The following is a 104,507-nucleotide window of genomic DNA, read 5'->3' as shown; positions in this document are numbered from 1 at the left end:
GTCCAGCGTGTAGTGCAGGCCCCGAGATTCCTTACGTTCCATGGCAGACCTGATCATCAGTTCCGCTACCTGGGCAAGGTTCCTCAGTTCAATCAGGTCTCTGCTTACTCGGTAGTTGCTGTAGAACTCGTCGATCTCATCCAGCAACAATCGCACCCGATGCTGCGCCCGCTGCAGGCGCTTGTTGGTGCGCACGATACCCACGTAGTCCCACATGAAGCGCCGCAACTCGTCCCAGTTGTGAGCGATGATCACGTCTTCGTCGGAATCGGTGACCTGGCTGGCGTCCCAGCGGGGCAGGGCGGCCGGCACCGGGATGCGCGGCAACTGTTCGAGGATGTCGGCGGCGGCGGAGCGTGCGTAGACAAAACATTCCAGCAGCGAGTTGCTGGCCATGCGGTTGGCGCCGTGCAGGCCGGTGAAGCTGGTTTCGCCGATGGCGTACAGGCCGGGTACGTCGGTGCGGCCCTGTTGGTCGACCATGACGCCGCCACAGGTGTAGTGCGCGGCTGGGACCACCGGGATCGGGCCTTTGGTGATGTCGATGTTGAATTGCAGGCAGCGCTCGTAGACCGTCGGGAAGTGGGTCTTGATGAAGTCTTCGGGCTTGTGGCTGATGTCCAGGTAGACGCAGTCGATGCCCAGGCGCTTCATTTCGTGGTCGATGGCGCGGGCCACGATATCCCGGGGCGCCAGTTCGGCTCGAGGGTCGAAGCGCTGCATGAAACGTTCGCCGTTGGGCAGTTTCAGGTGCGCGCCCTCGCCCCGCAGGGCTTCGGTGATCAGGAAACTCTTGGCTTGTGGGTGATACAGGCAGGTGGGGTGGAACTGGTTGAACTCCAGGTTCGCTACCCGGCAGCCCGAACGCCAGGCCATGGCAATGCCATCACCGCAGGCGCCATCAGGGTTACTGGTATAGAGGTAGACCTTGGCCGCACCGCCCGAGGCCAGGATGGTGAAGCGAGCGCCGTAGGTATCGACTTCGCCGCTGCCACGGTTGAGCACGTAGGCGCCGAGACAGCGTTCGCCGGGCAGGCCCAGGCGTTTCTCAGTGATCAGGTCGACGGCGACCCGTTGCTCCAGCAGTTCGATATTCGGTCGTTGCCGGGCCTGGGCGAGCAAGGTCTTGAAAATAGCGGCGCCGGTGGCATCGGCAGCGTGGATGATGCGCCGATGGCTGTGGCCGCCTTCGCGGGTCAGGTGAAACTCGAAGCCGCCGTCTTCAGTGCCGGATTGTTCATCGCGGGTGAACGGCACTCCCTGGTCGATCAGCCACTGGATGGCTTCGCGACTGTGCTCGACGGTGAAGCGCACTGCGTCTTCGTTGCACAGACCGCCGCCGGCGTTAAGAGTGTCTTCGACATGGGATTGCACCGTATCGGTGTCATCCAGCACCGCGGCGACACCTCCCTGGGCCCAGAACGTCGAGCCGTTGGCCAGGTCGCCCTTGCTCAGTACGGCTATGCGCAGATGGCGCGGCAGGGTCAGTGCAAGGCTCAAGCCTGCGGCGCCGCTGCCAATCACCAGGACATCGTGTTGAAACTGTTGGCTCATTTGAAGGATTCCGCAAAAAGCGATCCGAAGGGTTGGCGCAAACAGGACGCCTGGATCGGCGAATCAAAGGGTCACACGGCCCACTAGTATATAGAGGGGGGGATCGGCACAATAGCCGGGCATTCGTGGCATTGTGAGATTACGGTCAACGAAGTGCACGGCTTTCACAAGCCTGCGGGTATTGGTGTGGGAACTTTTTGCATAAGCCCCGACTCAATAGCAGGTTGCCCGAAAGCTGGGAAGCGTTGGAATTATTGATCGGCCTCTAACATGAGGCGCGTCAGAAATCCGGCGACAAGATTATTCGCGCAGCCGGCGTTGCCCGCGCTGCGTTTTTCGTGTGTGCCAAATCAGTGCGCGCCGGAAACTTGCTTGGAGGGGGAGAACTTTTGCGAAAAGTCCGAGTCTATGTTTGCAAGCCTGAACGTTCAGTTATGCAAGTCTCCTCCAAGTACAACGAGGAGTGTTCATGCTAACCCAGGAAGAGGATCAGCAGCTGGTCGAGCGCGTTCAACGCGGCGACAAGCGAGCATTTGATCTGCTAGTGCTGAAATACCAGCATAAAATTCTCGGGTTGATCGTGCGGTTTGTGCACGACACCCATGAAGCGCAGGACGTAGCGCAGGAAGCCTTTATCAAGGCATATCGTGCACTCGGTAATTTTCGCGGTGATAGTGCGTTTTACACGTGGCTTTACCGCATCGCCATTAACACGGCGAAGAACCATCTGGTTTCTCGCGGTCGCCGCCCGCCAGATAGTGATGTGAGTTCGGAAGATGCAGAATTTTACGATGGTGATCACGGCCTCAAGGATCTCGAGTCGCCGGAGCGTGCATTGCTGCGCGACGAGATCGAAGGAACCGTCCATCGCACGATTCAGCAACTGCCAGAAGATTTACGTACGGCATTAACTTTACGTGAATTCGATGGTCTGAGTTACGAAGACATTGCGAGCGTCATGCAGTGTCCGGTGGGGACCGTACGCTCCCGGATCTTCCGGGCTCGGGAAGCCATCGATAAAGCCCTGCAGCCGTTGTTGCAGGAAAACTGAGACAGCGGCGACAGCCAAGAGAGGAACCGCCATGAGTCGTGATGCCCTGCAGGAATCGCTGTCCGCAGTGATGGATAACGAAGCGGATGAACTGGAACTTCGTCGAGTGCTTAACGCATTTGATGACGCCGAAACCCGTGATACCTGGTCTCGTTACCAAGTCGCTCGGGCGGTGATGCACAAGGATCTACTAATCCCTCGTCTGGATATTGCTGCGGCCGTTTCTGCTGCGCTGGCTGATGAAGCCGTTCCGGCAAAAGCTGTTCGCGGTCCTTGGCGTAGCCTGGGTCGTCTGGCAGTTGCTGCTTCGGTGACTGTGGCCGTATTGGCCGGTGTGCGCCTGTACAACCAGGACGAGATTGCTGGTGCCGAGTTGGCCCAACAAACCCAGCAACCGATCATGGCCGGTCCGCAGGTCAAGGGTCCAGCCGTACTGGCCGGCTACAAGGAAAGCTCCGACGCTACTGGCCCAATGGCCAACGGCGTGCTTCAGGGGCAGTCCGGCTGGCAGGATCAGCGTCTTCCAGGCTACCTGCGCCAACATGCACAGGAATCGGCCTTGAAAGGCACTGAAAGTGCACTGCCATACGCTCGCGCTGCAAGCCTGGAAAACCGCTAAACCGTTAAGGAGCCTTATGCGCGCCATACCGCTCCTTGCGCTTTTGCTCAGTGGCTGGTCTGCAGTACCCGCCCATGCCGAGGAAGCCCAAGATTGGCTGACTCGTCTTGGGCGTGCCGAGCAGCAGCAAAGCTTCCAAGGCACCTTCATCTACGAGCGTAACGGTAGTTTTTCTACCCATGACATCTGGCATCGTGTCCAGAATGGTCAGGTTCGCGAGCGGCTGTTGCAGCTTGACGGCTCCGCCCAGGAAGTTGTTCGTGTCGATGGGCGTACGCAGTGCGTCAGCGGCACTCTGGTTGCCGGTCTCGGTGATTCTTCGGGCTCTCCTGCCCGCGCTCTTGACCCCCCAAAACTCAAAGCTTTCTACGACCTTGCCGTTATTGGCAAGTCGCGCGTGGCTGGCCGTAATGCGGTGATCGTGACGCTGACGCCTCGTGACCCGTACCGGTATGGCTTCGAGTTGCATCTGGATCGTGAAACCGCGTTGCCATTGAAGTCATTGTTGCTTAATGACAAGGGGCAGTTGCTGGAGCGATTCCAATTCACTCAGTTGAACACCTCAGATGTGCCCGGTGAGCGCCAATTGCAGCCCAGTAATGACTGCAAGCCCGTAGTGCTAGCGAGTAATAATACACCGCAAGACGGGGGCGCTCAGGCTTGGCATCTGGATTGGCTGCCGCCGGGCTTCCAGTTAAGTCGCAGCAGCGTCCGCAAAGACGCGCAGACCCACGTTGTGGTCAACAGTCTGATGTACGAGGACGGGCTCGCACGCTTTTCGGTGTTTCTTGAGCCGCTTGATGACGCAACTGTGAACGAGACCCGTGTGCAGTTAGGGCCGACGGTGGCGGTGTCGCGACGTTTGGATACGCCCGAAGGCCAGATGATGGCGACGGTTGTTGGCGAAATTCCGATTGGTACCGCTGAAAGGATTGCGTTGTCGGTTCGCAGTGGCGCGACACCCTCCAAGCAATGAGCTGTTAATACTATGTTCATCCTGACGTTTCACTGTTGTGCAGGAGCCGGTCGATGCCTGCCTTGCGGTTGAGAACATGAAATGTCTGGACAGTATTTTCACTTGCAAAATCCTACTATGTTTTTTATAGGTCAGAGTTTCTCGGCTCTGGCCTTGTTTTGTTCGCGGAACAAAAATACCGGTGGCAGTCTCCGGCGTTTATTGAACCCTGTCGCTCAACCCTGCTCGTCGTAACGGGAGCTGTATGTCGATACCACGTTTGAAGTCTTACCTATCCATAGTCGCCACGGTGCTGGTGCTGGGTCAGGCCGTTACCGCGCAAGCGGCCGAGCTGCCTGACTTCACCCAACTGGTGGAGCAGGCGTCGCCTGCCGTTGTGAATATCAGCACCACCCAGAAGCTACCGGACCGCAAAGTATCCAACCAGCAGATGCCAGACCTTGAAGGTCTGCCACCGATGTTGCGGGAGTTTTTCGAGCGTGGCATGCCCCAGCCACGGTCACCCCGTGGCGGCGGTGGCGGTCAGCGCGAAGCTCAATCGCTGGGTTCGGGCTTCATCATTTCGCCCGATGGCTACATTCTCACTAACAATCATGTGATCGCTGATGCCGACGAAATTCTCGTGCGCCTGGCTGATCGCAGTGAGCTCAAGGCCAAGCTTGTCGGCACTGATCCACGTTCCGACGTGGCTTTGCTGAAGATTGAAGGCAAGGACCTGCCGGTCCTGAAGCTGGGCAAATCCCAGGACTTGAAAGCAGGGCAATGGGTGGTCGCCATCGGTTCGCCGTTTGGCTTCGACCACACCGTGACCCAGGGCATCATCAGCGCCATCGGTCGCAGCCTGCCGAACGAAAACTACGTGCCGTTCATCCAGACCGACGTGCCGATCAACCCGGGCAACTCCGGCGGTCCGTTGTTCAACCTAGCGGGCGAAGTGGTGGGTATCAACTCGCAGATATACACCCGTTCCGGTGGTTTCATGGGCGTGTCGTTCGCGATTCCAATCGATGTGGCCATGGACGTTTCCAACCAGTTGAAAGACGGTGGCAAGGTCAGTCGTGGCTGGTTGGGCGTGGTGATTCAGGAAGTGAACAAGGACCTGGCTGAGTCCTTCGGCCTGGACAAGCCGGCCGGTGCCTTGGTCGCGCAGATCCAGGATGACGGACCGGCTGCCAAAGGTGGCCTGCAAGTGGGTGACGTGATTCTGAGCATGAACGGTCAGCCGATCGTAATGTCTGCTGACTTGCCGCACCTGGTAGGTGCGCTCAAGGCCGGTAGCAAGGCCAAGCTGGAAGTGATTCGCGAAGGCAAGCGCCAGAACGTCGAGCTGACCGTAGGTGCCATCCCGGAAGAAGGCCAGGCGCTTGATGCCCTAGGCAGCAAGTCCGGCGCCGAACGGAGTAGCAATCGCCTGGGCATTGCCGTGGTCGAGCTGACCGAAGAGCAGAAAAAAAGCTTCGACTTGAAAAGCGGTGTGGTCATCAAGGAGGTTCAGGACGGCCCTGCGGCGTTGATCGGCCTGCAGCCGGGGGATGTCATTACTCACCTGAACAATCAGGCGATCAACTCCACCAAGGAGTTCACCGACATCGCCAAGGCATTGCCGAAGAATCGTTCGGTGTCGATGCGCGTCCTGCGTCAGGGTCGTGCCAGTTTCATTACCTTCAAACTGGCTGAGTAAACCAGCCCAGTAAAAAGCCCTGCTCTCGATGCAAGAGAGCGGGGCTTTTTATTGGGTGGAGGAGAGGGCTAGGGTGAGGGGCCGACCATCAGCAACACCGCTAAAGCCAGTTCTGCAATGACTGTCTGACAGACCACTCCAGCCGCGAGGTAAATAAATATCGGTTTTCATGGTGGGAGGTTTCTGAATGTTACCCAGCCACCTAAATGTGTAACCCGCTGCCCAAACATGAGGCAAAGTGCTACGCCAGCACCCCTTAAACGCCCATTTTAGATACGCCCGAAAATAAGATTAAACGCCAGACTTGCCGGACTAGAAGGGTTTGCGAATAATGGGCCTGTAACTTGCAGTGATAACAGGTTTAATATCTTTAGCTCCTGCATAAAATCAAGGGGCTGTCAATGCGCTGGAACCGCTTTCTCGGTGCTTCTGTAAGTTGTTGTCGCATTGAGGAAATATCGGCTTCCGCCCTGTCGTTAGAATGCCGATCACTCGCTCGCCGTCGCTGCTGTTGAATTTGCGTAGGACGAAGCGCCGCTATTCGGTTTCACTCAGTTGCATCGTGGGCCATGGCTCATACTGCTGTTTTTGCCCTATACCGATGGAGTCCCAAGATGAAGAAACTCGTGCTGTTGGGCGCCCTGGCGCTGTCCGTCCTGTCGATGCAGGCCTTCGCCGCCGATGAAAAACCCCTGAAGATTGGTATCGAAGCGGCTTACCCTCCGTTTGCCTCGAAAGCACCGGACGGCAGCATCGTTGGTTTTGACTACGACATCGGCAACGCCCTGTGCGAAGAGATGAAGGTCAAGTGCACGTGGGTCGAGCAAGAGTTCGACGGCCTGATCCCAGCGCTTAAAGTGCGCAAGATCGACGCGATCCTATCGTCCATGTCCATCACTGATGACCGCAAGAAGTCTGTGGACTTCACTAACCGCTACTACCTGACCCCAGCGCGTCTGGCGTTGAAGGAAGGTACCGTTGTCAGCGACAGCCTGGATGAGTTGAAAGGCAAGAAAATCGGCGTGCAGCGCGGTTCGATCCACGACCGTTTCGCCAAGGAAGTCTTGGCACCTAAAGGCGCCACCGTGGTTCCTTACAGCTCGCAGAACGAAATCTACCTGGACGTGGAAGCTGGTCGCCTTGACGGTACCGTGGCAGACGCCACCCTGTTGCAGGAAGGTTTCCTTGATACGCCAGCCGGTAAAGGTTATGCGTTTGTCGGCCCATCCTTCACCGACGTCAAATACTTCGGCGACGGCGTAGGCATTGCAGTACGCAAAGGCGACAAGGCCAATCTGGACCGGATCAATGCTGCCATTGACGCGATCCGCGCCAACGGCAAATACAAGCTTATCCAGGACAAGTACTTCAACTTCGATATTTACGGCGCTGACACAAAAGCGGCCAACTAACTTATCGCAGCGGTCTGTCTGAAATGGCGCAAGCAACAGGGTCTCTGAAGTTTGCGCCATTTTTTCATCCCCCCCTTTTCGAGGACCTGAATCATGTTGAAAGGCTACGGGGCTGTCATCCTCGATGGCGCATGGTTGACGCTTCAGCTCGCCTTGTCGTCCATGGCCCTGGCCATTGTTCTGGGTTTGATCGGGGTCGCGTTACGCCTGTCGCCGGTGCGTTGGTTGGCCTGGCTGGGCGATTTGTATTCGACGGTGATCCGTGGGATTCCCGACCTGGTGCTGATCCTGCTGATTTTCTACGGCGGTCAGGACCTGTTGAACCGCGTCGCGCCGCTGCTGGGCTACGACGACTATATTGACTTGAACCCCTTGGTCGCCGGTATTGGCACCCTGGGTTTCATCTTTGGCGCCTACCTCTCGGAGACTTTCCGTGGCGCCTTTATGGCAATCCCCAAGGGCCAGGCCGAAGCCGGTCTCGCCTACGGCATGAGCAGTTTTCAGGTGTTTTTCCGGGTGATGGTGCCGCAGATGATTCGTCTGGCGATCCCCGGTTTCACCAACAACTGGCTGGTACTGACCAAGGCCACCGCGCTGATTTCCGTGGTGGGCCTGCAAGACATGATGTTCAAGGCCAAGCAGGCGGCCGATGCCACCCGCGAACCTTTTACCTTCTTCCTCGCAGTGGCGGCGATGTACCTGGTGATCACCAGCGTCTCGTTGCTGGCCCTGCGTTATCTTGAGAAGCGCTACTCGGTAGGCGTAAGGGCGGCTGATCTATGATCTTCGACTACAACGTCATCTGGGAGGCTATGCCGCTGTACCTCGGCGGTTTGCTGACCACCCTGAAATTGCTGGCCATCTCGCTGTTCTTCGGTTTGCTCGCTGCCTTGCCCCTGGGCCTGATGCGCGTGTCCAAGCAGCCGATTATCAATGGCGTCGCCTGGCTCTATACCTATGTGATCCGCGGCACGCCGATGCTGGTGCAGCTGTTCTTGATCTACTACGGTCTGGCCCAGTTTGAAGCTGTGCGCGAAAGTTTCCTCTGGCCGTTGCTGTCCAGTGCGACCTTCTGCGCCTGCCTGGCCTTTGCCATCAACACCAGCGCCTACACCGCCGAGATCATCGCCGGCAGCCTCAAGTCCACGCCCAATGGCGAGATCGAAGCGGCCAAGGCCATGGGCATGTCGCGTTACAAACTGTATCGCCGCATCTTGTTGCCGTCGGCCTTGCGCCGGGCGCTGCCGCAGTACAGCAACGAAGTAATCATGATGCTGCAGACCACCAGCCTGGCCTCCATCGTCACGTTGATCGATATCACCGGTGCCGCGCGCACGGTGAACGCCCAGTATTACTTGCCGTTTGAAGCCTACATTACCGCTGGTGTGTTCTATCTGTGCCTGACCTTCATCCTGGTGCGCCTGTTCAAGTTGGCCGAGCGCCGCTGGCTCAGCTACCTGGCTCCACGGAAGCATTGATATGGAACGTATCGATCATCTGTTGCCCTGGGGTCACCTGGGTTGTGAACGCCAACTGACGGTGTTCCGTTTCGGCAGCGGCGAGCGCAAGGCCTACATCCAGGCCAGCCTGCACGCCGATGAATTGCCCGGCATGCGTACCGCCTGGGAGCTGAAAAAGCGCCTGACCGAACTGGAACAACAAGGCGCCCTTAACGGGGTGATTGAGTTGGTTCCAGTGGCTAACCCGATGGGGTTGGGCCAGTTGCTGCAGGGCGGTCATCAGGGGCGTTTCGAGGCGGGCACCGGCAAGAATTTCAACCGTGATTTCGTCGAGTTGAGTGAGTCGGTCGGGCGGTTGCTGGAAGGTCGTCTGGGTGATGACCCTCACGCGAATGTCCGGCTGATCCGCCAGGCCATGACCGATGTGCTCAACGCTTTGCCGCCGGCTGCCAGCCAGTTACAGGGCATGCAGCGGCTGCTGCTCAGTCATGCCTGCACCGCCGATGTGGTCCTCGACCTGCATTGCGATTGCGAAGCTGCGTTGCACATGTACGCGCTGCCGCAGCATTGGCCGCAGTGGCGTTCGTTGTCGGCGCATTTGAATGTGAAGGTCGGATTGCTGGCGGAAGACTCCGGTGGCAACTCCTTTGACGAAGCCTGCTCGGTGCCGTGGTTGCGTTTATCCCGGCAGTTCCCCGAGGCGCAGATTCCCCTGGCGTGCATGTCCACGACCCTGGAGCTGGGCGGCCAGTCCGACACCGGTCGAGACGAGGCGATCTTCCATGCTGAAGGCATCCTCGCGTTTCTCGCCGAGCAAGGCTTGATCAAAGGTGACTGGCCAGCGCCGCAGCACGAACCGTGTGAAGGCATGCCGTTTGAAGGCACCGAAATGCTCTTCGCGCCCCACGCTGGCGTTATCAGCTTCCTGCTTGCGCCGGGTACTTGGGTGGAGGCGGGCGAGCCGCTGTTTGAAGTGATTGACCCCTTGTCCGATCAGGTCAGCATTGTTTGCGCTGGCACGTCCGGAGTGCTGTTTGCCGTTGAACGGCTACGTTATGCCCAAGCAGGTTTTTGGCTGGCCAAGGTGGCGGGGCGCGAAGCGCTGCGTCATGGGCCCTTGCTGAACGACTGACCCACTGTTTTTGTGAGAACCGATCGCATGTACAAACTTGAAGTCCAAGACCTGCATAAACGCTATGGCAGTCATGAAGTGCTCAAAGGTGTGTCCCTGGCCGCCTCGGCAGGTGATGTGATCAGCATCATCGGTTCCAGTGGCTCGGGTAAAAGTACCTTTTTGCGCTGCATCAACCTGCTGGAGCAACCCCACGCTGGCCGGATTCTGCTTAACAACGAAGAGCTCAAGCTGGTGGCCAATAAGGACGGCGCGATGAAGGCCGCGGACCCCAAGCAGCTGCAACGCATGCGTTCGCGACTGTCGATGGTGTTCCAGCACTTCAACCTGTGGTCCCACATGACGGCGATGGAAAACGTCATGGAGGCGCCGGTCCACGTTCTCGGCATGTCGAAAAAAGAAGCTAGGGAAAAGGCTGAGCATTACCTGGCCAAGGTTGGCGTGAGCCATCGCAAGGATGCTTTCCCCGGCCATATGTCCGGCGGCGAGCAGCAACGCGTGGCGATTGCCCGTGCCCTGGCGATGGAACCCGAAGTGATGCTATTCGACGAACCCACCTCGGCCCTCGACCCTGAATTGGTAGGCGAAGTGCTCAAGGTGATGAAGGACCTGGCCCAGGAAGGTCGGACCATGGTGGTGGTGACCCACGAAATGGGCTTTGCCCGCGAAGTCTCCAACCAGTTGGTGTTCTTGCACAAAGGTATCGTCGAAGAACGTGGCGACCCGCGCGAAGTGCTGGTCAATCCGCAATCGGAGCGTCTGCAACAGTTTCTTTCCGGCAGCTTGAAGTAATCAAGACTGCCGTTGTGCACCCATTTAGGGCATGCTTCGCGCTTCGCGCCACATGCACTATGTTGGTGGTTGCCGCTTTCGGCCTTTAACACTGTTTTTCGTTTCGGATAGCACTCCATGACCGCCCATCGCATTGGTTTCCTGATTTGGCCCAGCACAAAAGCCCTGACGCTTGCGCTGGCTGAGGAGGCCTTGCGCGTTGCTCAGCGGGTGCATCCGGACGTGGTTTACGAGCTGTCGTTCTTGCAGGCCGAACCGCCGGTCGACGGCGCTTGGCAATTGCCGGGTGAGCCTTGGGCCGGCAAGCTGGAAGGCTTTCAAAAGCTGTTCCTGCTGGCCGATGAGCCGCCGATCGTTATCGCTTCACCGCTGAGTAGCGCCCTCAAGCAACTGGTTCGCGCCGGGTGTGTGATTGGTGGCTTGTCAGCGGGCGTCTATCCGTTGGCCCAGCTTGGTCTTCTTGATGGTTATCGCGCCGCCGTGCATTGGCGCTGGCAGGACGATTTTGCCGAACGTTTCCCCAAGGTTATCGCCACCAGCCATCTGTTTGACTGGGACCGTGATCGCCTGACCGCCTGTGGTGGCATGTCGGTACTCGATCTGTTGTTGGCGGTATTGGCCCGTGACCACGGCGCCGAACTGGCCGGTGCCGTCTCGGAAGAACTGGTGGTGGAGCGCATCCGCGAAGGCGGCGAGCGCCAACGTATCCCTCTGCAAAACCGCCTGGGTTCCAGCCATCCAAAGCTGACCCAGGCAGTGTTGTTGATGGAGGCTAACATCGAAGAGCCGCTGACCACCGACGAAATCGCCCAGCACGTATGCGTGTCGCGACGACAGTTGGAACGGATCTTCAAGCAATATCTCAACCGCGTCCCCAGCCAGTATTACCTGGAGCTGCGCCTGAACAAGGCCCGGCAAATGTTGATGCAAACCAGCAAGTCGATCATCCAGATCGGCTTGTCCTGCGGCTTCTCCTCGGGGCCGCACTTCTCCAGCGCCTACCGCAACTTCTTTGGCGCCACCCCTCGCGAAGACCGAAACCATCGGCGCAGTAGCAGCCCGTTCGAGTTGTCGTCGGTACCGTCCGAACGCGGTTGATCACTCTTCCATTGGCTCCTGTTTGCTGGTAGTGGGCGCGCAACAGCTCAAGGCTTTGTGCTGGCAGCGGATTGCCGCTCACGTTGGAGTCGTCATTGAGTGGCTATTTCCAGCAACTCGCGGGGCAGGGGCTCAATATCGTTGTTGCTGCCCACAAGGCCCACACACGGTTTAAACTGCGCCATTGCGACGCTATTTGTCGCATTGGCGTAAACCCGTGTAAATCGCGGGTTGGCGCTATAAGAAGTTGTCGCTTGGCGGCAAGGCCGCGCTGAAAACTGTCCTTACAATCCCTGCATCGCCCGCCAGTTTCAGGCAGGCGTTCCTCTTCAGGAGACTCCGATGTCCGTTGAGCAAGCCCCGGTGCAACGTGCCGATTTCGATCAGGTCATGGTTCCCAACTACGCACCTGCCGCTTTTATCCCCGTGCGTGGCGCAGGTTCCCGTGTGTGGGACCAGGCGGGCCGAGAGCTGATCGACTTTGCCGGCGGCATCGCGGTCAACGTATTGGGCCATGCCCACCCGGCGCTGGTCGGTGCATTGACCGAACAGGCCAACAAGCTGTGGCACGTGTCCAACGTCTTCACTAATGAGCCGGCCCTGCGCCTGGCCCGCAAGCTGATCGACGCCACCTTTGCCGAGCGTGTGTTCTTCTGCAACTCCGGCGCCGAAGCCAACGAGGCCGCCTTCAAGCTAGCCCGTCGCGTAGCGTTCGACCGTTTCGGTACCGAAAAATACGAAATCATCGCTGCCCTGAACAGCTTTCACGGTCGTACCCTGTTCACCGTTAACGTTGGCGGCCAGTCGAAGTATTCCGACGGCTTCGGTCCGAAAATCATCGGTATCACCCACGTTCCATTCAACGATCTGGAGGCCCTGAAAGCCGCCATTTCGGACAAGACCTGCGCCGTGGTGCTGGAGCCGATCCAGGGCGAAGGCGGCGTATTGCCGGCTGAACTGGCTTACCTGCAAGGCGCCCGCGACCTGTGTGACGCCAACAACGCGTTGCTGGTGTTCGACGAAGTGCAGACTGGCATGGGCCGCAGCGGCGAGCTGTTCGCCTACCAGCATTACGGCGTGACCCCGGACATCCTTACCAGCGCCAAGAGCCTGGGCGGCGGCTTCCCGATCGCAGCCATGCTGACTCGCGAAGACTTGGCCAAGCACCTGGTGGTTGGCACCCACGGCACCACTTACGGCGGTAACCCACTGGCGTGCGCAGTGGCGGAAGCAGTGATCGACGTGATCAATACTCCTGAAGTGCTGGCCGGTGTTAACGCCAAGCACGACTTGTTCGTTTCCCGCCTGGAGAAGATCGGCCAGCAATACGGCATCTTCACCCAAGTGCGCGGCCTGGGCCTGTTGCTCGGTTGTGTGCTGAGCGATGCCTGGAAAGGCCGTGCCAAGGACATCTTCAATGCCGCCGAGCGTGAAGGCCTGATGATTCTGCAAGCCGGTCCCGACGTGGTGCGCTTCGCCCCGAGCCTGGTGGTGGAAGATGCCGATATCCAGGAAGGCCTGGACCGTTTCGAACGTGCTGTGAAAAACCTGACGCAAGCCTGATTCATCCCCTGTAGGAGCGAGCTTGCTCGCGATGGTCGTTAACGATAACGCGGGGTACCTGATGCCCTGTGGTGTTTTTGAGACCGTCGCGAGCAAGCTCGCTCCTACAGAGGTTTTGAGCCCCCTATTTTGTATTTTCTGGAATTAAGGAGTGACACCATGCTGGTGATGCGCCCCGCGCAAATGGCTGATCTGGGCGAGGTACAGCGTCTGGCTGCGGACAGCCCGATTGGTGTCACCTCCTTGCCGGATGATGTCGAACGCCTGAGCGACAAGATCGCCGCAAGCGAAGCGTCCTTCGCTGCCGAAGTCAGTTTCAACGGCGAGGAAAGCTACTTCTTCGTCCTCGAAGACACCGTCGCCGGCAAGCTGGTGGGCTGCTCCGCCATCGTCGCCTCGGCCGGCTACTCGGAACCGTTCTACAGTTTTCGCAATGAAACCTTCGTTCACGCCTCCCGCGAGCTGAAGATTCACAACAAGATCCATGTGCTATCGCAGTGTCACGACCTGACTGGCAACAGCCTGTTGACCAGTTTCTACGTGGTGCCAGAATTGGTGGGTTCGGCCTGGTCGGAACTCAATTCCCGTGGTCGCCTATTGTTCGTCGCCAGCCATCCCGAACGGTTCGCCGATTCGGTGGTGACCGAAATTGTCGGCTATAGCGATGAGAACGGTGAATCGCCGTTCTGGGATGCCATCGGTCGCAATTTCTTCGGCCTCAACTACGCCACCGCCGAGCGCCTGTGCGGGCTGAAAAGCCGCACCTTCCTCGCCGAACTGATGCCGCACTATCCGATCTACGTACCGCTGCTGCCGGACGAAGCCCAGGAAGCCATGGGCCAGGTGCACCCACGGGCGCAGGTCACCTTCGACATCTTGATGCGCGAAGGTTTTGAAACCGATCACTACATCGACATCTTCGACGGCGGGCCGACCCTGCATGCGCGCGTCTCGGGCATTCGCTCGATTGCCCAGAGCCGCGTGGTGCCGGTGAAGATCGGTGAGATGGTCAAGGGTGTTGGCCGCCAGTACCTAGTCAGCAATGCGCAGTTGCAGGATTACCGCGCAGTGTTGCTGGAACTGGACTACGCGCCAGGTAAGCCAGTGACCCTGGACCTGGAAACGGCCGAGGCCCTGGGTGTCGGCGAAGGTGCCAGCGTGCGCCTGGTTGCGGTTTAAAGTCTTACAGCAGCGAGTTTCGCGGGTGGCTGGAATCAGCGGCCCGTTTGAGGAGATAGCATGATCGTTCGTCCCGTACGCAGCAGCGATTTACCGGCCCTGATTGATCTGGCGCGCAGCACCGGCACCGGCCTCACCACTTTGCCGGCCAACGAAGAGCGCCTGGCCCATCGGGTCGGCTGGGCTGAAAAGACCTTTCGCGGCGAAGCCGGGCGCGGTGATGCCGACTACCTGTTCGTTCTCGAAAACGACGAAGGCCAGGTGGTGGGGATTTCCGCCATCGCTGGTGCCGTTGGCCTGCGTGAGCCTTGGTACAACTTCCGTGTAGGCCTGACCGTCAGCGCTTCCCAGGAATTGAACATCTACCGCGAGATTCCGACGCTGTTCCTGGCCAACGACCTGACCGGCAACTCCGAGTTGTGCTCGCTGTTCCTCCAGGCCGATTACCGCACCGGCCTTAACGGTCGCATGTTGGCCAAGGCGCGGATGCTGTTTATCGCCGAATTCCCGCAACTGTTTGGCAACAAGATCATCGCCGAGATGCGCGGCATGTCCGACGAAGCTGGGCGTTCGCCGTTCTGGGAAAGCCTGGGCAGGCACTTCTTCAAGATGGAATTCAGCCAGGCCGATTACCTGACGGGCGTGGGCAATAAGGCGTTTATCGCTGAGTTGATGCCCAAGTTCCCGGTGTATACCTGCTTCCTCTCCGAGGACGCGCGCAACGTGATCGGCAAGGTTCACACCGACACCGAGCCTGCGCTGAGCATGCTCAAGAGCGAAGGTTTCAGCTATCAGGGCTACGTCGATATCTTCGATGCAGGTCCTGCCGTGGAATGTGAAACCAGCAAGATCCGTGCGGTGCGAGACAGCGAGGCACTGGTGCTGGCCATCGGTACGCCGGGTGACGACGCCACGCCGTTTCTGATCCATAACCGTAAACGTGAAGAGTGCCGCATCACCGCTGCACCGGCACGGCTGGCGGCGGGCACCCTGGTGGTCGATCCAAAGACCGCCAAGCGTCTGCAACTGACGGCCGGTGATCAAGTGCGTGCCGTACCGTTGTCTGCTGCCCGGGAGCTGAAATAATGAATTCGCTATACATCGCTGGTGTTTGGCTGGCCGGTCAGGGTGAGCGCTTTGAGTCGCTGAACCCGGTGACCCAGCAAGTGCTATGGGCTGGCAATGGCGCCACCGCCGAGCAGGTCGAGTCCGCCGTGCAGGCCGCGCGCCAGGCGTTCCCTGCATGGGCCAAGCGATCCCTGGAAGAGCGCCTCGGCGTGCTCGAAGCCTTCGCCGCAAGCCTGAAAAATCGTGCCGACGAGCTCGCCCGCTGCATCGGTGAGGAAACCGGCAAGCCGCTGTGGGAATCGGCGACGGAAGTCACCAGTATGGTCAACAAAATCGCGATCTCGGTGCAGAGTTACCGTGAGCGTACCGGCGAGAAGAGCGGCCCATTGGGCGATGCCACTGCTGTGTTGCGCCACAAGCCCCACGGTGTGGTGGCGGTGTTTGGCCCTTACAACTTCCCCGGTCACCTGCCTAACGGTCATATCGTGCCAGCCTTGCTGGCGGGCAATACCGTGCTGTTCAAACCCAGCGAACTGACGCCGAAAGTCGCCGAACTGACGGTGCAGTGCTGGATTGAGGCTGGCCTACCGGCTGGCGTCTTGAACCTGCTGCAAGGCGCGCGGGAAACCGGGATCGCCCTGGCGGCCAATCCGGGCATCGACGGTTTGTTCTTCACCGGTTCCAGCCGTACCGGTAATCACCTGCACCAGCAATTCTCCGGGCGCCCGGACAAGATCCTCGCCCTGGAGATGGGCGGCAACAACCCGCTGGTGGTGGATGAAGTGGCTGACGTGGATGCGGCGGTCTATACCATCATCCAGTCGGCGTTTATCTCTGCCGGCCAGCGTTGCACCTGTGCCCGTCGCCTGTTGGTGCCGCAAGGTGCCTGGGGCGATGCGTTGCTGGCGCGCCTGGTGTCGGTAAGCGCGACCATCGAAGTCGGTGCGTTCGACCAGCAGCCGGCGCCTTTCATGGGTTCGGTGATTTCCCTGGGCGCGGCCAAGGCCTTGATGGACGCTCAGGAACTGTTGCTGGCTAATGGCGCAGTGGCACTGTTGGAAATGACTCAGCCAGAGAGTCAGGCCGCATTACTGACGCCGGGCATTATTGATGTCACGCAAGTGGCCGAGCGTGCTGACGAAGAACTGTTCGGCCCGCTGTTGCAGGTAATCCGCTACGCTGATTTCGAAGCGGCGATTGTCGAGGCCAACAACACCCAATATGGGTTGGCGGCAGGTTTGCTGTCGGATTCCGAAGCGCGCTACCAGCAGTTCTGGCTGGAAAGCCGTGCCGGGATCGTCAACTGGAATAAACAACTGACCGGCGCTGCGAGTAGCGCGCCGTTTGGTGGGGTAGGGGCGTCGGGCAACCATCGCGCCAGTGCGTATTACGCGGCGGATTACTGCGCGTACCCGGTGGCCTCGCTTGAGACCCCGAGCCTGGTGTTACCGGCCACGCTGACGCCCGGTGTGCGGTTGTCGTAATTGCTATTGATGCCTATAAAAACAGATGTTCGTGGAGCCTCGCCGATGAAATCCTATGAAGTCAATTTTGACGGTCTAGTGGGGCCGACCCATAACTACGGCGGTTTGTCCTACGGCAACGTCGCGTCCCAGAGCAATAGCCAGCAGTCTTCCAACCCCAAGGAAGCGGCGCTGCAAGGCCTGGCGAAAATGAAAGCGCTGATGGAGATGGGTTTTGTCCAAGGCGTACTGGCCCCTCAGGAGCGCCCTGATGTGGCCGCCTTGCGCAACCTCGGTTTTGCTGGCACCGACGCGCAAGTGATCCAGCAAGCGGCCAAGCAAGCCATGCCATTGTTGGTGGCAAGCTGTTCGGCATCGAGCATGTGGGTGGCCAACGCCGCAACCGTCAGCCCAAGTGCCGACACCGCCGACGGCCGCGTGCATTTCACCGCTGCCAACCTTAACTGCAAATACCACCGCAGCATCGAACACCCGACCACCAGCCGAGTGCTGGGGGCAATGTTTGCTGACCAGAAGCACTTTGCCCACCACGCCGCGTTGCCGGCCGTGGCGCAGTTCGCAGACGAAGGCGCGGCCAACCACACTCGTTTCTGTCGTGACTATGGCCAGGCCGGCGTGGAGTTTTTTGTGTTCGGCCGCAGTGCCTTCGACACCCGCTACCTGGCGCCGCAAAAGTACCCGGCGCGCCAGACCCTGGAAGCCTCCCAGGCGGTCGCCCGCTTGCACGGCCTGCGGGATGACGGCGTGGTCTTCGCCCAGCAGAACCCGGCGGTGATTGATGCAGGGGTGTTCCACAATGACGTGATCGCGGTGGGTAACGGCGAGGTGCTGTTCTATCACGAGGATGCGTTCCTCAATACTGAACAGATGCTCGCGGAGTTGCACGGCAAGCTCGGCAAATGTGGCGGCAACTTCCAGTCCATTTGCGTGCCCCGCGCCCAGGTCAGCGTCGAAGACGCGGTGCGTTCCTACCTGTTCAATAGCCAGTTGCTGACTCGAGCTGACGGCTCGATGCTGCTGATCGTTCCGGAAGAATGCCGCAGCAACGAACGTGTCTGGCAGTATCTGCAAGGCCTGATCAGCTCCGGTGGCCTGGTCCGCGAAGTGAAAGTCTTCGACCTCAAGCAGAGCATGCAGAACGGCGGTGGCCCGGCGTGTCTGCGTTTGCGGGTGGCCTTGAATGAAACCGAACTGGCGGCGGTCAACCCAGGGGTTATCATGACGGCGCCGTTGTACGACACCCTGACCCAGTGGGTCGACAAGCACTATCGCGATGCCTTGCGGGAAACCGACCTGGCTGATCCGCAATTGCTGCTTGAGTGCCGCACGGCATTGGACGAACTGACGCAAATCCTTAAACTGGGCTCGGTTTATCCTTTCCAGATCAATTAAGACTCCAGATGAGAACGAAGCCATGAGCGACAAAAGCGACAACCTGAACGACACCCTCAAGCTGATCCTTGAAGACACCGACGGCACTCAACTGGAAACTTCCTGCACCCGCGTCGCCGTAATCTGGCAGGGCAAGGAAGTCTGGATTCAGCACGACGGCCGTGGCCAACTGCTGATCGGCGTTGACGTGGAAGAAGGCGATACTGAATACGCCAACCTGCTGATGCGCCCACTGGCCACCAACCTGATGAGCCTGCAACTGGAAATGGAACCAGCCGACGCCGGCGACGACGAAGACCACGTCCACGGTCCTGGCTGCAACCACTAAGGAAGCCGCTCTATGCTCGCCCTCGGCAAACTGCTTGAACTGACCCTCGCCGGACGTGAACCGGCTTCGATTACTCAAACGACTGTCGACGGCGTGCGATTGCGCTGGCTCAGTGAGGGCGCGCTGGAAGTTCGGCCGCCCGAAGGCCGGGACAATGGCAGCGATGTGTTGCTGTCATCCGGCATCCACGGCAACGAAACTGCACCGATCGAATTGCTCGACCGGTTGCTGAACGACATTGCCCGGGGTGACTTGAAGCCACGGGCGCGAATTTTGTTCCTGTTCGGCAACCCCGAAGCCATGCGTCGGGGTGAGCGTTACCTCGAACAAGACGTCAACCGGCTGTTCAACGGTCGTCACGAACACAGCAGCGGGCCCGAAGCCCTGCGCGCAGGCGAGCTGGAGCAACTGGCTAGAAACTTCTTCAGCCAGCCCGGACGCAGCCGGCTGCATTACGACCTGCACACCGCCATTCGTGGGTCGAAGATTGAACAGTTCGCCCTGTACCCGTGGAAAGACGGCCGTCAGCATTCGCGCCGCGAACTGGCGCGGCTGCGTGCCGCCGGCATGCAGGCGGTGCTATTGCAGAACAAGGCGTCGATCACCTTTACAGCCTTTACCTACGAGCAGTTGGGCGCCGAGTCTTTCACTCTGGAACTGGGCAAGGCTCGGCCGTTCGGACAGAACCAGGGCGTGGACGTGTCTCGCCTGGAAGTCCGCCTCAAGCAGATCATCGAAGGCAATGAACCGACCACCGAGAGCCTGGACGGCCTGCAATTGTTCAGTGTCGCCCGGGAAATCATCAAGCACAGCGATGCCTTCATCCTGCACCTGCCGGCGGATGTAGAAAACTTCTCGGAACTGGAAAAGGGCTACCTGCTGGCCGAGGACATCGCCAAGACGCGCTGGGTGATCGAGGAGGAGGGCGCACGGATCATCTTCCCCAACCCGAAGGTGAAGAATGGCTTGCGGGCAGGGATATTGATTGTGCCGACGACGGATGCCGGTCTGGCATAAAAAACTCGGTTTTTACACCGGGTTTTTTGTTGCACCTTGGCGTAGCAGTTGTCGAGCTTTAGCGAGGCTACGTTGGCCCCGCCACAGCCACCAAGTCAGGCTCCAAAACCGAGCCGCTCTCGACACAGCCTAGCTAAAGCTCGATAGCTGCTACGGAAGTCATCGCAATCGGATCCGCTTAAACCGCCACAGCCCGTGGTTCATTGCGACGCAACAAACGAATCTTGTGCAGCGTATCCGCGCAGGTCTTCGCCGCTTCCTGGCCCTTGTGCACAAAGTGCTCCAAGAAGAAGGTGTGGTGTTCAACACCCGAGTGGAAGTGGTGCGGGGTCAGGGACACCGAGAACACCGGCACTTCGGTTTCCAGCTGAACCTGCATCAGGCCGCTGACCACTGATTGTGCGACGAACTCGTGACGATAGATCCCGCCGTCCACCACCAGGGCAGCCGCGACAATGCCGGCATAACGGCCGGACTTGGCCAGTAGCTTGGCGTGCAGGGGCATTTCAAAGGCGCCGCCAACTTCGTAGAAGTCGATGTCTGATTCCTGGTAGCCCTGGGCGATCATTTCGGCGAGGAAACCTTTACGGCTCTGATCGACAATATCCTTGTGCCAGCAGGCCTGGATAAACGCGACACGCTCGCCGTGGTGGTTTTTGCTTTTGCTGTCAATTGCAGTGGGTTGCATGTTCTGACTCCTGTTTATGAAAAAAACAGGGCGTTATGAATCGAATGGGATTTAAGGGTACGGACAAAATGAGCATGCAAGGCATGGACGTTCTGCGCACGGCCCTTAGGCGCCAATCCCGTTCTCTCTTCATCCGGACTATGACCGTCGGCCCCGGGATCACACCGGGTCTGCTGACCTTGTCGCCGTCCTGCCTAGGCAGTTCGAGGCGCCAAGCGCTCGCGGGCTATACGCATTACGCGTAATTACCGCCGGTGGGGAGTTACACCCCGCCCTGAGAACGTTGCCACCAGAACGCTGGTGGCGGTGAGTTTTTACCATATATTTCTGGAAACTGCATGGCTCCATTTTCGATATTCACTATTGGCTTTTTTGCTTGGTATTGAACGGAAAGCTGGGGCTGTCTGGCATTTTTCATGACCCGTTAGCTTGATATTCACTCTCCATGCCCGCAGTAACCTGTAATCAAAAAACAAATTCCAACCCGTTAGCCGGGACTTTTGTCCCTTCGCCGAGGCTTGTTTCATGACCGTGATTGACCTGCGCAGCGACACCGTGACCCAACCGACCCCAGGCATGCTCGACGCGATGGCTACCGCTGTCAGCGGTGATGATGTCTACGGTGAAGATCCCACCGTCAATCGCCTGGAAGCCGAACTGGCCAAGCGCCTGGGGTTTGCCGCCGCGTTGTTCGTACCCACCGGCACCATGAGCAACCTGCTGGCGTTGATGGCCCATTGTGAGCGGGGCGAGGAATATATCGTCGGCCAGCAGGCCCACACCTACAAATACGAAGGTGGCGGTGCGGCGGTGTTGGGTTCGATCCAGCCCCAGCCGCTGGAAGTCCAGGCCGATGGCTCGCTGGACCTGGATCAGGTGTTGGCGGCGATCAAGCCAGATGACTTCCACTTCGCGCGTACCCGGCTGTTGGCGTTGGAAAATACGATGCAGGGCAAGGTATTGCCGATGGAATACCTGGCTGCTGCGCGGGCGTTTACTCGCGAGCATGACCTGGCCTTGCACCTGGACGGCGCGAGGATCTACAACGCGGCGGTCAAGCTGGGTGTCGATGCGCGAGAGATCGCCCAGTATTTCGATTCAGTATCGGTGTGCCTGTCCAAGGGCCTCGGCGCGCCGATTGGCTCTGTGTTGTGTGGTTCGACTGCGCTGATCGCCAAGGCCCGCCGTTTGCGAAAAATGGTCGGTGGCGGCATGCGTCAGGCAGGTTCGTTGGCGGCGGCGGGGTTATATGCCCTCGAGCATCAAGTCCAGCGCCTGGCCGAAGACCATGCCAACGCCCAATGGCTGGCGGATGGGTTGCGCCAGGCCGGGTACGAGGTAGAGCCAGTACAGACCAATATGGTCTACGTGCAGGTGGGTAGCCTGGCCGAGGAGTTGAAGGCCTTTGCCGCGACGCGCGGTATCAAGTTGAGCGCCGCCCCGCGCCTGCGTATGGTTACGCACCTGGACGTCAGTCGGGCGCAGATCGAGCAGGTGGTCGCGACATTTGCCGAGTTTTCCCGGAAACGACAGTGCAGACCGTCTAATTGACTGTTTCTATCACATAAACACGCTGTACCACGGGCCAAGGGCCGATATAATGCGGCCCTTTGCCGTCGCTCCGTCTGATGACGTTTAGCACTGGCCTTTGGCCGCAGCCTCCGTGGAAGAACCTAATGAAAAGCGCAGAAATCCGTGAAGCCTTCCTTCGCTTCTTCGAAGAGCAAGGTCACACCCGTGTTGCCTCCAGCTCTTTGATCCCAGGCAATGACCCCACCCTGCTGTTCACTAACGCGGGGATGAACCAGTTCAAGGACTGCTTCCTAGGCCAGGAAAAGCGCGCCTACACCCGCGCCACCAGCAGCCAGAAGTGCGTACGCGCCGGCGGCAAGAACAGTGACCTGGAGAACGTTGGTTACACCGCTCGCCATCACACTTTTTTCGAGATGCTGGGTAACTTCAGCTTCGGCGACTATTTCAAGCGTGATGCCATTACCTTTGCCTGGACCTTCCTGACCGGCGTGCTGAAGCTGCCCAAGGAAAAGCTCTGGGTCACTGTCTACGCCTCCGATGACGAAGCCTACGAGATCTGGACCCAGCAAATCGGTGTGCCGGCCGAGCGCATGATTCGCATCGGCGACAACAAGGGCGCGCCTTACGCCTCCGACAACTTCTGGACCATGGGTGATACCGGCCCATGCGGTCCTTGCACCGAGATTTTCTACGATCACGGCGCCGACATCTGGGGCGGCCCACCCGGCTCGCCGCAAGAAGATGGCGACCGTTACATCGAAATCTGGAACAACGTGTTCATGCAGTTCAACCGCACCGCCGATGGCGTGTTGCATCCGCTGCCAGCTCCGTCGGTCGACACCGGCATGGGCCTGGAGCGGATCAGTGCGGTGATGCAGCACGTTCACTCCAACTACGAAATCGACCTGTTTACCAACCTGCTGAGCGCTTCGGCCGCGGCCATTGGCTGCGCCAACGACAGCCAGTCTTCGCTCAAGGTTGTGTCTGACCACATCCGTTCTTGCGGCTTCCTGATCGCCGACGGTGTGCTGCCGTCGAACGAAGGTCGCGGCTATGTACTGCGCCGGATCATCCGTCGCGCCTGCCGTCACGGTAACAAGCTGGGCGCCAGCGGTAGCTTCTTCTACAAGATCGTTGCCGCGCTGGTGGCCGAGATGGGCGAAGCCTTCCCGGAACTCAAGCAGCAGCAAGCCAACATCGAGCGTGTGCTCATGGCTGAAGAAGAGCAGTTCTCCAAGACCCTGGAGCACGGCCTGAAGATCCTGGAGCAGGATCTGGCTGAGCTCAAAGGCACCGTGGTGCCGGGCGACGTGGTGTTCAAGCTCTACGATACCTACGGTTTCCCGATGGACCTGACCGCCGACATTGCCCGCGAGCGCGAGCTGACCGTCGATGAAGCCGGTTTTGAGCGGGAGATGGAAGCCCAGCGCGTGCGCGCCCGTTCCGCCAGTTCCTTTGGCCTGGACTACAACACCTTGGTCAAGGTTGACGTGGCCACCGAATTCACCGGTTACACCGCCACCCGCGGCTCGGCCAAAGTGATTGCTCTCTATAAAGAAGGGCAGTCGGTCGACATCCTGAACGAAGGCGACGAAGGTGTGGTGGTCCTGGACCAGACGCCGTTCTACGCCGAGTCCGGTGGTCAGATTGGCGACTGCGGTTTCCTCAAGGCGTCGTCCGGTCGTTTTGACGTGCGCGACACCACCAAGACCGGCGGCGCGTTCCTGCACCACGGCGTGTTGGCCTCGGGCAACCTGACCGTCGGCGCGCCGGTGGAGACTCAGGTCGATGCTGACGTGCGTCACGCCACCTCGCTGAACCACTCGGCCACTCACTTGCTGCACGCGGCCTTGCGCCAAGTGCTGGGCGAGCATGTACAGCAGAAAGGCTCGTTGGTCGACAGCCAGCGCCTGCGTTTTGACTTTAGCCACTTTGAAGCGATCAAGCCTGAGCAGCTCAGGACGCTGGAAGATATCGTCAACGCCGAAGTGCGCAAGAACACCCCGGTTGAAACCGAAGAAACCGACATTGAGACCGCCAAGGCCAAAGGCGCCATGGCGCTGTTCGGCGAGAAGTACGGCGACAACGTGCGCGTGCTGAGCATGGGCGGCAGCTTCTCGGTGGAGCTGTGCGGCGGTATCCACGCCAAGCGCACCGGCGACATTGGCCTGCTGAAAATCATCAGCGAAGGCGGTGTGGCGTCCGGCGTGCGTCGTATTGAGGCGGTCACTGGTGCTGCGGCCCTGGCTTACCTCAATGCTGGCGAAGAACAACTCAAGGAAGCGGCCAGCCTGGTCAAGGGCAGTCGCGACAACCTGATCGACAAGCTCTCTGCAGTGCTGGAGCGCAACCGTCTGCTGGAGAAACAGCTGGAGCAGTTGCAGGCCAAGGCCGCCAGTGCGGCGGGCGACGACCTGTCGGCTTCTGCCCTGGACGTCAAAGGCGTGAAAGTCCTGGCCGTGCGCCTGGACGGTCAGGACGGCAAGGCGCTGTTGGCGCTGGTGGATCAGTTGAAGAACAAGCTCGGTCGCGCAGTGATCCTGCTCGGCAGTGTCCATGAGGAAAAGGTCGTTCTGGTTGCCGGTGTAACCAAAGACCTGACTGGCCAACTCAAGGCCGGTGATTTGATGAAACAAGCCGCTGCGGCAGTGGGCGGGAAGGGCGGTGGTCGCCCTGACATGGCGCAAGGCGGCGGTATCGACGCTGGTGCTTTGGACGCGGCCCTTGCCCTGACCGTACCGTTTGTCGAAGCGGGTATCTAAGACGCTGCCTGGGTATGTGGTCTAGTCACCTGCCCGGGCAGCGCAGTTTGATTGATTAATAGGCGCCCCTTTACGGGCTGAGGCGGCTTAGAAATGGCTTTGATCGTACAGAAATTTGGAGGCACCTCGGTAGGTTCGGTTGAACGAATCGAGCAGGTCGCCGACAAGGTTAAGAAGTTCCGCGATGCCGGCGATGACCTGGTGGTGGTGCTGTCGGCCATGAGCGGCGAGACCAATCGTCTGATCGAGTTGGCCAAGCAAGTCAGTGGTGAACAACAGCCGGTTCCCCGTGAGCTGGATGTGATCGTTTCCACCGGTGAGCAAGTGACTATTGCGCTGTTGGCCATGGCGCTGATCAAGCGTGGCGTGCCGGCAGTGTCGTACACCGGCAACCAGGTACGAATCCTCACGGATAGCGCGCACAATAAAGCGCGCATATTGCAGATCGATGATCAGAAAATTCGCGGTGATCTGAAGGCGGGTCGCGTGGTAGTCGTCGCTGGTTTCCAGGGCGTCGACGAACACGGCAACATCACCACCCTCGGTCGTGGCGGTTCCGACACCACCGGTGTGGCCCTGGCGGCAGCCCTGAAGGCTGACGAATGCCAGATCTACACCGATGTGGACGGCGTCTACACCACCGATCCGCGCGTTGTGCCCGTGGCTCAGCGCCTGGACAAGATCACCTTCGAAGAGATGCTGGAGATGGCCAGCCTCGGGTCCAAGGTGTTGCAGATCCGTGCGGTGGAGTTCGCCGGCAAGTACAACGTTCCGCTGCGCGTACTGCACAGCTTCAAGGAGGGTCCGGGCACCCTCATTACTATTGATGAAGAGGAATCCATGGAACAGCCGATCATTTCCGGCATCGCTTTTAACCGCGATGAAGCCAAGCTGACCATCCGTGGCGTGCCAGACACCCCGGGCGTGGCCTTCAAGATTCTCGGGCCGATCAGTGGCGCAAACATTGAAGTCGACATGATCGTGCAGAACGTTGCGCACGATAACACCACCGACTTCACCTTCACCGTGCACCGCAATGACTACGACGCAGCAGAGAAAGTCCTGCTGAAAACGGCGAGCGAGATTGGCGCCCGTGAAGTGGTCGGCGATACCAAGATTGCCAAGGTGTCGATCGTTGGTGTGGGCATGCGTTCCCATGCCGGAGTTGCCAGTCGCATGTTTGAGGCCCTGGCCAAGGAGACCATCAACATCCAGATGATCTCCACCTCGGAAATCAAAGTGTCGGTGGTCATCGAAGAGAAGTACCTGGAACTGGCTGTACGCGCACTGCATACCGCATTTGAGCTGGACGCTCCGGCCCGACAGAGCGAGTGATGTGTGACTGGAGGGCGCGGTTGATCCGCGCCTTTCATTTTTCTGTCTGGTGCCTGTGGAGAGCTGTTCTTTTGCGTGTGCTCGACAATACTTAGGCGGGTAGAGCTATGGCCGTTGGGTTGTAGGTCGAATGCCTTTTTTTGCAGACTGTTATCCCTGAACTGAAATGCGTGAGGAGAAAGGTATGTTGATTCTGACTCGTCGATGCGCAGAAAGCCTGATTATTGGTGATGGCGAAATCACCGTGACCGTGCTCGGCGTCAAAGGCAATCAAGTACGGATTGGGGTTGATGCCCCGAAAGAGGTGGCTGTCCACCGTGAGGAAATCTACCTGCGGATCAAGAAAGAGAAGGACGAAGAACCAAGCCATTAATTTTTATCGTTTTTTATGTTTGCAAACGGGGATGAAGCTGGTTAATATACGCCCCGTGTTGCGGAGAGCTGGCCGAGTGGCCGAAGGCGCTCCCCTGCTAAGGGAGTACACCTCAAAAGGGTGTCGGGGGTTCGAATCCCCCGTTCTCCGCCATTATTTGCTTAGTACGTTGCAATCTGGATTTTTTCGGTAAGTTGTTGAAATCACTAGAAAAAATCGCTTTACATAGAGATTGAACGGGCTATAATGCGCGGCAACAAATGCACTCGTAGCTCAGCTGGATAGAGTACTCGGCTACGAACCGAGCGGTCACAGGTTCGAATCCTGTCGAGTGCACCATTTAAGAGTTAGTTGCAGCAATGCAGGTAGCTTGGCTCCAACCAGTTGTGATCTGGTCTAAAAACACAATCTGCACTCGTAGCTCAGCTGGATAGAGTACTCGGCTACGAACCGAGCGGTCACAGGTTCGAATCCTGTCGAGTGCACCAAACAACAAAAAGCCCGCCTAGTGCGGGCTTTTTGCCGTCTGGGGTTTTTATTTTTCTTGTCTGTGACCACGACGTGTAATCGCCCTCCGGGCTTTTCTACCTGCCCCCATGTGTTTTCTTTTCTGCCTGTGTCGTCGCAGTTTCATGAGTGTGCCCGATACTCGGCGTTGTCGCGCAAGCGTTTGTTCTTGCCAGTTTTTTAACGTTTTAAGCAGCTGGGCGGTGTATCATTGCGCCCGTCAGCCCCGCCGGGGCTTGTGGAATACCTCCATGGACTTACCCAGTAGTAACTCAGTACCCCGTTTTACCAATCATGAATTGACTGATTGATCCTTCCGGCGTGCCCCGCTGCTGGGAGTGGAGTTCGCCTATGACCGAAGTTGAAGTAAAGAAAACACAAGAAAGCCTGCAGGATCGCCTCGCTCAAGTTGTTGAGCTGCTGCAGCGCCAGCGCGTGGTCGAAGACCTGACTCACCGTCAGGAAGGCCCGAATCATGACCGGGTAGAGAGCCTGGTCCACCGGCAAAACCTCGTCGAGTTGCAACGCAAGCTCGATGACCTGCACTCCGCCGACGTAGCCTACATCCTTGAAGCTTTGCCCCTGGGTGATCGCCTGACCCTCTGGCAACTGGTCAAGTCTGATCGCGACGGCGACATCCTCCTCGAAGTATCCGATTCGGTTCGTGAAACCCTGATCGCCGACATGGACGATCATGAGCTCCTGGCTGCAACCAAGGACATGGACGCCGACGAACTCGCCGACCTGGCCTCCGAGCTGCCGCGTGACGTCGTCCATGAGCTGATGGAGACCCTCGACGGCCAACAGCGTGAGCGTGTGCGCTCCGCGTTGTCCTACGACGAGGAGCAGGTTGGCGCGCTGATGGACTTCGAGATGGTGACTATTCGCGAAGACGTCAGCCTGGAAGTGGTGTTGCGTTACCTGCGCCGGTTAAAAGAGCTGCCAGGCCACACTGACAAACTGTTTGTGGTCGACAACGAGGGCATTCTCAAGGGCGTGCTGCCGATCAAGCGTCTGTTGGTCAATGACCCGGACAAGAAGGTCGCGGACGTCATGGCCAGCGACCCGGTCAGCTTTCATCCTGACGAAGACGCCTACGACGCCGCCCAGGCATTCGAGCGTTATGACTTGATCTCGGCCCCGGTGGTCGACAAGAACGGCAAGCTGATCGGCCGCTTGACCATCGATGAGATGGTCGATCTGATTCGTGAAGAGAGTGAAAACGAAGTCCTCAACATGGCGGGTCTGCGTGAAGAGGAAGATATCTTTGCGTCAGTCTGGAAATCTCTGCGTAACCGTTGGGCCTGGTTGGCCGTCAACCTGATTACCGCGTTTATTGCCTCTCGGGTGATCGGCCTGTTCGAAGGTTCCATCGAGAAGCTGGTGGCGCTGGCGGCTCTTATGCCTATCGTGGCCGGGATCGGTGGTAACTCCGGTAACCAGACCATCACAATGATCGTGCGGGCCATGGCCCTGGATCAGGTGAGCACTGGCAACACCTCGCGGCTGATGCGCAAGGAGCTGGCAGTGGGCCTGATCAATGGTCTGGTGTGGGGTGGCGTGATTGGCGTGGTGGCTTACTTGCTCTATGGCAGTTGGTCCCTGGGGGTAGTGATGACCGCCGCCATGACCCTTAACCTGCTATTGGCTGCGCTGATGGGGGTATTGATCCCCATGACCTTGGTGCGCCTTGGTCGCGACCCTGCCATGGGCGCCAGTGTGATGATCACGGCCATGACTGACAGTGGTGGCTTTTTCATCTTCCTGGGGCTGGCGACCATCTTCCTACTCTGATTGCCTTCTCCCGAGGCAAGCACCGCTGGGCCTTTAACCAAGTCACAGGCAAAAAAAAGCCAGCATGCAGCTGGCTTCGGCTTTCAGTCGCCAATCAGTTGGCTTCGGCGGCTGCCTCAACATCATGAGCGATAAGTGAGACAAGAGCGTTTTGCTGGCGGTGGGAGAGCTGACGAAAACGCTGCAGCAGTTCGCGTTCGTGCAGTGACAGCTCGGGGCTGTCCAGGCGCATGCTCAACGCTTCACCCAGCGCACCTTCCTGAATAAGGCTCTGTTCCAGGCGCGCGATGATTTCGGAGTTCATGCTGCGGTGATGATTGCGAGCCACCTCGGCAATGCGTTCCCGCATTCCGTCTGGCAGACGTACGACGAACTTGTCAGCCGTACGGCTGGAATAAATTGCCTGTTTCAATGGGCGCATATATTTAACCGGTTAGTTCAGGGGAGCGGTTTTTGGAATTGGCCGCAAGATGTGTGTTAGGACAAGGTCTGCAGCCAAATGTTCAACCTGAATTGCAAAGAGGCCGCATCATGCCTCAAATTTGCCAGTTCCTTGGCGTCAATTCTGTGACAAATATTGAACTGGCTACAGGCTTTATGCCAGCACTCATTTTCAAATTTGCGGACTGGTTGGAAAACTTTTCTGCAAGGCATCCATGCGATGCTTTCTACTCGAAAACCCAAGTTACAAAGGGTTTTGGGGCGCACATCCTATAATGGTGTGGCCTTTTGCCCTTAACTTTAAGGCTAGTGGCAAACTGCCGATTTACTAGGGTAGGGCGACGTAAGGTAGGGCGGCTGGACAACCGGGCTCGGAGCACAAGCAGGCTGCAGGGCCAGGAACAGCCACGCGGACTTGGACATTGAATACTCCTGTGTTTGGTTCAGAAAACCCAGTGTTCAGAAGAGTGTGCGGCTTGGTTGCCTTGGGTCAGTTGAATAGGTGATTGCGCATCGGCCGTCATGACCGCCAGCTGCGGACGCTGTTGGTGTTGCAAATGATGGGGAACAGCTTGGCTGGCTTGTGCCACATCATCACCGGTAGCGGATTGAAAATGGAACATCACCAGCGTGGCCAATGCCACGGCATTGAGGGCTACTAGTAGAGGCGTGCTGTTCATGGGCATATTCTCCGCAGGTGGCGTGGCCAGACTGAATTTGTAGGATAAAGGATTGCAGGTGTCATGCCAGTCTATATTTTGATTAAATCCTTTTAAATCAAAGTCTTAAAGACTAATCGTCAGGCCGGTTTGTTGCAATTTGCAATGATGGCATTTTGGGGTAGTGCATTTTGCACGACGGCCATGGATAGCCCTTGGTTGTTGCCCGAAACACGACTAGGCATTGCAAGGCTCGGCCTACACTCAAAAAGCCTACGGACGACATGACAAAACGCACCTTGGCCGTTAACATGCACGCCGTCCGCCGCTGTGCCTTTGGCCCGATGGTTGTCATTTGTCCCAGTAGCTCAATTGGATAGAGCATCCCCCTCCTAAGGGGAAGGTTGGCCGTTCGAACCGGCCCTGGGACACCACATTAGAGTTGCGCTCCTTTAAAAGAGCCGCGATACGCAAAAGCCCTGTTCAGAACACTCTGGCGGGGCTTTTTTGTGGGTTGGCGTTGGCCGCAGAGGATGGGATGCGTCTGGGGGGCAGGTCTTTTTGATCGTATTGCGAACCTTGCCGGAGTTTGAGGTTCACAGGGGAGTGAGCGGTGGGGGCGTGAATTTTTGTCACCGCCTTGTACCTTGTATGCCGTCGTCGAGCGTCTGAGAGGTAGCCAATTGGCTTGACGAAAATAATCCCCTGGTACAGCGCGTTTTGGCTGTCCGGACCTGACGACGCCGGACTATCATGCTGGTAGCCTGACACCCACTGCAAGGAGCCGCTCGGAACGCCGATGCGCCAAATCTGGAAATCTTTTCGAGCCCTTTATTTTTCCTCGTTGATGATGCTGATCGGCTCCGGTCTGCTCAGTACGTACCTGGCTTTACGCCTGGCCGCCGATAATGTCGACAGCCTGTGGGTCGGTGCTTTGATGGCTGCCAACTACTTTGGTCTGGTGTTGGGTGGCAAGATCGGTCACCGCTTGATAGCCCGGGTCGGCCATATTCGCGCCTATGCCACCTGCGCCGGTATCGTCGGTGCGGCGGTGCTGGGCCATGGTTTGATCGACTGGCTGCCGGCCTGGATCGTACTGCGAATAATCGTCGGCCTCGGCATGATGTGCCAGTACATGGTCATCGAGAGCTGGCTCAACGAGCAGGCGGACGCCAAGCAGCGGGGCTTGGTCTTCAGTGGCTACATGATCGCTTCTTATCTGGGCCTGGTATTGGGCCAGCTTATTCTGGTCATGCATCCGCAGTTGGGCCTTGAGCTGCTGATGCTGGTTGCGCTGTGCTTTGCCCTGTGCCTGGTGCCGGTGGCGATGACTCGACGTATTCACCCGGCACCGTTGCATCCGGCGCCGATGGAACCGCGCTTTTTTATCAAGCGAGTACCGCAGTCCCTCAGTACCGTGCTGGGCGCCGGGTTGATTGTTGGCTCGTTCTACGGTCTGGCGCCGCTTTACGCTTCTCAGCAGGGGTTGAGCACTCAACAGGTCGGTCTGTTCATGGGTAGCTGCATTTTCGCCGGGCTGGTGGTGCAGTGGCCTTTGGGCTGGCTCTCGGATCGGTATGACCGGGCGCTGTTGATCCGTTGCTTCGCCTTGTGCCTTGCGGTGACGGCGCTGCCGTTGGCGATCATGACCCAGGTGCCGTTGGAAGTGCTGTTTGTGGCCGGGTTCTTCTGCTCCCTGGTGCAGTTCTGCCTTTACCCGTTGGCGGTGGCGTTTTCCAATGACCACGTTGAGGGTGATCGCCGCGTATCGCTGACAGCCATGCTGCTGGTGACTTACGGCGTCGGCGCCAGTATCGGGCCGCTGCTGGCCGGTGTGCTGATGAAGCTGTTTGGTAGCCAGATGCTCTATGCATTTTTCAGTTTGTGCGCGGTGATCCTGGTTTGGCGCATCCGTCCCAAAGCCGTGACCAACCTGCACCAGGTGGACGATGCACCGCTGCATCACGTGGCGGTACCTGACAGCATGTCCAGCTCGCCGCTGGTGGCCGCCCTTGACCCACGGGTGGATGAACAGGTGGTTCAGGATCAGATGCAGGCGCCGGTTCCCGAGCCAGACCCAGAGTCTGAAGCTGATCCTGATTCGGTGGAGCAGGGGCCTGCAGAAGAGTCGCCAGAGCCGCCAGAGCATCCGGACCCGGATGATCATCCCCACGATCTGAGCAGGGCACGCCCCTGAAACAAAAAACGGGCAGTCCCATAAGGGGCTGCCCGTTTTTTATGCAGATTGTTACCGCTTAAAGATCATCATCCTTGTCAAACCGCCGCGCCTCGCGCTGCAGCTGGTAGACAAAGCGTTCAACCTGGCGCTGCACCAACCCGCTCATGTTGTGAAAACGCACGCCGGCAAAGGTGGTGTCGATTCTTTCTTCGAAGTGCAGATAACGCAGCTCTACGGCGGTGCTCATGTTGCCGAAGGGCAGGGCGGCAATAAAGCGATCGTAGACCTGGCCCAGTTGCAGGCGCTGGGAGATATCACCGTCAAAGCGCAGCTTGCAACCGGTGGCGGAAATATCCAGCAGTTTGCCGCCAATGGGCAACTTGAGTTTCTCTCCGCCCATATCGACATTGACCAGTTGCGCCAATTTCAATGCTGCGCGAAAGGCGTTGCGCCGCTGATGGTAAACCACCTCGTCAGGCATGCCGCCCCGATAGATGCGGTGGCCGTCCTTTTCGCTGATGGTCAGGCTGCCGTTACTCTCCCAAGCCACCCGCACGCCGTCGTGGAAGCCTTCGATACGGAAGGCTTCGCCATTCTCAAGGTAGCGTTCGCCCTCCCGTGGGATCATTTCGTCCAGGCTCAGCGTCTTGCTGTCCCGGTCGACTTCCACCAGATAGCTTTGAAAGCGCTGGTTGCGCTCATGGAAGGTAATGATCAGGGGGTCGTGGCTCTCTTGCAGCAGCCGTAAGGTGCCGGCAATTTCCAGAGGCGTAGTGAGGACCTTGGGTGGCTGCGGAGCATCTTCCGCGTTGAGGGCGTTGAACACGGTTCTTCCATCTCCAGACAAAATACGACTACACGCAAGAACCGGCATTTTGCCAGTATGTTGCGCGCCTTGATAGGGCGCGCGATAAACCGGCGTCAGGCTTGGCTGATGGTGCTGGGCTTGACCAGTCGCGAGGTGGAGCCTTTGGCGTTATAGAGCGTCGGAGGTTCTCCGCCGTGAAGGATGCGCAGCTGGTTGGCGGTAGTGGCTTGCTGAAGCTGGATCGACTGGCCGTTGAGCGTGTTGGCTTCCTGGCAAGTGATGAGCAGCTGGTTGAGCTCCTGGCTCTGGGCCCGTAACTGGTCGCCTACCGACGAGTGGCTCGCCAGTTGCTCCAGGCCGTCGTGATCGGCAGGCAGTCCCAGGCTGACAAGAATCTGGCTGCGTTTCTTGCCATGCTGTTCCAGCAGAATGATCAGCGATTGCTTGCGCGCCAGAATATCTTCCAGCAGGCGCATGTCTCGGCCGTGCAGGGCGATCGACTCTTCCTGAAGCAGCTCAAGCAGATGCTGTGCTGGAGCCAGGTCTTCAATGATCAGTTGCAGTAAATTTTCGTCGTGCATGGCTGGCCTTGGGTTTTAAGCGTCCAAAAGCCTGGCGCAGGCCTTTGCCTAGCGCTCGGCTTCGAAGTTAAGCAGTTTGCTGGCTACACGGTTGCTGTCGACTTTGTAGCTGCCATCGGCAATCGCTTGTTTCAATTCGGCCACACGGGCTTTATTGACAACCGGTTGATCGCGCAGCGAGTCAGTGACCTTTTGCAACTGTTGAGCCTCATTGCTCAAATGTACCGATTCCCCGCTCTGGCTGGCGCCGGCCTGGTCTGCCTTGACGGGCAGTGGCTGGGACTTACCGGCCTCAACGCTTTCCTTGGCACCGTTGGCGCGGGTGCTGACGAGCTGTGAGGGGGCGTTATTTAATCGACTGAAATCAATGACCATCATGAAAACCTCTGGGTATTTGGACGCTTGCCATGTTTTCGGCCATACCCGGACAAACTTTAGGCTCGACTGACAATAAACCTATACGTGATGACGTCTTGCGCACAGTGTAGGAAAAGCTGGCCTCCCGCGCCAGTGATCTATAACGCTACCTCGACCTGGCCGGGTGCAGTCACTCGCGCCTTGATCACCCGCTTGGAGTTGAGGTTCTTGACCCGAATCTGTTCGCTCATGCCGCCATTGGACAGAGCCTCTCCCGGCATTTTTACATTCAGGCCGCCGCTGCTGGCGGAAATCACCACTTGATCACCCTTGCGTATGACTTCCGCCTGTTCCAGGTGAGCCAGGGTGATGACCTGATCTGTGACCATTGGTCGGGTAAGTTTCTGCCCGATCGCTTGATCCACGGAAGTAAGGTATCCCTGACTGATCTGGCCGATGTCCCGCTCGCGTAGGGCAACGTCCTCAAAGCCGATAATGCCCAAGCGTTTCAGCGGGCGGGTGACGGCGACCACTTCGCGAAACAGGCGGACTTGAGCCGGTACGAACACCGTCCAGGGCGAGGCGCCGTCGCAGCGCACGCGCACGGTCACACGGCCGATGGGTTGTGCGGGGCTTTCCAGGGTGGCTGTCAATTCCTTGTCACACATGGGCAGGCGCAGGCGTGGGTCCAATTGGTTGACCTGGATTTCATAGCGTCCTGGTGTCTGCGTAGTGGCCAGATAATCTTCTACAGTGAACTCAAGAAAGCCTTGAGTGACGCCGATAAGTAGATCAGGCAAGGTGACGTTGTCGGCACGGGCCTGTTGGCCTGCAGCCAAGGCAAGCATCGTTAGCAAGGCGCAGAGCAATCTGCGGTACTGTTTAAAGTACGGCAGGGGGAGAAGGCGTCGGGAAACTGTCGTTTTGATGTCCATGGCCAATAAAAAAGCAAAGCTCGTGCCGTTTAGTGTTGGGTACGCGTCGTACCCGTAGGTTTTGTAGTGTAGGAGTCTGGGCATGGCGGGAGTAATGGATTCAGTGAACCAGCGCACGCAGCTGGTAGGGCAGAATCGCCTGGAGTTGCTGCTGTTTCGTTTGGATGGCAAGCAGCTTTACGGCATCAACGTCTTCAAGGTGCGGGAGGTGCTGCAATGTCCCAAGCTGACCGTATTGCCCAAGTCCAACCCTGTGGTGTGTGGCGTGGCCAACATTCGCGGCTCGACCATTCCGATTCTTGACTTGGCGATGGCTACGGGCTCGTCCGGCTTGCAGGATCGCGAGAGTCCGTTCGTGATCATCACCGAGTACAACACCAAGACCCAGGGTTTCCTGGTGCGCTCGGTGGAGCGCATCGTCAACATGAACTGGGAAGAGATCCATCCGCCGCCCAAGGGCACCGGTCGCGATCACTACCTGACGGCAGTGACGCGGGTCGACAACCAGTTGGTGGAAATCATCGACGTGGAGAAAATCCTCGCGGAAGTGGCGCCGACTTCGGAAGCTATTTCGGTGGGTGTAGTAGACGCGGAGACGGCGCACAAGGCGATTTCCCTGCGGGTGCTGACGGTGGATGACTCCTCGGTAGCGCGCAAGCAGGTCTCCCGTTGCCTGCAGACCGTTGGTGTCGAAGTGGTGGCACTCAACGATGGCCGCCAGGCCCTGGATTACCTGCGCAAGCTGGTGGATGAAGGCAAGAAACCGGAAGAAGAATTCTTGATGATGATTTCCGACATCGAGATGCCGGAAATGGACGGCTACACCCTTACGGCCGAGATACGCAACGATCCACGCATGCAAAAATTACATATCATCCTGCATACTTCATTGTCCGGTGTATTCAATCAGGCGATGGTCAAGAAGGTCGGTGCCGATGACTTCCTGGCCAAATTCCGTCCTGATGACCTGGCAGCCCGGGTAGTCGACCGGATCAAGGCAGCAGATCACGGCTAGGGGCTTTTTCCCTGGCGGTCACACGATTTAAGAGGCGGTACCATTGTCTACGGGTAATTTGGATTTCGAACAGTTCCGGGTCTTCCTGGAAAAAGCCTGTGGCATATTGCTCGGTGAAAACAAGCAGTACCTGGTATCAAGCCGTCTCAATAAACTGATGGAGCAGCAAGGGATCAAGTCCCTCGGCGACCTCGTTCAGCGGATACAGAGCCAGCCACGCAGCGGGCTCAAGGAAATGGTGGTCGATGCCATGACCACCAACGAAACCCTGTGGTTTCGTGACACCTATCCCTTTGAAGTGCTCAAGAACAAGGTCCTGCCCGAAGCGATCAAGGCCAGCCCCGGCCAGCGCCTGCGCATCTGGTCGGCGGCCTGCTCTTCGGGGCAGGAACCGTACTCGCTGTCGATGTCCATCGACGAGTTCGAGCGGACCAACATGGGCCAGTTGAAGGCCGGGGTGCAGATTGTTGCCACCGACTTGTCCGGCACCATGCTCACCAACTGCAAGACAGGTGAGTACGACAGCCTGGCCCTGGGGCGAGGCCTGTCTCCGGAACGCTTGCAGCGTTTCTTCGACCCCAAGGTTGCCGGTCGTTGGGCAGTCAAGGCGCCGATCAAGAGCCGGGTGGAGTTTCGTTCGTTCAACCTGCTGGACAGCTACGCCAGCCTGGGCAAGTTCGATATCGTGTTTTGCCGCAACGTACTGATCTACTTCTCGGCTGAAGTGAAGAAGGACATCCTGTTGCGCATCCACAGCACGCTCAAGCGCGGGGGGTATCTGTTTCTTGGCGCTTCTGAAGCGTTGAACGGGTTGCCGGATCATTACCAGATGGTGCAGTGCAGTCCTGGGATTATTTACCAGGCCAAGTGATAGGCATGCGTCGCATAAAAACCGGGAGGTCCTGCAAAGGCCTCCCGTTTTTTATGGGCGCAAAGCGGCAATGCGTATTGCCGCTTTACTGGCGTTTGGCGGAAACCCCTTGCCGCTTTTCTGGCATTGCCACCGGCAATCTCCCGGCAAACCCTTGATTTACAGGGATTCGATGACTTGGCATGCCACTTGCTATATCCAGATTACGAAAAGCAGGTCAGCCCCTAAAGGTTTCCGCCATGAGCATCAGCTTCGATAAAGCGCTCGGTATCCACGAACAAGCCCTGGGCTTTCGCGCCCAGCGTGCCGAAGTCCTGGCTAACAACATCGCCAACGCCGACACCCCGAACTACAAGGCTCGGGACCTGGACTTCTCCGCCGTGCTCGCCGCACAGCAGGACAAGACCAAGAGCGGCTCCTTCGCCTTGAACATGACCAATAACCGTCATATCGAAGCGCAAGGCCTGGGCAATGGCGACGAGTCGCTGATGTACCGCACGCCGATGCAGCCATCGATCGACCAGAACACCGTCGACGCGCAGTTGGAGCAATCGAACTACGCCGAGAACTCGGTGAACTTTCAGGCCAGCTTCACCCTGCTCAACAGCAAATTCAAAGGGCTGATGTCAGCCCTGCGCGGAGAGTAAGTCATGTCTCTATCCAGTGTTTTCAATATTGCCGGTAGTGGCATGAGCGCCCAGACCACCCGTCTGAACACCGTCGCCAGTAACATCGCCAACGCCGAGACCGTGTCGTCGAGCATTGACCAGACCTATCGCGCCCGTCACCCGGTGTTCGCCACCATGTTCCAGGGTGGCCAGAGTGGCGGCAGCGATTCGCTGTTCCAGGACCAGGATGCTGCGGGCCAGGGCGTTCAGGTGCTGGGTGTGGTCGAAGACCAGAGCAACCTCGACGCGCGCTACGAGCCGAACCATCCCGCCGCCGACGCCAAGGGTTATGTGTTCTATCCCAACGTCAATGTGGTCGAGGAAATGGCTGACATGATTTCCGCCAGTCGCTCGTTCCAGACCAACGCGGAAATGATGAACACCGCCAAAACCATGATGCAGAAGGTCCTGACTCTGGGTCAGTGATAAGGGGCGCCAAAGAATGTCCGTTACCAACGATGTGTCGAGTAACTCGACGATCCAGGACTTGTTCAACAACAAGGTCAAGGATGCCGCAGCCAACCAGGATAGCCTGGCGGGTGCTACCAAAGAGGCTTCTGGCAGCCAGGCCTTGGGCAAGGATGCGTTCCTGCAGTTGCTGGTCACCCAGCTGAAAAACCAGAACCCGCTGTCGCCCCAGGATAACGGCGCGTTTGTCGCGCAACTGGCGCAGTTCAGCAGCCTGGAAGGCATCAACACCCTGAACGACTCGGTGAATGCCATCTCCAGCAACTACAAATCGTCGCAAGCGCTGCAAGCGTCGTCGCTGGTGGGTCGTTCGGTGATCATCGAGACCGACAAGGCCATGGTCGACACCAGCAAGAGCTTCACCGGTTCCGTGGCAGTCACCTCGTCGGTGGGCAACGTCACCATCAAGGTCTCCGACAAGGACGGCAAGCTGGTCAAGACCATCGACTTGGGTGCTCAGGCAGCCGGCAAGTCGGACTTTATCTGGGACGGCAAAAACGAAGCCGGCGAGAAAGTCGACTCCGGCAACTACACCTTCGCGGCCACCACCAAGAGCGATGCCGGTGATGCGATAGCGTTGAAGACCTCGCTACCCGCCACGGTCACTAGCGTGACCTTGAGCCAGACGGGCGGCGAAATGCTGCTCAATCTTTCTGGCGGCATGGGCAGCATCAAGCTGTCGCAAATTCAGACTATCGGTACATAGAGCCGGCTAAATTCGGCAAGAGGAGAGAAACATGTCTTTTAATATCGGCCTTAGCGGCCTCTATGCGGCCAACAAACAGCTGGACGTGACTGGCAACAACATCGCCAACGTTGCTACCACCGGCTTCAAGTCGTCCCGTGCGGAATTCGCCGACGTCTACGCCGCCTCCAAACTGGGCAGCGGCCACAACGCTATTGGTAGCGGTGTGAGCCTGGCAGCGGTTTCCCAGCAATTCAGCCAAGGCGAAATCACCGGCACCGGTGGTTTGCTGGACATGGCGATCAAGGGCGGCGGCTTCTTTGTGCAGAAGGGCAGCGACGGTTCCTTGGAGTACACCCGCTCTGGTACTTTTAAACCGGACAAGGATGGCTACGTCACCAACTCCACCGGCACCTCGCGCCTGCAAGGTTACGCGGCAGACGAAAACGGCAATATCATCAAGGGTGGCCTGGTAGACCTGCGCATCGATCAGTCGAACCTGTCACCCAAGGCGTCCACCAAGGTGGACTCCACCAGCAACCTGAAGTCCTCGGAGCCAGTGATCGACCAGGCGCTCAACCCGTTCGATCCGACCAAATCGGACAGCTTTACCACCCAGTACACCACCATGTTGTACGACACCCAGGGCAACTCGCACCCTATGGTGCAGTACATGGTGAAGACCGACTCCAATACCTGGAAGGCCTACACTCTGATCGACGGCCGTAACCCCAACGGTACGCCTATCAGTGGCGCCGGTGCCGTCGCGCCTGTGGCGTCGACCGTGACCTTCGATACAGCTGGTGCGCTCGAGGGCATCGTTACGCCGCCAAGTACTGTTTCCAACACCACCCTGACTATTGCCGACTGGAAGCCGGGCGTCATGAAAAATGACGTGTGGGTAGATAACGGCGCGGCTGCCAACCCGACTGGTATTGCCGTCAATATGGCCAATATCACCCAGTACAACTCTGCCAGTTATCGCAACCCGCCGGTCACTGATGGTTACGCTACTGGCGAAATCACCGGGCTGAAAATCGACAGCAGCGGCGTCATGTTTGCCACGTTCAGTAACGAGCAGAGCAAGGCGATCGGCCAGATCTCCCTGGCCAGCTTCAACAATGAACAGGGCCTGCAGCCGAACGGCGGCACTACCTGGAAGGAGACCTTCGCGTCCGGCCAGCCAGGTTATGATGCGCCGGAGTCCGGTACTTTGGGTTCGGTCATCGCCAACTCCCTGGAGAACTCCAACGTCAACCTGACCAGCGAGTTGGTGGAGCTGATCAAGGCCCAGAGTAACTTCCAGGCGAACTCCAAGACCATCTCCACCGAAAGCACCATCATGCAGACCATTATTCAGATGACCTGATGTTGTCGATTTAGCGCCTGCACCGAAAGCCCCTCAATGAGGGGTTTTTTTTGCGCGCTATTTGGCAAGTGGGATGCTTCCTGGTGTTTCGTTTTGAGTGGTCGAGGCTGCTCTGCACTGACTGGAGGGGAGGTGTGTTGAGTTCACAGGTATCAGGCCTGGCGGACGTCATTTGCTCCGCGAAGCCCCTATGAAAAAGCCCCCGATAAACCCAACTGCAGCCAGGGTCTATCGGGGGCTTTTCAGTCCTGGGTGATTAAGCCCAGGACCTGCTCAGCTTACTGGCAAGCTTCGCAATCCGGCTCGTCAATCGCGCAGGCTTTTGGCACTGGTGCAGGGCCGGCCGGAGCCGCAAGAACCGAATCATCACCGTGGTTGCCGCTGGATACAGCGTTCAGCTTACCGGTATTGATGGTCGACTTCTCGGTGCTGGTCGCAGCTAGCGCACGGAGGTAGTAAGTGGTTTTCAGGCCACGGTACCAAGCCATGCGGTAGGTCACGTCCAGCTTCTTGCCCGAAGCGCTGGCGATGTACAGGTTCAGCGACTGAGCCTGGTCGATCCACTTCTGGCGACGGCTGGCGGCGTCAACGATCCACTTGGTGTCCACTTCGAAGGCAGTCGCGTAGAGCTCTTTGAGTTCTTGCGGGATGCGCTCGATCTGTTGCACCGAACCGTCGTAGTACTTCAGGTCGTTGATCATGACCGAGTCCCACAGGTCGCGGGCTTTCAGGTCGCGAACCAGATACGGGTTGATCACGGTGAATTCGCCCGACAGGTTCGATTTCACATACAGGTTCTGGTAAGTCGGTTCGATCGACTGCGACACGCCAGTGATGTTGGCGATGGTGGCGGTCGGTGCGATGGCCATGATGTTGGAGTTACGAATGCCTTTCTGCACACGGGCACGTACTGGCGCCCAGTCCAGGGATTCGTTCAGGTCAACGTCGATGTACTTCTGGCCACGTTGCTCAATCAGGATCTGTTGCGAATCCAGCGGCAGGATGCCTTTGGACCACAGCGAACCCTGGAACGTCTCGTAGGCGCCGCGCTCGTCAGCCAGGTCGCAGGAAGCCTGGATCGCGTAGTAGCTGACCGCCTCCATGGACTTGTCAGCGAACTCGACGGCTGCGTCGGAGCCGTAAGGAATGTGCTGCAGGTACAAAGCGTCCTGGAAGCCCATGATGCCCAGTCCAACCGGACGGTGCTTGAAGTTGGAGTTCTGCGCCTGTGGCACCGAGTAGTAGTTGATGTCGATAACGTTATCGAGCATGCGTACTGCGGTGTTGACGGTGCGCTCCAGCTTGGCGGTATCCAGCTTGCCATCCTTGATGTGGTTCGGCAGGTTGATCGAACCCAGGTTGCAAACGGCGATCTCGTCCTTGTTGGTGTTCAAGGTGATCTCGGTGCACAGGTTCGAGCTGTGGACCACGCCCACGTGCTGCTGCGGGCTGCGCAGGTTGCACGGGTCTTTGAAGGTCAGCCATGGGTGGCCGGTTTCAAACAGCATGGAGAGCATTTTACGCCACAGATCTTTGGCCTGAATGGTCTTGAACAGCTTGATCTTGCCCGGGTACTGGGACAGGGCTTCGTAGTACTCGTAACGCTCTTCGAAGGCCTTGCCGGTCAGGTCGTGCAGGTCCGGTACTTCGGACGGCGAGAACAGGGTCCACTGGCCGTCATCGAAGACGCGCTTCATGAACAGGTCAGGGATCCAGTTGGCGGTGTTCATGTCGTGGGTACGACGACGGTCATCACCGGTGTTCTTGCGCAGCTCAATGAACTCTTCAATGTCCATGTGCCAGGTTTCCAGGTAGGCACAGACAGCGCCTTTGCGCTTGCCACCCTGGTTGACCGCTACGGCGGTGTCGTTCACGACTTTGAGGAACGGGACGACGCCCTGGGACTTGCCGTTGGTGCCCTTGATGTACGAACCCAAGGCGCGCACTGGCGTCCAGTCGTTGCCCAGGCCGCCAGCGAATTTGGACAGCATGGCGTTGTCGTGGATCGCGTGGTAGATGCCCGAGAGGTCATCCGGCACGGTGGTCAGGTAGCAGCTCGACAGCTGTGGACGCAGGGTGCCGGCGTTAAACAGGGTTGGCGTCGAGGACATGTAGTCGAAGGACGACAACAGGTTGTAGAACTCGATCGCACGGTCTTCCTTGTTCTTCTCTTCGATCGCCAGGCCCATGGCCACGCGCATGAAGAAGATCTGCGGCAGTTCGAAGCGGATACCGTCCTTGTGAATGAAGTAACGGTCGTACAGGGTTTGCAGGCCCAGGTAGGTGAACTGCTGGTCACGTTCGTGGTTGATTGCCTTGCCGAGTTTTTCCAGGTCGAAGGTGGCCAGGATCGGGTTCAACAATTCGTATTTGATACCCTTGGCGATGTACGAAGGCAGGGCCTTGGCGTACAGGTCGACCATTTCGTGGTGGGTCGCGCTGTCGGCGACTTCCAGGAAGCTCAGGCCTTCGGCGCGCAGGGTGTCCATCAACAGGCGGGCGGTGACGAACGAGTAGTTCGGCTCACGCTCGACCAGGGTACGGGCAGTCATCACCAGGGCGGTGTTGACGTCGCTCAGGGCCACGCCGTCGTACAGGTTCTTCAGGGTTTCGCGCTGGATCAGGTCGCCGTCGACTTCTTCCAGGCCTTCACAGGCCTCGGTGACGATGGTGTTCAGGCGGCCCATGTCCAGCGGCGCGAAGGTGCCGTCGGCGAGGGTGATGCGGATCGACGGGTGAGCGTTTACCGCTTCCTCGGTCGGAGCGCGGGTCGCACGTTCCTTGGAGCGACCGTCGCGGTAGATCACGTAGTCGCGAGCCACTTTCTGCTCGCCGGCACGCATCAGGGCCAGTTCGACCTGGTCCTGGATTTCTTCGATGTGGATGGTGCCGCCCGATGGCATGCGACGCTTGAAGGTTGCAGTGACTTGTTCGGTCAGGCGGGCAACGGTGTCGTGGATTCGCGACGAGGCAGCAGCGGTGCCGCCTTCAACTGCGAGAAACGCTTTGGTGATGGCGACGGTGATTTTGTCATCGGTGTAAGGAACGACAGTGCCGTTACGCTTGATCACGCGCAATTGGCCGGGTGCGGTGGCGGACAGATCCAGATTCGAATCGGCGGCCTGCTGCACGGAGCCCTGCGGGTTCTCGCGAGTTGTGTCGGTTTGCATGGGGGGTTGTCTCCACATTCTATATTTATTTGGGCACCATCACGGTGCCCACCGTTCCGTCCTGAAGCACTTACAGCAGGCCTGGGCCTGGCATAACAACTTCGGGACAGGAGGAAGGGAGCTGATCGCGCCGCTTCCATGCCGAAGTCTTCGGTGCAGAGCCTTGGCTCTAAACCGTATTCCTGATGGGTGACAGTTTTGTACTGCAACACCCGTACCGTTTCTCCCGGTGTGGGCTGAAACGGCTGCCATCCGCGTGCGCGGTTTGGTCTTCTGAAAACGTCTTAAGTTCAACCAAACAGGAGCAAGAAAGGGCTTGAGTTTCTTGTCTGATTTGTGTTTGGTCTTTTTGCCGAAAACCCTACATGTAGGGTTTTTTTGGCGGCGAGCTACAAGATAATGCGTTTTGGGGGGCTTAGCAACGCACTACCTGTGGATAACGCTGTGGGTAAAATGTGTATGAAAGAGCGAATCGCCGTGTAGGCCGCAGTACTGCGGCATTACACCGCTTGTCACCGAATATTCAAAGGTGAAAACACCCGGTTGGTTTTTTGAGGGCGCGAACCCTATCATAAAAAAACGCGATTACCGAATGCATTTCCAGGCTTGTGTTCGAGGGCTGGCCCGTTGCTACAATCGGCTTGGATACACGCTGTGTTATGCCCTCTCCACATGACAAATATAGGGGCGAGGGGGGGACGCCTAGTTCTTGCTTGCGAAAAACGGCAGAGCGCCGCTGGGTGTCAAATTTCACGCGTTATCGTTAACCACCATCGCGAGCACGCTTGCGCCTACATTATTTGAATAGAGGTAACGCATGGAGCATGAAGCCTGGCAGGTATTGATTGTCGAGGACGACCAGCGCCTGGCTGAATTGACCCGTGATTATCTGGAAGGCAACGGCCTGCGGGTGTCGATAGAGGGCAACGGTGCCCTGGCGGCGGCACGGATCATTGCCGAGCAGCCCGACCTGGTGATTCTCGACCTGATGCTGCCCGGCGAAGACGGCCTGAGCATCTGCCGCAAGGTGCGTGAGCGCTACGATGGGGTGATCCTGATGCTGACCGCCCGCACCGACGACATGGACCAAGTGCAGGGCCTGGACATGGGTGCTGACGACTATGTCTGCAAGCCGGTGCGCCCGAGGTTGCTGCTGGCGCGAATCCAGGCCTTGCTGCGACGCAGCGAAAACGTCGAGCCGGCGATCCCCGAAAAACAACGACGCCTGCAATTCGGCCCGTTAGTGGTGGACAACGCCCTGCGCGAAGCTTGGCTGCACGACGGAGGCATCGAACTGACCAGCGCCGAATTCGACCTGTTGTGGCTGCTGGTCGCCAATGCCGGGCGCATCCTGTCTCGGGAAGAAATCTTCACCGCCTTGCGCGGTATCGGCTATGACGGTCAGGACCGCTCCATCGACGTACGCATCTCGCGGATACGTCCGAAAATCGGCGATGACCCGATCCATCCGCGCCTGATCAAGACCATCCGCAGCAAAGGTTATTTGTTCGTCCCTGAAGCTGCCGCCGACCTGCAACCGTGAACTCGATCTTCCTGCGCATCTACGGCGGCATGTGTGCGGCGCTGATCCTGGTGGCGCTGCTCGGCGTTCTGGCATTGCACCTGCTCAACGAGGTGCGCAGTGACCAGTACCGTGAGCGCCTGGCCCACGGCACCTTTGCCCTGATGGGCGACAGCTTGCAACCGATGAGCGCCATCGAGCGCCGCCGAGCCCTGGCGGTGTGGGAGCGCTTGCTGGGGATTCCCCTGCAATTGCAGGCCGTGGCCGATGCCCAGCTCGACTTGGGCCAGCGTAATCGCCTGCAACGGGGTCAGGTGTTGGTAGAGCAGACCGGGCCCCATGCCGCCAAGGTTCTGCGACTGGTCAGTGAAAAAGAGCAATTGTTGCTCACCGGGGAAGTGCAGCAAATCAGCGAACAACTGGCCCGGGCGACTATCTACCTACTGGCCGATGAACTGGTGCGCTACCCGGTGGCCGAGCAGCCCAAACGCCTGGCAGACCTTAAAGAAGCCAAGGGCTTTGGCTTCGAGCTGCACCTGATTACCCTCGACCAGGCCGATATGGACGAAGACCAGCGCCGCCGAGTAGCGGAAGGCGATACGGTGATGGCGCTGGGCAAGGGTGGTGATTCGATCCGCGTGTTTGCCGGCATGGTTGGCACGCCGTGGGTCCTGGAAATCGGCCCGCTGTACCAGATGAATCCTTATCCGGCGCAATGGCTGATATTGATTGCGCTGATCGGTCTGACCCTGATCGGCTTGATTGTCTACCTGCTGGTGCGGCAACTGGAGCGTCGCCTGCACGGCCTTGAATCCGCCGCTACGCGCATCGCCAAAGGCAACCTGGAGGCGCGGGTGCCAGCGCGCGGTGCTGACTCGGTAGGGCGCCTGGCGGCGGCCTTTAACGGTATGGCCGAGCATCTGCAGCGGTTGCTGGCGATCCAGCGCGAATTGGTGCGAGCGGTGTCCCACGAGCTGCGCACCCCGGTGGCGCGCCTGCGCTTTGGCCTGGAGATGATCGGAGACGCCGCCACCCCTGAAGCCCGGCGTAAATACATGGAAGGCATGGACAGCGATATCCAGGACCTCGATGGCCTGGTGGACGAGATGCTCACCTACGCGCGGCTGGAGCAGGGTTCGCCGGCACTGAACTTCCAACGGGTCGACCTCAATGCCTTGCTCGATCAGGTCATTGGTGAGTTAGCGCCGCTGCGCCCGGCAATCAATGTGGCGCGAGGGATTTGCCTGTCATCGGCCCACTTGGATGACGCCTGGGTCGAGGCTGAGCCGCGCTACCTGCACCGGGCCCTGCAAAACCTGGTGAGCAATGCCATGCGTCACGCGCAGTCACAGGTGTTGATCAGTTATCAGGTGGGCCAGGTACGTTGTCGCATCGACGTCGAAGACGATGGCCCCGGCGTGCCGGAAAATGCCTGGGAACGGGTCTTCACCCCGTTCCTGCGCCTGGACGACAGCCGTACCAGGGCCTCGGGTGGGCATGGCCTGGGGCTTTCGATTGTGCGCAGGATTATCAATTGGCACGGCGGGAGGGCGTTGATCAGCAAGAGCAACAACCTGGGCGGGGCCTGTTTCAGCTTGAGTTGGCCGAGGGATCAAGAGAAACCTTGAGACCCTGTTGCGAGCGGGCAAGCCCGCTCGCCACAGGGATCTGTCAGGCGCTGATCGCCACCAGGCTCAACAACTGCCCCTCATGCACGGCAAACTGCGCATCCAACTCGCTGCCGTGGCGCCACTCGCTGGACAGGTCCGTCAGCAACCGCAATCGCGCATGCCCTGTCTCAGACCAATCCAACAGCTCGGCATGTTCAAAGTAGAAGCGCTTTTGCACGATGGGGTAGAGCGCCTTGAACAAGCTCTCCTTGGCCGAAAAGGTCAGGGTCACCAGTTGCGCGATTTGCTCCCGAGGCCCTGCGGCCATGCGCTGCAACTCATTGTGCGTGAGGATTTCCCCTGCCAGACGTTCGGCTCGCTCCAGCGCCAGCACATTCTCCAGATCCATCCCCAGCCCGCGCCACTGCGCCTTATGGGCGACGATAGCCGCCGCGTGGCCGGTGCTGTGGGTGATCGAGCCACTGATATGGGCCGGCCATACCGGTGCTCGATCTTCGCCAATGGCTGGAATGCAGTCCAGCCCTTCAAGCTGTTGCAAGGCAGCACGGGCACATAGCCTCCCGGCGAGAAATTCGGCCTGACGCTTGGCTACCGAACGCTGGATGCTGGCCGGGGGCGGTACGGCGCAGCGCTGGAAGTCGCCGGCGACCAGCAATGTCGGATCGAAGCGGGTGCTCAGAAATACCGTGCCCGGCAAGGGGACGGGCAGCGGCCAATGGGCGTCGAGTGGGGTGCAGCAGGCGGGGAGCGGATTCATACCGGGTATTTTGCACCGGTTACCGCGAGCATGGGTAGCCTGGAACAGGCTCGACTTAACTGACGTGTTACAGACTGGACGATCCGGTTCAGCCCAGATTCAGAGAGTGTTCAGGAGAAGTTCAGGGGCGCCTGCGTAGTCTGGGACTACGAAAACATATCTGCCCGTTTTAACGGCGTTAAACTGAGCGAGCAAGACTTGCAGGGCCGCTATGATGTACCCAGCTGGAAAGTTGATTTGCCTTGGAGAGCTTTATGAAACTGCTGGTTGTCGAAGATGAGGCGCTGCTGCGTCATCACTTGCTGACCCGACTCACCGACAGCGGTCACGTGGTTGAAGCCGTGGCCAATGCTGAAGAAGCGTTGTACCAGACTGGGCAATTCAACCATGACCTGGCGATCATCGACCTGGGCCTGCCGGGCATGGGCGGCCTGGACCTGATCCGCCAGTTGCGCACCGAGGCCAAGACCTTCCCGATCCTGATTCTCACCGCGCGCGGCAACTGGCAGGACAAGGTCGAAGGCCTGGCAGCCGGCGCCGACGACTACGTGGTCAAGCCGTTCCAGTTCGAAGAGCTGGAAGCACGGATGAATGCATTGCTGCGTCGTTCCAGCGGGTTTACCCAGTCGACCATTGTTGCGGGCCCGTTGCTGCTGGACCTCAATCGCAAACAGGCTTCCCTCGACGAACAACCCCTGGCGCTGACCGCCTATGAGTACCGAATCCTCGAATACCTGATGCGTCACCATCAACAAGTGGTGGCCAAGGACCGCTTGATGGAACAGCTCTACCCCGATGACGACGAGCGCGATCCAAACGTGATCGAAGTGCTGGTGGGCCGCCTGCGCCGCAAGCTGGAAGGGCCTGCGGGATTCAAACCGATCGACACCGTGCGAGGCCTGGGCTACCTGTTTAACGAGCGCTGCCGTTGATTCGCTCGTTACGTGTGCGCCTGATGCTGGCGGCCACCACCCTGGCCGTGCTGTTTATGCTGGCGTTGCTACCGGCCATGCAGGGCGCGTTCAGCCTGGCCTTGCAGGACGCTATCGAGCAGCGCCTGGCGTCAGACGTGACGACGCTGATCTCTGCGGCGCGGGTCGAAAAAAACCGCCTGCTGATGCCGGCGCAATTGCCGGACGAGCGCTTCAACCTCACCGACAGCCGTCTGCTGGGCTACATCTATGACCGTGAAGGCCACCTGGTCTGGCGCTCGCGGGCGACCCAGGAAGAAAACATCAACTACAAGCCGCGCTACGACGGGCGCGGCAACGAGTTCGCGAAGATTCGCGAGGCCAACGGCCAGGAATTTTTTGCCTATGACGTCGAGGTCAAGCTGCTGGGGGGCAAGAGCGCGGCATTCAGTATTGTCGCCCTGCAACCGGTGCGCGAATACCAACTGACCCTCGAAGGTCTGCGGGAAAACCTCTACTTGGGCTTCGGCGCCGCCTTGCTGGTGCTGCTGACCCTGCTCTGGCTCGGCCTGACCTGGGGCCTACAAGCCCTGCGTCGCCTGAGCCAGGAACTGGACGAGATCGAAGGCGGTACCCGCGAAAGCCTCAGTGAACAACACCCGCGGGAGCTGCTGCGGCTGACCGGCTCCCTCAACCGTTTGCTCCACAGCGAGCGTGAGCAGCGCACCCGTTACCGCGACTCCCTCGACGACCTGGCCCACAGCCTGAAAACCCCGCTGGCGGTGTTGCAGGGCGTGAGCGAAGACATGGCCCAGCGCCCCGAGGACCGCGAGCAAGCCTGGGTGCTGCAATCGCAGATCGAGCGCATGAGCCAGCAAATCAGCTACCAGTTGCAGCGCGCCAGCCTGCGCAAAAGCGGCCTGGTGCGCCACCAGGTACGGTTGCGGCCGGTGCTGCAAAGCCTGTGTGACACCCTGGACAAGGTCTACCGCGACAAGGGCGTGCGAGTGTCCTTTGACCTGCCGGAAGAATGCGACGTGCCCATCGAGCGGGGCGCTCTGCTCGAATTACTCGGCAACCTGCTGGAAAACGCCTATCGCCTGTGTCTGAGCGAAGTGCGCATCACCCTGTATGAAAGCCTCGAAGGCACCCAGCTGTGCATTGAAGACGATGGCCCTGGCGTACCGCCGGACCAGCGTGCGCGGATTCTGCAAAGGGGCGAGCGGCTGGACCGTCAGCATCCGGGGCAGGGGATCGGGTTGGCAGTGGTCAAGGACATCATCGAAAGCTACGGCGCGCGGCTGACCCTGGGGGATTCACCCTTGGGCGGGGCGGCGTTCAAGATCCACTTTTCGGCAGTCTAAATACTTCTATGGTCAGTGAGCTTTCTGTGGCGAGGGAGCTTGCTCCCTCGCCACATTAATCACTCTTGTCTCAGGACAGTGTTCGGCCTTAGCTTTCTTGCGATCTATAAGCACCGGGCGTCAGCCCCGTCCACTTTTTGAACGCGCGATGAAACGCCGAAGGCTCGGAAAACCCCAGTTGCTCGGCGATCTCCTGCAGTGACAAATCCGCCCGGCCCAAGTGAAAAATCGCAATATCTCGGCGCAGTTCATCCTTGAGCGCCTGAAAGCTGGTGCCTTCTTCGCGCAAATGCCGGCGCAGTGTTTGCGGGCTGATATGCAAATGCTGGGCGACGGCTTCCAGGTCCGGCCAGGGCGTGCGGTCGCGACTTAACAAACGGCGCAACTGGCTGCTCAAGCTGTCGCCTTCGTCCGGGCGTGACAGCAGGTCGGCGGGTGAACGCTCCAGGAAATGCTTGAGGGTGCGCTCGTCCTGCAACAGCGGCAGGCTCAGGTAGCGGCTGTGGAACACCAGGCTGCTGACAGGCGCGGCAAATACGTGGGGGCAGGGGAACAGCAAATCGTATTCGCCACTATGGGCCGGCATCGGGTAGCTGAACGTTGCCTGCTCCAGGCGAATACGCTGGCCGATCAGCCAACTGCCGAGGCGATGCCAGATCACCAGTAGGCACTCACTCAAAAAGTGATCCGGGTCCCACAGTTGAGAATCGTCCAGGCTCAAGCGGGCCATATCGCCTTCCCGTGTCAGGTGCCAGCGCGGCCCCTGCGGGAATAGGCCATAAAATAACAAGCCGCGTTCCAGAGCCTTCTCCAGGGTGCGGCAGTGGATCAGCGCGTGGCACATCATGGCGAAGGTGCCGCGTTTGCTCGGGCCATCGGCGAAGCCCAGGTATTCGTCGTCCAGCGCCAGCCACAGCATCTGCAACAGCTGGGTGAACTGTTCCGGCGCGATACGGGCACGAGGTTCGCTAAGCAGTTCGGGGGTGATGCCCAGTTGCTGCAACAACCCCGAGTAATCGTAGCCGGCCCGGTGCGCACCACCCAGGGCGGCGCGGGCATAGTGACTGGCAATGGTACGTTCACGCATGAAGGGGCCTCGTCCATTAAGTGGCGAATGGTAGCCATCGTACAGAGAAGCGACAAGGCGGATATCCGCCAAATTGTAGGACGAGGCTCGGGCAGTGGGCGGAAATCCGCCACTTGTACCAACGTTTGAATGGTGCCCGAAAACCACAGGGCCTGATCTCTAAAGGCCTTTAGCGGTTTTCAGTAAAGTGGCATGGCGTTTGCGATAGGAAACGCAGATCTGCCCAGCGCAGCTCGCCAAAACAAATCCCTCCAGTGCAGGAGGGTTCGCAATTCAAGTGTCGTGGGCAATGGCGGATATTTGCCACACGAGGCTCTTGAGGAAACTTTGCAATGACGACTCGTCAGCCGTTCTATAAAAGCCTGTATTTCCAGGTGATCGTTGCCATCGTTATCGGCATCCTGCTCGGTCACTTCTACCCGCAGACCGGTGTGGCCCTCAAGCCCCTGGGTGACGGCTTTATCAAGCTGATCAAAATGGTCATCGCCCCGATCATCTTCTGTACAGTCGTCAGCGGTATTGCTGGCATGCAGAACATGAAATCGGTCGGCAAAACCGGCGGCTACGCGCTGCTGTACTTCGAAGTCGTTTCCACCATCGCCCTGCTGATCGGCCTGATCGTGGTCAACGTCGTGCAACCGGGCGCCGGCATGCACATCGACGTAGCGACCCTGGACGCTTCCAAAGTGGCGGCCTACGTGACCGCGGGTGCAGACCAGAGCATCGTTGGCTTCCTGCTTAACGTGATCCCCAATACTATCGTTGGCGCCTTCGCCAACGGCGATATCCTGCAAGTGCTGATGTTCTCGGTGATCTTCGGTTTCGCCCTGCATCGCCTGGGTGCCTACGGCAAGCCGGTCCTGGACTTCATCGATCGCTTCGCCCACGTGATGTTCAACATCATCAACATGATCATGAAGCTCGCGCCAATCGGTGCCCTGGGCGCCATGGCGTTCACCATCGGTGCCTACGGCGTAGGTTCGCTGGTGCAGTTGGGCCAGTTGATGATCTGCTTCTACATCACCTGCCTGCTGTTCGTCCTGGTGGTATTGGGCGGCATCTGCCGCGCCCACGGTTTCAGCGTACTGAAACTGATCCGCTACATCCGTGAAGAACTGCTGATTGTGCTGGGTACTTCCTCCTCGGAATCGGCCCTGCCACGCATGCTGATCAAGATGGAACGCCTGGGTGCGAAGAAGTCGGTAGTAGGTCTGGTTATCCCGACTGGCTACTCCTTCAACCTCGACGGTACTTCGATCTACCTGACCATGGCTGCCGTGTTCATCGCCCAGGCGACTGACACCCACATGGACATCACCCACCAGATCACCCTGTTGCTGGTGTTGCTGCTGTCCTCCAAGGGCGCTGCTGGCGTGACTGGTAGTGGTTTCATCGTACTGGCCGCCACCCTGTCGGCTGTTGGCCACCTGCCGGTTGCCGGCCTGGCGCTGATCCTGGGTATCGACCGCTTCATGTCCGAAGCCCGCGCACTGACCAACCTGGTCGGTAACGCCGTAGCTACCCTGGTAGTTGCCAAGTGGGTCAAGGAACTGGACGAAGACACCCTGCAAATCGAGTTGGCTTCCGGTGGTCGCGGTATCTCCGACACCCGTGAAGAAGACGACCTGGGTGTGGCTGAAGGCCCGACACCCTCTGGCGTCAAGTAACACTGCACCGCTCATGAAAAACCCATCTTCGGATGGGTTTTTTTTGTGGAGAGGGAGCTTGCTCCCGTTGGGCTGCGCAGCAGTCCCTGAAATCACAACGGTCACTGTCGATGATGGTTTATGTAATTGCCGCTTACCCCCAAGCCTGCCTACTCTGTGCCCAATCGAATCGGAATCGGAGCTCCCATGTCAGGTCCCTTGGCATCCCTCAAAGTGCTGGATTTCTCCACCTTGCTGCCTGGCCCGTTTGCCTCATTGCTGCTGGCGGACATGGGCGCCGAAGTGCTGCGTATCGAATCCCCCACGCGTATGGATTTGCTGCGGGTGTTGCCGCCCCATGATCGGGGAGTATCGGCCAGCCACGCCTACCTCAATCGCAACAAACGCAGCCTGGCCCTGGACCTCAAGCAGGCCGAGGCGCTGGAGATTGTCCGGCAGTTGGTGAAGGACTACGACATCGTTCTGGAGCAGTTTCGCCCTGGCGTCATGGACCGTCTGGGCCTGGGGTACGAGGCCTTGAAGGCCATCAATCCGAAGCTGATCTACGTTTCCATCACCGGCTACGGCCAGACCGGCCCCTACAAGGATCGCGCCGGCCACGACATCAACTACCTCGCCCTGGCTGGGGTCGCCAGCTACACCGGGCGCCAGGACAGTGGGCCGTTGCCGTTGGGCGTTCAACTGGCGGACGTCGGTGGCGGCTCATTGCACGCGGCGATCGGGCTGCTGGCGGCGGTCATCGCCAGGCAGCAGAGCGGGGTGGGTCAGTACCTGGACGTGAGCATGACCGACTGCGCCTTCAGCCTTAACGCCATGGCCGGTGCCGGTTACCTGGCTTGTGGCGTGGAGCCTGCGCGGGAAGACCAGATGCTCAATGGCGGCAGTTTTTACGATTACTACCGCTCGCGGGACGGGCGCTGGCTGTCGGTGGGCAGCCTGGAGCCAGGTTTTATGCAGCAGCTGTGTACGACCCTCGGGTGTCCGGAACTGGCGCCCCTGGGGTTGTCGCCCAAGGCTGAGCAGCAGAAAGCGCTTAAGCAGGCGCTGCAGGTCGAGTTTGAGAAGCGCAGCTTTGAGGAGTTGTGTGGGTTGTTTGCGGGGGTGGATGCTTGTGTCGAACCGGTCCTCAGCCTTGGTGAAGCTTTGAAACATCCACAGCTCAAGGCTCGGGATCTGGTCAGCCAAGTGCCTCGGGGGGATGGTTCCAGTCAGGCGCAAATGGCCTGCCCGTTGAAGTTTTCAGAAGGGTTGCCGGCGCCCAGGCATATCGGGGTAGGGCTCGGAGCCCACAGTGATGAGGTGTTGGGGGAGTTGGGGTTCAGCACCGAGCGGATTGCACAATTGCGGGGTGCCAAGGTGGTGGGTTAGGGGCTGGTCTGCCGTTATTGCGGTATGAGGATCTACATATTGTTGCGGGCAGGATTCTGGGGTTGTGGGCTGTGGCTGGGTTGGGTACATATCCGTTATTTTGGTCAGGGCGGATTAGGGTTACGCCCTTACGGCGTGTCACTTTGAAAAGCCCAAAGTAACCAAAGGCTCTTGCCCCACCACTTGGTGCCTCGCTGTGGCTCGGCATGCCTTCGTTCGGGTACGCCGAGCCACAGCGAGGCGCCGATAGGTAGGGCAGGAGCGCTTTGCTTACTTTCGCGCCTTTCGAAAGTGAGTCGCTGTAAGAGCGAAACCGCCAGCAGCCGTTACCGCAACAACGGATATGTACTCAACAGCCCCCCTAGAGCCGGGGCCCTCAGCCATCAGCAACCTCAAGAAATGTGTAGATACCTATGGTCATCGCAGGCACCACACTACCTCACTCCACCCGAGTCTCCCCGGTAAACACCAACGTCTCCCGACACCGCCGGCACAAATACCGCCGCCCCTGACTCACCAGCCCATGGCGCTGGGACGAAAACGGGAAATCACTGTCCGCACACGGGCAACGGTAGATATACCGGGTAACCCGGCGCCGCTGGATCTCATAGGTGTGGCAGCGGTTGGGCGGCAGTTCGTAGACCCCGCGCATGATCAACTGCCATTCCTCGCCATGGGGCTGGATGCGCTCGCCGAACAATTGGTGGGCAATCAGGTGCGCCACTTCATGGGCGACGGTCTGTTTGAGGAAGTCTTCGCTGTTTTCCCGGTACAGCTGCGGGTTGAAGCGCAACAGGTTCTCGTGCAAATGCGCGACACCGGCCTTCTGGCCACGCAGCTTGAGGCTGACGTGGGGGCGTTTGAAACTTCGTTTGAAAAAGGATTCGGCTTGTTGGAAACAATCTTCGACGCGAGTATTGAGTTGCTCGGGCATGCTGTACATATCTCCAGAGACGTCCAGTATGCCGCAAACCTGGGTGTTTCCGAATCTGTCAGGCGCCGAATGGTCATGCGGAACGCATAAAGCCACCTTGCGGTGGCTTTTCCTGCAATTTGGAGAGGGCTAGCTGGTGTAGATCGGGCCGATGCCCAGGCCCCAGACGATCACGGTAAAGGCCATGATCGCCACCAGCACCACCAGGCCCACGGCCAGCACCGAGCTGGAGAACAGAAAGCCTTCGTCCGGGTTGATGTTCATGAAGGTCGGCAACCCGACATACAGCAGGTACACCGTGTAGCTGATGGCGGTCGTGCCGACGACCATCCCCAGCCACATATGCGGGTAGAGCGCCGCCAGCCCGCCGACAAACAGCGGTGTCGCGGTGTAGGTGGCAAACGCCACGCAGCGCGCCATGCTCGGGTTGGCGTCGTAGGTGCGCGCCATCCAATGAATGAAGGCGCCCATCACCGCAACGCCGCCGAGCATCGCCAGGTACGACATGATGGTCATCCACAGCGCGCTTTCCTGGGTCAGCATGACCGGGGACCGATTGCCGATGACCCAGCCGACCTGGGTGGTACCGATAAAGGCTGCTACGGCGGGGATCGCCGCGAGAATCAGCGTGTGAGTGAGGTACATGCGGCTGATGCTTTCTTCTTTATCGCCACGAATTTCCCGCCATTGCTGATCGGGGTGGGTGAAAAGTCCCACGACGTGATGGATCATGCCAGTCACTCCTGTTGTTATTACCATCGCCCCCCAACGGAGCGCCCACGGGCCAATTGGCCTGAAAGGTCTGGATATATGTGCGCGACCTTATGTCGGAGTATAGGAAGTGATGACCGGAAAAAGGGTGGAGCTTTAGAGCAAATCGCGCTGTAAACACAGAGGTTAATCGCAATGACTTCTGTAAATGGCTCACCACACAAGCGCGCTCGCCACTGTGCCTGGATTTTTGCGTAAAATACCCCGCTTTTCGTCACACACCTTTCACGGGTCCAAGCGCCATGGGCACTTTTACGGTCAACCAGAACAAGCTGCAAAAACGCCTGCGTCGCCAGGTTGGTGAAGCAGTCGCCGATTTCAACATGATCGAGGAGGGCGACAAGGTCATGGTCTGCCTGTCCGGTGGCAAGGACAGCTACACCCTGCTCGACGTGTTGCTGCACCTGCAAAAGGTCGCACCGATCACGTTCGACATCGTTGCCGTGAACATGGACCAGAAACAGCCTGGTTTTCCCGAGGAAGTGCTGCCGGCCTACTTCAAGACACTGGGGGTCGAGTACCACATCGTCGAGAAAGACACCTATTCGCTGGTCAAGGAACTGATCCCGGAAGGCAAGACCACCTGTTCACTGTGTTCACGCCTGCGCCGTGGCACGCTCTACACCTTTGCCGACGAGATAGGCGCGACCAAGATGGCCCTCGGTCATCACCGTGATGACATCGTCGAAACCTTCTTCCTCAACATGTTCTTTAATGGTTCCCTCAAGGCCATGCCGCCCAAGCTGAGGGCCGATGACGGGCGCAACGTGGTGATTCGCCCGCTGGCGTATTGCAACGAGATGGACATCCAGGCTTACTCCGACTTCAAGCAATTCCCGATCATTCCCTGCAACCTCTGCGGCTCCCAGGAAAACTTGCAGCGCCAGGTGGTCAAGGACATGCTTCAGGATTGGGAGCGCAAGACGCCGGGGCGCATTGATAGCATCTTGCGCAGTTTGCAGAACGTGCAGCCGTCGCAACTGGCCGACCGCAACCTGTTCGACTTCACCAGCCTGCGGATCGACGAAAGCGCCGCTTCGCGCTTCGTCAACGTAGTGAATCTCTGAGCATTTTCAACGCTCTGATTGACGGCGCTTGCGGGCGCCGTTTTCATTTCAATTCTTAGGAGAGGGCATGCGCGATTACAAGTGGCTGCACGAATACTGTCTGAACCGTTTCGGTTCGGCGGCCGAGCTGCAAGCCCATCTGCCTGTCCCCAAGACCCCGGCGCAATTGCGCGAGATCAGCGATGACCGCTACCTGTCGACCTTGTCGCTGCGGGTGTTCCGCGCCGGGCTCAAGCACAGCGTAGTGGACGCCAAGTGGCCGGCGTTCGAGCAGGTGTTCTTTGGTTTCGATCCGGAAAAAGTGGTGCTGATGGGGGCCGAGCACCTTGAGCGGCTGATGCAGGACACGCGAATCATCCGCCACCTGGGCAAGCTCAAGAGCGTGCCGCGCAATGCGCAGATGATCCTGGATATCGAGAAAGAGAAGGGCAGCTTTGGCGCGTTGATCGCCGAGTGGCCGGTGACCGATATCGTTAGCCTGTGGAAGTACTTGAGCAAGCACGGCCACCAGTTGGGCGGGCTGTCGGCACCGCGTTTTTTGCGCATGGTCGGCAAGGACACCTTTGTGCCGAGCTATGACGTGGTGGCGGCGTTGAGTGCGCAGAAGATCATCGACAAGGTGCCCACCAGTCTGCGAGACCTGGCAACGGTGCAGGACGCGTTCAACCAGTGGCACACGCAGAGTGGTCGGCCGATGTGTCAGTTGTCGATGATGTTGGCCTACACAGTCAACCACTGACACTGTGGCGAGGGGGCTTGCCCCCCTCGCCACAAAAAACCTCTTCAGCCCGACAATTCCATCAGGCCGGCTGACCTTCCCCCGACAACCGCCGATCCAGCTGGAATCGCCAGCGCACATACAGCAGCGCCGTGCAGAACACCGCCAGGCTCGCCAGCATTTCCAGCACACCGAACCAATGCCGGTTCGGATCGTAGGCGGCCAATGCGCCTTTGATGAAATACAGGTTCACCACAAAACACATCCACGAATGCCCGCGAGCGCTGCCTACGATCATGCCCGGCGCCAGCAACAGCAACGGCACCAGTTCGATCAGCAGTATCACCCAGGGCCGGGCGCCGTGCAGGTCGGCAAACACCAGATAATAGGCGCACAGCAAGCCGATCAGGCCGAGGAAACTCACCAGACTCAGTACCTGCATCACTCTGACTCGAGGTTCCAGCCAGGCTTGGGGCGGCAGGACTTTAGGCTTCTTGGCCACGGCCACTCTCCAGTTTCAAGGCGGTTTTCGCCAGGCGCAGGCCAAGGGCTCGGCACAGGGCGATTTCATGTTGATCCAGGGCACGCTTGCCGTCGGCGCCGGAATGATGGCTGGCGCCGTAAGGGGTGCCGCCGCCCTGGGTGTCGAGCAATGCCTGTTCGCTGTAGGGCAGGCCGGTGATCAGCATGCCGTGGTGCAACAGCGGCAACAGCATCGACATCAGCGTGGTTTCCTGGCCGCCGTGCAGGCTGGCGGTGGAGGTGAAGACGCCAGCCGGTTTACCGACGAGGGCACCGGTCAGCCACAGGTTGCTGGTGCCATCGAGAAAGTACTTCAGCGGTGCCGCCATGTTGCCAAAGCGAGTCGGGCTGCCCAGGGCCAGGCCCGAGCAGTTTTTCAGATCATCGAGGCTGGCGTACAACGCGCCTTCGGCCGGAATGCTCGGGGCCACGGCTTCGCATTCGGTGGAGATTGCCGGCACGGTGCGCAACCGCGCTTCCAGCCCACCTTGCTCGATGCCCCGGGCAATCTGCCGGGCCATTTCACTGACTGATCCGTTGCGGCTGTAATACAGTACCAGTACGTACGGCGTGCTCACGGCAGAATCTCCAGAATTTTTTCCGGCGGACGGCCGATCACAGCCTTGTCAGCGGTTTCCAGGATCGGCCGTTCCATCAGCTTGGGATGAGCTGCGATAGCGGTAATCAACTGGGCTTCGCTGAGGCTGGCGTCAGCCAGGTTGAGGGCCTTGTACTCATCTTCGCCGGTGCGCAGCAGTTGTCGGGCGCGGATGCCCAGCTTGCCCAGCAATGCCTGCAATTGCGAGGCGTCCAGCGGAGTTTCCAGGTAGCGCACTACGGTCGGCGTCAGGCCGCGGGCTTGCAGTAGTTCGAGCGCACCGCGGGATTTCGAGCAGCGCGGGTTGTGATAAAGCGTCAGATCGGTCATGTGCGGGTCGCATCTTGCGTAAGGTGGCGGGTATTCTACCCGCGCTGCGCCCAGTCCTGAACCTTGAGAGGCGATAGGCCGCAGCCAACGTTCACTTTTGCGAAGGATTACCCATGACAAGGCGACTGATCGGTGCATTGGCGATCATCACAACCCTGCTGCTCAGCGGCTGCGGCAATGACTATGGCGTTGACCAATACGGCCAGAAAGTGGCGTCCGAGCGCCTGGACAAGCAATGGTTGGTCATCAACTACTGGGCAGAATGGTGTGGCCCGTGCCGCACCGAGATTCCCGAGCTGAATGCCTTGGCCGAGCAGCTCAAAGGCCAGTCGGCGGGGGTGTTCGGGGTCAACTTCGACAATGTGCAGGGAGAAGAACTCAAGAGCGCCAGTGACAAGCTGGGCATCAAGTTCACCGTGCTGGCGCAGAACCCGGACGGGATATTCGACATTCCGCGCAGCGAAGCCTTGCCCGTGACCTATATCATCGATGACAAGGGCAAGGTGCGTGAACAGTTGATGGGTGAGCAGACAGCAGAAGGGGTGTTGGCGAAGTTGAAGGCGTTGCGTGGCTGATTAATGTCGGAGCCGGTTAACCGGCTCCTGCAGGTCTTTCAGCCTTCTTCCAGCCACAACCGCAAAGGTTTGCCTTCAGCCGGCCAGAAACGGGTCTGCTCGATGGGCGAAATATCCCAGCGCTCGACGGTTTCCAGGGCCTTGAAGAAGCGGTGTTCCTGCTCCATCAATGCTTCAGGGCACAGCTTGCGTGTGCTGCCGACCTTGCCGAAGCTGAGCTTGTCACCGTCCAGGGTGTAGGGTGCAAACCAATGATTGCAGCCGCCATTACCGTAGGCCCGGCCGTCAGAGCCGAGGGTTACGGTTAGATGCGCGTAATCCATCAGCGGCCGTTCGCCGATCCACTCCAGCACGTAGCTGTGGTCCTGCTTGAGCTTGACGGGTTCACCGGCGCAGCCCGCGAGGCCTGCACCCAGGACGGCGAGCACAAGCAAGGCCTTCATTGAGCAGCCTTCTGGCATTTCGGGCAGCGGTGTTTGTCGCCGTCAGTGGTCCAGCCCAGCTCGGTGATCCGCGCGTTGGCGGCCGGTTGCAGCGGCGCTTTGGTCAGCTTGGTTTCTACCGCGAACTCAAACTCCAACACCGTGTCACAGCTGTCGCAGTTGGCCTTCCAGGTGTGAATCTCCAGTTCGCCAAACTTCGGGCCCTGGGCCATGGCGACCCATTGGCCGGCCGGACTGATAGAGTAGCGGGCGTCGCCTTCGACAGTCAGGCGCATCGACAAGGTTTTACTGCCGCGCAGGGTGACGATCAGGACATCGCCGTTCTTGATCGAGCCGCCGTTGCCGGTGACTTGATAACGGCCCGGCACCAGGGCGCGGCATTCGATTAGGGTGTGTTGCGGGCTCAGCAAGCTGAAGCGGAAATCGTGTTCGGCCATGGATCCTCCAAATAGGCGCGGCATCCTATCACGGGCCGCAGCCCATCATGGCCCCGGTATGTGACCGCTGATCAGCCTTGTACCTGGTTTTGCGGCCGATCGTCTGCCCACGCCGTGATATTGGCCAGGGTGGTTCCGGCAATCGATGCCAGTGCTTCCTGGGTCAGGAACGCCTGGTGGGCGGTGATGATCACGTTGGGGAAGGTCAACAAGCGCGCCAGCACATCGTCTTGCAGCGGCAAGTCCGAACAGTCTTCGAAAAACAGCTGCGCCTCTTCTTCGTAAACATCCAGTCCCAGGTAACCCAATTGCCCATCCTTGAGGGCTTCAATCAGTGCCGGTGTGTCTACTAGCCCACCGCGTCCGGTGTTGATCAGCATGGCACCGGGCTGCATATGGGCCAGGGACTGCACATTGATCAGGTGTTTGCTTTCGCTGGTCAGCGGGCAATGCAGGCTGATGATTTGTGCCTGGGTCAGCAACTCCTGAAGGCTCATGTAACGAGCGCCGAGGGCTTCGACCTGCGGGTTGGGGTACGGGTCGTAGGCCAATAGCGTGCAGCCGAAGCCGTTCATGATTTTGGCGAAGGTGGCGCCGATCTGCCCGGTGCCGACCACGCCGACGGTCTTGCCCACCAGGTCGAAGCCGGTCAGGCCATGCAAACTGAAATCGCCGTCGCGGGTACGGTTGTAGGCGCGGTGCAGGCAGCGGTTGAGGGCCAGGATCAGGGCGACGGCATGTTCGGCCACCGCATGGGGCGAGTAGGCAGGTACCCGCACGATGGTCAGGCCCAGGCGTTTGGCGGCAGTCAGGTCGACATGGTTGTAACCGGCCGAGCGCAGGGCAATCAGTCGCGTACCGCCTGAGGCCAGATGTTCCAGTACCGGGGCGCTGAGATCGTCGTTGATGAAGGCACAGACCACTTCGTGGTTGTCGGCCAGAGCCACGGTATCGAGGTTTAATCGAGCGGGCTGAAACTGCAGCTCCATGCCTGCCGGCAACGACTCGCCAAGAAAACTGTCGCGGTCGTAGGTCTGGCTGCTGAAGAGGATGACGCGCATCAAATTGTTCCTTTATTGATAGGGTTTAGGTGCTGACCCGGGCCTCACTGGCCAGCCGTGCAATCGCCATGTCCAGCTCATCTAGAGCTGCCATGGCCTTGGCGTCGTCCTGCTTAAGCAGGGTCTCGGCCCGTTGGCAGGTCGCCCGCAATTGCGGTACGCCGCAGTAGCGAGTCGCGCCGTGCAGACGGTGGACGCGTTCGATCAGGGCCTGGTTGTCGTTGGCATCACGGGCGACACGAATGGCTTCGCGGTCGGCCTCCAGGGACGCGAGCAACATGGCGAGCATATCCGCCGCCAGGTCCGCCTTGCCGGCCGCCAGGCGCAAGCCTTCCTCGTGGTCCAGGACCAGCAGTTGCGCGGCCTGGCCGACACTTTCGGCGCCCCGTTCCGGGCCTTGATTGCGCAAGGCCAGGCCGGTCCATTTCAACACCACCTGGGCCAGTTGCCGTTCGCTGATGGGCTTGGTCAGGTAGTCATCCATGCCGCTTTGCAGCAAGGCGCGTTTTTCGTTGGCCATGGCGTGGGCGGTAAGGGCGACGATCGGCAGCGGCGTGCCGTGGCGCTCGTTTTCCCATTGGCGAATCGCCTCGGTGCTCTGGCGACCGTCCATGCCTGGCATCTGCACGTCCATCAGCACCAGGTCGAAGGTTTCCTTTTTTACCGCCTCGATGGCTGTATAACCGCTGTCCACCGCCTGGACCTTTGCGCCCATATCCTCCAGCAGTGTCTGCACCAGCAACAGGTTTGCCGGGTTGTCGTCGACACACAGCACCCTTGGGGCACGGCTGGACAATGGCTCGCCGGGCTCGCTGCGCAAAGGACGCGGGCTGATCAGGTCGGACAGGGCACGACGCAGCTTGCGGGTGCAGGCCGGTTTGGCCTGCAACTGACTGTTGGGGTTGGGGACCGACAGGTTGAACAGCATCTGCTCGGTGGTTGGGCACAGCACCAGCACTTTGCAGCCCAGGTGTTCGAGGTCCCAGAGGTGCTGGTTCAGGCGCTCCGGCGGAATATCATTGGCGGTGATGCCCAATACCGCCAAGTCAATCGCCTGCTCAGTCTGGTGGGCGCTGGTGATGCCGTTGGTCAGGCTCTCCAGGGTGTTGAACGGCGTGACTTCCAGGCCGCAGTCTTCCAACTGGTGTTGCAGGGCCTGGCGTGCCAGTTCGTGATTTTCCAGTACCGCGACACGGCGACCCAGCAAAGGCGCAGAGGGCAGGTCTTCGACATCGTCGCGAGTTTTTGGCAGGTTCAGGCTGATCCAGAAATCCGAGCCTTCGCCTGGCGTGCTGTCGACGCCAATCTCGCCGCCCATCTGTTCGATCAGGCGCTTGGAAATCACCAACCCCAGGCCGGTGCCGCCCGGCTGTCGTGACAGTGAATTGTCGGCCTGACTGAACGCCTGGAACAGCGCCCGTACGTCCTGGCTGGACAGGCCGATTCCGGTGTCCTGGACGCTGATGCGCAGTTGCACGCTGTCCTCCTGCTCGTCTTCAAGCATGGCGCGGGCGACGATGGTGCCTTCGCGAGTGAACTTGATGGCGTTGCTGACCAGGTTGGTGAGGATCTGCTTGAGGCGCAGCGGGTCGCCCACCAGGGATAGCGGCGTATCGCGATAGACCAGGCTTACCAGTTCCAGCTGCTTGGCGTGGGCGGCCGGGGCGAGGATGGTCAAGGTGTCCTGCATCAGGTCTCGCAGGTTGAAGGGGATGCTGTCGAGCACCAGCTTGCCGGCTTCGATTTTCGAGAAGTCGAGAATTTCGTTGATGATGCCCAGCAGGTTGTCGGCGGATTTTTCGATGGTGCCCAAATAGTCCAGCTGACGGGGCGATAGCTCGCTTTTCTGCAGCAGGTGGGTGAAGCCGAGAATGCCGTTGAGTGGCGTGCGGATTTCATGGCTCATGTTGGCGAGGAATTCCGACTTGATGCGGCTGGCTTCCAGGGCTTCCTTGCGGGCCAGGTCGAGTTCGATGTTCTGGATTTCGATGGTTTCCAGGTTCTGCCGCACGTCTTCAGTGGCCTGGTCGATACTGTGCTGCAGTTCTTCCTGGGCGTTTTGCAGGGTCTCGGCCATGCGGTTGATGCCCGACGCCAGTTGGTCCAGCTCCTGGCTGCCCAAAGGTGGCAAGCGGGTTTCCAGGTTGCCGTCCTTGAGTTGCGCCACCGCTTGCTTGATCTGGCCGATGGGCGAGGTGATCGTGCGGCTTATGCGCAGGGCCAGCGAGGCGGTGCAGACCAGGCCAATGGCGATCAGCAGCAGGCTGGCGAACAGGCTGCGATAGCCACGCAGCAGCATGCCGTTGTGGGACAGTTCCAACTCGACCCAGCCCAGCAGGCGATCGGATTCATCAGGGATCAGCTCACCGGCGAGGTTGCGATGGCGGCCAAAAACCGGCAGCAGATAACGGGTAGCGTCATTGCCGGTACGCTGTAGCAGGTGGGAACTGTTACCGATGGGCGGCTGATTGAGCATGGTCGGGCCGGCATGGGCCAGGGGCGAGCGGTCCGGCGCCAGGAAAGACACGGCTCGTACGTCGGGTTGCTCCAGGTAATGGGTGGCAATGCGCTCCAGCAAGTCGGTGTTCTTGTTACCCAACGCCGGCGCCACTAATGGCGCCAGTTGCTCGGCAATCATCTCGCCGCGATTGAGCAGCTGGGTTTGCAGCTCCGACAGTTGCATCCAGGTGAAATAACCGCCCAGCAGTAACGCCATCAAGCTGGTAGGTAATAATGTCAGCAACAGTACGCGGCCTTTTATCCCCGTTCGTCTAAACACGCCACTCTCCTGCTACCACATGGTGATCGAAATTCTTCGCGGGCGTCCGGCTCGCGACACTTGCGCAGTGTAGCCATTCGCAGGGCCGCAAATCTTGCAAAATGAATATGCGAGACGAAGAACGAGCCATTGAAACTCGATGACGGTGCAGGGGGTGCGAGCGAATCGAGGAGAGATCTTTGCCTGGCTACAGGTTGCGCTGTTTGCGCTTTTTCCACTGGCGGCCAACCCACCACCGCCAATAGGCCATGGTCAAACAATAGGCCAACGCTCCCAGTACCAACCCCAACACCACCGAGCCCAGCAGAAACGGTTGCCAAAGCGTCGATAACTGCTCGCTGATCCATTCCCAGGTCAACTCGTCGGGAAGGCCGCGCGGCGGTACGTTCATCAGCCAGGTACCGGTCATGTAGGTGCAGAAGAACACCACCGGCATAGTAATCGGGTTGGTCAGCCAAACAAGACTAACGGCGAGCGGCATATTGCCGCGCACGGCAATGGACAGGACCGCGGCCAGCAACATCTGCAAGGGAATGGGGATAAACGCGGCAAACAGGCCCACGGCCATGGCCCGGGCTACAGAGTGCCGATTGAGGTGCCAAAGGTTTGGGTCATGCAGCAGCGTGCCAAGAAAGCGTAAGGATTTGTGTTCCCTGATGCTGGTCGGATCGGGCATGTACCGTTTGAATAAGCGCCGTGGCATAAGGGGTCCAGGTCAGTTCGAGGGGCAAGTATGCCCGTATTCCATGAACGGGAAATTCAGACTTTGTGACAAAAGATCATACTCCGCGTAGTCGGCTCGGCTAAGACTCAATGGGTCACTTTCAAGGAATGACTCATGCGCACAGGGATGTTCGCGCTCGCGTTGGGGCTACTTGCCTTGCGGTTCTTGCCGGCGTTGCCGCCGGTTGGTTGGCTGCTGGTCCTGCTGGTCCTGGCGTTGATGCTACTGCCATTTCGCACGTATCCATTGGCTTTTTTTTTGCTGGGGTTGAATTGGGCCAGCTTCAGCGCGCAGTGGGCGCTGGATGACCGGCTTGCACAGGAACTGGATGGCCAGACCCGTTGGCTGGAAGCTCGCGTCACCGGGCTGACGCAACAAAATGGCGACGTAGTGCGCTTTGAACTGAGCGATAGCCGGTCGCGCAAGGACAAGCTGCCCAAGCTCATTCGCGTGGCCTGGCATGGAGGCCCCCCGGTTCACAGTGGCGAGCGTTGGCGCCTGGCTGTCACTCTCAAGCGTCCGTCCGGCTTGCTCAATGCCCATGGTTTTGACTATGAAGCCTGGCTATTGGCCCAGCGCATCGGCGCCACGGGTTCGGTCAAGGATGGCCAGCGCCTGGCGCCTGCCCGGCATGCCTGGCGCGATTCGATTCGCCAGCGCCTGTTGGCCGTGGATGCCCAAGGCCGTGCAACAGGGCTGGCTGCACTGGTGCTGGGGGATGGTTCCGGGTTGGCGCCCGAGGATTGGCGCATATTGCAAGACACCGGCACTGTGCATTTGCTGGTGATCTCCGGCCAGCACATCGGGCTATTGTCGGGATTGATCTATGGACTGGTCGCCGGGCTGGCCCGTTACGGTTGTTGGCCGAGACGATTGCCGTGGTTGCCCTGGGCTTGTGGCCTGGCGTTCGCCGCAGCACTGGCCTATGGCTTGCTGGCGGGTTTTGAAGTGCCGGTGCAACGGGCCTGTGTGATGGTCGGGTTGGTATTGTTGTGGCGCCTGCGGTTTCGTCACTTGGGCATCTGGTGGCCGCTGTTGCTGGCGCTCAACGCTGTCTTGATCCTGGAACCATTGGCGAGCCTGCAACCGGGGTTCTGGTTATCCTTTGCCGCCGTGGCGGTGCTGGTTCTGGCGTTCAGCGGGCGGCTGGGTCCCTGGCGAGCCTGGCAGGCCTGGACCCGTGCCCAGTGGTTGATTGCTATCGGTCTGTTCCCATTGTTGCTGATCCTCGGCTTGCCCATCAGCTTGACTGCGCCCCTGGCTAATCTGTTTGCGGTACCGTGGATCAGCGTGGTGGTGTTACCCCTGGCACTACTGGGTACGGTCTTGTTGCCAGTGCCTTATATTGGCGAATCCCTCTTATGGCTGGCGGGTGGCACCCTTGATTGGCTATTCAGGGCCCTGGCGCTGTTGGCGGAGCATTTTGCGGCCTGGGTCCCTGTCGAGGTGCCTTTCGGGTATTGGCTGGTGAGCCTGGTGGGGGCGGTGCTGTTATTGATGCCCAAAGGCGTTCCGTTTCGCCTGCTGGGCTGGCCGATGCTGCTGTTGGCGGTGTTCCCACCCCGTGAATCGATCTCCAGCGGGCAGGTCGATGTGATGCAACTGGATGTCGGGCAGGGGTTGGCGATCGTGCTGCGTACCCGCAACCACACCCTGCTGTATGACGCCGGGCCTCGGTTTGGCGAGTTCGACCTTGGCGCACGCGTGGTGCTGCCTTCCCTGCGCAAGATGGGTGTATCGCAGTTGGACTTGATGCTGCTCAGTCATGCCGATGCTGATCACGCCGGTGGCGCGGTGGCCGTTGCTCAGGGGTTACCCGTCAAGCGTGTGGTAGGCGGAGAAACCAACGGGTTGCCCGCTTTCCTGGGCACTCAACCTTGTGTCAGCGGTGAGCAATGGGAATGGGATGGGGTGAGGTTCGAGTTATGGCAGTGGCTGGATGCCCGCAGCGGCAACCAGAAATCCTGTGTGCTGCAGGTAGTGGCCAACGGCGAGAGACTGCTGCTGACCGGAGATATCGACCGCGATGCAGAGAGGGCGCTGCTGGCCACGTCACTGGCGGTCAGTACTGACTGGCTGCAAGCACCTCATCATGGTAGTCGCAGCTCTTCTTCATGGCCTCTATTGCAGCGGCTCGCGCCCAAGGCCGTGCTGATCTCTCGTGGTCGCAGCAACGCGTTTGGCCATCCGCATCCTCAGGTGCTGGAGCGTTACCGGGTCTTGGGCAGTGCCATTTATGACAGTGCCGAAATGGGCGCCCTGCGCCTGCAATTGGGCACCTTTCAGAAGCCAGTAGCCGCTCGCGGCCAGCGCCGGTTCTGGCGAGAGGTTCCGACAATGCCAGCGGTAATCGACCGTAACCAAAGACCGGCGCCTGCGACATGATGGCCTCGGGCAGGTAGGCCCTTGCGCGCAACCCTATATGCTAAAGTGGCGCACTTTTTCGAAGGGGCGTTCACTGTGTGGGAATTGGTCAAGTCCGGCGGCTGGATGATGTTGCCGATCATTATGAGCTCCATCGCCGCACTCGGTATCATCGCCGAACGCTTGTGGACCCTGCGCGCTAGCCGCGTGACCCCGCCCCATCTGCTGGGGCAGGTCTGGCGCTGGATCAGAGACAAGCAACTGGGCAAGGACAAGCTCAAGGAGCTGCGGGCCAACTCGCCCTTGGGCGAGATCCTGGCCGCGGGGCTGGCCAACTCCAAGCATGGCCGCGAGATCATGAAGGAATGCATCGAAGAAGCTGCTGCCCGGGTCATCCATGAACTGGAGCGCTACATCAATGCCTTGGGCACCATCGCCGCCATGGCGCCGCTGCTTGGGTTGCTCGGCACGGTGCTGGGGATGATCGACATCTTCAGTTCCTTTATGGGCTCTGGCATGACCACCAACGCTGCAGTGCTGGCCGGGGGTATCTCCAAGGCCTTGATCACCACGGCCGCAGGCCTGATGGTCGGTATTCCGGCAGTGTTCTTTCACCGATTCCTGCAACGCCGGATCGATGAGCTGGTGGTGGGCATGGAGCAGGAAGCCATCAAGCTGGTGGAAGTGGTGCAGGGCGACCGTGATGTCGATCTGGTTGAGGGCAAAGCGTGAAATTTCGCCGCAAACAACGGGAAAACGTCGATATCAACCTGGCGTCGTTGATCGACGTGGTGTTCATCCTGCTGCTGTTTTTTGTCGTGACCACCACCTTTACCCGGGAAACCCAACTGCGGGTCGATCTACCGGAAGCCGTCAGCGGCTCGCCGGCGCCAGACCCGCAGGCCAAGCAACTGGACATTGCCATTAGCGTCGATGGGGTGTTTTCGGTGAATAACCAGTTGCTGGAGAAAAACGATCTGGCCAGCCTGATGGATGCACTCCAGAAAGAGTCCGGCGGTGATACGCAGCTGCCGCTGTCCATCAGCGCTGATGGCAAGACCCAGCACCAGGCCGTGATCACCGCGATGGACGCCGCCGGCAAGCTCGGCTTCAGCCATTTGCGCATGACCACCGTCGAGGCGGCGGGCCAACCCTGATGAGCATGTCCGATCGTTTGCTGCGTGCCTGGTACACCGGCCATCCCGCCCTCAAGCTCTTGCAGCCGCTGGAATGGCTGTATCGCCGGGTTGTGCGGCGCAAGCGTGAACGCTTCCTGGCGGGCGAGGGCGAGATCTACCAGTCGCCGGTGCCGCTGGTGGTGGTCGGTAATATCACTGTCGGTGGCACGGGCAAGACGCCGTTGATTCTCTGGTTGATCGACCACTGCCAACGCAGCGGTTTGCGGGTCGGCGTGGTCAGCCGCGGTTACGGCGCCAAGCCGCCGCAGTTACCCTGGCGGGTTGAAGCTAGCCACAGCGCCGAGGTCTCGGGCGACGAACCACTGTTGATCGTGCAGCGCAGCGGCGTCCCGCTGATGATCGACCCCGACCGTAGTCGCGCCGTGCAGGCGCTGTTGGCCAGCGAAACACTGGACCTGATTCTTTCCGACGATGGTCTGCAGCACTACCGATTGGCCCGTGACCTGGAACTGGTGCTGATCGACGCGGCCCGAGGCCTGGGCAATCGCCGGTGCCTGCCGGCGGGGCCGTTGCGCGAGCCGGTGGAACGCTTGCAAAGCGTCGATGCGCTTCTTTATAACGGCGCAGGCTCGGATCGTGATGATGGTTTTGCCTTCCGTCTGCTGCCCACCGCGCTGGTCAATTTGCAAACCGGCGAGCGCAAGCCGCTGGATCATTTTCCGCTGGGCCAGCGCGTCCACGCTGTCGCTGGCATTGGTAACCCGCAACGTTTCTTCAATACCCTTGAAACGCTACACTGGCTGCCGATACCCCATGCTTTTGCCGACCATGCGCCCTACAGCGCCGAGGTTCTGAGTTTCACGCCGTCACTGCCGCTGGTCATGACCGAGAAGGACGCGGTGAAGTGCCGCGCCTTTGCGCAAGCCCACTGGTGGTACCTTGCGGTGGATGCGGCACCGTCACCGGCGTTCGTCGCCTGGTTCAATACGCAATTGATGCGTCTGCTGCCTGCTCGCCTTTTGCCTTAAAACGCTTTTATCCAGGAAACATTCATGGACACCAAACTGCTCGACATCCTCGCTTGCCCTATCTGCAAAGGCCCGCTCAAGCTCAGCGCCGACAAAACCGAGCTGATCAGTAAGGGTGCCGGCCTGGCTTACCCGATCCGTGATGGCATCCCGGTGATGCTGGAAAGCGAAGCCCGTACCTTGACCACCGACGAGCGCCTGGATAAATGACCACCGCCTTCACCGTTGTCATCCCGTCCCGTTACGCCTCCACCCGTCTGCCGGGCAAGCCGCTGCAGATGATCGGCAGCAAGCCAATGATCCAGCTTGTCTGGGAACAGGCCTGCAAAAGCAGCGCCGAACGGGTGGTGGTGGCCACTGATGATGTGCGCATCATTGAAGCGTGCAAAGCGTTCGGCGCTGAAGCGGTGCTGACCCGTGAAGACCACAACTCCGGCACTGACCGCTTGGCCGAAGTGGCCACGCACCTGGGGCTGGCGCCTGACGCCATTGTGGTCAACGTGCAAGGTGACGAGCCGTTGATTCCCCCCGGTGTCATCGATCAGGTGGCGGCCAACCTGGCGGCCCACGCTGAAGCACGTATGGCGACCTTGGCCGAGCCGATCGAAGACATTGAAACGCTGTTCAACCCGAACGTGGTGAAAGTGGTCAGCGACATTAATGGCCTGGCGCTGACGTTCAGTCGTGCCATCTTGCCGTGGGCGCGCGATGACTTTGCCAAAAGCCGTGACGTATTGCCGGCGGGCGTGCCGTATCGCCGCCATATCGGTATCTACGCTTACCGCGCCGGTTTCCTCCATGACTTTGTCAGTTGGGGCCCGTGCTGGCTGGAGAGCACCGAATCCCTGGAGCAGCTGCGTGCACTATGGCACGGCGTGCGTATTCACGTGGATGATGCCCTGGAAGCGCCGCCGGCCGGTGTCGATACCCTTGAAGACCTTGAGCGCGTCCGCCGCCTGCTGGGGGCCTGATGGAGGTTTTGTTCGTCTGCCTGGGCAATATCTGTCGCTCGCCCACCGCTGAAGGTGTACTGCGCCATAAATTGCGCGAAGCCGGGCTGGCTGGGCAGGTTGAAGTCGCCTCGGCTGGCACCGGCGAATGGCATATTGGCAAGGCGCCGGACAAGCGCAGCCAGCGCGCGGCGCTACAGAGGGGCTACGACCTGTCGGCTCAGCGCGCGCAGCAGGTGTCGCGTGCTGATTTTGTCCGCTATGACCTGATCCTCGCCATGGACCAGAGCAACCTGCATAACCTTAAGGCCATGCAGCCTGCTCAAGGCAAGGCGGATCTGGACCTGTTTCTGCGCCGTTACGACTCGGCGGTGGACGAGGTGCCAGACCCGTACTACGAGGGCGAGCAAGGCTTCGAACGGGTCCTGGACCTGATCGAGCACGCCTGTGATTTGTTGGTGATTGAATTGAAGGGGCGGTTATGACCTTGCAAGTGCAGGCGCAGGTTTCGCTCAAGGCATTCAACAGCTTTGGTATCAATGTGCGTGCCCAGTTGTTTGCCGAGGCCCGCAGTGATGCCGATGTCCGTGAAGCCCTGGCCTACGCTGCCGGGCAACAATTGCCGTTGCTGGTGATTGGCGGCGGCAGCAACCTGCTGCTGACCCGGGACATTAAGGCCATGGTGTTGCGCATGGCCACCCAGGGTATTCGGGTGGTGCACGATGATGGCGTTCATGTGGTTGTCGAAGCCGAAGCTGGTGAAGCCTGGCATCCGTTTGTGTTATGGACCCTGGAGCACGGTTTTTCCGGCCTGGAAAACCTCAGCCTGATTCCCGGTACGGTCGGCGCGGCGCCGATGCAGAACATTGGCGCCTACGGTGTGGAGATCAAGGACATGTTTGCCGGCCTCACCGCGCTGGATCGCCAGACCGGCGAGTTGCGGGATTTCAGCCTGGACGAATGTAACTTTGCCTACCGCGATAGCTTGTTCAAACATGAAGTCGGGCGCTGGTTGATCCTGCGGGTGCGTTTTGCCTTGAGTCGCGCTGTGCACTTGAAGCTCGAATATGGTCCGGTGCAACAGCGTTTGGCCGAGCAGGGGATTACCCAAGCGACGCCAAGCGATGTCAGTCGGGCGATTTGCAGCATTCGTAGGGAGAAACTGCCTGACCCGGCGGTGCTGGGCAATGCCGGCAGCTTTTTCAAGAACCCCTTGGTTTCCCAGGCCTTGGCTGCCCAGTTGCAGGCACTGTACCCGGATCTGGTGGCCTACCCTCAGGCGGGTGGGCAGATGAAGTTGGCAGCTGGCTGGTTGATTGATAAGGCCGGTTGGAAAGGCTTTCGCGACGGCGACGCCGGCGTGCATCGCTTGCAGGCCCTGGTGCTGGTCAATTACGGCGGGGCAACGGGCCTGGAAATTTCCAATCTGGCGCAACGAATCCAGCAGGACATTGCCCAGCGCTTCCAGGTTGATCTGGAAATGGAGCCCAATCGCTATTGAGCTACGCTTCTTCAAGAGTGAATCAAGCCCTGCATTGCAGGGTTTTTTTTACTCTTCACACCGCTCTGCTTGCTGGGTTAACTTAGCTGGCTAACGATGTTTGTTTATCGCTCTATAGACGCTGTTTATAAAAGGCCCGGTGAAGATCCGTCTTCACAAGAGAGCCTGACTAGCCTGAGTCAATCTGCGTGTACCAACTCTACTCTACCCCTGGCGGCAGATTGCTCGACCCCATAACCCATAAATATGCGGGCGTGCCCATGATTACCCTGAAGCTCAACGGTCAAGACCATCAACTGGACGTCACCGAGGATATGCCGCTGCTGTGGGCCATCCGCGATGTGGCCGGTTACAACGGCACCAAGTTTGGCTGCGGCATGGGCCTGTGTGGCGCGTGCACCATTCATATCGACGGCTCGCCCGCCCGCAGTTGCATCACCCCGATTGGCGCGGTCAAGGGCCAGAACATCAGCACCATCGATAACCTGCACACTGACCCTGTCGGCCAAGTGGTTCAACAAGCCTGGCTGGACACCGCCGTGGCCCAATGCGGCTACTGCCAGGGCGGCCAAATCATGTCCGCCACCGCGTTGCTGAAAACCAACCCCAATCCCAGCGACGAGCAGATTGAAGAGGCGATGGTCGGCAATATCTGCCGTTGTGGCACTTACAACCGGATCAAGACCGCGATCCGCCAGGCCGCCACGCACCTGCAGGGAGCCAAGGCATGAGCCAGTTGCCCAATGATTTCAAACTGAACAACCTCAGCCGCCGTGGCTTCCTCGCAGGCGTTGGCGTCACCGGTGCTCTGGTTATCGCCGCCAGTTGGGGTTTGCCCGACGCGTTTGCCGAAGACGCGGTGAAGAAATACGGTGGCGACGCCATGCCCAATGGCGTGATCGACGACCCCAAGGTCTACGTCAGTATTGCCACCGACGGCACCGTCACCGTGATCTGTAACCGCTCGGAAATGGGCCAGGGCGTGCGCACCAGCCTGACCCTAGTAGTGGCCGATGAATTGGACGCCGATTGGGCGCTCGTAAAGGTTCAGCAGGCCTCGGGTGACGAAGTGCGTTTCGGCAACCAGGACACCGACGGCTCACGCAGCATGCGTCACTGGTATGAGCCAATGCGTCGGTGCGGCGCTACCGTGCGGACCATGCTGGAGCAGGCCGCTGCCGAGCAGTGGAAAGTCCCGGTGGGCGAGTGCCGCGCGCAATTGCATAAAGTCATTCACCAGCCCAGCGGCCGCGAGCTGGGCTATGGTGCCCTGGCCGCTGCCGCCGGTGCGCTGGCGGTGCCGGCTCGCGACGGTTTGCGGCTCAAGCAGCCGTCGGAGTTTCGCTACATCGGCAAGGAAGGCACCAAAGCCATCGACGGTGCCGACATCGTCAACGGCCGCGCGGTGTATGGTGCCGACGTGCATTTCGACGGCATGTTGTTCGCCACCATTGCCCGTCCGAAGGTCTATGGCGGCAAGGTCAAATCCTTCGATGCCAGCGCGGCATTGAAGGTTCCGGGTGTGCTCAACGTGCTGGAAATCGAAAGCCGGCCTTTGCCGTCGGAATTCCAGCCTTTGGGCGGCGTAGCAGTTGTCGCCAGCAATACCTGGGCGGCGATCAAGGGTCGCGAAGCCTTGCAGATTGTTTGGGATGACGGCATCAACGCCGGCTACAACTCCATCGACTACCGCAAGGAGCTGGAAGCGGCCGCGTTGAAACCCGGCAAAGTGGTGCGCAACACCGGCAGTATCGATCAGGCCCTGAGCGACGCCGACAGCACCCTCGAAGCCGCTTACTACTTGCCGCACCTGGCTCAGTCGCCGATGGAGCCGATGGTGGCCATCGCCCGATTCGACAAGGGGCAGTGCGAAGCCTGGGCGCCAAGCCAGGCACCACAAGTCAGTCGTGAGCGAATCGCTGAGCGGCTAGGGCTACCGTTCGATAACGTCACGTTGAATGTCACGCTGTTGGGTGGTGGTTTTGGTCGCAAGTCCAAACCCGACTTCATCGTTGAAGCGGCAATCCTGGCCAAGGCGTTTCCTGGCAAGGCGGTGCGCGTGCAGTGGACGCGTGAGGACGATATCCACAATTCCTACTTCCATACCGTGTCCGCCGAGTACCTCAAGGCCGGCCTGAACAAGGACGGCATGCCGTCGGGATGGCTGCACCGCACGGTGGCGCCGAGCATCACTGCGCTGTTTGCCCCCGGCATGAACCATGAGGCCGCATTCGAACTGGGCATGGGATTTACCAACATGGCCTACGCGATTCCCAATGTGCGCCTGGAAAACCCTGAAGCGGTGGCCCATACCCGGGTTGGCTGGTACCGCTCGGTATCAAATATCCCCCACGGCTTTGCAATTCAGAGCTTTGTAGATGAATTGGCCCACAATGCGGGTCAAGACCCGTTGAAGTACCAGCTGAAATTGCTGGGCCCGGATCGTCAGATCGATCCCAAGACCTTGAGTGATGAGTGGAACTATGGCGAATCGCCAGAGCGCTACCCCATCGACACCGCACGCTTGCGTGGCGTACTGGAAACCGCTGCCAAAGCCGCTGGTTGGGGCCGCAAGCTGCCCAAGGGTCGTGGGCTGGGGCTGGCGGTGCACTACAGTTTCGTTACCTACGTGGCAGCGGTGATCGAGGTGGAAGTCAAAGACGACGGCACCCTGATCGTGCACAAGGCGGACATTGCCGTTGACTGTGGCCCGCAGATCAATCCGGAGCGCATCCGCTCGCAGTTCGAGGGGGCTTGCGTGATGGGGCTGGGCAATGCGGTGCTGGGAGAAATCAGCTTCAAGGACGGCAAGGTCCAGCAGGACAACTTCCATATGTACGAAGTGGCTCGCATGTCCCTGGCGCCCAAGGAAATCGCCGTGCACCTGGTCACGCCAAAAGGCGATGTACCGTTGGGTGGTGTCGGTGAGCCGGGTGTGCCGCCGATTGCACCGGCGCTGTGCAATGCAATCTTCGCCGCTACGGGCAAGCGTATCCGTAATTTGCCGGTCCGTTATCAATTGCAGGGTTGGCAGCAGGAGACGAAGGGCTGATGGACAGTGTCGATCTGAACGTCTTGCGCAGCGTGCTGGAGTGGCGCCGGGCTGGGCAGCGGGTGGTGCTGTACAGCGTGGTCCAGACCTGGGGCAGTGCGCCGCGCCCACCGGGGGCCATGTTGGCCTTGCGGGGCGATGGGGTGGTGATTGGTTCGGTCTCTGGCGGGTGCATTGAAGACGATTTGATCGCCCGTTTGCAGGACGGTCGCTTGCCCGACGATGGGCCGCCAGTGCAACTGGTGACGTATGGCGTCACGCGAGATGACGCAGCACGTTTTGGTCTGCCTTGTGGCGGAACCTTGCGTCTCACGCAGGAGCGGGTGACCGATGCGGGTTGGGTGGCCGAGTTGCTGGCACGCTGTGAGGCCCATGAGGTTGTCGCCAGAGAGTTGGACCTGGCGACCGGCGAAGTCATCTTGAGCCCCGCAGACAAGACCGACACCGTGAGTTTTGACGGTGAGCGCCTGCGGGCCATTTACGGCCCTCGCTGGCGCTTGCTGTTGATCGGTGCCGGACAGTTGTCGCGCTACGTGGCAGAAATGGCTCGGTTGCTGGATTTCGAAGTGCTGATCTGCGATCCGCGCAAGGAGTTCGTCTATGGCTGGGAAGAACAGCACGGGCGCTTCGTGCCAGGTATGCCCGATGACGCGGTGCTCAATATCCAGACTGACGAGCGCACGGCCATCGTCGCGCTGACCCACGATCCGCGCCTGGACGATATGGCGCTGCTCACGGCGCTGAACTCTAGGGCGTTCTACATTGGTGCTTTGGGTTCGCGGGTCAACAGTCAGAAGCGTCGGGACAATTTGGCAGCCCTGGGGTTGACGACGGATGCGATCGCTCGCCTGCATGGCCCTATCGGTTTGCATATCGGTAGCCATACCCCGGCGGAGATCGCTTTGTCGTTGATGGCGGAGATTGTCTCCATCAAGAACGGGATTGATTTGTTGCAAAAGAAACCGTTGCAGGTGGCAGTCAGTTGACGGGCTCAATCACAGCCATTGTCCTGGCAGCAGGACAAGGCAGCCGATTTCGGGCTGTGGCGGATCAGGACAAGTTGCTGGCGCCTTGCGTGGGTCGTGATGGGGTGATACGACCGATGATTGAGCAGGTGCTGGTAAATCTACCGCCCAGCGTTGCAAGGCGTTGGGTGGTGACGTCGCCGGATCGAAGCGAGGTTATTCGTCTGGCACAGGCTTATGGTTGTGAGGTGCTCCTTTTGCGTTCAGCAGGCATGGGCGACAGCATCGCAGCGGCGGTGTCGGCCAGTGCTTCAGCCACTGGCTGGCTGGTGGTGTTGGGGGATATGCCGTTTATCCTGCCGTCGAGTATCGAGCAGGTGGTTACGGGACTTGGGCAAGATGGCATCAGTGTTCCCGTTCAGGGCGGTGAGTACGGTCACCCGGTTGGCTTTGGTCGCTCCTTTGGTCCTGCATTAATGGCATTGACTGGCGATCGTGGGGCGAAACCGCTGTTTGCCCAGGCATTAGTGCGAGAAGTGCCGGTCGATGATCCTGGGGTATTGTGGGATGTAGATGTGCCAGGGTTGCTGCATTTCCGGTAACAATCGCCAGACATAAAAAAGCCCCGCCTGATCACTCAGTCGGGGCTTTTTAGTGGCCGATGGAATCAGGCGAGGGGTTTAGGCTCGTGCTCTTCTTCCAGGGCTTGTGGGTTGTGCTCTACCACTTCCTCAACGGAACGCAGGTTCTCGTCGATGGCGGGGGTAGTGTGCTCAACCACGGCTTCGGCTGCCGGGGCAGGAGCCTCGACCACTTCAGCGACAACCGGTGCAGCTACTGGAGCAGCAGCGGCAGCCAGTTCGGCTTCCTTGCGGCGACGACGCACTTCACGCGGGTCGTTTGGTGCACGGCCATTTTCGGTCAGGGCGCTGGCCGGAGCTTCAATCACCGGAGCGGCAACTTCGGTAACCACTGGCGCTTCTTCGACGACCGGAGCTGCAACAACTACTGGCTCGGCGGCGATGACTTCAGCAACTGGCGCTGGAGTTTCTTCTACCGGGGCAGGCGCTGGTGCTTCGAAAGCGGCGGCGGGTTCGGCAGTCCATTGGAAGGCAGTCTGTTCTTCGCGAACTTCACGCACTTCTGGGGTTGCTTCGACCACTGGCGTTTCGACAGCGGCTTCAACGGCCGGCTGTTGTTCAACAACAACGGTAGGCTCGGATACCACTTCGGCTTCAGGCTGAGGCTCGCGAACTTCGCGAATTGGCGCAACTTCCACTTCAGTAGCCGCAGGCGTCGAGGCTTCAACGACTGGCGCTTCGACGACTGGCGTCTCAACTACAGCGTTTTCCTGTACGGCAGCAGTGGCGCGTTCAGCCTGCTCGTTGGCTTGGGCTTCAGCGGGTGCGCTGATGACCGAGCGGGCAACGGCAGCGGTAACGGCCAGGCCAGCGGCCAGTTCGGCACTGGTTGGTTCGCTGTCGTCGTCGTTGGCTTCGTTAGCCTCGCCGGTTTCTTCGGAGCCTTCGATCACGTTGCCGTTGGCATCACGTTGACGCTCGCGACGGTTGCTGCGACGACGCTGGCCACGGGAGCGGCGGCGTGGACGATCGCCTTCGGCGTTGTCCTGACCGTCTTCCTGCAGTTGCTCTTCGTTGGACAGCAGTTCTTCTTCTTCGCTGGCGGTAACAGCCTGCTCGGCGTGAGGTTGACGCTCTTCACGCGGTGCACGTGGAGCACGTTCTTCACGCGGCTGGCGAGCTGGGCGTTCTTCGGTCGAAGCAACAGCGGCGACGGCCGGAGCGGCATCCAGCGGTTCGCGCAGTTCACGCACACGTTCTTCACGCTCGCCACGAGGCTTGCGGTCTTCACGAGGTGCACGAGGTGCGCGCGGTGCACGTTCTTCACGAGGCGCACGTTCTTCGCGGGCTACGACCGGAGTTTCTTCACGGGCTTCACGTGGCTGGCGCTCTTCACGTGGTGCGCGTTCTTCACGCGGAGCACGTTCTTCGCGAGGCTTGCGCTCTTCGTCACGGCGACCGTTACGGTTGCGGCTCTGCTGGCGACCGTTGCGACGCTCTTCATTGCGAGCAGGGCGTTCGGTGGCCGGCTTCTCGACGACAACTGGAGCAGCAGGCTCTTCCTTGGTGGCGAACAGGCTGACCAGCGACTTCACCAGGCCCTTGAACAGACTTGGCTCCGGCAGGGCGGCAGGTGCTGCAACCGGGGCGACATCTTCAACCGGAACCGGTGCGTTGGCACGGGCCGGTGCGGTCTTGACGGCCGCTTCCTGACGAACCAGGGTGCGGGTCGCGGCGGCTGGCTGGACTTCTTCCACTTCGGCAGCGGCAGCAGCGATTTCGTAGCTGGACAGATTGACGTGTGCTTCCGGGCTGTCATCACGCAGGCGCTGCACTTCGAAGTGCGGCGTTTCGAGGTGATCGTTCGGCAGGATGACGATGCGGGCACGGGTGCGCAGTTCGATCTTGGTGATCGAGTTGCGTTTTTCGTTGAGCAGGAAGGCTGCAACCGGGATCGGCACCTGGGCGCGGACTTCGGCAGTGCGGTCTTTCAGGGCTTCTTCTTCGATCAGGCGCAGGATCGCCAGGGACAGCGATTCAACATCACGGATGATGCCGGTGCCGTTGCAGCGCGGGCAAACGATGCCGCTGCTTTCGCCGAGCGAAGGACGCAGGCGCTGACGGGACATTTCCAGCAGGCCGAAGCGCGAGATGCGGCCAACCTGTACGCGGGCACGGTCGGCTTCCAGGCATTCGCGGACTTTCTCTTCCACGGCGCGCTGGTTCTTGGCAGGGGTCATGTCGATGAAGTCGATGACGATCAGGCCGCCGATGTCGCGCAGGCGCAACTGACGGGCGATTTCTTCGGCGGCTTCAAGGTTGGTCTGCAGTGCGGTTTCTTCGATGTCGCTGCCTTTAGTGGCGCGCGCCGAGTTGATGTCGATGGACACCAGGGCTTCGGTCGGATCGATAACGATGGAACCACCGGAAGGCAGTTCAACGACGCGCTGGAAAGCGGTCTCGATCTGGCTTTCGATCTGGAAACGGTTGAACAGCGGGACGCTGTCTTCGTACAGCTTGATCTTGCTGGCGTACTGCGGCATCACCTGGCGGATGAAGGTCAGGGCTTCGTCCTGGGCTTCAACGCTGTCGATCAGCACTTCGCCGATATCCTGGCGCAGGTAATCGCGGATGGCGCGGATGATCACGTTGCTTTCCTGATAGATCAGGAACGGCGCGGAACGATCCAGGGACGCTTCTTTGATAGCGGTCCACAGTTGCAGCAGGTAATCGAGGTCCCACTGCATTTCTTCGCTGCTGCGGCCCAGGCCGGCAGTGCGCACGATCAAGCCCATGTCGGCCGGAGCGATCAAGCCGTTCAGTGCTTCACGCAGTTCGTTGCGCTCTTCACCTTCGATGCGGCGGGAAATACCACCAGCACGTGGGTTGTTCGGCATCAGAACCAGATAGCGGCCAGCCAGGCTGATGAAGGTGGTCAGGGCGGCGCCCTTGTTGCCACGTTCTTCTTTTTCCACCTGAACGATGACTTCCTGGCCTTCGCTCAGGACGTCCTTGATGTTCACGCGGCCTTCAGGGGCTTTCTTGAAGTATTCGCGGGAGATTTCTTTGAGGGGCAGAAAGCCGTGGCGCTCGGAGCCGAAATCGACAAAGGCAGCCTCAAGGCTTGGTTCGATACGAGTAATCCGGCCTTTATAGATGTTGGCCTTCTTTTGCTCGCGTGCACCGGACTCGATGTCCAGGTCGTAGAGGCGTTGGCCGTCTACCAGTGCAACACGCAACTCTTCGGGTTGAGTTGCGTTAATCAGCATTCTTTTCATGTTATACCGTCGGTTTCCGGGCTGCCGGAAACGGCGTTCGGCACACACGACTTCTCACGGTCGGTGTCAGGTGCGTCAAGAGTGGTTGGCCACTCCAGTGTCCAGCGACATCTGTCCAATGGGACAAAGTCGCGACGGACGCGTCCTGCTTGTTTGCTGTGGTGACTAACGCACCACTTAAACAAAAGCTAAGGTCAGGAGGAGGAATCAACCGGCGACTGTGGACGAGATGAAGCGTCTAAATATAAGCCTAGTGCTACACAGTCCGACGGTTGTGCATCTCCACCCTACACGTATCCCTGATAAATCGGGTGCTGCCGCGCGCAGAATCCGCAGCGGGTTGGCATTTACCGTGTTCTCCAATGGGGAGACCACGCTCATGGCTAAACAAGACCGGGTGTGGGCAACTGTGCTCTCACTCAGCTCGTAACAGGCGTTGTTTCCGAAGCATTCGCCGTGGTCTGGTTCAAGACTGACTGCACTTTGTGAACTGGCCGTAAATATCGGCGCAAAAGGCGAGTAATTGCTCTGCTCTTTGCACTCGCTTCAGGCCTCATGTCACCTGCGCTTGTTACAATCTTGAGCCTTCCAAGGTGGCGAAAGCCCCGTAGGACGGCCTCGCGTCCTGATGAATTGCGATGGTCAGGGCCGGCTGTTTGCCGTTAGTCCTCTGTCCAGGCCGCTTTTGGCGACGTTCGCGACTATAGCAGCAATGATTAAGTGCTTCAATTCCATAAAAAATTGTTATCATTCTCGCCATGACGACTACCGCCCCCCAGACCCCCAGCGTCCAGCTGCTTGAGGTCTCGCCGGAATATGCCGGCCAACGCATCGACAACTTTCTTCTTGCCAGGCTCAAAGGCGTGCCCAAGACCTTGATTTATCGCATTTTGCGTAAAGGCGAAGTGCGCGTGAACAAGGGCCGAATCAAGCCCGAGTACAAGTTGCAGGCGGGCGATATCATCCGTGTGCCGCCGGTACGGGTGCCTGAGCGCGACGAGCCCGTTCCCTTGGCTCAGGGGCTGTTGCAGCGCCTTGAGGCGTCGATTATCTTCGAAGATAAGGCGCTGATCGTGATCAACAAGCCTGCCGGCATTGCTGTGCACGGGGGCAGCGGCCTCAACTACGGGGTGATCGAAGCCTTCCGTCAGTTGCGCCCTGATACCAAGGAGCTGGAGTTGGTCCATCGCCTGGATCGTGACACCTCCGGCCTGCTGATGATCGCGAAAAAGCGCAGCATGTTGCGCCACCTGCACGCCGCCCTGCGCGGTGACGGTATCGATAAACGCTACATGGCCCTGGTCCGTGGCAACTGGGCGACGTCGATCAAGAGCGTGCGAGCGCCGTTGCAGAAGAGCAACCTGCGCTCCGGCGAGCGCATGGTCGAGGTGAACGAGGAGGGCAAGGAAGCGCTGACCCTGTTCAAGGTGCTGCGTCGCTTTGGTGACTTCGCAACGATGGTTGAGGCCAAGCCCATTACGGGTCGTACCCACCAGATTCGCGTTCATACCCTGCATGCGGGTCACTGCATTGCCGGCGATACCAAGTACGGTGACGAGGGTTTCTCCAAGGAAATCCGTGACCTGGGCGGCAAGCGCTTGTTCCTGCACGCCTATATGCTGACTGTGCCGCTGCCCGATGGTGGCGAATTGAAGCTACAAGCGCCTGTCGATGAAATGTGGGCCAAGACCGTGGAGCGCCTGAGTGTCGCGCCTTGACTACAAGCTGCTGATCTTTGATTGGGATGGCACTCTGTGCGATTCCATTGGTCGGATTGTGGAGTCGATGCATGCGGCTTCGGCGCGTTCTGGGTATGAGCTGTGCAGCGACCTGGCAGTCAAGGGCATCATCGGCCTGGGCTTGCCGGAAGCAATCCGCACCCTGTACCCGGAGATTGGCGACGATGAGCTGGTAGCGTTTCGTCAGCGCTATGCCGATCACTACATGGCTCTGGATGCCCAGCCTTCGCCGCTGTTTGAGGGGGTGGTGCAGTCCATGGAAGCGTTCCGTGCCGAGGGCTATCACTTGGCGGTGGCCACCGGCAAGGCCCGTCGAGGCCTGGATCGGGTGCTCAAGGCGCATGGTTGGGAAGATTATTTTGATGTCACTCGTGCTGCGGATGAAACCGCCAGCAAGCCTCATCCTCTGATGCTTGAGCAGATCCTCGCTCATTGTGGCGTGTCGCCCCGTCAGGCATTGATGGTGGGTGATGCGTCGTTCGATCTGATGATGGCGCGTAATGCCGGGATGGATTCCGTGGCGGTCAGCTACGGCGCCCAGTCTGGCCAAGCCTTGCAGGCGTATGAGCCAAGGCTGACGATTGACCGTTTTGCTGAATTGCAGGCCTGGCTCAGTCGGGCTAGTTAAGTATTTGCTGGGGTAGATGGCATGACCGATGAGTGGAAAGCGCCTGAGAAGGCCAGTGCCGATAGCGGCGATGACAAAAGTTGGAAGCTGCTGGAGAAAACCTTGCTGGCCAGTGTCCAGGAGCAGCGTCGCTCCCGGCGTTGGGGGATCTTTTTCAAGCTCCTGACCTTTATTTACCTGTTGGGAATGCTGGCGCTGTTCAGTCCGCTGGTGGATATGGAGAAAAGCGCCACCCGTAGCGGTAATTACACAGCATTGATCGAAGTGCGCGGGGTGATTGCCGACAAGGAGTCTGCCAGCGCCGACAACATCGTCAGCAGCCTGCGGACGGCTTTCGAGGACTCCAAGGTCAAGGGCGTGATTCTGCGCATCAACAGTCCGGGTGGTAGTCCGGTGCAGTCGGGTTACGTGTATGACGAAATTCGTCGCCTGCGCGCCTTGCACCCGGACATCAAGCTGTACGCGGTTATTTCCGACTTGGGGGCTTCTGGTGCCTACTACATCGCCAGTGCCGCTGATCAGATTTACGCCGACAAGGCTAGCCTGGTGGGCTCCATTGGTGTGACGGCGGCCGGCTACGGCTTTGTTGGCGCCATGGAGAAGCTGGGTGTTGAGCGCCGCACCTACGCGTCTGGCGAGCACAAGTCGTTCCTGGATCCGTTCCAGCCGCAAAAGGCTGACGAAACTCAGTTCTGGCAGGGCGTGCTGGATACCACTCATCGGCAGTTCATTGCCAGCGTCAAGCAAGGGCGCGGTGATCGGCTCAAGGATAAAGATCATCCGGAGCTGTTCTCGGGGTTGGTCTGGTCGGGTGAGCAGGCGCTACCGCTGGGCTTGATCGATGGCCTGGGCAGTGCCAGTTCAGTAGCGCGCGATGTGATTGGCGAGAAAGAGCTAGTGGACTTCACCGTCCAGGAGTCGCCGTTTGATCGCTTCTCGAAAAAGCTCGGCGCTAGTGTGGCTGAGCAGTTGGCGATGTGGATGGGCTTTCAAGGGCCGACCTTGCGCTGATTGACACCGCTTAATGGAAACCGGCCCTTGTGGCCGGTTTTCTGTTTTGGCGGGTTACGGAATCTGTATGCCTTCGGCCAGCAACATATCTACCAGTCGAATCAGCGGCAAACCCACCAGGCTGGTCGCGTCAGGGCCTTCAGTGCTTTGAAACAGGCTTACCCCCAAGCCTTCGGCCTTGAAGCTGCCAGCGCAGTCGTAGGGCTGTTCAATGCGCAGGTAGCGCTCGATGCGTGCTGCGTCGAGCGTGCGCATGTGTACGGTAAAGGGGATGCAGTCGACCTGGCAGTGGCCGGTGTTGCTGTTCAGTACGGCTAGGCCGGTGAGAAAACTGACGCGCTTGCCACTGGCTGCCAGCAGTTGCTCGCGGGCGTTTTCGAAGGTGTGGGGCTTGCCGATGATTTTTCCGTCGAGTGCAGCTACCTGGTCCGATCCGATGATCAAGTGGCCTGGATGGCTGCCAGCAAGGGCGCGGGCTTTTTCTTCGGCCAGGCGCTTGACCAACTCTGCGGCGGACTCGTCCGGTCGGTGGCTTTCGTCGATATTGGGCGAGCTGCAGATGAACGGCAGGTGCAAGCGGTTCAACAATTCCCGGCGATAAATCGAGCTTGAAGCAAGTAATAAAGGCAGCATGGGCGTCTCCTCAAGGCAGTCGCGGATTCTAGCGAGGTGGTCGGGTGACGCACAGGGCTGAATTTCCTTTGACATGGCTGGGTGCATCCCTATAATGCTGCGCCTATGTTGAATGACCCGATTCCACCTCACGTTGACCCGCGCAAATTGGCTGATCGTGGCACCACCCTTCAAGGTGAACTGCTGCTGGCCGATTTGGAGAGACTCTGCGACCCGCTTTCCGACACTGTCGGTACGGTGCAGGCTAAATTTATTTTTGAGCGAGATGAACGTAAGTCTGTGGTGATCCACAGCTTTATCGACACCGAGGTCAAAATGGTTTGCCAGCGTTGTCTTGAGCTGGTCACCCTGCCGATCCACAGCGAATGCAGTTATGTTGTGGTGAAAGAGGGTGCGAATACCCAGTCGTTGCCGAAAGGTTATGACGTTCTGGAACTGGGCGAAGATCCTTTGGATCTGCAGTCACTGGTTGAGGAGGAGCTTTTGCTTGCCTTGCCCATTGTGCCTGCTCATCATCCGGAAGAATGCCAGCAGCCGGCGGGTCTCGATGAGCCCGAACCGAGCGAGGACGAGGTAACGCGGTCCAACCCGTTCAGTGTATTGGCGCAGTTAAAGCGTGACCCAAACGTTTAGGAGTTAATCAATTATGGCTGTTCAGCAGAACAAAAAATCCCGCTCTGCCCGTGACATGCGTCGTTCGCACGACGCCCTGACGGCTAGCACTCTGTCTGTAGAAAAAACCACCGGTGAAATTCACCTGCGTCACCACGTATCGCCAGAAGGCGTATACCGTGGCCGTAAAGTGATCGACAAGGGCGCTGACGAGTAATCACTTGTCTGCTCAAGTCATCGCGATTGACGCAATGGGCGGGGACTTCGGTCCCCGCAGCATTGTTCAGGCCAGCATTGCTTGCCTGTCTGCCACGCCCTCGCTGCACCTGACCCTCGTCGGTCAACCCTCCCTACTTGAAGAACTGATTGCCAGCCATTCGGCTGTGGATCGCGTGCGCCTGACGATTACGGCCGCCAGCGAAACCATCGGCATGGATGAAAAACCTGCGCAGGCCTTGCGTGGCAAGCCTGACTCTTCCATGCGCGTAGCGCTTGAGTTGTTGCGTGATGGCAAGGTCCAGGCCGTAGTCAGCGCCGGCAATACCGGGGCCTTGATGGCCTTGTCGCGCTATGTGCTGAAGACCCTGCCAGGGATTGATCGACCGGCGATGGTGGCGGCGATTCCGACTCAGCGTGGCTATTGCCAATTGCTGGACCTGGGGGCGAATGTCGATTGCAGTGCCGAGAATCTGTTGCAGTTTGCTGTGATGGGCTCAGTGGCGGCCGAAGCGCTGGGTGTTGTCCGGCCTAGGGTTGCCTTGCTGAATATCGGCACCGAGGACATCAAGGGCAATCAGCAAGTCAAGCTGGCCGCCAGCCTCCTGCAGCGCGCGCGGGGCTTGAACTACATCGGGTTTATCGAAGGTGACGGTTTGTATCGCGGCGAAGCGGATGTGGTGGTGTGCGACGGTTTTGTCGGCAATATCCTGCTCAAGTCCAGCGAGGGGCTGGCCACCATGATTGCCGCGCGCATCGAGACGTTGTTCAGGAGGAACCTGGCTTCGCGCCTGGTGGGCGCCTTGGCGCTGCCGTTGATGCGGCGACTGCAGGCAGACCTGGCGCCAGCGCGGCATAATGGCGCGAGTTTTCTTGGCTTGCAGGGGATAGTGGTGAAAAGTCACGGTTCAGCAGGGGTGCAGGGCTTTCAAAGTGCCATTCAGCGTGCATTGATCGAAATCCAGGAAAGCCTGCCGCAACGCTTGCACGGCCGTCTTGAGGATCTGCTGCCTTAGGCGAATTGGTCCGGGAATGCTTACAATGTGACCGGCCAGTTCAATTGACCATCCAATTTGTCAGTTTCTTGCGCTCCCACCTGTGGGGCGTCAATTCTCCGACGACCAGATCATTAGGGGCTTGTTACATGTCTACATCCCTCGCATTCGTCTTTCCAGGGCAAGGTTCGCAGTCCCTCGGCATGTTGGCCGAGTTGGGCGCGCAATATCCGCTGATTCTGGAAACCTTCAAGGAAGCTTCCGACGCCCTGGGTTACGACCTTTGGGCGCTGACCCAGCAGGGGCCGGAAGAGCAGCTCAATCAAACTGACAAGACCCAGCCGGCCATTCTCACCGCCTCTATCGCGCTGTGGCGTCTTTGGCTGGCTGAAGGTGGTGTGCGCCCGGCCTACGTCGCTGGCCATAGCTTGGGCGAATACAGCGCCCTGGTGGCGGCTGGAAGCCTGACCCTCGGTGAAGCGGTCAAGCTGGTAGAGCGTCGCGGCCAACTGATGCAAGAGGCTGTTCCAGCTGGGCAGGGCGGCATGGCTGCCATTCTCGGTCTGGAAGATGCTGACGTGATTGCAGCCTGCGCCGAAGCGGCCCAGGGCGAAGTGGTCAGCGCCGTCAACTTCAACTCGCCAGGCCAGGTGGTGATCGCCGGTGCCAAGGCCGCTGTCGAGCGCGCCATCGAAGGCTGCAAGGCTCGTGGTGCCAAGCGTGCGCTGCCGCTGCCAGTCAGTGTGCCGTCCCACTGCGAATTGATGCGCCCGGCTGCCGAGCGCTTTGCGCAGGCAGTCGCCGCGATCAACTGGCAGGCGCCACAGATCCCGCTGGTGCAAAACGTTAGCGCTGCTGTTGCCCCAGACTTGGAAACCCTCACGCGTGACTTGCTTGAGCAGCTGTACAAGCCAGTCCGTTGGGTTGAATCGATCCAGGCCTTGGCTGCTCAAGGTGCCACGCAGTTGGTCGAATGTGGTCCAGGCAAAGTCCTGGCCGGCCTGAACAAGCGCTGCGCCGAAGGCGTGTCGACTTCCAATCTCAATACCCCGGATGCCTTCGCTGCCGCTCTTGCGGCACAGGCCTGAAATAAGGAGAAGCCTGCATGAGTCTGCAAGGTAAAGTTGCACTGGTGACCGGCGCAAGCCGCGGGATTGGCCAGGCTATCGCCCTGGAGTTGGGGCGCCTGGGCGCTGTAGTCATCGGCACCGCGACCTCCGCCGCCGGCGCCGAGCGTATCGCCGCGACCTTGAAGGAAAACGGCGTTCAAGGCACGGGCCTTGAGCTCAATGTGACCAGTGACGAATCAGTCGCAGCGGTATTGGCCGAAATATCGGCGCAATTCGGTGTGCCGGCTATTCTGGTCAACAATGCCGGTATCACCCGCGATAACCTGATGATGCGCATGAAAGACGACGAGTGGCATGACGTTGTCGACACCAACTTGAACAGTCTGTTTCGCCTGTCCAAGGGGGTTTTACGTGGCATGACCAAGGCGCGTTGGGGCCGAATTATCAATATTGGCTCGGTAGTAGGTGCCATGGGCAACGCAGGCCAAGTAAACTACGCAGCCGCCAAGGCAGGTCTGGAAGGTTTCAGTCGTGCATTGGCGCGTGAAGTCGGCTCGCGGTCGATTACGGTCAACTCGGTGGCCCCTGGGTTCATCGATACCGATATGACCCGCGAATTGCCTGAAGCACAGCGTGAAGCCTTGCTGACGCAGATTCCGCTGGGCCGTCTGGGCCAGGCTCAAGAGATCGCGAATGTGGTCGCTTTCCTGGCATCCGACGGTGCGGCATACGTGACTGGAGCTACAATTCCGGTGAACGGCGGGATGTACATGAGTTAAATTGTGACGGATTGCTTCAAAAAAATGTCATACGTGCTGTCTAAAATCCGTTATAAAGCTGCAATCTATTTATAGTCAGATGGCCGATAGGGTAGGAGGGTGAAGCTTTCAGTTGAAAAACTGAAAAGCCTTTCTATACACTTACCCACTGGCCAGCTGCCTGAATTTGTCCATTAGGAGTGAAAACAAGGTATGAGCACCATCGAAGAGCGCGTCAAGAAAATCGTTGCCGAGCAACTGGGCGTTAAAGAAGAAGAAGTGACCAATAGCGCTTCCTTCGTTGAAGACCTGGGTGCCGACTCCCTTGACACCGTTGAGCTGGTGATGGCTCTGGAAGAGGAATTCGAGACCGAAATCCCTGACGATGAAGCTGAAAAAATCACTACCGTTCAAGCTGCTATCGACTACGTTACTGCTCACGATAGCAAGTAATTTGTAATCGTCGCTTGCTGTGATGGAAAAACCGCACTGCCCTATGGCGTGCGGTTTTTTCCTTTAGGCCTGATGCAAAGTGTCGTCATTAGAAAAAGGAGAGTGCTGTGTCGCGTAGACGCGTCGTAGTCACCGGTATGGGTATGTTATCGCCACTGGGCACGGATGTGCCGAGCAGTTGGCAGGGCATTCTGGCTGGCCGCAGTGGTATTGGTCTGATTGAACATAGGGACCTTTCTGCCTATTCCACCCGTTTTGGCGGCTCGGTAAAGGGCTTCAATGTCGAGGAATATCTCTCGATCAAGGAGTCCCGTAAACTCGACCTGTTCATTCAATACGGTTTGGCAGCAGGTTTTCAGGCGGTGCAAAATGCCGGCCTGGAAGTAACCGACGCCAACCGTGAGCGCATCGGAGTGGCTATGGGTTCGGGTATTGGTGGTCTGACCAATATCGAAGAAACCAGCCGCACCCTGCACGAATCCGGGCCTCGTCGAATTTCACCATTCTTCGTGCCAGGTTCGATCATCAATATGATTTCTGGTTTCCTGTCCATCCACCTGGGTGCGCAGGGGCCTAACTACGCCATTTCCACAGCCTGCACCACAGGTACTCACTGCATCGGCATGGCGGCGCGCAATATCGCCTATGACGAGGCGGACGTGATGATCGCCGGTGGCGCCGAGATGGCCGCCTGCGGGCTGGGCATGGGCGGCTTCGGTGCTTCCCGTGCGCTGTCGACTCGTAATGACGAGCCGGACCGTGCCAGCCGTCCGTGGGACAAGGGCCGTGATGGGTTCGTGCTGTCCGACGGTGCCGGTGCGCTGGTCCTCGAAGAGCTGGAGCACGCCAAGGCCCGTGGCGCTACCATCTACGCCGAGTTGATCGGATTCGGCATGAGCGGTGACGCCTACCACATGACGTCGCCACCGGCTGACGGTGCGGGTGCAGCGCGCTGCATCACCAATGCGCTGCGGGATGCGAAGATCAACGTCGACCAGGTGCAATACATCAACGCCCACGGCACTTCAACGCTGACTGGCGATTTGGCGGAAGCCGAGGCCATCAAGTCGGTGTTCGGCGAGCACGCCTACAACCTGGCGGTCAGCTCCACCAAGTCCATGACCGGTCACCTGTTAGGTGCGGCGGGCGCGGTCGAGGCGATCTTCAGCGTGCTGGCGATCAAGGATCAGGTCGCACCGCCGACCATCAACCTTGATGAGCCAGACGAAGGCTGTGACTTGAACTTCGTGCCTCACGAGCCGCAGAAGATGCCGATCGATGTGGTGTTGTCCAACTCGTTCGGTTTTGGTGGCACCAACGGTTCTCTGGTGTTCCGCCGGTTCGCCGAGTGATGCACAGCTGGGTCGACGGTCAGCCAGCGGACACAGTGCCTCTGAAAGATCGCGGCCTGGCATACGGCGATGGCTTGTTTGAAACCATTGCCGTCAAGGCTGGGCGCCCCGTGCTGCTCGACCGCCACCTGCAGCGCCTCGCCGAAGGCTGCAGGCGTTTGGCGATTGTTGCGGATCAGGACCTGATCCGCAGCGAATTGCTGAGTTATGCCGCCGCACTGGGTGATGGTGTACTCAAGCTGATCCTGACCCGAGGCGACAGCCAGCGCGGTTATGGCATTCAACCTGGCGCAACAGCGCGCCGTATTCTGCAGGGCAATCCGCCCGCCACTTATCCAGAGACGCATGCTTTATCGGGCATACGCCTGTTTCCGTGCGCCATCCGTTTGTCCGAGCAACCCGTGCTCGCGGGTCTCAAGCATCTCAACCGCCTGGAACAGGTGATTGCCCGTTCCGAGTGGCAGGATGCCGATCACGCCGAAGGTTTGATGCTGGATATCTCCGGTCGAGTCATCGAAGGCGTCTTCAGCAATCTGTTCCTGGTTCGTGACGGCATGTTGCTGACCGCTGATCTGAATCGCTGCGGTGTCGCCGGCGTCATGCGGGCCGAGGTGTTGGCCCAGGCGGGTACGTTGGGTATCCCGGTGAATGTCACCGATATCAGCCTTGAACAGTTGCAGCAGGCGGACGAAGTCTTTGTTTGCAACAGCGTATATGGCATTTGGCCGGTGCATGGGTGTGGGGTGATGAGCTGGTCGATTGGGCCACTCACCCGTAAACTGCAAGGCATTGTTCGCGCGCTATTGGATATTTGATTTGAGACGTAAATTTGTACTGCTGCTGGAGATTGGTCTGGTCCTGGCAGGTTTGCTGCTGGGTGCTTCGGCCTGGAAGCTCAATAGCGCCCTTGAGCAGCCCTTGAGCCTGACGCAAGAGCAGTTGCTGGATGTGCCCGCCGGATCGACACCGACAGGCACCTTCAATCGCCTGCAAGCTGATGGTGTGATCCAGGACGCGTTCTGGTTGCGTCTCTACTGGCGCTTCAACCTTGATGGTCAGCCACTGCACAGTGGTGAGTACCGCATGTCTCCCGGCATGACTGCGCAGGGCCTGATCGGCCTGTGGCAGCGCGGTGAGGTGGTGCAATACAGCTTGACCCTGGTGGAGGGCTGGAACTTCCGCCAAGTGCGCGCCGCCCTGGCCAAGCATGAAAAGATCGAGCAGACCCTGTCAGGCTTGAGTGACAGCGAGGTGATGGACAAGCTCGGCCATCCGGGCGTCTTTCCGGAAGGGCGCTTCTTCCCCGATACCTACCGCTTCGTGCGTGGCATGACTGACGCCGAACTGCTGAAGAAGGCCTACAGCCGTCTGGACGATGTCCTTGCCCAGGAATGGAGCAAGCGTGCCCCGGCTGTTCCCTACACCGAACCTTATCAAGCGCTGATCATGGCTTCTCTGGTGGAAAAAGAGACCGGAGTGCCTGAAGAGCGCGGGCAGATTGCTGGAGTGTTTGTGCGACGCATGAAAATCGGCATGCCGCTGCAAACCGACCCGACCGTGATCTACGGCATGGGCGAGCAGTACAACGGTAAGCTGACCCGCGCTCATCTCAAGGAGCCTACGCCCTACAATACTTATACGATTCCCGGTTTACCGCCGACGCCGATTGCCATGGTCGGCCGCGAAGCGATTCATGCTGCACTGAACCCGGTGCCTGGCAGTAGCCTGTATTTTGTTGCCCGTGGCGACGGTAGCCATATTTTCTCCGACAACCTGGATGCGCATAATTCTGCTGTGCGTGAGTACCAGATCAAGCGCCGCGCCGATTATCGTTCCAGCCCTGCGCCGGCAGCGAAGCCGGTGGACAGTACGCCGCTCCCTGCTGACGCACCGCCCGAAGTCCCGGCGGAGCAATCCCCGGCACCTGACGCCGCTGCGCCACAAAGCCCGCAATGACTCTGACTAAGGACTGCCTGTGACTGGCTTGTTTATTACCCTGGAAGGCCCGGAAGGCGCAGGCAAAAGCACCAACCGCGAATACTTGGCCGAACGCCTGCGGGCCGAAGGCATCGAGGTATTGCTGACTCGCGAGCCGGGCGGTACGCCCCTGGCCGAGCGGATCCGCGAGGTGTTGCTGGCTCCGGGCGACGAGCAGATGAACCCGGACACCGAGCTGCTGCTGGTGTTTGCCGCCCGCGCCCAGCACCTGGGCGAAGTGATTCGCCCGGCCCTGGCCCGTGGCGCAGTGGTGATCTGTGACCGTTTTACCGATTCCACTTACGCCTATCAGGGCGGCGGCCGTGGCTTGTCCCTTGAACGTATCGCGACGTTGGAAACCTTTGTCCAGGGCGACTTGCGCCCACACTTGACCCTGGTGTTCGACCTGCCGGTGGAAGTCGGTCTGGCCCGAGCCAGCGCTCGTGGGCGCCTTGACCGCTTCGAGCTGGAAGGCCGGGTATTTTTCGACGCCGTGCGCAGTGCCTATCTCAAGCGCGCCAAGGCAGACCCGGCGCGCTATTGCCTGGTGGACGCGGCGCAGCCTCTGACTCAGGTTCAGCGGGCACTGGATGCCCTGATGCCGAAACTGTTGGAGCTTTACCGTGGCTGAAGCCTACCCATGGCAGGACAGTCTGTGGCAGCAACTGGCCGGTCGTGCCCAGCACGCCCATGCCTATTTGCTCCATGGGCCGGTGGGCATCGGCAAGCGGGCGTTGGCCGAGCGCTTGATGGCCAGCCTGCTGTGCCAGAGTCCGCATGGCCTGGAAGCCTGCGGCGAGTGCAAATCGTGCATGCTGCTCAAGGCCGGCAGTCATCCGGACAACTACGTGCTGGAACCGGAAGAAGCCGACAAGGCAATCAAGGTCGATCAGGTTCGTGACCTGGTCAGCTTTGTGGTGCAGACCGCACAGATGGGTGGACGCAAGGTGGTGTTGATCGAGCCGGTAGAGTCGATGAACATCAACGCTGCCAACGCCTTGCTCAAAAGCCTGGAGGAGCCGTCTGGCAACACCGTGCTGCTGTTGGTCAGTCACCAGTCCAGCCGTTTGTTGGCGACCATTCGCAGTCGCTGCGTGCAACAGGCTTGCCCGTTGCCGAGCGAGGCCATGAGTTTGCAGTGGTTGGGCCAAGCCTTGCCGGAGTGCAGTGCAGAAGCGCGTATCGAGTTGCTGACCCTGGCTGCCGGCTCGCCATTGGCCGCAGTCAAGTTGCAGGCTCAGGGCGTGCGCGAGCAACGGGCGTTGGTGGTCGATGGCGTGAAAAAACTGCTCAAGCAAGAGCTATCCGCCACGCAACTGGCCGAAACAGCCTGGAAAGATATTCCACTGCTGCTGCTGTTCGACTGGTTCTGCGACTGGTCCAGCCTGATTCTGCGCTACCAACTGACCCAGGATGAAAGCGGTCTGGGCTTGATGGATATGCGTAAGGTTGTGCAATACCTGGCGCAAAAGAGCGCTCAGGACAAGGTCTTGAATATTCAGGACTGGATACTCGCCCAGCGCCAGAAAGTCCTGGGCAAGGCCAACCTCAATCGGGTGCTGCTGCTTGAGGCGTTGCTGGTGCAATGGGTCGGGTTGCTCGGCCGCCGCTGATTTTTTCGGGGCCCACGGGTTTACCGTTGGTCAGACACTCCCAGTGACGCAAGTTGTAACTTCCTATGCTCGTAGATTCCCATTGTCACCTTGACCGTCTCGACCTTACTGCACACAACGGTTCCCTGGACGCCGCTCTCGACGCTGCTCGCCAGCGCGGGGTAGGGCACTTCCTGTGCATTGGCGTCAGCGCCGAAAACGCCGCCGATGTCAAAGCCTTGGCCGAGCGCTATGCCGATGTCGATTGCTCGGTGGGTATCCATCCCCTGGACCTCAAGCCCGGCGAAGCGCCGGCCCTGGATTGGCTGCTGGGTGAGCTCAATCACCCCCGAGTAGTCGCGATCGGCGAGACAGGCCTGGATTATCACTACGAACCGGAAGCGGCCGAGTTGCAGCAAGCGTCGTTTCGCCTGCACCTGCAAGCCGCGCAACAGACCGGCAAACCGGTGATCGTTCACACCCGTGGCGCCCGTGCCGATACCTTGGCACTGTTACGGGAAGCCGCGCTGCCCCAGGCCGGTGTGCTGCATTGCTTCACTGAAGATTGGGACATGGCCAAGGCTGCCTTGGACCTGGGCTTCTACATCTCCTTGTCGGGTATCGTTACCTTTCGCAATGCCGACGCCCTACGGGATGTGGCACGCCAAGTACCGGCGGACCGCCTGCTAGTGGAAACCGACTCGCCTTACCTGGCGCCTATCCCTCATCGTGGCAAGCCGAACCTGCCGGAATACGTGCGGGATGTGGCGGACTATCTGGCGATGTTGCGGGGCGAGTCCTACGAGCGCTTTGCCGAGCAGACCACAGAGAACTTCAAGCGCCTGTTTGCGCAGGCTCACGTTGGTTAATGCGCGCGGGTTAAATCCCAGGCAAAAAAAACCCGGGTTCTGGGGGGTGAATCCGGGTTAAGACCATTAGGAGTAAAACAAGGGCACACAGTCCGTCGGTGCCCATATCGGCGCGTCACTTGGGGGAGATGTCACGCCGACATTTCAAGTATTGATCAGTATCCCGTTCAGTCCAGCCGCATCTGATCGTTTTTTAAACAGATTTGGAATACGCCCGCTTCGGTTGAGTTCTCATTGAGACGATGCACGCTGCAGGGTGGTGCGTATTATTTCTGACCCATACAGCTCCAATCGTTGGCGGGCTGTAAGTTAAGTGCAAGGGTTGTTCATATAGACGTTGCCCAACGACCGTACAGTCCGGATAATCCCTCGGACCGGGTAAAACGTTCCGTCACGCATCGCCAATCGAAGCATGCGGTACGTAACCCTTCCATTACTGACCTCTGCAGACCTTTTTCTTATGCACAAAGAACCCCGTAAGGTCCGTGAGTTTCGCCGCCGCGAGCAGGAAATTCTCGACATCGCACTCAAGCTGTTCCTCGAACAGGGTGAAGACAGCGTCACTGTCGAGATGATTGCGGATGCCGTGGGTATCGGCAAAGGCACGATCTACAAGCACTTCAAGTCCAAGGCCGAGATCTATTTGCGCCTGATGCTCGACTACGAGCGGGATTTGAATGAGTTGCTGCACTCGGCCGATGTCGACAAGGACAAGGAAGCCTTGTCCCGAGCCTATTTCGAATTCCGCATGCGCGACCCGCAACGCTACCGCTTGTTTGATCGTCTGGAAGAGAAGGTGGTCAAGGGCAACCAGGTGCCCGAGATGGTCGAGGAACTGCACAAGATTCGTGCCTCGAACTTCGAACGCCTGACCCTGTTGATCAAGGGCCGCATCAGCGAAGGCAAGCTCGAAGACGTTCCGCCATATTTCCATTACTGCGCCGCTTGGGCGTTGGTGCACGGCGCCGTGGCGCTGTACCACTCGCCGTTCTGGAGCAACGTGCTGGAAGATCAGGAAGGGTTCTTCCAGTTCCTGATGGACATCGGCGTGCGCATGGGCAACAAGCGCAAGCACAGCACCGAGCTGCCGAGTGCCGAAACGCCTGCCGCCTAAGTCAATTGCCAGATAATTTACTGCTAGGTGCAGTAACCCAGGAATATACTCAGGTAAGGTTCTTGCTAAAATCTGATTTATCAGTCAGGTTTTAGTGTGCCCGAATTATCCTCTGCCGGAGTGATCCATGATCGTTGATCGTCAAGGCAGGCGTTTTCGCAATTTGCGAATCAGCCTGACCTCAGCCTGCAACTACGCCTGTACCTACTGCGTGCCAAACGGCAAGCGGCTGGTGGCTGCGCAAGACGAGCTCTCGGCCGAGGCCATGGCGCGGGGCGTCGCCTATCTGATCGAGGCTGCCGGCATCGATCGCCTGCGTATTACCGGTGGCGAGCCGCTGGTCAGCCCCAAGCTTGAAGCCTTTATGGGCGCGGTAGGCAAGATGGGCCTGAGTGATATCAGCCTGACTACCAACGGCCAACTGCTGGCCCGCAAGCTGCCGTTGTTGGTGGATGCAGGGATTCGCCGGATCAACGTTTCTCTCGATACCCTGGACGCTGATGCCTTTCGCAGCATCGCCCGTGGCGGCGACTTGGCCACCGTGCTCGATGGCATGGACCAGGCGCGCGCCGCAGGGATCAAAATCAAGGTCAATATGGTGCCGTTGCGCGGGCAGAACCTGGACCAGGTTCTGCCGCTGCTCGACTATTGCCTGGAGCGTGGCTACGAGCTGCGCTTTATCGAATTGATGCGCATGGGCCACCTGGCCAGCGACTCCAATGCCTTCCTCCAGCAGTTCGTCAGCCTGCAGCAGTTGCTGAGCCTGATTGGCGCCCATCACGACTACCTGCAAGCCGACGCTCCGGTGGATGCCACCGCGGTGCGTTATGAAGTGCCCGGCAAAGGCTTCTTCGGCGTGATCGCCAACGAAAGCGTGCCGTTCTGCCGTACCTGCTCACGGTTGCGCCTGTCGTCCACCGGTTGGCTGCATGGCTGCCTGTCGTCGAGCAATCGCCACTATGTCGGCGACCTGTTGGACAAGCCGCGTCACCAGGCTTTGCCGGCCTTGCAGCGCTTGCTGGTCAAGGCCTTGGGTGACAAGCAGGAAGTGGCGTTTTCCGGCGGGGCCACGATCATGAAGATCATTGGCGGCTAGTCGCTCAAGCTGGCGCAAAATCTGCATCTCGTGCCTATTCGCCGGTTTTCCGTCACCGGCCTCTGGAGGATAGGATGCGTAGTCTGGTTTTGTTGCTGGCGTCGTTAGCGCTGGGCGGCTGCATGACAGTCAGCGATATGGCCGAAGGCACTCGCTATCAGATGAGCGATGCCGGGTTGCTGGATCACAGCAATACCCGCCGTTCCAACTCGATCCGCATACAGCCGGACTCCTTTATCTTTATCGCCCAAGGTGCATTCACCCCGCCGGGCAGCGCCTATCCACGCCCCAACGTGGTGGCCGAAGAAGCGTTCAACGGCTTTATCGAATACTTCCCCATGGTCCGCCGCGCCCGCTCGCCGGAAGGTCTGGAGGAGGCGATGGCCGAAGCCCGCAGCGTCGGCGCCCATTACCTGCTGTATACGCGCTTTGCCAAGGCCGACGACCGGATCGGCAATGCCGACGAATGGACCGACCAGCAGGCCGTGGACCGGCTGGGGATCGACAGCGGCGTCATCCAGATCATGTTGATCGAGACCAGTACCCAGTATTTGATTGATACTGCACGGATTCGCAGTCGTGGCGGTTTACTGACGTTGCACGACAACAAACCCGAAGATCTGCTTGGGCCGCCGCTTGCGCAATACGCTCGCAGTCTGTTGGGCATGAGTGATCAGTAAGTCAAAGGAGACAGCATGAGCGATTCGGCCAAGGCCAACGACCTGTTGGCACAACTGCCCAAGGGCAAGGGACCGGCGCCGGTTCACCTGTGGAACCCGGATTTTTGCGGCGATATCGACATGCGAATTGCCCGTGACGGTACTTGGTTCTACATGGGCACGCCCATCGGCCGTAAACCCATGGTCAAGCTGTTCTCCAACATCATCCGCCGCGATGGCGATGATTACTTCCTGATTACCCCGGTGGAAAAGGTCGGGATCAAGGTCGACGATGCCCCCTTCATCGCCTTGACCCTGGAAGTTGAAGGGCAGGGCGAAAGCCAGGTCCTGCGCTTTACCACTAACGTTGAGGATCAGGTCGAGGCTGGCCTAGAGCATCCGCTGCGGGTGGTGATTGATCCAGATACTCAAGAGCCGGCACCTTATTTGCGGGTGCGCACCAACCTAGAAGCCTTGGTTCATCGCAACGCTTTCTACCAGTTGGTGGAGCTGGCGGTGTCTCGTCCGATCAACGGTCAGAACTGGCTTGGCGTATGGAGTGGCGGGGTATTTTTCCCCATCGGCCTGGAACCCTGAGACCGATTTCCCCTTTCCCTTGAAATAATTTGCTTGCTGCAGCGAGGCGCTTTCGGTTATCAGTTTGTACATGATTAGACATGTACGATTTGATAAGAAAAAACGCGTCGTCGACGAACTGATCCGCCGTATCGAGGGCGGAGTCATGGCCGACGGTTTCCTGCTGCCAGGTGAGCATCAACTGGCCGAAGAGTTTTCGGTCAGTCGCGGCACGCTGCGTGAGGCACTCGCGGAGCTCAAGCGTCGCAGCTACATCGCCACCCAGAGTGGTGTCGGCTCCATCGTCACCTTTGACGGCATGGTCCTTGACCAGCGCAGCGGCTGGGCCCAGGCCCTGGCCGATACCGGTGCCTTTGTGACCACCGACGTCCTGCGCCTGGAAGCGGTAACCCGCCCGGATCTGCTCAGCCGCTACGGCAGCGATCAGTTCATCGCCCTCGACCGCCGCCGACGCACCGCTGATGGCACCGCCGTGTCCCTGGAGCGTTCGTTGATGCCCGCCTCCGGTGGCCTGGAAGGCCTTCCTCGGGTCGGTCTGATCGACAACTCCCTGACCATCACCCTCGCGGCTTACGGCTATGTGGGTGCTGGCGGCGATCAATGGATCGGCGCCGAGCCCTTGAGCGACACCGACGCCCAGTTACTGGGTCGTCCTGCCGGCACGGTTTTCCTCAAGACCCTGCGCACTACCTACGACCGTCAGGACCGTTTCATGGAGTACGTCGAAAGCTGGCTCGACCCTCTGCATTTTCGTTTGCACCTTCAATTTTGAGGTTCGTAATGACCCCGCATACCCGCGCCCTCGGCGCTTTCTATGGCCTGGCATTGGGCGATGCCTTAGGCATGCCTACCCAGTCCCTGAGTCGTGAACAGGTCAAGGCCCGCTTCGGAGCAATCACCGCCCTGGAAGATGCCGGCGCTGATCAGCCGATTGCGCCGAACATGCCCAAGGGCTCAATCACCGATGACACCGAGCAGGCGATTCTGGTAGGTCAACTGCTGGTGGACGGCCAGGGCAAAATCGACCCGACCGAACTCGCTCAACGCCTGATCGACTGGGAAGCGGTGATGCGCGCCAAAGGCTCCCAGGACCTGCTGGGTCCGTCGACCAAGCGGGCCATCGATATGATCCTGGCCGGCCACACCCCGCAAGAATCCGGACGCTACGGCACCACCAATGGCGCGGCGATGCGCATCACGCCGGTGGGTATTGCGGCGGATGTCACTGACCCGCAAGCCTTTATCCAGTCGGTGATCCAGGCATGCCAGGTCACGCACAACACCACCCTGGGTATCGCCAGTGCCGCCGCAGTGGCAGCGGTGGTTTCGGCCGGCATCAACGGCGTTGATTTGGGTGAGGCACTGAACATCGGCACGCAGATCGCGCAACAGGCCGAAAGTCACGGTAACTGGGTCGCCGGCGGACGTATCGCCACCCGCATCAGTTGGGCGCGGACGTTGAGTGTCGGCAGTAGCGACAAGGCCCTGTTCGCCGACCTGCTCTACGAATTGATCGGTACCTCCGTTGCCTCCCAGGAATCGGTGGTGGTGTCCTTTGCCCTCGCACAGCAAGTGGCAGTGGGCGAGATGGATGCTTTCGAAGCCCTGTGCATGGCCGCCAGCCTCGGCGGCGACACCGACACTATTGCCGCGATTCTCGGCGCGATGCTTGGCGCTTGCCTGGGGATGCAGTGCTGGCCTGAGTCGCTGATTGAGCAGGTCAAGCAGGTTAACGGCCTGGACTTGCAGCCGCTGGTCCAGGGGCTGCTGGCGTTGCGCTGAGCGCCACAGACCCCATGCAGTATCCGGTTCCATGTGGGAGCCGGGCTTGCCCGCGATGCAGGCGACTCGGTCTCTAAGGGATACCGAGATGATGCCATCGCAGCGCTGCAGCGACCCGACAAGCCTGCTCCCACAGGAATGCCGGGATGTTGATTCAACTTGCGAAACTGCCACAACCACAACAAAACAGGCATCAGGAGCACCCCGTCATGAGTTCGACATCTTCCGGCCAAAGCGCCGGGCAGTTGGAAACGCGCGGTATCGAGCCGGTCCCGGAAGGCGAGTGCAACGGTCATCCGCTGCAACTGTTTTGGGTCTGGTTCGCCGCTAATATCAGCATTCTCGGCTTGCCGCTGGGAGCGACTCTGGTGGCGTTTCGCGGCCTGGCCATCTGGCAGGCAATCATCGTTGCGATCCTCGGCGCTGCTGGCTCGTTTGCGGTGGTGGGGATCATCTCCATCGCCGGCCGTCGTGGTCGCGCACCGAGCCTGACCCTGTCCCGGGCGATCTTTGGTGTACGCGGCAATATCGGCCCGACACTGGTGTCGCTGATGTCGCGCCTGGGCTGGGAAACCGTCAACACCACCACCGCCGCGTTCGTGCTGCTGTCGTTGTGCTCGATCCTGTTCAACTCGCCGGTGGCCGCAAAAAGCGCACCGCTGCTGACCTTGCTGTTTATCGGCATTTTCGTACTGCTGACCCTGGCCGTCTCGGGCCTGGGCCATGCCACCTTGTTGGTGATCCAGAAGTGGGCGACCTACGTGTTCGGCGCGTTGAATATCCTGGTGGGTGGTTTCCTCTGCGCCACCATCGACTGGAGCGCCGTATTCAACGCCACCCCGGCACCGCTGAGCGCGATGATCATCGGCGTCGGCACCATGGCCGCCGGCACCGGGATTGGTTGGGCCAATGCCGGTGCCGACATGTCCCGCTACCAGCATCGCAGCGTCAAGGCCGTGCGCCTGGTGGCGTCCGCAGCCTTCGGTGCGGGGATTCCGCTGGTGCTGCTGATTACCCTCGGTGGCCTGCTGTCGGTGGGCAACAATGACCTGGCCTCGGCCACTGACCCGGTCATCGCGATCCGCGACATGCTGCCGACCTGGATGGCCGTGCCGTACCTGATCACCGCGTTTGGCGGGCTATTGCTGTCCAACAACCTGTCGGTGTATTCGGCAGGCCTGACCACATTGACCCTCGGCTTGAAGGTCAAGCGCGTGCATGCCGTGATTGTCGACATAGTCGCGATTTTCGCCGGTTCTATTTACTTCATGCTGATCGCCGACAGCTTCTACGGCCCGTTCATCACCTTTATCTCGTTGCTGGCAGTGCCAATCACCGCCTGGGTGGGGATCTTTGTCGTCGATCTGATCCATCGCCATTACTACAGCCCCAAGGATTTGCTGGACGTCACACCCAGCAGTGCCTACTGGTATCGCGGCGGTATTGAATGGCGCGCGTTTGGTGCCTGGGTGATCGCGATTGTGCTGGGCTTCAGCTTCACCACCATCGGCACCACTGCCGAGAACATCTGGTTCGCCGGGCCGCTGTCCGATTCCTGGTTGGGGCATAACGGCCTGGGCTGGATCGTCACTTTCCTGGTGGCCGGCGGAATTTATGCGGTATTGGGTGGCGCTGCGGATCGTCGCCCTGCTTTGTTAGAGAACGCTAATGTCTAGATTGCTTCACACAGGCCAGGTCATCGTCGACCTGGTCATGTCCCTCGACAAGCTGCCCGCGTCAGGCGGCGATGTGCTGGCGCAATCCGCCAGCTTCGAAACCGGTGGCGGCTTTAACGTGATGGCAGCCGCCCAGCGCAACGGCTTGCCGGTGGTGTACCTAGGACGGCACGGCAAGGGGCGTTTCGGCGACCTGGCCCGTGCGGCGATGCAGGCGCAAGGCATCGAAATGGCCCTGGCCGCCAGCGAGGGCGAGGACACCGGCCTGTGCGTGGCACTGACCGAAGCGACCACTGAGCGCACCTTCATTTCCCATATGGGCGCCGAAGGTGAACTAAGCGCCGAGAACTTGGCCCGTACGGTCCCCCGCACCGACGACTATGTTTACGTCAGCGGCTATAGCCTGTTGCTTGAGGGCAAGGCTCAGCCTTTGCTCGACTGGTTGCTGGGGTTGCCGAGGGAGATCGCGGTGGTGTTCGATCCGGGCCCGTTGGTCAATGCGCCGGGCTCATCGCTGATGGCCGTCTTGCTGCCCCGTATCGATATCTGGACCAGCAACGGTCCAGAGGCACTGGCCTTTACCGGCACCGCGGCTATCGCTGACGCGCTGCTCAAACTCAACGACCACCTGCCTGCGCAAACGCTGCTGGTGGTGCGCGATGGGCCCAACGGCTGCTGGATCGGCCGTAACGGGCAGACCGAACATGTGCCAGGGTTCAAGGTTAAGGCGGTGGACAGCAACGGTGCGGGCGATGCTCATGCCGGGGTGTTTATCGCCGGCCTGGCTAATGGATTGACGCCAGCCGCGGCGGCGCGCCGAGCGAATGCGGCGGCGGCACTGGCGGTCACACGTTGGGGGCCGGCAACTTCACCGGGTACCGCTGAAGTGGATGCGTTGTTGGCGGGGGCCTGAGTCGGCAGAATAGGCACCACTCAGCACGGAGCGATCCCATGACCCAGAACATCTACGACACCCCGGCCTTCTTCGAGGGCTACAGCAAGATGGGTCGCTCAGTGGAAGGCCTCGCCGGCGCGCCGGAGTGGCCCGCCTTGCAGGCATTGCTGCCACCCATGCCAGGTTTGAAAGTGGTGGATCTGGGCTGCGGCTATGGCTGGTTCAGCCGATGGGCCCAGGAGCAGGGCGCTGATCAGGTATTGGGGCTGGATGTCTCGCAAAAGATGCTGGCGCGGGCAACCGAGATGACTTCATCGCCAGCCATTACTTACGCCATTGCCGACCTTGAGCAACTGGACCTTCCTGTCGCTACCTTCGACCTGGCCTATAGCTCGCTGGCCTTGCACTATATCGTCGACCTCAAGGGCCTGTTCGCTCGTGTCCATGAGTCGCTGGTTCCTGGTGGTTGGCTGGTGTTTTCCATCGAACACCCGATCTTCATGGCGCCTCGTGGGCCGGGTTGGCTGATTGATGACCAGGGGCGCAAGAGCTGGCCGGTGAACGGCTATCAGCAGGAAGGGCCGCGGGTCACCCATTGGCTGGCGGAGGGTGTGATCAAGCAGCACCGCACCTTGGGCACCTTGATCAACCTGTTGATCAAGGCAGGTTTTACCTTGAGTCATGTCGAGGAGTGGGGGCCAAGTGAGGCGGACCTCAAGGCCCGCCCGGAGTTGGCGCAAGAGCAGGAGCGGCCGATGATGTTGATTGTGGCTGCGCAGCGCTTGGGCAGTTGACCTGATAAAGATCAAAGTGTGTGGGCGGACTTGTCTGCACTTTACCTCTCGTCCCCTTTATTATTTATCCAAAGTAATTGGTTCTCGGATTTGGTTATATCTTTTCAGCGTCATAGTCACCTGCCACTACTATGAAGATCACTTCTCCTCCGCGACTCGAAGTGAAGCAGTAGTTTTTTCCAGTCTCATTTGAATTAACTCTCATCGCTTCTCCAGAGAGACTTGTCTCGGATGCTTCGTACATTTCAGATATTTCAGAACCAACGGCGCCAATACCTTGGAAGGCAATCAAATCTTGAAAAGATATGATCCATGATTGCTCTTGCCAATCTGTAAACTCCATTAGCAATGTGTTTCGGTTGCACGTTATTTTTTCGATTGTTCCGTCTGAAACGGGAAATTTTTTCATTTTAAGTTCCTGGGTGCTTTTCGCCTGGCAAGAAACCAGTTCCATGTCCGGGTTGATAGTTTTCGGGTTTTACTTTCAAGAGCAGTTTTTGTTTTTCGGCTTGCTTCCAGCTCAAATTATTTGGCTTAAGTTCGATGTGATAGTGCTCCCCGTGATGTCTTGGACTGAAAGGGCCTAAGTCTCCTGGGTGGCTTTCAAAGCGTATTAGAGTATCGGTATTAGGCCGCCATTCCATTCTTTGGGTGCCGTGTTTTGTTGTAGAGGCTTTGGGGGGCACCTAAAACCTTTGTTAAATAATTGGGGTCGTTTAGTACGGGGCCTTACTGAAGGTCTGCGTAATCCATGTAGCCCTCAAATGCTAAACAGCCTATCCAGCATAGGTTTTCAGGGAAGATATATGTATGTTGAGGGACCTCTGAAAAAATCTCAATTGCTTTTTTGATGTCGGTGATGTTGATGGAGTAAGCGTGATCAATAGCTGCGTCGCCCAAGAAAATCACATTCTGAATAGTCAGGCTGCTCAGCCTTTTTGATGTTTCGGTTAAAGCGCTGTCTTTTTCTAAGGTGCTAAGACTGATTGGATTTTGCAGAGTTGCCCAATGGATTTTATTCCCGATAAAAGTGACTTTTTTTTGTAGTTCATTGACAAAGAGCTCCTGGTCACTGCTCGACAGTTGCATATGGTGAATGCATTATTTCTTTAGCGTGCATATCAAATGTTCATCGAAGTAACTCATTTTTTTGAAAACCTTCTATTTATCCTAAGTACAAGCTCTGGTGGGCCTTCGAAAAGGTAGTGAGATCCTTTTTTCTTCCCATACCAAACGTTTATGTGAGCTCCACTTGAACGCACGTTGCGAACCGATGTGCATCAACAGGCGCTTGCATTGGAGTAGATTTGTGGGGGGGCTTCAGGATTCGTCCCTTTTTTCGTTTGCACAAAACTAATTACATCATCCATTGCTGCTTCTTAGAGGTAGTCTATGCCCAGCTTACGCAGTCATGGTCATCCATGTGGACTAAGAACGTTAGGTCTCGGTCAGTTACCCAGAAAGGATAGCCCGTTGTTTCAGATAAAATACGAGCAAGATTTTTGGAGCTACATATCTCCCAAGCTCTGTGGGCTGAGTCGAAAACAATAAAAATCAGCCTCTCACTATGAATATGGGATTGTATCTCTTTCCAAAAATTTGGATTGTGTTCCTCGCTTTTTATGTTGAGATCAATAGGGTTAAGTGTTTTTTGTTTGGTTTTAAAAAAACTCTCACTAAGAGATGTGATCAGGGCGCTGAGCTCGTTCGAGTCTAGCTTTCTGCCCTCAATGTCTAAAGCTATTAAAGTTTCATCGATTTCTTCTTCTAAATAATTCATTGAGATGTGCCAATTTTTGAACGGCTAACAGGAAGTAGTTCAAGCAATATATGCCCTCTTTTGGCTCCGCCATAGCCTCTTTTTCCTACTGTCTGGTAACCGGCATGTGGTGAGGCAGGACCTTTAGTAGTTGGGATCAGCGCCGGATCGTCGATGTTTACCTCTGCTCCCTTATTCGGACCTCTTAATACTCTCCACTCTGCCGGCCACGACTTACCATATTGGTCTTTTCCCCACTTAGTCACGGTGTAGTCATCCTTTGATATGCCTGTCCTGTGAAATGCCTCGTCCAGCGCTTTACGCATTTGTTGATAAGAACTCCCCTTTACTGTTCTCCAATCAAGATCCACATCGGAATTAAATTTCCATGTTCCGCCAGCGGCCTGTGGGCAGTCTGTAGGTGCACATGCTAACCCCAACGGATCCACCCACCCCGTAGGGTTGGGCACGTACTGGTATCCGTTCAGCCCGCCCGCCAGTTTCACCGGGTCGGGCGTCAGGTAGCGACCGTTGTCCGGATTGTAGTAGCGATGGCGGTTGTAGTGCAGTCCGCTTTCTTGATCGAAGTACTGGCCCTGGAAGCGCAGCGGGTTGTTGACGGTGTTAACGTCAAGCTTCGCGATTTGGCCGTAGGCGCGGTAGTGGGCGGACCAGACGATTTCGCCGTCGGGATTCGTCAGTTCCTGGGGTGTGCCGAGGTGGTCGAGTTGGTAATGGAAGGGTTTGACGTTTTCCGGGCCAAAGCCTTCCAGCAAGGCTAACGGGCGGAAGCTGTCGGGTTCGTAGACGTAGCTGCGGTGTTGTTCCTCTGAGTGTTCGGCAATCAGGGTGTCGCCTTGCCAGAAGAATTCGGTGCTCTTCTCATCGATGGTTTTTCTGATGCGCCGGCCAAGCGGGTCGTAGCGGTAGCTGGCTTGTCGGCCATCCGATTGAGTGACGGCGATCAGCCGATGCTGGCAGTCGTAGCGGTATTCGGTGACCAGTTGCTGGGCGCGACCTCGGCGTTCGCGCAGGAGGTTGCCGAAGGCGTCGTAGTCGTAGTGGCGATCGCCTTGCATCAGCAGGCGGTTGCCTTTGATCA

General features: G+C 59.0%; 102 protein-coding genes, 4 tRNA genes and 1 riboswitch. Of the genes, 79 read left to right on the top strand and 27 right to left on the bottom strand.

What is annotated here, in order from left to right; genetic code table 11:
• The coding region (nadB, locus tag FQ182_RS21195; RefSeq protein WP_149413567.1) for an L-aspartate oxidase at positions 1-1,554 on the bottom strand (1,554 nt) is incomplete at its 3' end.
• A gap of 469 nt (positions 1,555-2,023) precedes the next feature.
• Here nadB and rpoE point away from each other — a divergent pair.
• The 17 genes from rpoE to astE all read left to right on the top strand — a co-directional run bounded on the left by rpoE (position 2,024) and on the right by astE (position 19,806).
• Positions 2,024-2,605 carry an RNA polymerase sigma factor RpoE gene (gene rpoE / locus FQ182_RS21190; protein WP_133099265.1) on the top strand — a complete coding sequence of 194 codons (582 nt, stop codon included), beginning with the start codon at positions 2,024-2,026 and terminating at the stop codon, positions 2,603-2,605.
• A gap of 31 nt (positions 2,606-2,636) precedes the next feature.
• Positions 2,637-3,224 carry a sigma-E factor negative regulatory protein gene (locus FQ182_RS21185; RefSeq protein WP_149413566.1) on the top strand — a complete coding sequence of 196 codons (588 nt, stop codon included), beginning with the start codon at positions 2,637-2,639 and terminating at the stop codon, positions 3,222-3,224.
• 16 nt (positions 3,225-3,240) lie between these two features.
• Complete coding sequence (locus FQ182_RS21180) at positions 3,241-4,200, top strand: MucB/RseB C-terminal domain-containing protein (RefSeq protein ID WP_149413565.1); 960 nt, start codon at positions 3,241-3,243, stop codon at positions 4,198-4,200.
• A gap of 244 nt (positions 4,201-4,444) precedes the next feature.
• Positions 4,445-5,881, top strand: a complete 1,437-nt coding sequence (locus FQ182_RS21175) for a DegQ family serine endoprotease (RefSeq protein WP_149413564.1) — start codon at positions 4,445-4,447, stop codon at positions 5,879-5,881.
• 614 nt (positions 5,882-6,495) lie between these two features.
• Positions 6,496-7,293, top strand: a complete 798-nt coding sequence (locus FQ182_RS21170) for an ABC transporter substrate-binding protein (RefSeq protein WP_149413563.1) — start codon at positions 6,496-6,498, stop codon at positions 7,291-7,293.
• A 93-nt stretch (positions 7,294-7,386) separates the two neighbouring features.
• The gene (locus FQ182_RS21165) at positions 7,387-8,076 is read left to right on the top strand and encodes an ABC transporter permease (protein WP_133099260.1); all 690 of its coding nucleotides are present in this window, start codon (positions 7,387-7,389) and stop codon (positions 8,074-8,076) included.
• Positions 8,073-8,771: an ABC transporter permease gene (locus FQ182_RS21160; RefSeq protein WP_133099259.1), complete on the top strand. Its 699-nt coding sequence runs from the start codon at positions 8,073-8,075 to the stop codon at positions 8,769-8,771. The genes FQ182_RS21165 and FQ182_RS21160 overlap by 4 nt, the downstream gene beginning before the upstream one ends.
• A gap of 1 nt (position 8,772) precedes the next feature.
• A complete protein-coding gene (locus tag FQ182_RS21155; protein WP_149413562.1) occupies positions 8,773-9,885 on the top strand; it encodes a succinylglutamate desuccinylase/aspartoacylase family protein in 1,113 nt (370 codons plus the stop codon).
• 27 nt (positions 9,886-9,912) lie between these two features.
• Entirely contained in the window at positions 9,913-10,677 is a 765-nt protein-coding gene (locus tag FQ182_RS21150; protein WP_149413561.1) for an ABC transporter ATP-binding protein, read from the top strand.
• Between the two features lie 117 nt (positions 10,678-10,794).
• Positions 10,795-11,775, top strand: a complete 981-nt coding sequence (locus FQ182_RS21145) for a GlxA family transcriptional regulator (protein ID WP_149413560.1) — start codon at positions 10,795-10,797, stop codon at positions 11,773-11,775.
• A gap of 342 nt (positions 11,776-12,117) precedes the next feature.
• Entirely contained in the window at positions 12,118-13,338 is a 1,221-nt protein-coding gene (locus FQ182_RS21140) for an aspartate aminotransferase family protein (RefSeq protein ID WP_149413559.1), read from the top strand.
• 159 nt (positions 13,339-13,497) lie between these two features.
• Positions 13,498-14,517, top strand: coding sequence for an arginine/ornithine succinyltransferase subunit alpha (aruF, locus tag FQ182_RS21135; RefSeq protein WP_149413558.1), 1,020 nt, complete (start codon positions 13,498-13,500; stop codon positions 14,515-14,517).
• A 60-nt stretch (positions 14,518-14,577) separates the two neighbouring features.
• Positions 14,578-15,603, top strand: coding sequence for an arginine N-succinyltransferase (gene astA / locus FQ182_RS21130; protein ID WP_149413557.1), 1,026 nt, complete (start codon positions 14,578-14,580; stop codon positions 15,601-15,603).
• Positions 15,600-17,069, top strand: coding sequence for a succinylglutamate-semialdehyde dehydrogenase (astD, locus tag FQ182_RS21125; RefSeq protein WP_178114499.1), 1,470 nt, complete (start codon positions 15,600-15,602; stop codon positions 17,067-17,069). Before astA ends, astD begins: the two co-directional genes overlap by 4 nt.
• Positions 17,070-17,114: 45 nt before the next feature.
• The gene (astB, locus tag FQ182_RS21120) at positions 17,115-18,461 is read left to right on the top strand and encodes an N-succinylarginine dihydrolase (protein ID WP_149413555.1); all 1,347 of its coding nucleotides are present in this window, start codon (positions 17,115-17,117) and stop codon (positions 18,459-18,461) included.
• Between the two features lie 43 nt (positions 18,462-18,504).
• Entirely contained in the window at positions 18,505-18,789 is a 285-nt protein-coding gene (locus tag FQ182_RS21115) for a topoisomerase II (RefSeq protein ID WP_149413569.1), read from the top strand.
• A 12-nt stretch (positions 18,790-18,801) separates the two neighbouring features.
• Complete coding sequence (gene astE, locus FQ182_RS21110; RefSeq protein ID WP_149413554.1) at positions 18,802-19,806, top strand: succinylglutamate desuccinylase; 1,005 nt, start codon at positions 18,802-18,804, stop codon at positions 19,804-19,806.
• A 178-nt stretch (positions 19,807-19,984) separates the two neighbouring features.
• On the opposite strand, the gene FQ182_RS21105 is transcribed toward astE, so the two are convergent.
• Entirely contained in the window at positions 19,985-20,494 is a 510-nt protein-coding gene (locus tag FQ182_RS21105; protein WP_149413553.1) for a 6,7-dimethyl-8-ribityllumazine synthase, read from the bottom strand.
• A gap of 116 nt (positions 20,495-20,610) precedes the next feature.
• Positions 20,611-20,780, bottom strand: a riboswitch (FMN riboswitch).
• A 239-nt stretch (positions 20,781-21,019) separates the two neighbouring features.
• Between FQ182_RS21105 and ltaE the strand changes: the two genes are divergently transcribed.
• The 8 genes from ltaE to mgtE all read left to right on the top strand — a co-directional run bounded on the left by ltaE (position 21,020) and on the right by mgtE (position 28,798).
• Positions 21,020-22,045: a low-specificity L-threonine aldolase gene (gene ltaE, locus FQ182_RS21100; protein WP_149413552.1), complete on the top strand. Its 1,026-nt coding sequence runs from the start codon at positions 21,020-21,022 to the stop codon at positions 22,043-22,045.
• A gap of 125 nt (positions 22,046-22,170) precedes the next feature.
• Positions 22,171-24,789, top strand: a complete 2,619-nt coding sequence (gene alaS / locus FQ182_RS21095) for an alanine--tRNA ligase (protein ID WP_149413551.1) — start codon at positions 22,171-22,173, stop codon at positions 24,787-24,789.
• Positions 24,790-24,882: 93 nt separating this feature from the next.
• Positions 24,883-26,124, top strand: coding sequence for an aspartate kinase (locus tag FQ182_RS21090; RefSeq protein ID WP_149413550.1), 1,242 nt, complete (start codon positions 24,883-24,885; stop codon positions 26,122-26,124).
• Between the two features lie 184 nt (positions 26,125-26,308).
• Positions 26,309-26,497: a carbon storage regulator CsrA gene (gene csrA, locus FQ182_RS21085; RefSeq protein ID WP_133099245.1), complete on the top strand. Its 189-nt coding sequence runs from the start codon at positions 26,309-26,311 to the stop codon at positions 26,495-26,497.
• A 62-nt stretch (positions 26,498-26,559) separates the two neighbouring features.
• Positions 26,560-26,650, top strand: a tRNA-Ser gene (locus FQ182_RS21080).
• A 109-nt stretch (positions 26,651-26,759) separates the two neighbouring features.
• Positions 26,760-26,836: transfer RNA gene (locus FQ182_RS21075), tRNA-Arg, on the top strand.
• 72 nt (positions 26,837-26,908) lie between these two features.
• Positions 26,909-26,985 (top strand) — tRNA-Arg (locus FQ182_RS21070).
• A gap of 370 nt (positions 26,986-27,355) precedes the next feature.
• On the top strand, positions 27,356-28,798 hold the full coding sequence (mgtE, locus tag FQ182_RS21065; protein WP_149413549.1) for a magnesium transporter: 1,443 nt from the start codon (positions 27,356-27,358) through the stop codon (positions 28,796-28,798).
• 94 nt (positions 28,799-28,892) lie between these two features.
• Here the strand turns inward: mgtE and FQ182_RS21060 are convergent, their stop codons facing one another.
• The gene (locus FQ182_RS21060; RefSeq protein WP_133099243.1) at positions 28,893-29,219 is read right to left on the bottom strand and encodes an Arc family DNA-binding protein; all 327 of its coding nucleotides are present in this window, start codon (positions 29,217-29,219) and stop codon (positions 28,893-28,895) included.
• Positions 29,220-29,251: 32 nt separating this feature from the next.
• Here FQ182_RS21060 and FQ182_RS21055 point away from each other — a divergent pair, with 32 nt between their 5' ends.
• Entirely contained in the window at positions 29,252-29,515 is a 264-nt protein-coding gene (locus FQ182_RS21055; protein ID WP_149413548.1) for a hypothetical protein, read from the top strand.
• A 167-nt stretch (positions 29,516-29,682) separates the two neighbouring features.
• On the opposite strand, the gene FQ182_RS21050 is transcribed toward FQ182_RS21055, so the two are convergent.
• Positions 29,683-29,919, bottom strand: coding sequence for a hypothetical protein (locus FQ182_RS21050; protein ID WP_149413547.1), 237 nt, complete (start codon positions 29,917-29,919; stop codon positions 29,683-29,685).
• Between the two features lie 336 nt (positions 29,920-30,255).
• On the opposite strand from FQ182_RS21050, the gene FQ182_RS21045 reads away from it, so the two are divergent.
• Positions 30,256-30,332: transfer RNA gene (locus FQ182_RS21045), tRNA-Arg, on the top strand.
• 365 nt (positions 30,333-30,697) lie between these two features.
• Complete coding sequence (locus FQ182_RS21040) at positions 30,698-32,095, top strand: MFS transporter (RefSeq protein WP_149413546.1); 1,398 nt, start codon at positions 30,698-30,700, stop codon at positions 32,093-32,095.
• Positions 32,096-32,153: 58 nt separating this feature from the next.
• Here FQ182_RS21040 and FQ182_RS21035 read toward each other — a convergent pair whose 3' ends face one another.
• The 4 genes from FQ182_RS21035 to flgA form a co-directional block, all read right to left on the bottom strand.
• Positions 32,154-32,903 carry a flagellar brake protein gene (locus FQ182_RS21035; protein WP_149413545.1) on the bottom strand — a complete coding sequence of 250 codons (750 nt, stop codon included), beginning with the start codon at positions 32,901-32,903 and terminating at the stop codon, positions 32,154-32,156.
• Between the two features lie 95 nt (positions 32,904-32,998).
• Positions 32,999-33,466, bottom strand: a complete 468-nt coding sequence (locus tag FQ182_RS21030; protein ID WP_149413544.1) for a flagella synthesis protein FlgN — start codon at positions 33,464-33,466, stop codon at positions 32,999-33,001.
• A 48-nt stretch (positions 33,467-33,514) separates the two neighbouring features.
• Entirely contained in the window at positions 33,515-33,841 is a 327-nt protein-coding gene (gene flgM, locus FQ182_RS21025) for a flagellar biosynthesis anti-sigma factor FlgM (protein WP_133099456.1), read from the bottom strand.
• A gap of 140 nt (positions 33,842-33,981) precedes the next feature.
• Positions 33,982-34,758, bottom strand: coding sequence for a flagellar basal body P-ring formation chaperone FlgA (flgA, locus tag FQ182_RS21020; protein ID WP_149413543.1), 777 nt, complete (start codon positions 34,756-34,758; stop codon positions 33,982-33,984).
• An 82-nt stretch (positions 34,759-34,840) separates the two neighbouring features.
• Between flgA and FQ182_RS21015 the strand changes: the two genes are divergently transcribed.
• The 6 genes from FQ182_RS21015 (at position 34,841) to flgE (ending at position 39,834) form a co-directional block, all read left to right on the top strand.
• The gene (locus tag FQ182_RS21015; protein WP_133099235.1) at positions 34,841-35,773 is read left to right on the top strand and encodes a chemotaxis protein CheV; all 933 of its coding nucleotides are present in this window, start codon (positions 34,841-34,843) and stop codon (positions 35,771-35,773) included.
• 43 nt (positions 35,774-35,816) lie between these two features.
• Positions 35,817-36,644: a protein-glutamate O-methyltransferase CheR gene (gene cheR / locus FQ182_RS21010; protein WP_149413542.1), complete on the top strand. Its 828-nt coding sequence runs from the start codon at positions 35,817-35,819 to the stop codon at positions 36,642-36,644.
• Between the two features lie 239 nt (positions 36,645-36,883).
• Positions 36,884-37,291, top strand: coding sequence for a flagellar basal body rod protein FlgB (gene flgB / locus FQ182_RS21005; protein ID WP_149413541.1), 408 nt, complete (start codon positions 36,884-36,886; stop codon positions 37,289-37,291).
• Between the two features lie 3 nt (positions 37,292-37,294).
• Entirely contained in the window at positions 37,295-37,738 is a 444-nt protein-coding gene (gene flgC, locus FQ182_RS21000) for a flagellar basal body rod protein FlgC (protein WP_133099232.1), read from the top strand.
• Positions 37,739-37,754: 16 nt separating this feature from the next.
• A complete protein-coding gene (gene flgD, locus FQ182_RS20995) occupies positions 37,755-38,486 on the top strand; it encodes a flagellar hook assembly protein FlgD (protein WP_149413540.1) in 732 nt (243 codons plus the stop codon).
• A 31-nt stretch (positions 38,487-38,517) separates the two neighbouring features.
• Positions 38,518-39,834, top strand: a complete 1,317-nt coding sequence (gene flgE / locus FQ182_RS20990) for a flagellar hook protein FlgE (protein ID WP_149413539.1) — start codon at positions 38,518-38,520, stop codon at positions 39,832-39,834.
• Positions 39,835-40,112: 278 nt separating this feature from the next.
• On the opposite strand, the gene FQ182_RS20985 is transcribed toward flgE, so the two are convergent.
• Complete coding sequence (locus FQ182_RS20985; RefSeq protein WP_133099226.1) at positions 40,113-43,004, bottom strand: ribonucleoside-diphosphate reductase subunit alpha; 2,892 nt, start codon at positions 43,002-43,004, stop codon at positions 40,113-40,115.
• An 817-nt stretch (positions 43,005-43,821) separates the two neighbouring features.
• On the opposite strand from FQ182_RS20985, the gene FQ182_RS20980 reads away from it, so the two are divergent.
• The gene (locus FQ182_RS20980; RefSeq protein WP_149413538.1) at positions 43,822-44,547 is read left to right on the top strand and encodes a response regulator; all 726 of its coding nucleotides are present in this window, start codon (positions 43,822-43,824) and stop codon (positions 44,545-44,547) included.
• The gene (locus FQ182_RS20975) at positions 44,544-46,154 is read left to right on the top strand and encodes an ATP-binding protein (protein ID WP_149413537.1); all 1,611 of its coding nucleotides are present in this window, start codon (positions 44,544-44,546) and stop codon (positions 46,152-46,154) included. The genes FQ182_RS20980 and FQ182_RS20975 overlap by 4 nt, the downstream gene beginning before the upstream one ends.
• Positions 46,155-46,197: 43 nt before the next feature.
• Here the strand turns inward: FQ182_RS20975 and FQ182_RS20970 are convergent, their stop codons facing one another.
• Positions 46,198-46,914: a 4'-phosphopantetheinyl transferase gene (locus FQ182_RS20970; protein ID WP_149413536.1), complete on the bottom strand. Its 717-nt coding sequence runs from the start codon at positions 46,912-46,914 to the stop codon at positions 46,198-46,200.
• A gap of 254 nt (positions 46,915-47,168) precedes the next feature.
• On the opposite strand from FQ182_RS20970, the gene FQ182_RS20965 reads away from it, so the two are divergent.
• Both FQ182_RS20965 and FQ182_RS20960 read left to right on the top strand, forming a co-directional pair.
• Positions 47,169-47,846, top strand: a complete 678-nt coding sequence (locus FQ182_RS20965; protein ID WP_149413535.1) for a response regulator transcription factor — start codon at positions 47,169-47,171, stop codon at positions 47,844-47,846.
• Positions 47,843-49,189: an ATP-binding protein gene (locus tag FQ182_RS20960; RefSeq protein WP_149413534.1), complete on the top strand. Its 1,347-nt coding sequence runs from the start codon at positions 47,843-47,845 to the stop codon at positions 49,187-49,189. Before FQ182_RS20965 ends, FQ182_RS20960 begins: the two co-directional genes overlap by 4 nt.
• 88 nt (positions 49,190-49,277) lie before the next feature.
• Here FQ182_RS20960 and FQ182_RS20955 read toward each other — a convergent pair whose 3' ends face one another.
• Entirely contained in the window at positions 49,278-50,276 is a 999-nt protein-coding gene (locus FQ182_RS20955) for an AraC family transcriptional regulator (RefSeq protein WP_149413533.1), read from the bottom strand.
• A 332-nt stretch (positions 50,277-50,608) separates the two neighbouring features.
• Here FQ182_RS20955 and FQ182_RS20950 point away from each other — a divergent pair, with 332 nt between their 5' ends.
• Both FQ182_RS20950 and FQ182_RS20945 read left to right on the top strand, forming a co-directional pair.
• Positions 50,609-51,943 (top strand): dicarboxylate/amino acid:cation symporter, encoded by a 1,335-nt coding sequence (locus FQ182_RS20950; protein ID WP_149413532.1) that lies wholly within the window; start codon positions 50,609-50,611, stop codon positions 51,941-51,943.
• Positions 51,944-52,129: 186 nt separating this feature from the next.
• Positions 52,130-53,311: a CaiB/BaiF CoA-transferase family protein gene (locus FQ182_RS20945; protein WP_149413531.1), complete on the top strand. Its 1,182-nt coding sequence runs from the start codon at positions 52,130-52,132 to the stop codon at positions 53,309-53,311.
• A 439-nt stretch (positions 53,312-53,750) separates the two neighbouring features.
• Here the strand turns inward: FQ182_RS20945 and FQ182_RS20940 are convergent, their stop codons facing one another.
• Positions 53,751-54,245, bottom strand: a complete 495-nt coding sequence (locus FQ182_RS20940; RefSeq protein ID WP_149413530.1) for a SprT family zinc-dependent metalloprotease — start codon at positions 54,243-54,245, stop codon at positions 53,751-53,753.
• A gap of 129 nt (positions 54,246-54,374) precedes the next feature.
• Positions 54,375-54,977, bottom strand: a complete 603-nt coding sequence (locus FQ182_RS20935; protein ID WP_149413529.1) for a Yip1 family protein — start codon at positions 54,975-54,977, stop codon at positions 54,375-54,377.
• A 281-nt stretch (positions 54,978-55,258) separates the two neighbouring features.
• Between FQ182_RS20935 and ttcA the strand changes: the two genes are divergently transcribed.
• Both ttcA and FQ182_RS20925 read left to right on the top strand, forming a co-directional pair.
• Positions 55,259-56,083: a tRNA 2-thiocytidine(32) synthetase TtcA gene (ttcA, locus tag FQ182_RS20930; protein WP_149413528.1), complete on the top strand. Its 825-nt coding sequence runs from the start codon at positions 55,259-55,261 to the stop codon at positions 56,081-56,083.
• 67 nt (positions 56,084-56,150) lie between these two features.
• A complete protein-coding gene (locus FQ182_RS20925) occupies positions 56,151-56,822 on the top strand; it encodes a DNA-3-methyladenine glycosylase I (RefSeq protein WP_149413527.1) in 672 nt (223 codons plus the stop codon).
• Positions 56,823-56,883: 61 nt separating this feature from the next.
• Here the strand turns inward: FQ182_RS20925 and FQ182_RS20920 are convergent, their stop codons facing one another.
• From FQ182_RS20920 to arsC, 3 genes are read right to left on the bottom strand one after another with little or no spacing between them, the layout of a single operon-like run.
• Positions 56,884-57,303, bottom strand: a complete 420-nt coding sequence (locus FQ182_RS20920; protein ID WP_149413526.1) for a DUF2069 domain-containing protein — start codon at positions 57,301-57,303, stop codon at positions 56,884-56,886.
• The gene (gene wrbA / locus FQ182_RS20915; protein ID WP_149413525.1) at positions 57,287-57,901 is read right to left on the bottom strand and encodes an NAD(P)H:quinone oxidoreductase; all 615 of its coding nucleotides are present in this window, start codon (positions 57,899-57,901) and stop codon (positions 57,287-57,289) included. The genes FQ182_RS20920 and wrbA overlap by 17 nt, the downstream gene beginning before the upstream one ends.
• A complete protein-coding gene (arsC, locus tag FQ182_RS20910) occupies positions 57,898-58,251 on the bottom strand; it encodes an arsenate reductase (glutaredoxin) (protein ID WP_149413524.1) in 354 nt (117 codons plus the stop codon). The genes wrbA and arsC overlap by 4 nt, the downstream gene beginning before the upstream one ends.
• A 113-nt stretch (positions 58,252-58,364) precedes the next feature.
• On the opposite strand from arsC, the gene FQ182_RS20905 reads away from it, so the two are divergent.
• On the top strand, positions 58,365-58,826 hold the full coding sequence (locus FQ182_RS20905) for a TlpA disulfide reductase family protein (RefSeq protein ID WP_149413523.1): 462 nt from the start codon (positions 58,365-58,367) through the stop codon (positions 58,824-58,826).
• Between the two features lie 38 nt (positions 58,827-58,864).
• Here FQ182_RS20905 and FQ182_RS20900 read toward each other — a convergent pair whose 3' ends face one another.
• The 5 genes from FQ182_RS20900 to FQ182_RS20880 form a co-directional block, all read right to left on the bottom strand.
• Positions 58,865-59,269: an META domain-containing protein gene (locus FQ182_RS20900; protein WP_133099206.1), complete on the bottom strand. Its 405-nt coding sequence runs from the start codon at positions 59,267-59,269 to the stop codon at positions 58,865-58,867.
• Positions 59,266-59,706, bottom strand: coding sequence for a hypothetical protein (locus FQ182_RS20895; RefSeq protein WP_149413522.1), 441 nt, complete (start codon positions 59,704-59,706; stop codon positions 59,266-59,268). The genes FQ182_RS20900 and FQ182_RS20895 overlap by 4 nt, the downstream gene beginning before the upstream one ends.
• 71 nt (positions 59,707-59,777) lie before the next feature.
• Positions 59,778-60,767, bottom strand: coding sequence for a 2-hydroxyacid dehydrogenase (locus FQ182_RS20890; protein ID WP_149413521.1), 990 nt, complete (start codon positions 60,765-60,767; stop codon positions 59,778-59,780).
• A 25-nt stretch (positions 60,768-60,792) separates the two neighbouring features.
• Entirely contained in the window at positions 60,793-63,546 is a 2,754-nt protein-coding gene (locus tag FQ182_RS20885; RefSeq protein ID WP_149413520.1) for a response regulator, read from the bottom strand.
• Between the two features lie 187 nt (positions 63,547-63,733).
• Positions 63,734-64,249: a DUF2062 domain-containing protein gene (locus FQ182_RS20880; RefSeq protein WP_149413519.1), complete on the bottom strand. Its 516-nt coding sequence runs from the start codon at positions 64,247-64,249 to the stop codon at positions 63,734-63,736.
• Between the two features lie 135 nt (positions 64,250-64,384).
• On the opposite strand from FQ182_RS20880, the gene FQ182_RS20875 reads away from it, so the two are divergent.
• From FQ182_RS20875 to FQ182_RS20820, 12 genes are all read left to right on the top strand, one after another.
• Positions 64,385-66,655: a DNA internalization-related competence protein ComEC/Rec2 gene (locus FQ182_RS20875; RefSeq protein ID WP_149413518.1), complete on the top strand. Its 2,271-nt coding sequence runs from the start codon at positions 64,385-64,387 to the stop codon at positions 66,653-66,655.
• 75 nt (positions 66,656-66,730) lie between these two features.
• On the top strand, positions 66,731-67,366 hold the full coding sequence (locus tag FQ182_RS20870; RefSeq protein ID WP_178114498.1) for a MotA/TolQ/ExbB proton channel family protein: 636 nt from the start codon (positions 66,731-66,733) through the stop codon (positions 67,364-67,366).
• Positions 67,363-67,791: a biopolymer transporter ExbD gene (locus tag FQ182_RS20865; RefSeq protein WP_149413517.1), complete on the top strand. Its 429-nt coding sequence runs from the start codon at positions 67,363-67,365 to the stop codon at positions 67,789-67,791. The genes FQ182_RS20870 and FQ182_RS20865 overlap by 4 nt, the downstream gene beginning before the upstream one ends.
• On the top strand, positions 67,791-68,801 hold the full coding sequence (lpxK, locus tag FQ182_RS20860) for a tetraacyldisaccharide 4'-kinase (protein WP_149413516.1): 1,011 nt from the start codon (positions 67,791-67,793) through the stop codon (positions 68,799-68,801). The genes FQ182_RS20865 and lpxK overlap by 1 nt, the downstream gene beginning before the upstream one ends.
• A 24-nt stretch (positions 68,802-68,825) precedes the next feature.
• Positions 68,826-69,011 carry a Trm112 family protein gene (locus FQ182_RS20855; protein WP_003174668.1) on the top strand — a complete coding sequence of 62 codons (186 nt, stop codon included), beginning with the start codon at positions 68,826-68,828 and terminating at the stop codon, positions 69,009-69,011.
• Entirely contained in the window at positions 69,008-69,772 is a 765-nt protein-coding gene (gene kdsB, locus FQ182_RS20850) for a 3-deoxy-manno-octulosonate cytidylyltransferase (protein ID WP_149413515.1), read from the top strand. The genes FQ182_RS20855 and kdsB overlap by 4 nt, the downstream gene beginning before the upstream one ends.
• A complete protein-coding gene (locus FQ182_RS20845; RefSeq protein ID WP_149413514.1) occupies positions 69,772-70,236 on the top strand; it encodes a low molecular weight protein-tyrosine-phosphatase in 465 nt (154 codons plus the stop codon). Before kdsB ends, FQ182_RS20845 begins: the two co-directional genes overlap by 1 nt.
• The gene (murB, locus tag FQ182_RS20840; RefSeq protein ID WP_149413513.1) at positions 70,233-71,252 is read left to right on the top strand and encodes a UDP-N-acetylmuramate dehydrogenase; all 1,020 of its coding nucleotides are present in this window, start codon (positions 70,233-70,235) and stop codon (positions 71,250-71,252) included. The genes FQ182_RS20845 and murB overlap by 4 nt, the downstream gene beginning before the upstream one ends.
• Before the next feature lie 260 nt (positions 71,253-71,512).
• A complete protein-coding gene (locus tag FQ182_RS20835; RefSeq protein WP_149413512.1) occupies positions 71,513-71,983 on the top strand; it encodes a (2Fe-2S)-binding protein in 471 nt (156 codons plus the stop codon).
• Positions 71,980-74,304, top strand: a complete 2,325-nt coding sequence (locus tag FQ182_RS20830; RefSeq protein WP_149413511.1) for a xanthine dehydrogenase family protein molybdopterin-binding subunit — start codon at positions 71,980-71,982, stop codon at positions 74,302-74,304. Before FQ182_RS20835 ends, FQ182_RS20830 begins: the two co-directional genes overlap by 4 nt.
• Entirely contained in the window at positions 74,304-75,290 is a 987-nt protein-coding gene (locus FQ182_RS20825) for an XdhC family protein (protein ID WP_149413510.1), read from the top strand. The genes FQ182_RS20830 and FQ182_RS20825 overlap by 1 nt, the downstream gene beginning before the upstream one ends.
• On the top strand, positions 75,287-75,871 hold the full coding sequence (locus FQ182_RS20820; protein ID WP_149413509.1) for an NTP transferase domain-containing protein: 585 nt from the start codon (positions 75,287-75,289) through the stop codon (positions 75,869-75,871). The genes FQ182_RS20825 and FQ182_RS20820 overlap by 4 nt, the downstream gene beginning before the upstream one ends.
• A gap of 65 nt (positions 75,872-75,936) precedes the next feature.
• On the opposite strand, the gene rne is transcribed toward FQ182_RS20820, so the two are convergent.
• Positions 75,937-79,119 (bottom strand): ribonuclease E, encoded by a 3,183-nt coding sequence (gene rne / locus FQ182_RS20815; protein WP_149413508.1) that lies wholly within the window; start codon positions 79,117-79,119, stop codon positions 75,937-75,939.
• 767 nt (positions 79,120-79,886) lie between these two features.
• On the opposite strand from rne, the gene rluC reads away from it, so the two are divergent.
• The 3 genes from rluC to FQ182_RS20800 are packed head-to-tail and all read left to right on the top strand — an operon-like array spanning position 79,887 to position 82,506.
• On the top strand, positions 79,887-80,846 hold the full coding sequence (gene rluC, locus FQ182_RS20810) for a 23S rRNA pseudouridine(955/2504/2580) synthase RluC (RefSeq protein ID WP_149413507.1): 960 nt from the start codon (positions 79,887-79,889) through the stop codon (positions 80,844-80,846).
• Positions 80,833-81,495: an HAD-IA family hydrolase gene (locus tag FQ182_RS20805; RefSeq protein WP_149413506.1), complete on the top strand. Its 663-nt coding sequence runs from the start codon at positions 80,833-80,835 to the stop codon at positions 81,493-81,495. Before rluC ends, FQ182_RS20805 begins: the two co-directional genes overlap by 14 nt.
• A 21-nt stretch (positions 81,496-81,516) precedes the next feature.
• Positions 81,517-82,506, top strand: coding sequence for a S49 family peptidase (locus FQ182_RS20800; RefSeq protein WP_149413505.1), 990 nt, complete (start codon positions 81,517-81,519; stop codon positions 82,504-82,506).
• A 54-nt stretch (positions 82,507-82,560) separates the two neighbouring features.
• Here FQ182_RS20800 and FQ182_RS20795 read toward each other — a convergent pair whose 3' ends face one another.
• Positions 82,561-83,139: a nucleoside triphosphate pyrophosphatase gene (locus FQ182_RS20795; RefSeq protein ID WP_149413504.1), complete on the bottom strand. Its 579-nt coding sequence runs from the start codon at positions 83,137-83,139 to the stop codon at positions 82,561-82,563.
• A gap of 105 nt (positions 83,140-83,244) precedes the next feature.
• Here FQ182_RS20795 and FQ182_RS20790 point away from each other — a divergent pair, with 105 nt between their 5' ends.
• The 21 genes from FQ182_RS20790 (at position 83,245) to FQ182_RS20690 (ending at position 101,646) form a co-directional block, all read left to right on the top strand.
• On the top strand, positions 83,245-83,772 hold the full coding sequence (locus FQ182_RS20790) for a YceD family protein (RefSeq protein WP_133099186.1): 528 nt from the start codon (positions 83,245-83,247) through the stop codon (positions 83,770-83,772).
• Positions 83,773-83,785: 13 nt separating this feature from the next.
• On the top strand, positions 83,786-83,968 hold the full coding sequence (gene rpmF / locus FQ182_RS20785) for a 50S ribosomal protein L32 (protein WP_008152339.1): 183 nt from the start codon (positions 83,786-83,788) through the stop codon (positions 83,966-83,968).
• 4 nt (positions 83,969-83,972) lie between these two features.
• Positions 83,973-84,983 (top strand): phosphate acyltransferase PlsX, encoded by a 1,011-nt coding sequence (plsX, locus tag FQ182_RS20780; RefSeq protein WP_149413503.1) that lies wholly within the window; start codon positions 83,973-83,975, stop codon positions 84,981-84,983.
• Positions 84,984-85,111: 128 nt separating this feature from the next.
• Positions 85,112-86,050, top strand: a complete 939-nt coding sequence (gene fabD / locus FQ182_RS20775; RefSeq protein ID WP_149413502.1) for an ACP S-malonyltransferase — start codon at positions 85,112-85,114, stop codon at positions 86,048-86,050.
• Positions 86,051-86,067: 17 nt separating this feature from the next.
• On the top strand, positions 86,068-86,811 hold the full coding sequence (fabG, locus tag FQ182_RS20770; RefSeq protein WP_133099183.1) for a 3-oxoacyl-ACP reductase FabG: 744 nt from the start codon (positions 86,068-86,070) through the stop codon (positions 86,809-86,811).
• 192 nt (positions 86,812-87,003) lie between these two features.
• On the top strand, positions 87,004-87,243 hold the full coding sequence (gene acpP, locus FQ182_RS20765) for an acyl carrier protein (protein WP_133099182.1): 240 nt from the start codon (positions 87,004-87,006) through the stop codon (positions 87,241-87,243).
• A 107-nt stretch (positions 87,244-87,350) separates the two neighbouring features.
• A complete protein-coding gene (gene fabF, locus FQ182_RS20760) occupies positions 87,351-88,595 on the top strand; it encodes a beta-ketoacyl-ACP synthase II (protein WP_149413501.1) in 1,245 nt (414 codons plus the stop codon).
• Positions 88,595-89,410 carry an aminodeoxychorismate lyase gene (gene pabC, locus FQ182_RS20755; protein ID WP_149413500.1) on the top strand — a complete coding sequence of 272 codons (816 nt, stop codon included), beginning with the start codon at positions 88,595-88,597 and terminating at the stop codon, positions 89,408-89,410. The genes fabF and pabC overlap by 1 nt, the downstream gene beginning before the upstream one ends.
• A 1-nt stretch (position 89,411) precedes the next feature.
• Positions 89,412-90,551: an endolytic transglycosylase MltG gene (gene mltG / locus FQ182_RS20750; protein WP_149413499.1), complete on the top strand. Its 1,140-nt coding sequence runs from the start codon at positions 89,412-89,414 to the stop codon at positions 90,549-90,551.
• A gap of 19 nt (positions 90,552-90,570) precedes the next feature.
• Positions 90,571-91,203, top strand: coding sequence for a dTMP kinase (tmk, locus tag FQ182_RS20745; RefSeq protein ID WP_149413498.1), 633 nt, complete (start codon positions 90,571-90,573; stop codon positions 91,201-91,203).
• Positions 91,196-92,185 (top strand): DNA polymerase III subunit delta', encoded by a 990-nt coding sequence (locus tag FQ182_RS20740; protein ID WP_149413497.1) that lies wholly within the window; start codon positions 91,196-91,198, stop codon positions 92,183-92,185. Before tmk ends, FQ182_RS20740 begins: the two co-directional genes overlap by 8 nt.
• Before the next feature lie 65 nt (positions 92,186-92,250).
• Complete coding sequence (locus FQ182_RS20735) at positions 92,251-93,033, top strand: TatD family hydrolase (RefSeq protein ID WP_133099176.1); 783 nt, start codon at positions 92,251-92,253, stop codon at positions 93,031-93,033.
• Positions 93,034-93,493: 460 nt separating this feature from the next.
• Entirely contained in the window at positions 93,494-94,147 is a 654-nt protein-coding gene (locus tag FQ182_RS20730; protein WP_149413496.1) for a TetR/AcrR family transcriptional regulator, read from the top strand.
• 127 nt (positions 94,148-94,274) lie between these two features.
• Positions 94,275-95,243, top strand: a complete 969-nt coding sequence (locus tag FQ182_RS20725; protein ID WP_149413495.1) for a GTP 3',8-cyclase MoaA — start codon at positions 94,275-94,277, stop codon at positions 95,241-95,243.
• A 74-nt stretch (positions 95,244-95,317) separates the two neighbouring features.
• Positions 95,318-95,923 (top strand): DUF4823 domain-containing protein, encoded by a 606-nt coding sequence (locus FQ182_RS20720; RefSeq protein ID WP_149413494.1) that lies wholly within the window; start codon positions 95,318-95,320, stop codon positions 95,921-95,923.
• A 15-nt stretch (positions 95,924-95,938) separates the two neighbouring features.
• Positions 95,939-96,499, top strand: coding sequence for a DUF1285 domain-containing protein (locus FQ182_RS20715; RefSeq protein WP_149413493.1), 561 nt, complete (start codon positions 95,939-95,941; stop codon positions 96,497-96,499).
• A 70-nt stretch (positions 96,500-96,569) separates the two neighbouring features.
• Complete coding sequence (locus FQ182_RS20710; RefSeq protein ID WP_149413492.1) at positions 96,570-97,271, top strand: GntR family transcriptional regulator; 702 nt, start codon at positions 96,570-96,572, stop codon at positions 97,269-97,271.
• Between the two features lie 8 nt (positions 97,272-97,279).
• On the top strand, positions 97,280-98,281 hold the full coding sequence (locus FQ182_RS20705; protein ID WP_149413491.1) for an ADP-ribosylglycohydrolase family protein: 1,002 nt from the start codon (positions 97,280-97,282) through the stop codon (positions 98,279-98,281).
• Positions 98,282-98,490: 209 nt separating this feature from the next.
• Positions 98,491-99,957, top strand: a complete 1,467-nt coding sequence (locus tag FQ182_RS20700; RefSeq protein WP_149413490.1) for a cytosine permease — start codon at positions 98,491-98,493, stop codon at positions 99,955-99,957.
• Entirely contained in the window at positions 99,950-100,870 is a 921-nt protein-coding gene (locus tag FQ182_RS20695) for a PfkB family carbohydrate kinase (protein WP_149413489.1), read from the top strand. The genes FQ182_RS20700 and FQ182_RS20695 overlap by 8 nt, the downstream gene beginning before the upstream one ends.
• 38 nt (positions 100,871-100,908) lie before the next feature.
• Complete coding sequence (locus FQ182_RS20690; RefSeq protein ID WP_149413488.1) at positions 100,909-101,646, top strand: bifunctional 2-polyprenyl-6-hydroxyphenol methylase/3-demethylubiquinol 3-O-methyltransferase UbiG; 738 nt, start codon at positions 100,909-100,911, stop codon at positions 101,644-101,646.
• A gap of 94 nt (positions 101,647-101,740) precedes the next feature.
• On the opposite strand, the gene FQ182_RS20685 is transcribed toward FQ182_RS20690, so the two are convergent.
• The 4 genes from FQ182_RS20685 to FQ182_RS20665 form a co-directional block, all read right to left on the bottom strand.
• Positions 101,741-102,055: a hypothetical protein gene (locus tag FQ182_RS20685; protein ID WP_149413487.1), complete on the bottom strand. Its 315-nt coding sequence runs from the start codon at positions 102,053-102,055 to the stop codon at positions 101,741-101,743.
• Positions 102,056-102,375: 320 nt separating this feature from the next.
• Positions 102,376-102,735: a hypothetical protein gene (locus FQ182_RS20675; RefSeq protein WP_149413486.1), complete on the bottom strand. Its 360-nt coding sequence runs from the start codon at positions 102,733-102,735 to the stop codon at positions 102,376-102,378.
• Between the two features lie 301 nt (positions 102,736-103,036).
• Positions 103,037-103,426: a hypothetical protein gene (locus tag FQ182_RS20670; protein WP_149413485.1), complete on the bottom strand. Its 390-nt coding sequence runs from the start codon at positions 103,424-103,426 to the stop codon at positions 103,037-103,039.
• On the bottom strand, positions 103,423-104,507 hold a 1,085-nt coding region (locus FQ182_RS20665; protein ID WP_178114497.1), incomplete at its 5' end, for a polymorphic toxin type 47 domain-containing protein. The genes FQ182_RS20670 and FQ182_RS20665, both read right to left, overlap by 4 nt.

Origin of the sequence: Pseudomonas sp. ANT_H4, assembly GCF_008369295.1 — a bacterium.
Classification (GTDB): domain Bacteria; phylum Pseudomonadota; class Gammaproteobacteria; order Pseudomonadales; family Pseudomonadaceae; genus Aquipseudomonas.
The sequence above is the reverse complement of the archived record's forward strand: the minus strand, read 5'-3'. Positions and strand labels throughout refer to the sequence as shown.

Bases quoted from the DNA above. Each gene is read 5' to 3' on its own strand.
- rpoE (WP_133099265.1), top strand. From the start codon at position 2,024: ATGCTAACCCAGGAAGAGGATCAGCAGCTGGTCGAGCGCGTTCAACGC.
- FQ182_RS21185 (WP_149413566.1), top strand. From the start codon at position 2,637: ATGAGTCGTGATGCCCTGCAGGAATCGCTGTCCGCAGTGATGGATAAC.
- FQ182_RS21180 (WP_149413565.1), top strand. From the start codon at position 3,241: ATGCGCGCCATACCGCTCCTTGCGCTTTTGCTCAGTGGCTGGTCTGCA.
- FQ182_RS21175 (WP_149413564.1), top strand. From the start codon at position 4,445: ATGTCGATACCACGTTTGAAGTCTTACCTATCCATAGTCGCCACGGTG.
- FQ182_RS21170 (WP_149413563.1), top strand. From the start codon at position 6,496: ATGAAGAAACTCGTGCTGTTGGGCGCCCTGGCGCTGTCCGTCCTGTCG.
- FQ182_RS21165 (WP_133099260.1), top strand. From the start codon at position 7,387: ATGTTGAAAGGCTACGGGGCTGTCATCCTCGATGGCGCATGGTTGACG.
- FQ182_RS21160 (WP_133099259.1), top strand. From the start codon at position 8,073: ATGATCTTCGACTACAACGTCATCTGGGAGGCTATGCCGCTGTACCTC.
- FQ182_RS21155 (WP_149413562.1), top strand. From the start codon at position 8,773: ATGGAACGTATCGATCATCTGTTGCCCTGGGGTCACCTGGGTTGTGAA.
- FQ182_RS21150 (WP_149413561.1), top strand. From the start codon at position 9,913: ATGTACAAACTTGAAGTCCAAGACCTGCATAAACGCTATGGCAGTCAT.
- FQ182_RS21145 (WP_149413560.1), top strand. From the start codon at position 10,795: ATGACCGCCCATCGCATTGGTTTCCTGATTTGGCCCAGCACAAAAGCC.
- FQ182_RS21140 (WP_149413559.1), top strand. From the start codon at position 12,118: ATGTCCGTTGAGCAAGCCCCGGTGCAACGTGCCGATTTCGATCAGGTC.
- aruF (WP_149413558.1), top strand. From the start codon at position 13,498: ATGCTGGTGATGCGCCCCGCGCAAATGGCTGATCTGGGCGAGGTACAG.
- astA (WP_149413557.1), top strand. From the start codon at position 14,578: ATGATCGTTCGTCCCGTACGCAGCAGCGATTTACCGGCCCTGATTGAT.
- astB (WP_149413555.1), top strand. From the start codon at position 17,115: ATGAAATCCTATGAAGTCAATTTTGACGGTCTAGTGGGGCCGACCCAT.
- astE (WP_149413554.1), top strand. From the start codon at position 18,802: ATGCTCGCCCTCGGCAAACTGCTTGAACTGACCCTCGCCGGACGTGAA.
- FQ182_RS21105 (WP_149413553.1), bottom strand. From the start codon at position 20,494: ATGCAACCCACTGCAATTGACAGCAAAAGCAAAAACCACCACGGCGAG.
- ltaE (WP_149413552.1), top strand. From the start codon at position 21,020: ATGACCGTGATTGACCTGCGCAGCGACACCGTGACCCAACCGACCCCA.
- alaS (WP_149413551.1), top strand. From the start codon at position 22,171: ATGAAAAGCGCAGAAATCCGTGAAGCCTTCCTTCGCTTCTTCGAAGAG.
- FQ182_RS21090 (WP_149413550.1), top strand. From the start codon at position 24,883: ATGGCTTTGATCGTACAGAAATTTGGAGGCACCTCGGTAGGTTCGGTT.
- csrA (WP_133099245.1), top strand. From the start codon at position 26,309: ATGTTGATTCTGACTCGTCGATGCGCAGAAAGCCTGATTATTGGTGAT.
- mgtE (WP_149413549.1), top strand. From the start codon at position 27,356: ATGACCGAAGTTGAAGTAAAGAAAACACAAGAAAGCCTGCAGGATCGC.
- FQ182_RS21060 (WP_133099243.1), bottom strand. From the start codon at position 29,219: ATGCGCCCATTGAAACAGGCAATTTATTCCAGCCGTACGGCTGACAAG.
- FQ182_RS21050 (WP_149413547.1), bottom strand. From the start codon at position 29,919: ATGAACAGCACGCCTCTACTAGTAGCCCTCAATGCCGTGGCATTGGCC.
- FQ182_RS21040 (WP_149413546.1), top strand. From the start codon at position 30,698: ATGCGCCAAATCTGGAAATCTTTTCGAGCCCTTTATTTTTCCTCGTTG.
- FQ182_RS21030 (WP_149413544.1), bottom strand. From the start codon at position 33,466: ATGCACGACGAAAATTTACTGCAACTGATCATTGAAGACCTGGCTCCA.
- flgM (WP_133099456.1), bottom strand. From the start codon at position 33,841: ATGGTCATTGATTTCAGTCGATTAAATAACGCCCCCTCACAGCTCGTC.
- flgA (WP_149413543.1), bottom strand. From the start codon at position 34,758: ATGGACATCAAAACGACAGTTTCCCGACGCCTTCTCCCCCTGCCGTAC.
- FQ182_RS21015 (WP_133099235.1), top strand. From the start codon at position 34,841: ATGGCGGGAGTAATGGATTCAGTGAACCAGCGCACGCAGCTGGTAGGG.
- flgB (WP_149413541.1), top strand. From the start codon at position 36,884: ATGAGCATCAGCTTCGATAAAGCGCTCGGTATCCACGAACAAGCCCTG.
- flgC (WP_133099232.1), top strand. From the start codon at position 37,295: ATGTCTCTATCCAGTGTTTTCAATATTGCCGGTAGTGGCATGAGCGCC.
- flgD (WP_149413540.1), top strand. From the start codon at position 37,755: ATGTCCGTTACCAACGATGTGTCGAGTAACTCGACGATCCAGGACTTG.
- flgE (WP_149413539.1), top strand. From the start codon at position 38,518: ATGTCTTTTAATATCGGCCTTAGCGGCCTCTATGCGGCCAACAAACAG.
- FQ182_RS20985 (WP_133099226.1), bottom strand. From the start codon at position 43,004: ATGCAAACCGACACAACTCGCGAGAACCCGCAGGGCTCCGTGCAGCAG.
- FQ182_RS20980 (WP_149413538.1), top strand. From the start codon at position 43,822: ATGGAGCATGAAGCCTGGCAGGTATTGATTGTCGAGGACGACCAGCGC.
- FQ182_RS20970 (WP_149413536.1), bottom strand. From the start codon at position 46,914: ATGAATCCGCTCCCCGCCTGCTGCACCCCACTCGACGCCCATTGGCCG.
- FQ182_RS20965 (WP_149413535.1), top strand. From the start codon at position 47,169: ATGAAACTGCTGGTTGTCGAAGATGAGGCGCTGCTGCGTCATCACTTG.
- FQ182_RS20955 (WP_149413533.1), bottom strand. From the start codon at position 50,276: ATGCGTGAACGTACCATTGCCAGTCACTATGCCCGCGCCGCCCTGGGT.
- FQ182_RS20950 (WP_149413532.1), top strand. From the start codon at position 50,609: ATGACGACTCGTCAGCCGTTCTATAAAAGCCTGTATTTCCAGGTGATC.
- FQ182_RS20945 (WP_149413531.1), top strand. From the start codon at position 52,130: ATGTCAGGTCCCTTGGCATCCCTCAAAGTGCTGGATTTCTCCACCTTG.
- FQ182_RS20940 (WP_149413530.1), bottom strand. From the start codon at position 54,245: ATGCCCGAGCAACTCAATACTCGCGTCGAAGATTGTTTCCAACAAGCC.
- FQ182_RS20935 (WP_149413529.1), bottom strand. From the start codon at position 54,977: ATGATCCATCACGTCGTGGGACTTTTCACCCACCCCGATCAGCAATGG.
- ttcA (WP_149413528.1), top strand. From the start codon at position 55,259: ATGGGCACTTTTACGGTCAACCAGAACAAGCTGCAAAAACGCCTGCGT.
- FQ182_RS20925 (WP_149413527.1), top strand. From the start codon at position 56,151: ATGCGCGATTACAAGTGGCTGCACGAATACTGTCTGAACCGTTTCGGT.
- arsC (WP_149413524.1), bottom strand. From the start codon at position 58,251: ATGACCGATCTGACGCTTTATCACAACCCGCGCTGCTCGAAATCCCGC.
- FQ182_RS20905 (WP_149413523.1), top strand. From the start codon at position 58,365: ATGACAAGGCGACTGATCGGTGCATTGGCGATCATCACAACCCTGCTG.
- FQ182_RS20900 (WP_133099206.1), bottom strand. From the start codon at position 59,269: ATGAAGGCCTTGCTTGTGCTCGCCGTCCTGGGTGCAGGCCTCGCGGGC.
- FQ182_RS20895 (WP_149413522.1), bottom strand. From the start codon at position 59,706: ATGGCCGAACACGATTTCCGCTTCAGCTTGCTGAGCCCGCAACACACC.
- FQ182_RS20890 (WP_149413521.1), bottom strand. From the start codon at position 60,767: ATGCGCGTCATCCTCTTCAGCAGCCAGACCTACGACCGCGACAGTTTT.
- FQ182_RS20880 (WP_149413519.1), bottom strand. From the start codon at position 64,249: ATGCCACGGCGCTTATTCAAACGGTACATGCCCGATCCGACCAGCATC.
- FQ182_RS20875 (WP_149413518.1), top strand. From the start codon at position 64,385: ATGCGCACAGGGATGTTCGCGCTCGCGTTGGGGCTACTTGCCTTGCGG.
- lpxK (WP_149413516.1), top strand. From the start codon at position 67,791: ATGAGCATGTCCGATCGTTTGCTGCGTGCCTGGTACACCGGCCATCCC.
- FQ182_RS20855 (WP_003174668.1), top strand. From the start codon at position 68,826: ATGGACACCAAACTGCTCGACATCCTCGCTTGCCCTATCTGCAAAGGC.
- kdsB (WP_149413515.1), top strand. From the start codon at position 69,008: ATGACCACCGCCTTCACCGTTGTCATCCCGTCCCGTTACGCCTCCACC.
- FQ182_RS20845 (WP_149413514.1), top strand. From the start codon at position 69,772: ATGGAGGTTTTGTTCGTCTGCCTGGGCAATATCTGTCGCTCGCCCACC.
- murB (WP_149413513.1), top strand. From the start codon at position 70,233: ATGACCTTGCAAGTGCAGGCGCAGGTTTCGCTCAAGGCATTCAACAGC.
- FQ182_RS20835 (WP_149413512.1), top strand. From the start codon at position 71,513: ATGATTACCCTGAAGCTCAACGGTCAAGACCATCAACTGGACGTCACC.
- FQ182_RS20830 (WP_149413511.1), top strand. From the start codon at position 71,980: ATGAGCCAGTTGCCCAATGATTTCAAACTGAACAACCTCAGCCGCCGT.
- FQ182_RS20825 (WP_149413510.1), top strand. From the start codon at position 74,304: ATGGACAGTGTCGATCTGAACGTCTTGCGCAGCGTGCTGGAGTGGCGC.
- rne (WP_149413508.1), bottom strand. From the start codon at position 79,119: ATGCTGATTAACGCAACTCAACCCGAAGAGTTGCGTGTTGCACTGGTA.
- rluC (WP_149413507.1), top strand. From the start codon at position 79,887: ATGACGACTACCGCCCCCCAGACCCCCAGCGTCCAGCTGCTTGAGGTC.
- FQ182_RS20800 (WP_149413505.1), top strand. From the start codon at position 81,517: ATGACCGATGAGTGGAAAGCGCCTGAGAAGGCCAGTGCCGATAGCGGC.
- FQ182_RS20795 (WP_149413504.1), bottom strand. From the start codon at position 83,139: ATGCTGCCTTTATTACTTGCTTCAAGCTCGATTTATCGCCGGGAATTG.
- FQ182_RS20790 (WP_133099186.1), top strand. From the start codon at position 83,245: ATGTTGAATGACCCGATTCCACCTCACGTTGACCCGCGCAAATTGGCT.
- rpmF (WP_008152339.1), top strand. From the start codon at position 83,786: ATGGCTGTTCAGCAGAACAAAAAATCCCGCTCTGCCCGTGACATGCGT.
- fabD (WP_149413502.1), top strand. From the start codon at position 85,112: ATGTCTACATCCCTCGCATTCGTCTTTCCAGGGCAAGGTTCGCAGTCC.
- fabG (WP_133099183.1), top strand. From the start codon at position 86,068: ATGAGTCTGCAAGGTAAAGTTGCACTGGTGACCGGCGCAAGCCGCGGG.
- acpP (WP_133099182.1), top strand. From the start codon at position 87,004: ATGAGCACCATCGAAGAGCGCGTCAAGAAAATCGTTGCCGAGCAACTG.
- pabC (WP_149413500.1), top strand. From the start codon at position 88,595: ATGCACAGCTGGGTCGACGGTCAGCCAGCGGACACAGTGCCTCTGAAA.
- FQ182_RS20735 (WP_133099176.1), top strand. From the start codon at position 92,251: ATGCTCGTAGATTCCCATTGTCACCTTGACCGTCTCGACCTTACTGCA.
- FQ182_RS20730 (WP_149413496.1), top strand. From the start codon at position 93,494: ATGCACAAAGAACCCCGTAAGGTCCGTGAGTTTCGCCGCCGCGAGCAG.
- FQ182_RS20725 (WP_149413495.1), top strand. From the start codon at position 94,275: ATGATCGTTGATCGTCAAGGCAGGCGTTTTCGCAATTTGCGAATCAGC.
- FQ182_RS20720 (WP_149413494.1), top strand. From the start codon at position 95,318: ATGCGTAGTCTGGTTTTGTTGCTGGCGTCGTTAGCGCTGGGCGGCTGC.
- FQ182_RS20715 (WP_149413493.1), top strand. From the start codon at position 95,939: ATGAGCGATTCGGCCAAGGCCAACGACCTGTTGGCACAACTGCCCAAG.
- FQ182_RS20710 (WP_149413492.1), top strand. From the start codon at position 96,570: ATGATTAGACATGTACGATTTGATAAGAAAAAACGCGTCGTCGACGAA.
- FQ182_RS20705 (WP_149413491.1), top strand. From the start codon at position 97,280: ATGACCCCGCATACCCGCGCCCTCGGCGCTTTCTATGGCCTGGCATTG.
- FQ182_RS20700 (WP_149413490.1), top strand. From the start codon at position 98,491: ATGAGTTCGACATCTTCCGGCCAAAGCGCCGGGCAGTTGGAAACGCGC.
- FQ182_RS20695 (WP_149413489.1), top strand. From the start codon at position 99,950: ATGTCTAGATTGCTTCACACAGGCCAGGTCATCGTCGACCTGGTCATG.
- FQ182_RS20690 (WP_149413488.1), top strand. From the start codon at position 100,909: ATGACCCAGAACATCTACGACACCCCGGCCTTCTTCGAGGGCTACAGC.
- FQ182_RS20685 (WP_149413487.1), bottom strand. From the start codon at position 102,055: ATGAAAAAATTTCCCGTTTCAGACGGAACAATCGAAAAAATAACGTGC.
- FQ182_RS20675 (WP_149413486.1), bottom strand. From the start codon at position 102,735: ATGCAACTGTCGAGCAGTGACCAGGAGCTCTTTGTCAATGAACTACAA.
- FQ182_RS20670 (WP_149413485.1), bottom strand. From the start codon at position 103,426: ATGAATTATTTAGAAGAAGAAATCGATGAAACTTTAATAGCTTTAGAC.